General features: G+C 62.4%; 104 protein-coding genes and 1 pseudogene (2 of these 105 only partly in view). 63 read left to right on the top strand and 42 right to left on the bottom strand.

The window, feature by feature from the left end; genetic code table 11:
* From JNB71_RS06805 to JNB71_RS06755, 11 genes are all read right to left on the bottom strand, one after another.
* A protein-coding gene (locus JNB71_RS06805) for a putative PEP-binding protein (protein WP_220371021.1) crosses the window boundary here: on the bottom strand, positions 1-1411 show its 5' portion. 194 nt of this gene lie to the left of the window's left edge; 1411 of the gene's 1605 nt are visible here — the first part of the coding sequence; it begins with the start codon at positions 1409-1411; its stop codon lies beyond the left edge, outside the window.
* On the bottom strand, positions 1395-1739 hold the full coding sequence (locus tag JNB71_RS06800; RefSeq protein ID WP_220371020.1) for an HPr family phosphocarrier protein: 345 nt from the start codon (positions 1737-1739) through the stop codon (positions 1395-1397). Before JNB71_RS06800 ends, JNB71_RS06805 begins: the two co-directional genes overlap by 17 nt.
* Entirely contained in the window at positions 1739-2137 is a 399-nt protein-coding gene (gene dhaM / locus JNB71_RS06795; protein ID WP_220371019.1) for a dihydroxyacetone kinase phosphoryl donor subunit DhaM, read from the bottom strand. Before dhaM ends, JNB71_RS06800 begins: the two co-directional genes overlap by 1 nt.
* Positions 2134-2748: a dihydroxyacetone kinase subunit DhaL gene (gene dhaL / locus JNB71_RS06790; protein WP_220371018.1), complete on the bottom strand. Its 615-nt coding sequence runs from the start codon at positions 2746-2748 to the stop codon at positions 2134-2136. The genes dhaM and dhaL overlap by 4 nt, the downstream gene beginning before the upstream one ends.
* Before the next feature lie 27 nt (positions 2749-2775).
* Entirely contained in the window at positions 2776-4416 is a 1641-nt protein-coding gene (locus tag JNB71_RS06785) for a dihydroxyacetone kinase subunit DhaK (protein ID WP_220371017.1), read from the bottom strand.
* Between the two features lie 52 nt (positions 4417-4468).
* Positions 4469-5476, bottom strand: a complete 1008-nt coding sequence (locus tag JNB71_RS06780; RefSeq protein ID WP_220371016.1) for an ABC transporter ATP-binding protein — start codon at positions 5474-5476, stop codon at positions 4469-4471.
* Positions 5469-6566 (bottom strand): ABC transporter ATP-binding protein, encoded by a 1098-nt coding sequence (locus JNB71_RS06775; protein WP_220371015.1) that lies wholly within the window; start codon positions 6564-6566, stop codon positions 5469-5471. The genes JNB71_RS06780 and JNB71_RS06775 overlap by 8 nt, the downstream gene beginning before the upstream one ends.
* Positions 6567-6569: 3 nt before the next feature.
* Positions 6570-6782, bottom strand: a complete 213-nt coding sequence (locus tag JNB71_RS06770) for a hypothetical protein (RefSeq protein WP_220371014.1) — start codon at positions 6780-6782, stop codon at positions 6570-6572.
* Positions 6779-7732, bottom strand: a complete 954-nt coding sequence (locus JNB71_RS06765; RefSeq protein WP_220371013.1) for a carbohydrate ABC transporter permease — start codon at positions 7730-7732, stop codon at positions 6779-6781. The genes JNB71_RS06770 and JNB71_RS06765 overlap by 4 nt, the downstream gene beginning before the upstream one ends.
* Entirely contained in the window at positions 7729-8697 is a 969-nt protein-coding gene (locus tag JNB71_RS06760) for a carbohydrate ABC transporter permease (protein WP_220371012.1), read from the bottom strand. The genes JNB71_RS06765 and JNB71_RS06760 overlap by 4 nt, the downstream gene beginning before the upstream one ends.
* Before the next feature lie 101 nt (positions 8698-8798).
* Entirely contained in the window at positions 8799-10124 is a 1326-nt protein-coding gene (locus JNB71_RS06755) for an ABC transporter substrate-binding protein (RefSeq protein WP_220371011.1), read from the bottom strand.
* 350 nt (positions 10125-10474) lie between these two features.
* On the opposite strand from JNB71_RS06755, the gene JNB71_RS06750 reads away from it, so the two are divergent.
* The 14 genes from JNB71_RS06750 (at position 10475) to nuoG (ending at position 24873) form a co-directional block, all read left to right on the top strand.
* Positions 10475-10975 carry an NADH-quinone oxidoreductase subunit J gene (locus tag JNB71_RS06750; protein ID WP_220371010.1) on the top strand — a complete coding sequence of 167 codons (501 nt, stop codon included), beginning with the start codon at positions 10475-10477 and terminating at the stop codon, positions 10973-10975.
* The gene (nuoK, locus tag JNB71_RS06745; RefSeq protein WP_220371009.1) at positions 10975-11277 is read left to right on the top strand and encodes an NADH-quinone oxidoreductase subunit NuoK; all 303 of its coding nucleotides are present in this window, start codon (positions 10975-10977) and stop codon (positions 11275-11277) included. Before JNB71_RS06750 ends, nuoK begins: the two co-directional genes overlap by 1 nt.
* A 4-nt stretch (positions 11278-11281) precedes the next feature.
* On the top strand, positions 11282-12775 hold the full coding sequence (locus JNB71_RS06740) for a monovalent cation/H+ antiporter subunit D family protein (protein ID WP_220371008.1): 1494 nt from the start codon (positions 11282-11284) through the stop codon (positions 12773-12775).
* On the top strand, positions 12772-13026 hold the full coding sequence (locus tag JNB71_RS06735; protein WP_220371007.1) for a hypothetical protein: 255 nt from the start codon (positions 12772-12774) through the stop codon (positions 13024-13026). The genes JNB71_RS06740 and JNB71_RS06735 overlap by 4 nt, the downstream gene beginning before the upstream one ends.
* Positions 13019-14779 carry a Na(+)/H(+) antiporter subunit D gene (locus JNB71_RS06730; protein ID WP_220371006.1) on the top strand — a complete coding sequence of 587 codons (1761 nt, stop codon included), beginning with the start codon at positions 13019-13021 and terminating at the stop codon, positions 14777-14779. The genes JNB71_RS06735 and JNB71_RS06730 overlap by 8 nt, the downstream gene beginning before the upstream one ends.
* 8 nt (positions 14780-14787) lie before the next feature.
* Complete coding sequence (locus JNB71_RS06725) at positions 14788-16263, top strand: NADH-quinone oxidoreductase subunit M (protein ID WP_220371005.1); 1476 nt, start codon at positions 14788-14790, stop codon at positions 16261-16263.
* Positions 16260-17699 (top strand): NADH-quinone oxidoreductase subunit N, encoded by a 1440-nt coding sequence (locus tag JNB71_RS06720; protein ID WP_220371004.1) that lies wholly within the window; start codon positions 16260-16262, stop codon positions 17697-17699. The genes JNB71_RS06725 and JNB71_RS06720 overlap by 4 nt, the downstream gene beginning before the upstream one ends.
* Before the next feature lie 152 nt (positions 17700-17851).
* The gene (locus JNB71_RS06715) at positions 17852-18217 is read left to right on the top strand and encodes an NADH-quinone oxidoreductase subunit A (RefSeq protein ID WP_220371174.1); all 366 of its coding nucleotides are present in this window, start codon (positions 17852-17854) and stop codon (positions 18215-18217) included.
* Positions 18205-18708 (top strand): NuoB/complex I 20 kDa subunit family protein, encoded by a 504-nt coding sequence (locus tag JNB71_RS06710; RefSeq protein ID WP_220371003.1) that lies wholly within the window; start codon positions 18205-18207, stop codon positions 18706-18708. Before JNB71_RS06715 ends, JNB71_RS06710 begins: the two co-directional genes overlap by 13 nt.
* Entirely contained in the window at positions 18705-19268 is a 564-nt protein-coding gene (locus JNB71_RS06705) for an NADH-quinone oxidoreductase subunit C (RefSeq protein WP_220371002.1), read from the top strand. The genes JNB71_RS06710 and JNB71_RS06705 overlap by 4 nt, the downstream gene beginning before the upstream one ends.
* A 1-nt stretch (position 19269) precedes the next feature.
* A complete protein-coding gene (gene nuoD / locus JNB71_RS06700; protein WP_220371001.1) occupies positions 19270-20484 on the top strand; it encodes an NADH dehydrogenase (quinone) subunit D in 1215 nt (404 codons plus the stop codon).
* A 14-nt stretch (positions 20485-20498) separates the two neighbouring features.
* Entirely contained in the window at positions 20499-20999 is a 501-nt protein-coding gene (nuoE, locus tag JNB71_RS06695) for an NADH-quinone oxidoreductase subunit NuoE (protein WP_220371000.1), read from the top strand.
* A 4-nt stretch (positions 21000-21003) separates the two neighbouring features.
* A complete protein-coding gene (nuoF, locus tag JNB71_RS06690; protein ID WP_220370999.1) occupies positions 21004-22269 on the top strand; it encodes an NADH-quinone oxidoreductase subunit NuoF in 1266 nt (421 codons plus the stop codon).
* Between the two features lie 27 nt (positions 22270-22296).
* On the top strand, positions 22297-24873 hold the full coding sequence (gene nuoG / locus JNB71_RS06685) for an NADH-quinone oxidoreductase subunit NuoG (RefSeq protein ID WP_220370998.1): 2577 nt from the start codon (positions 22297-22299) through the stop codon (positions 24871-24873).
* Between the two features lie 65 nt (positions 24874-24938).
* Here nuoG and JNB71_RS06680 read toward each other — a convergent pair whose 3' ends face one another.
* The 9 genes from JNB71_RS06680 to JNB71_RS06640 all read right to left on the bottom strand — a co-directional run bounded on the left by JNB71_RS06680 (position 24939) and on the right by JNB71_RS06640 (position 32207).
* Positions 24939-25379: a CBS domain-containing protein gene (locus JNB71_RS06680; protein WP_220370997.1), complete on the bottom strand. Its 441-nt coding sequence runs from the start codon at positions 25377-25379 to the stop codon at positions 24939-24941.
* A gap of 44 nt (positions 25380-25423) precedes the next feature.
* On the bottom strand, positions 25424-25990 hold the full coding sequence (locus JNB71_RS06675) for an NADH-quinone oxidoreductase subunit I (protein ID WP_220370996.1): 567 nt from the start codon (positions 25988-25990) through the stop codon (positions 25424-25426).
* Positions 25991-26011: 21 nt separating this feature from the next.
* Positions 26012-27001 (bottom strand): NADH-quinone oxidoreductase subunit NuoH, encoded by a 990-nt coding sequence (gene nuoH, locus JNB71_RS06670; protein WP_220370995.1) that lies wholly within the window; start codon positions 26999-27001, stop codon positions 26012-26014.
* Positions 27002-27229: 228 nt separating this feature from the next.
* Positions 27230-27583 (bottom strand): cytochrome C oxidase subunit IV family protein, encoded by a 354-nt coding sequence (locus JNB71_RS06665; protein WP_220370994.1) that lies wholly within the window; start codon positions 27581-27583, stop codon positions 27230-27232.
* A gap of 9 nt (positions 27584-27592) precedes the next feature.
* Positions 27593-28315 carry a heme-copper oxidase subunit III family protein gene (locus JNB71_RS06660; RefSeq protein ID WP_220370993.1) on the bottom strand — a complete coding sequence of 241 codons (723 nt, stop codon included), beginning with the start codon at positions 28313-28315 and terminating at the stop codon, positions 27593-27595.
* 12 nt (positions 28316-28327) lie between these two features.
* Positions 28328-29032 (bottom strand): cytochrome c oxidase subunit 3, encoded by a 705-nt coding sequence (locus JNB71_RS06655; RefSeq protein WP_220370992.1) that lies wholly within the window; start codon positions 29030-29032, stop codon positions 28328-28330.
* The gene (gene ctaD / locus JNB71_RS06650) at positions 29029-30807 is read right to left on the bottom strand and encodes a cytochrome c oxidase subunit I (protein WP_220370991.1); all 1779 of its coding nucleotides are present in this window, start codon (positions 30805-30807) and stop codon (positions 29029-29031) included. Before ctaD ends, JNB71_RS06655 begins: the two co-directional genes overlap by 4 nt.
* Before the next feature lie 33 nt (positions 30808-30840).
* Entirely contained in the window at positions 30841-31680 is an 840-nt protein-coding gene (locus JNB71_RS06645; RefSeq protein ID WP_220370990.1) for a cytochrome c oxidase subunit II, read from the bottom strand.
* Between the two features lie 143 nt (positions 31681-31823).
* Positions 31824-32207, bottom strand: a complete 384-nt coding sequence (locus JNB71_RS06640; protein ID WP_220370989.1) for a c-type cytochrome — start codon at positions 32205-32207, stop codon at positions 31824-31826.
* Between the two features lie 452 nt (positions 32208-32659).
* Here JNB71_RS06640 and JNB71_RS24600 point away from each other — a divergent pair.
* Both JNB71_RS24600 and JNB71_RS06635 read left to right on the top strand, forming a co-directional pair.
* A pseudogene (locus JNB71_RS24600) lies at positions 32660-32813 on the top strand (GMC oxidoreductase); the annotation flags it as partial.
* On the top strand, positions 32813-33295 hold the full coding sequence (locus tag JNB71_RS06635; protein WP_220370988.1) for a DUF1772 domain-containing protein: 483 nt from the start codon (positions 32813-32815) through the stop codon (positions 33293-33295). The pseudogene JNB71_RS24600 and the gene JNB71_RS06635, both read left to right, overlap by 1 nt.
* Before the next feature lie 60 nt (positions 33296-33355).
* On the opposite strand, the gene JNB71_RS06630 is transcribed toward JNB71_RS06635, so the two are convergent.
* Positions 33356-34585, bottom strand: a complete 1230-nt coding sequence (locus JNB71_RS06630) for an ROK family transcriptional regulator (RefSeq protein WP_220370987.1) — start codon at positions 34583-34585, stop codon at positions 33356-33358.
* A gap of 236 nt (positions 34586-34821) precedes the next feature.
* On the opposite strand from JNB71_RS06630, the gene JNB71_RS06625 reads away from it, so the two are divergent.
* The 8 genes from JNB71_RS06625 to JNB71_RS06590 all read left to right on the top strand — a co-directional run bounded on the left by JNB71_RS06625 (position 34822) and on the right by JNB71_RS06590 (position 42874).
* A complete protein-coding gene (locus JNB71_RS06625) occupies positions 34822-36060 on the top strand; it encodes an extracellular solute-binding protein (RefSeq protein ID WP_220370986.1) in 1239 nt (412 codons plus the stop codon).
* Between the two features lie 103 nt (positions 36061-36163).
* Positions 36164-37048 carry a carbohydrate ABC transporter permease gene (locus JNB71_RS06620; RefSeq protein WP_220370985.1) on the top strand — a complete coding sequence of 295 codons (885 nt, stop codon included), beginning with the start codon at positions 36164-36166 and terminating at the stop codon, positions 37046-37048.
* The gene (locus JNB71_RS06615; protein WP_220370984.1) at positions 37048-37893 is read left to right on the top strand and encodes a carbohydrate ABC transporter permease; all 846 of its coding nucleotides are present in this window, start codon (positions 37048-37050) and stop codon (positions 37891-37893) included. Before JNB71_RS06620 ends, JNB71_RS06615 begins: the two co-directional genes overlap by 1 nt.
* A 2-nt stretch (positions 37894-37895) precedes the next feature.
* Positions 37896-38912, top strand: coding sequence for an SIS domain-containing protein (locus tag JNB71_RS06610; RefSeq protein WP_220370983.1), 1017 nt, complete (start codon positions 37896-37898; stop codon positions 38910-38912).
* A gap of 1 nt (position 38913) precedes the next feature.
* Complete coding sequence (locus JNB71_RS06605) at positions 38914-39849, top strand: PfkB family carbohydrate kinase (RefSeq protein ID WP_220370982.1); 936 nt, start codon at positions 38914-38916, stop codon at positions 39847-39849.
* Positions 39846-40928, top strand: coding sequence for an ABC transporter ATP-binding protein (locus tag JNB71_RS06600; RefSeq protein ID WP_220370981.1), 1083 nt, complete (start codon positions 39846-39848; stop codon positions 40926-40928). The genes JNB71_RS06605 and JNB71_RS06600 overlap by 4 nt, the downstream gene beginning before the upstream one ends.
* Before the next feature lie 106 nt (positions 40929-41034).
* Positions 41035-42129 carry a glycosyltransferase family 4 protein gene (locus JNB71_RS06595; protein WP_220371173.1) on the top strand — a complete coding sequence of 365 codons (1095 nt, stop codon included), beginning with the start codon at positions 41035-41037 and terminating at the stop codon, positions 42127-42129.
* 1 nt (position 42130) lies between these two features.
* Positions 42131-42874 (top strand): polysaccharide deacetylase family protein, encoded by a 744-nt coding sequence (locus JNB71_RS06590; protein ID WP_220370980.1) that lies wholly within the window; start codon positions 42131-42133, stop codon positions 42872-42874.
* 33 nt (positions 42875-42907) lie between these two features.
* Here JNB71_RS06590 and JNB71_RS06585 read toward each other — a convergent pair whose 3' ends face one another.
* Positions 42908-43738, bottom strand: a complete 831-nt coding sequence (locus JNB71_RS06585; protein ID WP_220370979.1) for an MBL fold metallo-hydrolase — start codon at positions 43736-43738, stop codon at positions 42908-42910.
* A gap of 228 nt (positions 43739-43966) precedes the next feature.
* Here JNB71_RS06585 and JNB71_RS06580 point away from each other — a divergent pair, with 228 nt between their 5' ends.
* Positions 43967-45772, top strand: coding sequence for a metallophosphoesterase family protein (locus JNB71_RS06580; protein ID WP_220370978.1), 1806 nt, complete (start codon positions 43967-43969; stop codon positions 45770-45772).
* Between the two features lie 30 nt (positions 45773-45802).
* On the opposite strand, the gene JNB71_RS06575 is transcribed toward JNB71_RS06580, so the two are convergent.
* The 3 genes from JNB71_RS06575 to JNB71_RS06565 form a co-directional block, all read right to left on the bottom strand.
* Positions 45803-46264: a cyclic nucleotide-binding domain-containing protein gene (locus JNB71_RS06575; RefSeq protein WP_026203499.1), complete on the bottom strand. Its 462-nt coding sequence runs from the start codon at positions 46262-46264 to the stop codon at positions 45803-45805.
* A 120-nt stretch (positions 46265-46384) separates the two neighbouring features.
* A complete protein-coding gene (locus JNB71_RS06570) occupies positions 46385-49102 on the bottom strand; it encodes an ABC transporter transmembrane domain-containing protein (RefSeq protein ID WP_220370977.1) in 2718 nt (905 codons plus the stop codon).
* 8 nt (positions 49103-49110) lie between these two features.
* Complete coding sequence (locus tag JNB71_RS06565) at positions 49111-49710, bottom strand: hypothetical protein (RefSeq protein ID WP_220370976.1); 600 nt, start codon at positions 49708-49710, stop codon at positions 49111-49113.
* Between the two features lie 38 nt (positions 49711-49748).
* Here JNB71_RS06565 and JNB71_RS06560 point away from each other — a divergent pair, with 38 nt between their 5' ends.
* Positions 49749-50426: a class I SAM-dependent methyltransferase gene (locus tag JNB71_RS06560; protein ID WP_220370975.1), complete on the top strand. Its 678-nt coding sequence runs from the start codon at positions 49749-49751 to the stop codon at positions 50424-50426.
* 7 nt (positions 50427-50433) lie between these two features.
* On the opposite strand, the gene JNB71_RS06555 is transcribed toward JNB71_RS06560, so the two are convergent.
* From JNB71_RS06555 to JNB71_RS06520, 8 genes are all read right to left on the bottom strand, one after another.
* Positions 50434-51579: a glycosyltransferase family protein gene (locus tag JNB71_RS06555; RefSeq protein ID WP_220371172.1), complete on the bottom strand. Its 1146-nt coding sequence runs from the start codon at positions 51577-51579 to the stop codon at positions 50434-50436.
* Positions 51576-52823, bottom strand: coding sequence for a glycosyltransferase (locus tag JNB71_RS06550; protein ID WP_220370974.1), 1248 nt, complete (start codon positions 52821-52823; stop codon positions 51576-51578). The genes JNB71_RS06555 and JNB71_RS06550 overlap by 4 nt, the downstream gene beginning before the upstream one ends.
* A 7-nt stretch (positions 52824-52830) precedes the next feature.
* Positions 52831-54039: a glycosyltransferase family protein gene (locus tag JNB71_RS06545; protein WP_220370973.1), complete on the bottom strand. Its 1209-nt coding sequence runs from the start codon at positions 54037-54039 to the stop codon at positions 52831-52833.
* Between the two features lie 60 nt (positions 54040-54099).
* Complete coding sequence (locus tag JNB71_RS06540) at positions 54100-55275, bottom strand: ABC transporter permease (protein ID WP_220370972.1); 1176 nt, start codon at positions 55273-55275, stop codon at positions 54100-54102.
* The gene (locus JNB71_RS06535) at positions 55272-56270 is read right to left on the bottom strand and encodes an ABC transporter permease (RefSeq protein ID WP_220370971.1); all 999 of its coding nucleotides are present in this window, start codon (positions 56268-56270) and stop codon (positions 55272-55274) included. Before JNB71_RS06535 ends, JNB71_RS06540 begins: the two co-directional genes overlap by 4 nt.
* 2 nt (positions 56271-56272) lie before the next feature.
* Positions 56273-58174, bottom strand: coding sequence for an ABC transporter substrate-binding protein (locus tag JNB71_RS06530; protein WP_220370970.1), 1902 nt, complete (start codon positions 58172-58174; stop codon positions 56273-56275).
* Positions 58171-60072 carry a dipeptide ABC transporter ATP-binding protein gene (locus JNB71_RS06525; protein WP_220370969.1) on the bottom strand — a complete coding sequence of 634 codons (1902 nt, stop codon included), beginning with the start codon at positions 60070-60072 and terminating at the stop codon, positions 58171-58173. The genes JNB71_RS06530 and JNB71_RS06525 overlap by 4 nt, the downstream gene beginning before the upstream one ends.
* 257 nt (positions 60073-60329) lie before the next feature.
* Positions 60330-61682 (bottom strand): adenylate/guanylate cyclase domain-containing protein, encoded by a 1353-nt coding sequence (locus JNB71_RS06520; RefSeq protein ID WP_220370968.1) that lies wholly within the window; start codon positions 61680-61682, stop codon positions 60330-60332.
* Between the two features lie 266 nt (positions 61683-61948).
* On the opposite strand from JNB71_RS06520, the gene JNB71_RS06515 reads away from it, so the two are divergent.
* A complete protein-coding gene (locus JNB71_RS06515; protein ID WP_223215755.1) occupies positions 61949-63292 on the top strand; it encodes a nucleotide sugar dehydrogenase in 1344 nt (447 codons plus the stop codon).
* Here the strand turns inward: JNB71_RS06515 and JNB71_RS06510 are convergent.
* Positions 63282-64460, bottom strand: a complete 1179-nt coding sequence (locus JNB71_RS06510; protein ID WP_220370967.1) for a DUF3095 domain-containing protein — start codon at positions 64458-64460, stop codon at positions 63282-63284. The two genes, JNB71_RS06515 and JNB71_RS06510, sit on opposite strands and share 11 nt — an antisense overlap.
* A 233-nt stretch (positions 64461-64693) precedes the next feature.
* Here JNB71_RS06510 and JNB71_RS06505 point away from each other — a divergent pair, with 233 nt between their 5' ends.
* Positions 64694-65176 (top strand): class I SAM-dependent methyltransferase, encoded by a 483-nt coding sequence (locus JNB71_RS06505; protein WP_220370966.1) that lies wholly within the window; start codon positions 64694-64696, stop codon positions 65174-65176.
* Between the two features lie 14 nt (positions 65177-65190).
* Here the strand turns inward: JNB71_RS06505 and JNB71_RS06500 are convergent, their stop codons facing one another.
* Positions 65191-66054 carry an FkbM family methyltransferase gene (locus tag JNB71_RS06500; protein ID WP_220371170.1) on the bottom strand — a complete coding sequence of 288 codons (864 nt, stop codon included), beginning with the start codon at positions 66052-66054 and terminating at the stop codon, positions 65191-65193.
* A 106-nt stretch (positions 66055-66160) separates the two neighbouring features.
* On the bottom strand, positions 66161-67324 hold the full coding sequence (locus tag JNB71_RS06495) for a dihydrodipicolinate synthase family protein (protein ID WP_220370965.1): 1164 nt from the start codon (positions 67322-67324) through the stop codon (positions 66161-66163).
* Between the two features lie 332 nt (positions 67325-67656).
* Here JNB71_RS06495 and JNB71_RS06490 point away from each other — a divergent pair, with 332 nt between their 5' ends.
* Genes JNB71_RS06490 through JNB71_RS06470 form a run of 5 tightly spaced genes read left to right on the top strand, consistent with a single transcriptional unit; the run spans position 67657 to position 73662 of the window.
* Positions 67657-68706: a LacI family DNA-binding transcriptional regulator gene (locus JNB71_RS06490; RefSeq protein ID WP_220370964.1), complete on the top strand. Its 1050-nt coding sequence runs from the start codon at positions 67657-67659 to the stop codon at positions 68704-68706.
* Positions 68703-69704: a Gfo/Idh/MocA family protein gene (locus JNB71_RS06485; protein ID WP_220370963.1), complete on the top strand. Its 1002-nt coding sequence runs from the start codon at positions 68703-68705 to the stop codon at positions 69702-69704. Before JNB71_RS06490 ends, JNB71_RS06485 begins: the two co-directional genes overlap by 4 nt.
* Positions 69705-69714: 10 nt before the next feature.
* Positions 69715-71328 carry an acyl CoA:acetate/3-ketoacid CoA transferase gene (locus JNB71_RS06480; RefSeq protein WP_220370962.1) on the top strand — a complete coding sequence of 538 codons (1614 nt, stop codon included), beginning with the start codon at positions 69715-69717 and terminating at the stop codon, positions 71326-71328.
* Complete coding sequence (locus JNB71_RS06475; RefSeq protein ID WP_220370961.1) at positions 71321-72100, top strand: enoyl-CoA hydratase/isomerase family protein; 780 nt, start codon at positions 71321-71323, stop codon at positions 72098-72100. The genes JNB71_RS06480 and JNB71_RS06475 overlap by 8 nt, the downstream gene beginning before the upstream one ends.
* Positions 72100-73662: an aldehyde dehydrogenase family protein gene (locus JNB71_RS06470; protein WP_220370960.1), complete on the top strand. Its 1563-nt coding sequence runs from the start codon at positions 72100-72102 to the stop codon at positions 73660-73662. The genes JNB71_RS06475 and JNB71_RS06470 overlap by 1 nt, the downstream gene beginning before the upstream one ends.
* A gap of 295 nt (positions 73663-73957) precedes the next feature.
* Here JNB71_RS06470 and JNB71_RS06465 read toward each other — a convergent pair whose 3' ends face one another.
* Positions 73958-75001, bottom strand: coding sequence for a LacI family transcriptional regulator (locus JNB71_RS06465; RefSeq protein ID WP_222857157.1), 1044 nt, complete (start codon positions 74999-75001; stop codon positions 73958-73960).
* Between the two features lie 375 nt (positions 75002-75376).
* Between JNB71_RS06465 and JNB71_RS06460 the strand changes: the two genes are divergently transcribed.
* The 14 genes from JNB71_RS06460 to JNB71_RS06395 all read left to right on the top strand — a co-directional run bounded on the left by JNB71_RS06460 (position 75377) and on the right by JNB71_RS06395 (position 90453).
* Positions 75377-76594 carry an ABC transporter substrate-binding protein gene (locus JNB71_RS06460; protein ID WP_223215796.1) on the top strand — a complete coding sequence of 406 codons (1218 nt, stop codon included), beginning with the start codon at positions 75377-75379 and terminating at the stop codon, positions 76592-76594.
* A 224-nt stretch (positions 76595-76818) separates the two neighbouring features.
* Positions 76819-77700: a carbohydrate ABC transporter permease gene (locus tag JNB71_RS06455; RefSeq protein ID WP_220370958.1), complete on the top strand. Its 882-nt coding sequence runs from the start codon at positions 76819-76821 to the stop codon at positions 77698-77700.
* Positions 77697-78578, top strand: coding sequence for a carbohydrate ABC transporter permease (locus JNB71_RS06450; protein WP_220370957.1), 882 nt, complete (start codon positions 77697-77699; stop codon positions 78576-78578). The genes JNB71_RS06455 and JNB71_RS06450 overlap by 4 nt, the downstream gene beginning before the upstream one ends.
* Positions 78579-78582: 4 nt before the next feature.
* Positions 78583-79695 (top strand): ABC transporter ATP-binding protein, encoded by a 1113-nt coding sequence (locus tag JNB71_RS06445; RefSeq protein WP_220370956.1) that lies wholly within the window; start codon positions 78583-78585, stop codon positions 79693-79695.
* An 8-nt stretch (positions 79696-79703) separates the two neighbouring features.
* On the top strand, positions 79704-81212 hold the full coding sequence (locus JNB71_RS06440) for a GMC oxidoreductase (RefSeq protein ID WP_220370955.1): 1509 nt from the start codon (positions 79704-79706) through the stop codon (positions 81210-81212).
* A complete protein-coding gene (locus tag JNB71_RS06435) occupies positions 81209-81976 on the top strand; it encodes a 3-ketoacyl-ACP reductase (protein WP_220370954.1) in 768 nt (255 codons plus the stop codon). The genes JNB71_RS06440 and JNB71_RS06435 overlap by 4 nt, the downstream gene beginning before the upstream one ends.
* Before the next feature lie 163 nt (positions 81977-82139).
* The gene (locus tag JNB71_RS06430; protein WP_220370953.1) at positions 82140-83795 is read left to right on the top strand and encodes a GMC family oxidoreductase; all 1656 of its coding nucleotides are present in this window, start codon (positions 82140-82142) and stop codon (positions 83793-83795) included.
* Between the two features lie 8 nt (positions 83796-83803).
* On the top strand, positions 83804-84118 hold the full coding sequence (locus tag JNB71_RS06425) for a Dabb family protein (protein WP_220370952.1): 315 nt from the start codon (positions 83804-83806) through the stop codon (positions 84116-84118).
* Between the two features lie 6 nt (positions 84119-84124).
* A complete protein-coding gene (locus JNB71_RS06420) occupies positions 84125-85393 on the top strand; it encodes a glycerate kinase type-2 family protein (RefSeq protein WP_220370951.1) in 1269 nt (422 codons plus the stop codon).
* Positions 85394-85759: 366 nt separating this feature from the next.
* Entirely contained in the window at positions 85760-86677 is a 918-nt protein-coding gene (locus JNB71_RS06415; RefSeq protein ID WP_220370950.1) for a transglutaminase-like domain-containing protein, read from the top strand.
* Positions 86678-86847: 170 nt separating this feature from the next.
* On the top strand, positions 86848-86994 hold the full coding sequence (locus JNB71_RS06410) for a hypothetical protein (protein WP_220370949.1): 147 nt from the start codon (positions 86848-86850) through the stop codon (positions 86992-86994).
* Positions 86995-87198: 204 nt separating this feature from the next.
* Entirely contained in the window at positions 87199-88011 is an 813-nt protein-coding gene (locus tag JNB71_RS06405) for an MBL fold metallo-hydrolase (protein WP_223215754.1), read from the top strand.
* On the top strand, positions 87950-89383 hold the full coding sequence (locus tag JNB71_RS06400) for an aldehyde dehydrogenase family protein (RefSeq protein ID WP_220370948.1): 1434 nt from the start codon (positions 87950-87952) through the stop codon (positions 89381-89383). Before JNB71_RS06405 ends, JNB71_RS06400 begins: the two co-directional genes overlap by 62 nt.
* Before the next feature lie 170 nt (positions 89384-89553).
* Positions 89554-90453, top strand: a complete 900-nt coding sequence (locus tag JNB71_RS06395; RefSeq protein ID WP_431028239.1) for a DMT family transporter — start codon at positions 89554-89556, stop codon at positions 90451-90453.
* On the opposite strand, the gene JNB71_RS06390 is transcribed toward JNB71_RS06395, so the two are convergent.
* Complete coding sequence (locus tag JNB71_RS06390) at positions 90454-91632, bottom strand: aminotransferase (RefSeq protein WP_220370947.1); 1179 nt, start codon at positions 91630-91632, stop codon at positions 90454-90456.
* A gap of 18 nt (positions 91633-91650) precedes the next feature.
* Positions 91651-92697 carry a LysR substrate-binding domain-containing protein gene (locus JNB71_RS06385; protein WP_220370946.1) on the bottom strand — a complete coding sequence of 349 codons (1047 nt, stop codon included), beginning with the start codon at positions 92695-92697 and terminating at the stop codon, positions 91651-91653.
* Positions 92698-92948: 251 nt separating this feature from the next.
* On the opposite strand from JNB71_RS06385, the gene speB reads away from it, so the two are divergent.
* The 11 genes from speB to JNB71_RS06330 all read left to right on the top strand — a co-directional run bounded on the left by speB (position 92949) and on the right by JNB71_RS06330 (position 102768).
* Complete coding sequence (speB, locus tag JNB71_RS06380) at positions 92949-94010, top strand: agmatinase (protein ID WP_220370945.1); 1062 nt, start codon at positions 92949-92951, stop codon at positions 94008-94010.
* Positions 94011-94085: 75 nt separating this feature from the next.
* A complete protein-coding gene (locus JNB71_RS06375; protein WP_220370944.1) occupies positions 94086-94874 on the top strand; it encodes a transporter substrate-binding domain-containing protein in 789 nt (262 codons plus the stop codon).
* 4 nt (positions 94875-94878) lie between these two features.
* Positions 94879-95547, top strand: coding sequence for an amino acid ABC transporter permease (locus JNB71_RS06370; protein WP_220370943.1), 669 nt, complete (start codon positions 94879-94881; stop codon positions 95545-95547).
* The gene (locus tag JNB71_RS06365; protein WP_220370942.1) at positions 95544-96191 is read left to right on the top strand and encodes an amino acid ABC transporter permease; all 648 of its coding nucleotides are present in this window, start codon (positions 95544-95546) and stop codon (positions 96189-96191) included. The genes JNB71_RS06370 and JNB71_RS06365 overlap by 4 nt, the downstream gene beginning before the upstream one ends.
* A gap of 94 nt (positions 96192-96285) precedes the next feature.
* Positions 96286-97374, top strand: coding sequence for an ABC transporter substrate-binding protein (locus tag JNB71_RS06360; RefSeq protein WP_220370941.1), 1089 nt, complete (start codon positions 96286-96288; stop codon positions 97372-97374).
* A 191-nt stretch (positions 97375-97565) separates the two neighbouring features.
* Positions 97566-98603 carry an ABC transporter ATP-binding protein gene (locus tag JNB71_RS06355; RefSeq protein ID WP_112858492.1) on the top strand — a complete coding sequence of 346 codons (1038 nt, stop codon included), beginning with the start codon at positions 97566-97568 and terminating at the stop codon, positions 98601-98603.
* Positions 98600-99454, top strand: coding sequence for an ABC transporter permease (locus tag JNB71_RS06350; protein ID WP_220370940.1), 855 nt, complete (start codon positions 98600-98602; stop codon positions 99452-99454). Before JNB71_RS06355 ends, JNB71_RS06350 begins: the two co-directional genes overlap by 4 nt.
* Positions 99451-100251, top strand: a complete 801-nt coding sequence (locus JNB71_RS06345) for an ABC transporter permease (protein WP_220370939.1) — start codon at positions 99451-99453, stop codon at positions 100249-100251. The genes JNB71_RS06350 and JNB71_RS06345 overlap by 4 nt, the downstream gene beginning before the upstream one ends.
* On the top strand, positions 100248-101030 hold the full coding sequence (locus JNB71_RS06340) for a carbon-nitrogen hydrolase family protein (protein WP_220370938.1): 783 nt from the start codon (positions 100248-100250) through the stop codon (positions 101028-101030). Before JNB71_RS06345 ends, JNB71_RS06340 begins: the two co-directional genes overlap by 4 nt.
* A gap of 134 nt (positions 101031-101164) precedes the next feature.
* Positions 101165-102118, top strand: a complete 954-nt coding sequence (locus tag JNB71_RS06335) for a ring-cleaving dioxygenase (RefSeq protein WP_220370937.1) — start codon at positions 101165-101167, stop codon at positions 102116-102118.
* 92 nt (positions 102119-102210) lie between these two features.
* Positions 102211-102768: an NADPH-dependent FMN reductase gene (locus tag JNB71_RS06330; RefSeq protein ID WP_220370936.1), complete on the top strand. Its 558-nt coding sequence runs from the start codon at positions 102211-102213 to the stop codon at positions 102766-102768.
* A gap of 203 nt (positions 102769-102971) precedes the next feature.
* Here the strand turns inward: JNB71_RS06330 and JNB71_RS06325 are convergent, their stop codons facing one another.
* Complete coding sequence (locus JNB71_RS06325; protein WP_220370935.1) at positions 102972-104528, bottom strand: VOC family protein; 1557 nt, start codon at positions 104526-104528, stop codon at positions 102972-102974.
* 117 nt (positions 104529-104645) lie between these two features.
* Positions 104646-105509 (bottom strand): SDR family NAD(P)-dependent oxidoreductase, encoded by an 864-nt coding sequence (locus JNB71_RS06320; RefSeq protein WP_220370934.1) that lies wholly within the window; start codon positions 105507-105509, stop codon positions 104646-104648.
* Between the two features lie 176 nt (positions 105510-105685).
* On the opposite strand from JNB71_RS06320, the gene JNB71_RS06315 reads away from it, so the two are divergent.
* The 5 genes from JNB71_RS06315 (at position 105686) to JNB71_RS06295 (ending at position 112515) form a co-directional block, all read left to right on the top strand.
* The gene (locus JNB71_RS06315; protein WP_220370933.1) at positions 105686-106441 is read left to right on the top strand and encodes a Crp/Fnr family transcriptional regulator; all 756 of its coding nucleotides are present in this window, start codon (positions 105686-105688) and stop codon (positions 106439-106441) included.
* Between the two features lie 180 nt (positions 106442-106621).
* Positions 106622-106981, top strand: a complete 360-nt coding sequence (locus JNB71_RS06310) for a response regulator (RefSeq protein ID WP_220370932.1) — start codon at positions 106622-106624, stop codon at positions 106979-106981.
* A gap of 310 nt (positions 106982-107291) precedes the next feature.
* The gene (locus JNB71_RS06305; protein WP_223215753.1) at positions 107292-108338 is read left to right on the top strand and encodes an efflux RND transporter periplasmic adaptor subunit; all 1047 of its coding nucleotides are present in this window, start codon (positions 107292-107294) and stop codon (positions 108336-108338) included.
* Positions 108335-109414, top strand: coding sequence for an efflux RND transporter periplasmic adaptor subunit (locus JNB71_RS06300; protein WP_220370930.1), 1080 nt, complete (start codon positions 108335-108337; stop codon positions 109412-109414). The genes JNB71_RS06305 and JNB71_RS06300 overlap by 4 nt, the downstream gene beginning before the upstream one ends.
* On the top strand, positions 109411-112515 hold the full coding sequence (locus tag JNB71_RS06295) for an efflux RND transporter permease subunit (RefSeq protein ID WP_220370929.1): 3105 nt from the start codon (positions 109411-109413) through the stop codon (positions 112513-112515). Before JNB71_RS06300 ends, JNB71_RS06295 begins: the two co-directional genes overlap by 4 nt.
* Positions 112516-112743: 228 nt before the next feature.
* Here JNB71_RS06295 and JNB71_RS06290 read toward each other — a convergent pair whose 3' ends face one another.
* Positions 112744-113351, bottom strand: partial view of a DUF2793 domain-containing protein gene (locus JNB71_RS06290; RefSeq protein WP_220370928.1) — the 3' portion only. It continues 424 nt past the right edge of the window; the window shows 608 of its 1032 coding nt (coding positions 425-1032); its start codon lies off the right edge, out of view; its stop codon occupies positions 112744-112746.

The following is a 113351-nucleotide window of genomic DNA, read 5'->3' as shown; positions in this document are numbered from 1 at the left end:
GCAGGCGCAGGAGCGCCGGTCTTGCCTTGTCGCCATAGGCCGCGAGGTCGGAACTGTCGCGGGCCGCCGCCGCAATATATTGCGCAAGGTCGTTGGTGCCGAAGGAAAAGAAGTCCGCCGTCGCAAATTCGTCGAGCATCAATGCTGCGGCCGGCACTTCGACCATCATGCCGATCGGCGGAATATGATGAGGGACGGACCGCCGCTGAAATTGCGCGGCTTCCTCCCGGAACATCTGCCGCATCGCGTCGACTTCCGAAGGGAAGGTCACCATCGGCAGCATGACGCGCAGGTCGCCGGAAGTGGCCGCGCGCAGCAACGCGCGCGCCTGCACCCGCGCGATTTCCGGTCGCGCGACCAGCAGCCGGATGCCTCGCATGCCCATCGCGGATTGGGAGTCCGGTTCTTCCAGCCCTGCGAGCATCTTGTCTCCACCGATGTCCAGCATGCGGATGGTGACCGGTTTGCCTGCTGCCCATTCCAAGACGTGACGGTAGATCGCCAATTGCATTTCTTCGTTGGCGGCATCGGTGATCGAGGTCACGGCGAATTCGGAGCGCATCAATCCAATGCCGGCGACCGTTGAAGGATCAATGAAATCGAGCTCCGCGGGCTCGTTGAGATTGATCGTCAGGCGGACGGGCACCCCGTCCGCGGTGCGAACCTCGCCGCTATCGGGCGTGCCCCCATTGCGCCACGAAGCCTCGGCGCGGCGGGGGACGGCGGACAGAGGCGGCTCCGGCACTCCCTCAAGGACGACGGCGCCCGCGTCGCCATCAACGACGACGCGGCATCCCTCTGCAATGTCAAAGTGTCCGCTGCCAACGACCATCGGTATCGACCTGGCGCGGGCGAGCAGGGCGACATGGCCAACGGCGCTGCCGTTGAAGAGGGCGACGCCGCCGCCCGCAGACCAGTCATGCGCGAGGAAGCGACTTGGCTCCATGTCCTTGCCGACGAAGATCGACCCGGCGGGAAAGTCCTCGTCCCTGGTGCCAGTCAATGCACGCAGGACGCGGTTCTTGACGTCCAGGATATCGATGGCGCGCGCGCGCAGATGCTCCTCCTCGGCGGCCTCCAGTTCGTGGATGTATCCGTCGAGGGCGCCGACCCATGCGAAGGCGGCGTTCATACCTGCCGCGATGCGCGCGCCGGCCGTTTCCATGATCGTCGGATCTCGAAGAACCTCGACCTGGAAATCAATGATATCCCTGCCTTCGGCGCTTTCGCTTCCAGCAAGGCGTTCAAGCTCGCCGATCGCCGTCTCGATGGCGGCCGCCAACGCTTCTTTTGCGGAAGCGGTCCCCTGGCGAGGCGCGAGTGGAGCGCGATGCTGCTGCGCCAGATAGGCCGGTCCGGATGCGGTGCCGGGAGATGCGCTCGTTGCCTTCAGTCTAAGCAGGTCGGCCATGCTTCTTGTCCTCATCGAAATTGCGTTCGATGAGGTCCTTCAACGCGCGGATCGCCTCCTTGGCAAGGATTCCATCGGCCCTTATTCTGAGGATCGATCCCTTGCGGATTCGGGCACCCATGATCTTGATGATGCTCTTGCCATTCAGCCAGACGTCGCCGCCGTTCACAGCGACCTCGATCGAACAGGGAAACGACTTGGCAAGCCGCGTAAATGCCACCGAGGGGCGGGCATGCAATCCCACGCCATGCTTTACTTCCACCTCCGTCTGGCAGCTGGCGTGCCTCGGTTCCGCCTCCGGTAGGTCTTTGCGCAATCCGCTGGTCATCAGGGCGAAAGCTCCTCGGCAGTGGCAACGACCTTCGCCAGTGAAGCGCCCCCGGAGGCTTCCGCAGCGGCGATGACCGCGCCTTCCACCAGCGGGGCGTTGCAGATGGAGACGAATTTCGAGCGCGGTGAGCCCAGCATCTCGATCGCCATTTCGCTGTTTGTTTCGGCGCCGCCGAGATCGACGAAGATGGCAACGCCGGCATCGGACCACGCCGCTTCGATCGCCCGCAGAATGCCGCCGGCATCGGTACCGAGCTCGCCGCGAACATTGCCTCCGGACCAGGCAAGCGGAACGCAGTCGCCGACCATCTGGCGCACCATGTCGGCGATGCCTTGCGCCACAAGCGGCGAGTGGGAGACGATGACGATCCCGACATTTGCGGTCTTTTCACTCATTCCGGATAGTTCTCCTGGAGATAGCGGCAAATGGCCGTGGTCAGCAACGCGCAGCTCGAAGCACCCGGATCCACGTGGCCGATCGAACGGTCGCCGAGATAGGACGCACGGCCGCGCATCGCCTTCATGGGCGCGGTGAGGTCCGCCGAAAGCTCGGCCCGCCGGGCGACATCGGTCAGTGGCGAGCGCTGCGCCAGCGCGTCATGGACGGGATAGAGCACGTCGAGCAGGGTCTTGTCTCCCGCATGCGCGCGTCCGCGCCTGGCAACGGCGTCGATCGCCTGCTTCAACACGACTGGAAACTCCTCTTCCCGATCGCGGTTGCGAAGCTTCCGGCCCATTTCCATCAGCAGTGTTCCGTAGAGAGGTCCGGCAGCGCCGCCGATGTTCATCACCAGTGTCAATCCGATCTTCTCCAGAGCGTCGGGGAGTGGCAGCCTCGCGAGATCCTTCTCTTCGGCGCTGACCGCCTCGCAGCCGCGCTGCATGTTGGTGCCGTGATCGCCGTCGCCGATTTCGCGGTCCAGTTCGCAGAGATGATCGCGATTTGCCGCGATGGTCACACGGCACGCTTCGATCAGTCCCGCAACCAGCACCGACTCCCCCTGCACCTCAATCCTCCCGCACGTGACGCGTGCTCAAGCCATAGCTGCCGCGATCTCGAATGCTCTCGCAACCGCGATTGCGCCAGGATCAGGCACTCCTTCCAGATCCCTTTCGCCGACGTAGGAGGCGCGTCCGGCCCTTGCCTTCCTCATCGCCTTCGTCGACTCCGCGCCCGCTGCCGCTCCCTTGGCCGCCGCCGCGACATTGCCGGAGGCCAGGGCCTCGAGTGCCGGCGCAAGCGCATCCACCATCGTCCGGTCGCCGACGCCGGCTCCACCATAGAACGTCATTCGCTCGAGCCCGGCAAGGAGCGCTGCAGCGATATCCCGCTTTTCGGCCATTGCCTTGGAAGCGGCGGTAAAGAAGATCGACAGCAGCACGCCGCTCGATCCGCCCATGCTGGTGCTCAGGATCTCACCCACCGATGCCAGGGTCGCGGCCGGATCCTTCAGCGGCAGCGTGTCGATGCGGGCAAGCACGCTGCGGGCGCCGGTTGCCACCGTCGATCCCGTATCCCCGTCCCCGACGCGGGCGTCGAGGCGGTTGAGCTCGCTCTCGAGCGAGACGAGGTGCTCGCAGAGCGCCGTGATCAGACCGCGGCTCCGACCGTCGTCGCTGGCTGCAATGGCTCCATTCGACCTGGCTGGCGTCGGCGGCGCGGCAACGACGGCAATCCGGTGGCGTTCGACCGCAGGCACCCAGGCGTTTGGCTCGACGGCCGCCACCAGCGCCGCCTCGCGGACCGGGTCCAACCGGATCATGGACAGCGAGAATCCATTCATGTTCAGGGCAGTCATCATCAGCGCCGGGCCAATGATCAGCTTGACGTTGCGGGCAAGGGACGAAGACAGGACCGCATTGGCGATGACGGCCATTTCGAGAGGCGGGACCGCTCCGAGGTTGTTTATCAGCAGGGCGTAGCTTTGCATGCCATCGACTTTTGCCTCCAGCCGCTCGACCATCGTGGCGACGATATTGACGACTGGCTGGAGGGCGATGCGCTCCGCGCCCGGTTCCCCGTGGATGCCAAGGCCAAGTTCGCCCTCGTTCGCGCCAAGGCGATCTTCGTGGCCCTGGCCGGGCACGCTGCAGGCGGAAAGCGACATGCCGAGCGAAACGATATCAGACGCCGCGGCGCGCGCGTGCGCGGCAACGGTTTTCAGATCGGCGCCGGCGTCGGCGTGGTATCCGGCGATCTTGTGGACGAAAAGGGTGCCCGCTACGCCGCGCGGCTGTGTGATATCGGGGATGGCGATGTCGTCGGCGACTATGACCATCTCGACGTCGAAGCCTTCGGCACGTGCCTTTTCCGCGGCGAGCCCGAAATTCAGCCGGTCGCCAGTATAGTTCTTGACGATCAGCAGGGCGCCGCTCGGTCCGGTAACCGCTCGGATCGCCGTCAGGACGGCGTCTACGCTTGGCGAGGCGAATATCTCGCCGGAAACCGCTGCCGTCAGCATGCCCTTGCCGACGAAGCCGGCGTGCGAAGGCTCATGGCCGGCGCCGCCGCCGGAAATGATCGCCACCTTCGATTTGTCCCAGCCCGCTCGCAGGATCACCTTGATCTCGGGAAACGTGTCCAGACGGGCAAGCCGGCCGGCGCGGCTCGTCGAAAGCAGGCCGTCCAGAGCTTCGGTGACGATGGTTTCCCGGCGATTGAAGAAATGTTTCATTGATTGCGACCCATGTGTTTTTGCATGCCTGGTTTGGTTCAGTTTCCCGTCGTCAGCCGAGCCGCTGTCCGCCCGCATCGAAATAGAGCGGATCGCGCAGCGTCAGCTTGATCCTGTCGCCCGGCCGGACAGCGAGGTATGGATCGGCCAGAGTAACGAGCTTGTGATCGCGAACGCGAATATGCAGATGGTTCTGGTCTCCCAGATGCTCGATCCAGTCGACCCGCGCATTTGCGTCCTCGCCGGCAACAATATCCAGATGCTCGGTTCGTGCGCCAACCGTCTTCGTCCCTGCCGGAGGATTGCCCCCCGGCAGCAGATCGGCTGGCAGGAGATTGATGTGCGGCTGGCCGAGGCGCGCGGCGACATGAAGGCTTGAGGGATTGCCGTAGATTTCCCGAGGCGTCCCGACCTGCATGAGCTTGCCTTCCGCCAAGATGCCGATGCGGTCGGCCATGGTCATTGCCTCCATCTGGTCATGGGTCACGTAGAGCAATGTCGAGCCCAATTCCTTCTGGATCCGTTTCAGTTCCAGCCGAAGCTCGCCGCGCAGCTTCGCATCGAGCGAGGAGAGCGGTTCATCCATCAGGTAGATCGCTGGCCGGCGTACCAGCGCCCGGCCGATCGCGACGCGCTGCATCTCGCCGCCGGACAGGCGGGTGGCACGGTTTTCCAGCTTGTGATCGATCCTGACCATGCGTGCGATCTCGCGCACACGCCGGTCGATTTCGTCGTTTGCCAACTGTCGCGCCGGCGCCTTGAGCGGGAAAGCAAGGTTCTCGTATACCGTCATGTGCGGATAGAGCGAGTACTGCTGGAAGACGAAAGCGACGTCGCGCTCTGCAGGGGCTTCGCCCGCGACGTTGCGGCCCGCGATCTCGATCCGCCCACTGTCGGGCCTCTCAAGGCCGGCGATGAGCCGGAGGGTCGTTGTCTTGCCGGCGCCGGTCGGCCCGAGCAGGACGATGAACTCGCCATCGCGGATCGCAAGGTTGAGACCGCTCACCGCCTGGGTGTCGCCGAAGCGCTTGTTGAGCCCCTTGAGAATGACGTCAGCCATGTCGGACCCCCGAATAGAGCGTTGAATCAACCGCGCGGCCGGAACTGCAGTCGAAAAGCGCGAGATTGGTGTGGTTGAATTCTATGCCGACCGTTTCGCCGATGCGGAAGTTGCGGTTCGCCGGAACACGGGCCTTGATCAAGCCGCTCCTGGTTTCGATCGCCACGATCTGGTTGGTGCCGAGATATTCGCTGCCGTAGACGGCGCCGCGCAGAAGCGCGGCGTCGCTGAAACGGATATGTTCGGGGCGCACGCCGAGCGCCAGCTCGCCTTCAGCCATATCCTGCCGGACCTCGGGAACGGCGACGTCGATGCCATCGAGGCAAACGGTGCGTGCACCTTTCTGCAGGCTGGCGGTGAAGCGCATGAAATTCATCGGCGGCGAGCCGATGAAATCAGCGACATACATGGTCGCCGGCTTGCTGTAGATCTCCTGTGGCGTGCCGAATTGCTCGATGACGCCATGGTTCATGACGGCGATTTTGTCGGCCATCGCCATCGCCTCGTGCTGATCGTGCGTGACATAGACAGTCGTCGCGTGGATGCGGTTGTGCAGCTCGCGCAGCTCGTGCACCATCACCTCCCGAAATTCGGCGTCGAGCGTGCCGAGGGGTTCGTCCATCAGGAAGCATTTCGGGCGCCGCACGATGGCGCGCCCGAGCGCCACGCGCTGGCGGTCGCCGCCGGCAAGGCCGGAAACCGACCTGTCGAGAATGTGGCTGATCTGCAGCAGACGCGCGGTCTCTTCCACGCGGCTACGAATTTCCGCCTTCGGCATGCCCTGCGACAGCAGCGGAAAGCCGATGTTCTTGCGCACGTTCATATGCGGATAGAGCGCGAAGAGCTGGAAGACGAAGGCGATGTCGCGGGCGCTGGCACGATTGAAGGTGACATCCTCGCCGTCGAGGTAGATCTTGCCGCTGCTTGGCAGTTCGAGCCCGGCGATCATCCGAAGCGTGGTTGTCTTGCCGCAGCCGGACGGACCGAGCAGCGCCAGGAACTCGCCGTCATGGACGACGAAGCTCGAATCCTGGACCGCGACGAAGCTGCCGAACTGCTTACGAAGATGTTCGATCCTGATTTCCGCCATGGCTCACTCCGGAAATTTCGAAACGATGATGAACATCGCCGTGCCCGCCAGCAGTACCACCAGCGAGTAGGTATAGAGCACCAGCAGGAAGGGCTGGAACAGCATCAGGAAGCCTGCCGCGATCAGCAGGGTCGCAATGTTTTCCATCGGGCCGCGACGCAGATAGACCGGTCGCTTCCGGCGGGCAGGACGGGGCGTTTCGATCGAATTCGTCATTTGCGGACCGCTCCAAAGGTGATGCCGCGAAGCAACTGTTTGCGCAGGAGGATGGTGAAGACGAGGATCGGCACGAGGAAGATGGTCGTTCCGGCCGCAACGGCCGGCCAGTCCTGTCCGCCTTCACCGATGATCGTCGGGATGAAGGGGGGCGCGGTTTGCGCCTCGCCAGAGGTTAGAAGTGCGGCGAAGGCATATTCGTTCCAGGCAAAGATCAGGCAGAAGATCGCAGTTGCCGCGATACCCGTTGTTGCCTGCGGCAGGACCACCTTGCGGAATGCCTGCAGTCGCGTGTAGCCGTCGATCATCGCGGCTTCCTCGTATTCGCGCGGGATTTCGTCGATGAACCCCTTGAGAAGCCAGACGGCGAGCGAAACGTTGACCGCGGTGTAGAGCAGGATCATGCCGATCGCCGTGTCCGACAGCCCAAGCTCCCGGTACATCAGGTAGATCGGGATCGCGACGGCGATCGGCGGCATCATTCGGGTCGACAGGATGAAGAACAAAAGATCATCGGCAAGCGGCACGCGGAATCGGGAAAAGCCGTAGGCAGCCAAGGTGCCGAGGAGGACCGCGAGGAAGGTCGAGCCGAAGGCAATGACCAGCGAATTGACGAAGCGCGGCAGGAAGTTCGATGGGCCGGCGATCACCATGTTGCGCTTGCGGGTGACCTCGTCGCAGGTGCCGGTCGGCGCCGGCAGCGAGGCAATATATTCCGGCGTCTGCCGCGTCCTCGTCGTGAGAAGGTTGCAATACCCTTCGAGCGTCGGCGTGAAGACGATCTTCGGCGGGTAGCTGATCGAGTCCGGCGGCGACTTGATGCTGGTCAGGAATATCCAGACGAGTGGGATCAGCGTGATCAGCGCATAGAGGATGACGATCGCGCCGGCGACCCGCTTGCTTGTGAGACTCGGCTCGACGACCGAATGGGCGGAGTTCGCAGAGCTCATCGTTGCTTCACCTTGTTGAGGGCCTTGACGTAGATGTTGGCGAGGCCGAACACCGCGACGAAGAGAATGATGGCGAAGGCGGAGGCGCGGCCGGTTGCCCAGCTTTCGAAGGCAGCGCGCTTCAGGGTGATCGAGGCGACCTCGGTGATCGAGCCGGGCCCTCCGCCAGTCAGCAAGGTCACCATGTCGAACATCTTGAAATTCTCAATGCCCCGGAAGAGGACGGCCAGCATGATGAAGGGAAGCGCCATCGGCACAGTGATCGACCAGAACTGGCGCCATGCCGAAGCACGGTCGACCTCCGCCGCCTCGTAGATATAGTCCGGGATCGAGCGCAGGCCGGCGAGGCAGATGAGCATCACGTAAGGCGTCCACATCCAGGTATCGACGATGATGATCGCCCAGGGCGCCAGCGAGACGTCTCCCAGCATTCGGATCTCGGAGGTCGGAATGCCGCTGACCAGCGACACCGCATAGGCGAAAAGGCCGATCTGGGGCTCGTAGAGAAAGCGCCAGAAGTTGCCGACCACGGCTGGGGAAAGCATCATCGGGATAAGGATGATTGTCGTCCAGAAGGCGTGACCGCGAAATTTGCGGTCGATCAGATAGGCCAGCATGAAACCGATCACCGTCTGCAGCAGGATCGTCCAGAAAACGAAGTGCGCCGTGGTCTGCATGGCCTGCCAGATGTCCGGATCCGTCAGGACGCGCGCGTAGTTCCTGATGCCGACAGTTTCCACCACCGCATTCGGCCGGTTGGCGCGGTAATTCGTGAAGGAGAGATAAATCGCCCAGACGAGCGGGAAGATGTTGATCGCGAGCAACAGGATGATGGCGGGCGCGATGAACACCCAGGCAATCGCCCTGTCCGAGAGGCCGCGGACGCGTCGGGCAAGCGCTGTCGGCGTTGCTCTTGCCGTGGCCGCCGCGGCACTGTCGACGATGGAGGTGGGGGAAATGGTCAAAGCGTCACCTGAACTCTGTGGATATGACACATCGGGCGACCCGGTTCTTTTGCCGATCCGGGCCGCGATCCAGAGAAGGAGCCTGCGTGTGCGGCCAGACACTAGATCTTGCCGTCGTCCTCGAAGACCTCGGTCCAGTCCTTCACCAATCCGTCAAGCGCCTCCTGAGCGGTGCCGTTGCCGGCCACGACGTAGTTGTGAACCCGCTTCTGCATGGCCTGGAGGAGGGACGCGTAGCTCGGTTCGGCCCAGAAGTCCTTGACCATCGCCATGGAGTCGAGGAACGCCTGCGCGTAGGGCTGGCTGGAGGCGAAGTCGGGCGCGTTGACGACGGACTTCAGGCAGGAATAGCCGCCGAGTTGCCACCACTTGGCCTGGACGTCAGGCTGGGCGAACCACTTGATGTATTGCAGCGCGGCGTCCTGCTTGTCGGAGTAGGAGACGACCGAGATACCCTGTCCGCCAAGCTGGGCGAAGTGTTCCTTTTCAGCGGGATTAGGGAAGAAGCCGATCTTGTCGCCGCCGACCTTCTCGTCCTTGTAGAGGCCTGGCCACGTAAAGGCGAAGTTCATCTGCATGGCCACCTGGCCGGATTTGAAGGCATCGGCGGCTTCGACCATGTAGATGTTGGAGCTGCCGGGCGGCGTGCAGCAATCATAGAGGGCTTTGTAGAATTCGAGGCCCTCGACCGCGTCGGCCGAGTTGACGAAGCCTTCCATCTCGTAAGGCTTCTTCGGGTTGTCGTACTGGAAGCCCCAATCATAGAGGACGTTGGTCACGCCCATGGTGATGCCTTCCGAGCCCCGCTCGGTGTAGATCGAGGCACCGTAGACGGTCTTGCCGTCGATCTCGCGCTTCTGAAAGAACTCGGCGATCTGCTTCAGCTGATCGTAGGTCTTCGGTGCGGCCAGATCCCAGCCGTATTTCTCTTTGAACTCCTTTTGCAGTTCGGGTCGCTCGAACCAGTCCTTGCGATAGGTCCAACCAACCACGTCGCCCATGGCGGGCAGCGCCCAATAGTTGGGGGAGTTCTTCGGCCACTCCGAATAGCCCACGACCGTCGCGGGCACGAAGTCATCCATTTTGATGCCTTCCTTGTCGAAGAAGTCGTTCAGCTTGACGTAGTGGCCATTCTCGGCCGCACCCCCGATCCATTGGCTGTCGCCGATGATGAGATCGCACAGCTTGCCATGGGAGTTCAGTTCGTTGAGAAAGCGGTCGGCGTAGCTCGTCCAGGGAACGAACTCGAACTTCATCTGGGTGCCGGTCTTGGCGGTGAAGTCCTTCGACAATTCCACGAGCGCGTTTGCCGGATCCCAGGCGGCCCAGCAGAGTGTCAATTCATCGGCTTTTGCAAGACCGGGCAATGCCGACGACAGCGCAAACGCCGACACCAACCCGAAAAAAGCATTTGATCTTTTCAGCATAGGTTCCTCCCAAAACCAAGGCCGGCCGCTGCCGGCGCCGCAAGTCCACCCACTTCAGGGAATGCTCACATGAACTCCTCAACCATCATGTTTAGCAATATGTTTAGTAATAGACAATTTTATAAACAATGCAAGCGAGTTTCGTTGCTGCAGCGCACAGGGCCAGCGCGGGCGCTGCCGTGAGCAGCGAAAATTATGGTAACCTGGTGCCGGCGTTTTGCTTGGGTGACAATAATCTTGTGAAAAATCCGATACTGGGGCACAATTTATAAACGCATCTGAAGTGCGGCGCACTTTCGATTTCGCCCGATCCGCGCCAAGTGACAGTTCGCGTTGGAGGGTCGGCGTCGATGGATCAGGGGTTCTTTCTTCTGTTCGCTACGGTGTCTGTGATCACGGCCCTGACCGTGGTTCTGGCTCGAAATCCGGTTCACAGCGCACTGGCGCTGATGGCCTGTTTCCTGCACATCTCCGCCATCTTCGTCCTGCTCGAGGCGCCGTTGCTCGCGGTCATCCAGATCTTCGTCTATGTCGGCGCGATCATGGTGCTGTTCCTGTTCGTGATCATGATGATCGATATGCGCGAAGCGGTGTTGCAGCGGTTCCTGCCGGGTGGCAACCTGCCGGCTCTGGCGCTCCTTTGCCTGCTCGGGATCGAGATGCTCGTGCTGGTGCTCTGGAGCGACCGCATTTCGGCTACGGCGCCCGTCGCGACGCGCGACGGCGACGACGTCAGGCAACTCGGCACCACGCTTTTCGCCGACTATCTGCTGCCGTTTGAAGTCGCCTCCGTCATCCTGCTGGCAGCCCTGGTCGGCGCCATCGTGCTAGCACGCAAGGAGTGGGAGTGATGATCCCGCTCTCATGGTCCATCCTGCTCGGCGTCGTGCTCTTCGTGATCGGAGCCGCCGGCGTGCTGCTCAGGCGCAATATTCTGGTCGTGTTGATGTCGCTGGAGCTGCTGCTCAACTCGGTAAACATCAATTTCATCGCTTTTGGGCGTTACTACGCCGATTTCCGCGGGCAGATCTTCGCCATCTTCGTCATCGCCATCACCGCGGCGGAGGTCGCCGTCGCCCTTGGCATCCTGGTCGCCCTTGTGAGGAACAAATCCACCCTCAAGGTCGACGACGTGACCATGATGAAAGGATAGTGGCTTGGACCCGGTCCTATCGATCCGGCCGCTTCTTGCCGTCGCCGTCGCAGGCCTGGCGGCCGTCGCAGTTCTTCTCCTGAACAACCGCGAGAAACTCCGCGATATCGTCTCGCCAGTGGCCGCGACCGCGATGTTCGCGATCGTCGCCTCCATGGCGCCCACCGTGCTGGCGGGCGGGACGGTCGATCTGCGCCTGTTTGCTATTCTGCCGGGGATCGACTTTGCATTCCGGGTCGATGCGCTCGGAATGGTGTTTGCCACCGTCTCGTCGCTGTTGTGGATCGTCGCGGCGATCTATTCCATCGGCTACATGCGCCACCTCAACGAACACGCGCAGACCCGGTTCTTCGCCTGTTTCGCCACCAGCCTTGCAGCCGCCGTCGGGGGCGCGTTCGCCGCCAATCTGTTCACGCTGGTGATCTTCTACGAGGTGCTGAGCCTCGTGACCTATCCGCTCGTCTACCACCACGAGGACGAAGAGGGATGGGCTGGCAGCCGCAAGTACCTCGTCTATCTGATGGGTGCCTCGAAAAGCGTGTTGCTCGCGGCGCTGGCGCTGACGTATCAGATTGCCGGATCGCTCGACTTCCTGGCCGGTGGCCTGCTGGCGGGGAGCAATGCATCGGCGCCGCTGCTGACGGTCGTCTATTTCTGCTATCTCTTCGGCTTTGCCAAGGCGGCGGTGATGCCGATGCACGCCTGGCTGCCCGCCGCGATGGTTGCTCCGACACCGGTCAGCGCGCTCCTGCATGCGGTGGCCGTGGTCAAGATGGGCGTGTTCTGTGTGCTGCGGCTGGTGTTCCATGTCTTCGGCACGGGGCTGGTGAGCGGGCTGGGGCTCGGCATCGCCACGGCCTATCTGGTCTCGTTCACGATCCTTATGGCGTCGGTCTACGCGCTGACGCGGGACGACCTGAAGGCACGGCTTGCCTATTCGACAGTCAGCCAGCTCTCCTACATCGTGCTGGGCGCGGTTCTCCTGTCTCCTGTCGCGATGGTCGGCGGCATCATCCACATCGCAGCGCACGCCTTCTCCAAGATCACGCTGTTTTTCTGCGCCGGTTCGATCTATTGCGCGTCCGGCAAAAGGAAGATCAGCGACATGGCCGGCATCGGCCGCAGGCTGCCCTGGACGATGGGGGCATTCTTCGTCGCTTCGCTCAGCATGATCGGCGTGCCGCCAACCGCGGGCTTCGTCAGCAAGTGGTATCTGGCGCTGGGATCGGTGGAGGCGGGAGAAATCGCGTTCCTGGTCGTCCTTTTGGCCAGCTCGATCCTCAATGCCGCCTATTTCCTGCCGGTGAGCTACGTCGCCTTTTTCGGGGCTGAGGTGCCGGAAAGCCCGGCATCCGACGCCCGGATGGCTGGAAGCGCAGCGACCATCCGCGAAATTCCGATGGTGACGATCCCGCTGGTCGCCACCGCTCTCCTGTCGGTGCTGATGGGCGTCTTCCCGGGTTATTTCCTCACTTTGGCGCAAGGAGTGGTCAGATGATCAGGAGCATCGTCGATTTCTTCGGCAACGAGGCCTATGCGACACCCCGCCGCCGGCTGTTCTATCTGGTGCTCGTCTCGGTCGTCGTCGCCGATTTCCTGGTCTTCCGCGAACACGCCGAATACCTGTGGGAGCGCGTGCCCGGCTGGTCGGCCGTCTACGGGTTTCTGTCCTGCGTGCTCTTGATTTTCGTTTCGAAGTTCCTCGGCCACCAGGGCGGGCTGATGCGGCGCGAGGACTATTATGACTGATTTTGTCCATCCCGCCCTTCTGTTCATTCTGGGCGCCGTGCCGATCGCCTTCCTGAACGGATCGATCCGCAAGGCCTATCTCGTGCTGGTCCCGACGCTGGCGATCCTCGCCGTGCTTACCTTGCAGCCGGGCAGCTACGGTGCGGCGCAGGTCATCGGCCAGGAAATCCTGGTCGCAAAGGTCGACAGGCTGAGCATCGTCTTCGCCACCGTTTTCACCATCATGGCGCTGATCGGCATGGTCTATGCACTGCATCTGACGCGACCCGGCCAACATGTGGCGGCGTTCGTCTATGTCGGCTCGGCGCTCGGCGTCGTGTTTGCCGGCGATTACCTGACGCTCTACCTGTTCTGGGAGGGCATGGCCTTTGCCTCTGCCTATCTGGTTTTCGCCCGGGGAGGCGGGCAGGCGATCCGCGCCGCGTTCCGCTACCTCATGGTCCATATTACCGGCGGCGTCGTCCTGCTCGGCGGCATCATTCTCCACGCGGTCGCCACCAATTCGCTGCTCTTCGGTCCGATCGAGGGGGGGATGGGCGCCGGCGCCTATCTGATCCTTGCGGGGTTCTTGCTCAACGCCGCCGTGCCGCCCCTCAACGCCTGGCTGACCGACGCCTATCCAGAGGCGACGGTCACCGGGGCGGTGTTCATGAGCGCCTTCACCACCAAGACCGCCGTCTACGTGCTGGCACGGGCTTTTCCGGGGGCCGAGCTTCTGGTCTGGCTCGGCACCGCGATGGCACTCTACGGCGTTATCTACGCGGTGCTGGAGAATGATTGCCGGCGGCTGCTCGCCTATCACATCGTCAGCCAGGTGGGGTACATGGTGGCGGGCATCGGCATCGGGACCGAGATGGCGGTGAACGGCGCCACCAGCCACGCCTTCGCGCACATCCTCTACAAGGCACTGCTGTTCATGGGTGCAGGGGCGGTAATCTACGTCACCGGGCGGCGCAAGCTCACCGAGCTTGGCGGGCTCTACAGGACCATGCCGCTGACCGTGACGCTCTATATGGTCGGCGCCCTGGCGATCTCGGCATTTCCGTTCTTTTCCGGTTTCGTCACCAAGTCGATGGTGGTGGCCGCCGCCGGACAGGATCACCGCGCGCTGGTCGTGCTGGCGCTGACGATGGCGTCGTCGGGGACGTTCCTGCACACCGGGCTCAAGCTGCCGTATTACATGTTCTTTGGTACCGACCGCGGGCTGGCGGCGCGGGAGCCGCCACGCAACATGCTGGTTGCGATGGGCATGGCGGCGGTGCTCTGCATTGCGATCGGGGTGTTCCCGCAGCAGCTTTATGCGCTTCTTCCCTATCCGGGAGCCTTCGAGCCCTATACGGGCGTCCACGTCACCGAGAGCCTCGGCTTGCTGATGTTCACCGCCCTGGGTTTCGTGCTGTTCCTCAGGGCGCTCGATCCCGAGAACACCATCAGCATCGATACCGACTGGTTCTATCGCAGGGGCGCGCGATACTTCATGTGGATCGCCGAAAAACCGCTGGCGCGCTATGAGAAGGCGGTGAGCGACGTGTCCGAGACCGCGGCGCTGCCCTTGCTGCATGGGGCGGCCCGGGCCGGACTGCGGGTCGATCTCAACGGCGTGGATGCGGTGGTGAACGGCGTTGCCCGTTCGATCCTGCGTGGCGGCGGGACGTTGCGACGGCTCCAGACCGGCGTCGTGACACACTATGCGTTGGCGATGATCGCCGGTGTGATCGCAGCCACCGCCGTGTTCGCCGTCGTGTGGCAATAGGGGGTGCGATGACGTTCCCGCTGCTCAGCCTCATTGTGTTCCTGCCCGTCGCCGGGGCAGCGGTCCTGGTATTTCTGCGCAATGACGATGCGGTGCGGTGGACGGCGCTCAGTGTCACCGTTCTTGACCTTGCTCTCTGCATCGCCATGCTGGCCGGCTTCGACACCACGACCCACGAAATGCAGTTTACCGAGCGGCGCCCGTGGGTGCCGGCGCTCGGCATCACCTATGCGCTTGGCATTGACGGGATAAGCGCGCTCTTCGTTTTCCTGACCGCGCTGCTGGGCTTGATCTGCGTGCTCGCCTCGTGGGTCGCGATCGACCGCAAGGTGAAGGCGTTCATGGTCAGTCTGCTGGTCATGCAGGCCCTGATGCTCGGGGTGTTCTGCGCGCTCGACCTGTTCCTGTTCTACGTCTTGTGGGAGGCGATGCTGATCCCGATGTACCTGATCATCGGGGTCTGGGGTGGCGACGGCCGGGTCTATGCGGCATTCAAGTTCTTCCTCTACACGCTGGCGGGCAGCCTCCTGTTCCTGATTGGTGTCATCGTGCTCTATTTCAACGGCGGTGAGACCTTCGATATCCTCGCGCTGACTGCGCAGGATCTGCCGTTCCGGGTACAGTCCTGGCTTTTCTTTGCCTTCCTGGTCGCGTTTGCCGTCAAGGTGCCGATGGTCCCAGTCCACACCTGGCTGCCGGATGCTCATGTGCAAGCGCCCACGGCAGGCAGCATCATCCTTGCCGGCGTGCTCCTGAAGATGGGCGCCTACGGATTCCTGCGGTTCTCACTGCCGATGCTGCCGGAGGCGTCGATGTATTATTCGACACTGATGCTTTCGCTTTCGGCGCTCGCCATCGTCTATGGCGGGTTGCTTGCGCTGGCGCAGGACGATCTGAAGAAGCTGGTAGCCTATTCCAGCATCAGCCACATGGGTTTCGTGACGCTGGGGATTTTTGCGCTCAATCTGCGCGGGCTCGAGGGCGCCATCCTGCAGATGTTCAATCATGGCGTGACGACGGGCGCCCTGTTCCTGTTCGTCGGTTTGATCTACGAACGGACACATACGCGCAGCATCGCCGACTATGGCGGGTTGATGAAGGCGGCGCCGGTCTACACTGCGTTTCTGGCACTGTTCACCCTCTCGTCGATGGCGCTGCCGGGGACGAATTCGTTCATCGGCGAATTGCTGGTCTTGTCGGGCGGGTTTGCGGCCAGCCTGGCCGCCGGTTCGGCCGCTGTTTTCGGCGCATTGCTGGGCGCCGCCTATCTGCTCGGCATGTATGGAAGGGTCGCGCTCGGTCCGGCCAGTGTCGGCGGCCGGTACAAGATGCGCGACGTGAACGCCCGCGAGATGGCGGCGATCCTGCCGCTGGCCGTCCTGGTAATCTGGGTCGGCCTCTATCCGAGACCCTTTCTCGACGTCATGGACGTCTCGGTGAAGCACTTGTTGACGCATGTGCAAAGCAAGGGGAGCGGTCAATGACGGCCGCTGCGCTCTTCCAGTCGGCTCTTGCAAGCCTTCCCGAGATCGTGGTGATCTCCGGCGCCTGCATCCTGCTGATCCTTGGACAGCTTTTGGGAAAGGGGCGGCAGCATTTCCTTGTCTGGGCTTCTGTCGCGATCGTGCTGATTGCCGCCGTCGCGACACTCATGCTGGCGGGCGAGGTGCGGCCGGCCTACACGGGCATGTTCGTCGCCGACCGCTTTGCGGTCTTCTTCAAGTTCGTGTTCTACCTTGCCACCATTCTGACGTTCCTGCTTTCGCGGAAATATGGCGAGATCGAGGGGATCGGCAGCAGCGAATACTATGTCCTGCTGCTCTTTACGCTGTCGGGAATGATGATCATGGCCTCGGCGACCGATCTCCTGTCGATCTATGTGGGGCTCGAGCTGATGGTGCTTTGCACATACGTCCTGACCGGCTTCCTGCGGCAGGAACGGCGGTCGAACGAAGCGGCGCTCAAATACGTGATCCTCGGCGCGGTATCGACGGGGATTTTCCTCTACGGCGTCTCGCTGGTCTACGGGCTCACCGGCACGACGCAACTGGATGCGATGGCCGCCGTCGTGACCGGCGATCCGCTCGATCCCGGATTGCTGCTGGCGGTGGTCTTCATCGTCGCGGGGCTGGTCTTCAAGGTCGGCGCGGTTCCGTTCCATATGTGGTTGCCGGACGTCTATGAAGGCGCGCCGACGACGATCACCGCGTTCATGTCGGTCGGCCCCAAGGCGGCGGGTTTCGCGGTCATCCTGCGCGTCTTCCTCAACCCGCTGGTCGCAGCCTCGGAGGTCTGGATCATCGTCGCGGTCATCGCGGTGGTGACGATGGCGCTCGGAAGCTTCGTGGCGCTGGTGCAGGATAATTTCAAGCGCCTGCTCGCCTATTCCAGCATCGCCCATGCCGGCTTTGCGATATTTGGCGTGGTGGCGGGTGGTGCAGACGGGATCGCCAGCGTCATGCTCTACCTGCTGATCTACTCTTTGATGACCCTCGGCATCTTCGGCATCGTCATCATGATGCGCAACGGCGATTTCTCGGGCGAGGTGATCGAAGACTACGCGGGCCTTTCCAAATCGCATCCCGGGCTCGCGCTTCTGATGCTGCTCTATCTGTTCTCGCTGGCCGGCATTCCTCCGACGGCCGGTTTCTTCGGCAAGTTCTACGTTCTCGTTGCGCTGGTGGAACGGGGTTTCGTCATGCTGGCGGTGATCGCCGTACTGCTGAGTGCCGTTGCCGCCTACTTTTACATCCGCATCGTCATGGTGATCTACATGCGCGAGCCGGAGAGGGTGTTCGACCCGGCGTTGACGCCGTCGGCCCGCGCCACGCTCGCCTTCACGGCGGTCGGGACCCTTGGCATCGGCCTGTTTCCGGCATGGTTTCTGAGGCTTGCCCAGGTCTCGGTGTTTGGCGGCTGACCGATTGAATTTGCATTGATCCGCCCGACGGAATAGACTGGCAGTCCAAGAAAGGATTGCCCACTTCGTTTCCTGGGGCGACCGCGTTCATGGTCCCGAAAGGTGTCGGTCGCAGCCTGAGGAGCCCTCGGTGGGTGGCCGGTGCGCGCGATATGGCTGCGATGGAATTCCTGCCGGTTCTTGTCATGGTTGCCGGAATTGCTCTGGTGACGGGGGCGACGCTTTTTGTCTCCTCGCTGCTGCGCCCGTCCAATCCCTATCCTGCAAAGAACATGCCTTATGAGTGCGGCATGGACCCGGCTGGCGAGGCCGCCGGCGGCCGCCTGAGGGTGCAGTTCTTTGTCCTTGCGATCCTGCTGGTCGTCTTCGATGTCGAGACGATGTTCCTCTTTCCCTGGGCCGTCGTGCTGAAGGAAATTGGGCTGGTCGGCTATATCGAGATGTTCGTCTTCATATTGCTGCTCCTCGTGGGGTTCGCCTATGCCTGGCTGAAGGGGGCGCTGGAATGGGAGGCGTAAACAGCACGATCCGGGACAGCGTGTTGTTCACGACGGCCGACAGCGTGATCAACTGGAGCCGAAGGTCGGCGTTGTGGCCCGAAACCTTCGGAATCGCCTGCTGCGCCATCGAGATGATTGCGGCGGGTTGTGCGCGATACGATCTCGACCGGTTCGGCGTGGTGTTCCGGCCATCACCCCGCCAGTCGGACGTGATGATCATCGCCGGCACCATCACGCGGAAGTTCGCGCCGGTGGTGCGCCGGCTCTATGACCAGATGCCGGAGCCCCGCTGGGTCATCGCCATGGGCACCTGCGCCATCTCGGGCGGGGTCTACAACACCTATGCCGTGGTGCAGGGCGCGGAAACCTTCGTGCCGGTAGACGTGCATGTGCCCGGCTGCCCGCCGCGGCCCGAGGCGCTGATGCACGGCTTCCTTCTGCTTCAGGAGAAGATAAAAAACTCCCGGGCGCTGGCCGGGACTCCCCTCGACCGGATCGCGTTGCCATGAGCGCTGAGACGCCCCTCAACCGTGCCCCGATCATGGAGCGTTTCGGCGAGGCAATCGAGGATATCGGCTTTACCCATGGTGTTCATGCCTTTGTCGCTCCGCCGGACATCATCGTCGAGCTTTGCCGGTTCCTGAAGGAGCACCCGGCGCTGCAATTCAATTTCCTCTCCGACATTTGCGGGGTCGATCATTACCCTGAGGCGCCACGCTACGAGGTCGTCTACCACCTCTATTCGCTGCCGAACAAATGGCGCGTCCGGATAAAGTGCCGCCTCGGCGATCCGCCGCGAGCGCCCTCGGTGACGGAGGTCTGGCGCACCGCCAACTGGCATGAGCGCGAGGCCTGGGACATGTACGGGATCAGGTTCGAGGGCCACCCGGACTTGCGCCGGATCTACATGTGGGAAGGGTTCGAGGGGTTCCCGCAGCGCAAGGATTTTCCGCTCCGGGGCTACCGGGACGAGTTGAACCCGTTTGGTGCGGAAGGCCCGCGGCCGACGCAGCCGGACCTTGCCACCAGGGACATTCCAACGGGAGGCCGTGTTACGCCGGAGACTTGAGATGACCGAAGTCACGGAACTGAGCAGGCCGGAAGGCGAAGCGCCCGGGACCAAGGAGGTGCTTCTCAACCTTGGTCCCCAGCATCCCAGTACACATGGGGTGTTGCGGCTCGTGCTCGAGCTGGACGGCGAATATGTCACGCGCGTCGACCCGCATATCGGTTACCTCCACCGCGGCACGGAGAAACTGGCCGAGAGCTTCACTTACACGCAGATCTTCCCGCTGACCGACCGGCTCGACTATGTCTGTCCGCCGTCGAACAACCTGGCTTTCGCGCTGGCGGTGGAGAAGCTTCTCGGCATCGAGGCGCCGATCCGCGCGCAATATATCCGCGTGATGATGGCCGAACTGGCGCGGATCTCCGGCCATCTCCTGATCACTGGCGCGCTGCCGATGGACCTCGGCGCCATGACCGCGCTGCTCTATGCCATGCGCGAGCGCGAAATGATCATGGACCTGTTGGAGATGGTCACCGGAGCGCGGATGCATACCTCGTTCTGCCGCGTCGGCGGGGTGCGCGAGGACCTGCCCGAGGGGTTCCTCCCCAAGATCCGGGAGTTCTGCGACATCTTCCCCAACCGCATCCGCGACTATGAGCGGCTGCTCGAGGACAACCGGGTATTCCTGAGGCGCACGCAGGGGATCGGCGTGATCGCCGAAAAGGACGCCATCGATCTGGGACTGAGCGGCCCGAACCTGCGTGCCTCGGGCGTCGACTGGGACATCCGCCGCGACGAGCCCTACGAGATCTACGATCGGCTCGACTTCAACGTCATCACCCGCGACGAGGGCGACTGCTACGCGCGCTGGCGGTGCCGCGTCGAGGAAATGCGCGAGAGCATCCGGATCATCGAGCAATGCCTGGAGCAGATGCCCGAGGGGCCGTTCCAGGTCGACATGCCGACGATCGCCTTCCCGGTGGACAAGGATCGGGTGCACTGTTCGATGGAGGCGCTGATCCAGCATTTCGATCTGTCGGCCTATGGCTTCAAGGTACCGAAGGGCGAGGTCTATTCGGCGATCGAAGCGCCAAAGGGAGAGCTCGGCTTCTACATCATCAGCGACGGGTCGCCAAAACCGTTCCGCATGAAGGTGCGGGCACCCTCGTTCGTCAACCTTCAGGCACTCTTCGGGGTCACCAATGCCCGCTATCTGGCGGACATGATCGCCGTGCTCGGCAGCCTCGATCCGGTGATGGCGGAGGTGGACAAATAGGAGATTTGGACGCGATGACCATGCGCGAAAAGATCGAAGAGGCAGCGGCGCGGTACCCAGACCAGCGCTCGGCGATCATGCCGGCGCTCTTGATCGCGCAGAGGCAACATGGCTATCTGCCGGGCCCCGTGCTGGAGGAGGTTGCCGACATCCTCGGCGTCGAGCGGATCTGGGTCTATGAACTGGCGACCTTCTATACCCTCTTCCATACCGAGCCGGTGGGGATGTTCCACCTGCAGCTTTGCGACAACGTGTCCTGCATGCTGCGTCGATCGGAAGACCTGCTAAGGCATCTGGAAGAGGTCCTCGGGATCAGGAAGGGCGAAACAACCCCGGACCGGCTGTTCACGCTTTCGACGGTCGAATGCCTCGGCGCCTGCGAGATGGCTCCTGTGATGCAGGTCGGCGATGCCTATCACGGCGATCTCGACATCGCGCGGATCGACGCGCTTCTGGACAGGTTGCGGGCGGAGGCGGGGCACCCGGCCGCTGCCGCCGCACCGCCGGGAGAATAGCGTCATGTTCGAACCGGTTCTCCTCAAAAACGTCGATGTCCAAGACGGCCATCTGCTCTCCGCCTACGAGGCCGGCGGAGGCTACCAGGCTCTGGCCAAAGTGCTGCGCCAGGACACACCTGATGAGGTCATTGACCTCGTCAAGCAATCGAACCTGCGCGGTCGCGGCGGTGCCGGATTTCCGACGGGGATGAAATGGAGTTTCGTGCCGAAGCGGGTCGACAGGCCGAAATACCTCTGCTGCAACGCTGACGAGGGGGAGCCTGGCACCTTCAAGGACCGGATCATCATGGAGCGCGACCCGCATCAGCTGATTGAGGGACTGGCGGTCAGCGCCTACGCGATCGGGGCCGAAACCGCCTATGTCTACATCCGCGGAGAATATGTGACGGCCATTCGCCGCCTGGAGCAGGCGATCGCCGAGGCCAGCGCCAAAGGCTATCTCGGAACGCGGATCCTGGGCTCGGATTTCAATTTCACCGTTCACATCCACCGCGGCGCCGGCGCTTATATCTGCGGCGAGGAAACCGCGATGCTCGAATCTCTAGAGGGCAAGCGGGCGCAGCCGCGATTGAAACCACCGTTTCCGGCGGTGGCCGGGCTCTATGCCAGCCCGACCGTGATCAACAACGTCGAGACGCTGGTCTGCGTGCCCCATATCGTGACGCGGGGGGCCGACTGGTTCCGCGGCATCGGCCCGGACAGGAGCCCCGGCCCGAAGCTCTACTGTCTGAGCGGGCAGGTGCGCAAACCCGGCCTCTACGAGCTGCCGATGGGCATACCGCTACGCGAACTGGTGGAGGAGCATGCCGGCGGGGCCCTGCCGGGGCGCAAGATCAAGGCGGTGATTCCCGGCGGTGTTTCGGCGCCTGTCATCCCGGAGCACGGACTGGAAGTGGGGATGGACTTCGATTCGCTGGCTGCCGCCGGCTCGATGCTCGGCTCGGCCGGGGTGATCGTGATCGACGATGCGACCTGCATGGTCAAGGTGGCCACCCGGATCATCGAGTTCTTCCACCATGAGTCCTGCGGCAAATGCACGCCGTGCCGGGAAGGATTGAACTGGGTGGTGAAGGTCCTTCGCCGGATCGAGGCCGGGGAGGGTGCGCCCGGCGACCTGGAGCAGCTGGACAGGCTCTGCAAGGGCATCTTCGGCAACACCTTTTGTGCCTTGGGCGACGGGGCGGCGATGGGGTTGCAGGCGGCACTGGCGCATTTCCGCGAGGAGTTCGCGGCCCATATCGAGGAGCGGAGGTGCCCGTTTCACTGAAGGCTGGATCGGGGCAGTGAGGAAACCATGCTTAAAGTCACGATCGATGATCAAATGCTGGAAGTCGAGCCAGGCTCGACAGTGCTGCAGGCTGCCCGGCATCTGGGCATCGAGATCCCGACCTTCTGCTATCTGAAGCGGCTGCCGCCGCTGGCTTCGTGCCGCATGTGCCTGGTGGAGATCGAGGGCCTGCGGCGGCTGCAGCCGTCCTGCGCGACCGCGGTCACCGATGGCATGGTCGTGCGGACGAACACGACCCTGATCGACGAAACGCGGTCTTCCATGCTCGACATGCTGCTTGCCAACCATCCCCTCGACTGTCCGATCTGTGACAAGGGCGGCGAGTGCGAACTGCAGGACATGGTCATGGCCTACGGACCCCGCCGAAGCGAGTTCCGAGATCCCAAACGCGTGTTCCACTCCCGCGACATCCGCCTCAGCCCGGTCATCATCATGAACGTCAACCGCTGCATCCAGTGCCAGCGCTGCGTGCGGATGTGCGAGGAGGTGGTTGGAGCAGTCGCCTTGGGCACCGTGGAAAAAGGCATGGATACGGCCGTCACCGGCTTCGAGGGCAGCCTCGCCAGTTGCGACCAGTGCGGCAACTGCGTCGAAGTCTGCCCGGTCGGGGCGCTGATGAGCTTTCCCTATCGCTACAAGGCGCGTCCCTGGGACCTGGCCGAGACGGATACGGTATGCCCGCATTGCGGCACCGGCTGCCAGCTCACGGCCGGGGCGCGCAAGGGCGAGTTCATGCGGGTCCGCTCCAAGCAGGAACACGGGGTCAACCGCGAAACGCTTTGCGTGCGCGGGCGCTTCGGCCTTGATTTTATCGAGAGCCGGGACCGGATCAAACGGCCGATGATCCGTCGCGACGGCGCCCTGGTTCCGGTGTCCTGGAATGAGGCGGGGGAGTACCTGCGCCGGCGCATGTCGGCCGTCGAGAACAAGGCAGCTGGCGGGCTTGCCTCCGCGCGGTTGCCGAACGAGGTGCTCTATCAGTTCCAGAAGCTGATGCGGACGGTATTCCGGACCAACAACATCGATTGCTCGTCACGATGGTCCGTGCCCTTCGATACGCTCGGCCCGCTCGCGGCAGCCTTCCACAGCCGCGCACCGCTGGACGACGTCATCGGCAACGACTGCGTGCTCGTCGTCGGCGGTAATGTGACCGAGGAGAACCCTGTCACCGAATATCTGCTGCGGGACGCAGCGCGGCGGCGGCAGACCGGACTGCTGATGCTTTCGCCGCGGCCATCCCGCCTGGACGCCGATGCCCGGGTGGTGGTTCGCGTGCCGCCGGGCGGAGAAGCGGCGAGTCTTGCTTCGATGGTGGCCGGCCTTGTTGCGGCCGCTGGCCCGGCCTTGCCTGGCGATGTCCTCGCGACCATCGAAGCGACCATCAGGCCGATGGCGCAAGCCGCCGATGAGGGGCCGGCTCGGGTGGCCGCAGCGCTCAGGGAGGGCCGAAGCGTCGCCGTACTTGTCAGCGTCGATCTCCTGAGATCGCCCGGATCGCGCGCGACGCTGCAGCAGCTCAACAACCTGCTGCAAGTTCTCCGTCTGCTCGGCAAGGGTCTGGCGATGCAGTTCCTCTTTGACCGCGCCAACCAGATGGGCGCCTGGGACATGGGGGTACTGCCGGGGGCTCTGCCGGGACTGCAGGCGGTTACCGATGAGGTGGCGCGCGCGACACTTGCAGCGGCCTGGGGCACCGAAATTCCGTCCGAGCCCGGCGTGGGTCTCGACGCAATGCTGGAACTCTGCGCCGAGGGGCGGATGGGCGCGCTCTACATCGCCGGAACCGATCCTCTGATCGCCTATCCCGACCGTGATTTCGTGACGCGGGCGCTTGGTGCGGCCGATCTGCTGATCGTACAGGACACATTCCTGACGGATACGGCGGGCATGGCCGACATCGTCCTGCCCGCGTCGGGTTATGGCGAAGAATCCGGCACGTTCACCAACAATGAGGGCCGCATCCAGAAGGTCCGCAAATTCCGCGAACCCGCCTTCGAGGCGCGCGGCAACCTTTCGATCTTCGATTTCGTTGCAGCGCTCCGCAGCCGGGCGCTGCAGCCATCGACGCAAAACGAAATTTTCGACGAGATTGCCCGGCTGGTGCCGGCCTATCGCGGGTTGAGGCAGGACGCGCTTGGTGCCGACGGCACATTCACAACGGCGGTGCCGACGTCACCGACCGGAGAGTTCGTCGCGCCGCCGCCTGCCCCGACAGCAACGGACGCGCTCATGCTGATCACCGGCAATGGCCTGTTCCACAACGGTTATCTGACCGAGCGCTCGGACATCCTGAATACGGTCGCCAACGACCCCTATGTCATGATGAGCGCGCCGGATGCCGCACGGCTCGGCCTTTCGGACGGCGATCAGGTGGTCGTGCGTTCGGCCGGGGGTGAACTGACGGCGCAGCTCAAGGTAGACAGGCAATTTCCCAATGGCCTGGTGTTCGTTCCCGAAAACTACAGAGCCTTGCGTCTCAACAGCCTGATGCGACGGGGCGAATACCCGTGCCCGGTGGAGGTCCAGGGGGTGCATCGCACTCTCGAGGTCGAGCGCACGAGCCGGGTCTGGCGTGGTGTCTGAAGGTTTTGGAGGGGCGAGGCACTGCTAGCCTCGCCTGAGCCAGTGTCTGCAGGCGTCTGCCGACATCAGTGATACCTGGTCCCGCAGATGTAATCCTGCAGCTCCTGCTCCGTGCGCTGCGCTTCGTCGAGCCTGTGTTTGACCACGTCGCCGATGCTGACCACGCCGACAATGTCGTCGCCGTCCCTTACCAGCACGTGACGCGTCCGCCGCTGGGTCATGATCGCCATCGCGACGGGCAGCACATCCCGTGTCGAACAGGTCGCCACGCTGCGGTTCATGATGTCCGCGACCCGCATCATCGCCGCCTCGGCCCCGTATTCTGCCACCGCATTGCAGCAATCACGCTCCGACAGCGTACCCAGATATTCGCTGTTCGACTGGCTGACGACGACGAAGCCGATGTTGTTGTCGCGAAACAGCCTGAGGACTTCCACCATCGTCTGATCGGGAGCGACCGCTATGACACCGACGCCCTTGTTCTTCATGATTTCGCCGACAAACATCTGAGCCTCCTTTCAAGCGCTTCGGCTTGACAGCTGGCGCGGGTTCACGTTCTGCGGATATTCCGCCACCAGTTGTAGCCTTGCGTCTCCTTCGTCTCGACGAGTACGTCCTTCTTCGTATTCAGGCGCGCGGCAACCACGCCGCCGCCGGTTGTCGCCTTGCCAGGCTTGGCGAGCAGATCGTCGCGCCCGATCACCAGGTCACGCGAGGAAAAACTCGAGAATTCATATTGTTGGCCAAGCGCGATCGCGTCTGCCGGGCAGGCGTCCTCGCACAGCCCGCAGAACAGGCAGCGGGCCGTGTCGATCTCGAATTTTGCCGGGTGACGTTTGCCTTTGTCATCCTCGTAAGGAATGACCTCGATGCAGTCGCAGGGACAGATCCGCGCGCAGAGTTCGCAGGCCACGCATTTGATCTCGCCCTCTTCGTCGCGTTTCAGGAAGTGATGCCCGCGGTAGCGCGGATAGGGCAGCCATTTTTCCTGGTCCGGATACTGCATGGTGACGGGCCTGGAGAACATGTAGCCGAAGGTCAAAGCCAAGCCGTTCGCCAGATCGGCGAAGAACCCCCAGCCGATCCATGTTCCAACTCTGTCCTTTGCGCGCGACATCGCCGCCTCGCTACGGAGCCACTACGCTCCTAAAAGTACACCCGTGATAATTATGTTCGCCATCGACAGAGGAAGCAAGACTTTCCATCCGATCGCCATCAGCTGGTCGTAACGGTAGCGCGGGAACGTGAAGCGGAACCAGATAAACAGATAGACGAAAAATGCGACCTTGAGCACAAACCAGAGGAGCGGTGGCAAGGGGACCAATACACCGTTCCAGCCGCCGAAGAACAGGATCACCACCAGGACCGACACCAGCAACACGATGGCATATTCGCTGACCATGAAGAACGCGAAGCGGATACCGCTATATTCGGTATGGAACCCGGCTCCCAGATCGCCTTCCGCCTCCGCCAGGTCGAAGGGAATGCGCTGCGCCTCGGCGAGCCCGGCAACGAAGAACACGAAGAAGCCGACCGGTTGGTAGACGACATTCCAGACATCGGCTTGCGCCCGTACGATGTCGAGCAGGCTCATCGACTGCGCCAGCATCACCACGCCGATGACCGCGAATCCCATCGGGATCTCGTAGCTGATCATCTGCGCACAGGTCCTGAGGCTGCCCAGCACGGCGTATTTGCTGTTGGCGGCCCAGCCGCCGAAAATCACGCCGTAGACTTCGATGCCGATCACCGCGAAAACGAAAAGGAGCGCCACATTCATGTTGGAGACGTAAAGCGTGATCTCGGTGCCGAGGACCGAGATGCTCTCGCCGAAGGGAATGGCGACGAACACCAGGAAAGGCGGGGCGAGTGCCAGGATCGGCGCCAGCTTGAACAGGAAGCGGTCGGCTTCGGCCGGGATGTGGTCTTCCTTGGTCAGGAGCTTGATCCCGTCCGCCACCGGCTGCAGCAGCCCGTGCCAGCCGACGCGCATCGGCCCCATCCGCTGCTGCATGTGCCCGGCGACCTTGCGCTCCAGCCAGGTCAGCGGCAAGGGCAGCAGCAGCAGGATCGCAATCAGAAACGCGACCTTGAAGACGATCAGGCCAAGGGCAACGGCAAGTTCCATGATCCGCGGCTACTTCTTCAACCGGTTGAAATGCGCGACGGGACGTTGGCTCCGGACCATACAGTACAGCACTTTGCGCGGCGCTCAAAGTGGCGGTAAAAACAGCCGGATCTGCAAGCAAAACTGGCCTTCGCGCCAATTCCCGGCGACGTGTCCGTCACATGCAGAAGGTCCTTGAGCCGTTCGGCTGAAATGGGCATCGGTTGCTCCCGGGTGGCCGGGGCCGCTTTATGGAGCGCCGCCCGTGACGGCCATGCGCGTGAAAATCGTGTAGTTGGATTCCGACACCATCATGGCGACGAAGACGAGGACCAGGAGCGGCGGCAGCAGGATGGCATAGACGAGTGCCAGCCGCTCCCAGGCCATATGCATGAACACGGCGACGATCAGCCCCGCCTTCAGGATCATGAAAAGCAGGATCAGGAACCATCTGAGGTATCCCTGCAGGCCGACATAGTCGACGAAATAGGAGCCGGCGCTGAGGACGAACAGAAATCCCCAGACGACGAGATAGAGCCGGATCGGATGCTGCTGATGCTGCTCCTTCACCTGCGCTTGGGCATGCGCTGCAACTTGTTCCATCAGACCACCTCACCACAGATAGAAGAAAGCGAAGATGAAGACCCAGACCAGATCGACGAAGTGCCAGTAGAGGCCCATGATCTCGACGATCTCGTAATTGCCCTTTCGGCTGGTGAAAAAGCCTCGCCTTTCCGTGTCGAAATCACCGCGCCAGACCTTGCGCGCGATTATCAGCAGAAACAGCACGCCAAACGAGACATGGGTGCCGTGAAACCCGGTGATCATGAAGAAGGACGAGCCAAATTGGGCAGCACCCCAGGGGTTTTCCCAGGGGCGAACGCCCTCTGCGATCAGCTTCGACCATTCGAAGGCCTGCATCCCGACGAAGGATGCCCCAAGTACGGCTGTGAGCAGCATCAGGGCAGCCGTCGTGCGCCGATCGCGGCGATAGCCGAAATTGACGGCCATCGCCATCGTGCCGCTGCTCGAGATCAGAATGAAGGTCATGATGGCAATCAGGATCAACGGAATTTCCTGGCCGCCGATCGTCAGCGCGAAGACTTCGCTGGGGTTCGGCCAGGGCACGGGTGTCGACATGCGGGCGGTCATGTAGGCGAGCAGGAAGCAGCCGAAGATGAAGGTGTCGCTGAGCAGGAAGATCCACATCATGGCCTTGCCCCAGGACACGTTCTTGAACGCACGCTGGTCGGAGGAAAAGTCTGCCACGACTCCCCGCAGGCCGTGCGGGCGCTCATCAGTTTCGCCGGTATGCGTCGGTACGGACTGCGCCATCGTCACCACTCCTTATGTGAGCAATTCCCGGCAAAGATCGGCGAAATCATTTGCCCAGCCAGCGAAGAGTGCAAACAGGATCAGCCAGACGGCGAGCATGAAGTGCCAGTAGACGGCACAGAGATCGACGCTCAGCCGCAGCCTCCGGGAAACGGGGGCGCTCCAGGCTTTCACCGTCGTCCGGCCAAGCGCCACGAGGCCGCCGAGAATGTGGAGACCGTGCATTCCCGTGATCACGTAGAAGAAGCTGTTGGCGGGATTGTCGGCGAGCACATAGCCTGCCTCAGTCAGTTCCCGCCAGGCGAAGACTTGCCCGGTCAGAAAGAGGATCGCGGTTGCCAGCGCGGCCAGCAAGGCGGTGCGCATGGGGTCGTCACGGCCGCGCTCTGCTTCCGTTTTCGCCCATTGCATCGCCGCACTGCTGACGATCAGGATCGCGGTGTTCAGCCAGAGCAGGCGGGGAATGGGCGTCGACCACCAGTCGGGCGTTCCGACCCGCATCAGATAGGCGCTGATGAAGAGGCTGAAGAGGGCGCCGACGACGGCGAGAAACACATAGAGGCCGACTTTTACCGCCGGGACCGGCGACCGTTCGCCGCCTCCCGGCTGTCCGAGGTGGCCCACTTCCAGCCATGGCCTGGAGGTCAGCCGCTGCTGGGCGATCCACCAGATGATGATGGCGGCGATGGCGGCGAGGAAGAGCAGCATGACGCTCATGATGCCGCCTCTCGCGTCGGGCGGCCAAGCCCCGGCTGGTTCTGCGGGATGAAGTCTTCGGCAGCACCCGGGACGCTGTAGTCATAGGCCCAGCGATAGACGACGGGCAGTTCCTTGCCCCAGTTGCCATGGGCGGGCGGGGTCTGCGGCGTCTGCCACTCGAGCGTTGTCGCCCGCCAGGGATTGCCGCCGGCTTCTCTGCCTTTCTTCAGGCTCCAGACGAGGTTGAACAGAAACAGGATCTGGGCGGCGCCGACGGTGAGCGCCATCACGGATATGAACGCGTTCAGCGTGTGGGCCGATTCCGGAATGAAGGCCGTTTCGCCCAGTTCATGATAGCGGCGCGGGATGCCCAGCAGGCCGAGATAGTGCATCGGGAAGAAGATCAGGTAGGCGCCGAGGAACGTGACCCAGAAATGGATCTGGCCCATCGCCTCGTTCAGCATCCGTCCGGTAACCTTCGGATACCAGTGATAGATCGCGCCGAAAATGACGAGGATCGGTGCGACGCCCATGACCATGTGGAAATGCGCAACGACGAACATCGTGTCGGACAGGGGCACGTCGACGACGACATTGCCGAGGAACAGACCGGTCAGCCCGCCATTGACGAAGGTGACGATGAAGGCAAGTGCAAACAGCATCGGCAGCGACAGGTGGATGTCGCCGCGCCAGAGGGTCAGCACCCAGTTATAGACCTTGATCGCGGTCGGAACCGCGATGATCAGCGTCGTGGTGGCGAAGAAGAAGCCGAATTTCGGGTTCATGCCGCTGACATACATGTGGTGCGCCCAGACGATGAAGGAGAGCGCGCCGATGATGACGATCGCCCAGACCATCATGCGGTAACCGAAGATGTTCTTTCTTGCATGGGTGCTGATCAGATCGGACACGATGCCGAAGGCGGGAAGGGCGACGATGTAGACTTCGGGATGGCCGAAGAACCAGAACAGGTGCTGGAAGAGGATCGGACTGCCGCCGCCCTGTTGCAGCTGCTCGCCCATCTCGACGATGGCCGGCATGAAGAAACTGGTGCCGAGAAGCCGGTCGAATAGCATCATGACCGCGGCGACGAACAGGGCGGGGAAGGCGAGCAGTGCCATGATCGTCGCCGTGAAGATGCCCCAGATGGTGAGCGGCATCCGCATCAGCGTCATGCCGCGGGCGCGGCCCTGCAGCACGGTGACGACATAGTTCAGACCCCCCATGGTGAAGCCGATGATGAACAGGATGAGGGAAAACAGCATCAGCAGGATGCCCCAATCCTTGCCACCCGGCGTGCCCGAAAGGATGGCCTGCGGCGGATAGAGCGTCCAGCCGGCGCCCGTCGGTCCGCCGGGGGCAAAGAAGCCGGCGGCAAGGACAAGGACGGCGAGCAGATAGAGCCAGTAGCTCAGCATGTTGGCGTAGGGAAACACCATATCGCGGGCGCCGACCATCAAGGGGATGAGATAATTGCCGAAACCGCCGAGAAACAGCGCGGTCAGGAGATAGATCACCATGATCATGCCGTGCATGGTGATGAACTGGTAATAGTGATCGGCGTCGATGAAATCGAACGTGCCGGGAAAGCCGAGTTGCAGGCGCATCAGCCAGGAGAGCACCAGCGCCACCATGCCTATGGCGGTCGCGGTCATCGAATACTGGATGGCGATGATCTTGGCGTCCTGGCTGAACACATATTTGGTCCACCAGCTCTTCGGATGATAAAGCTCGGCATCCTCCACTTCAGCCGGCGGGATGGCTTGGCTTGCGTCGGACCTGATATCGACCATCATTTCCCTCCCGGTTCGTCTTTGGCGCGCCTTCTACTTCGAGGAGGACGTGCTGGATGCAATCGTCGTCTGTTCCTGTCTTGCTGCGAGAAGCTCTGTGAACGTCTGCTGTTCCTGCAGCCACGTTTGATAGTCGGCCTCGTTGTCGACCACGACGGTGCCGCGCATCTGCGGGTGACCGGTGCCGCAGAGTTCGGCACACAGGACTTCGAACGTCCCGGTTCGGGTGGGCGTGAACCAGAAATAGGTCTCCATGCCCGGGATCATATCCATCTTCGCCCGGAATTCGGGGACGTAGAAATCATGCAGCACATCGACCGAGCGCAGCAGCATCTTGACGGGCTTGCCGACCGGCAGGTGCAATTCGCCGCCCTCGACGATGAGGTCGTCGCGGCCGTTTGCGTCATCGGGGTTTACCCCGAGCGCATTGCCGTCGCCGATGGCGCGGGTGTTGGAGGTGCCGAGCTTGCCGTCGGCGCCGGGCAGCCGGAAGCTCCAGAGCCACTGCTGGCCGACGACCTCGACCTCGGTGGTTCCAGCGGGCACGGTGACGAACTGGTGCCAGACGAAAAGCCCAGGCGCCAGCATGGCGGCGACGCCGATGCTTGTCACCGAGGCGAGCCATACTTCCAGCTTCTTGTTTTCCGGTTCGTAGGCGGCGCGGTTTCCCGGGCGGTGGCGGAAGCGAAAGACGCAATAGGCGACGAACAGCACCACCGCGACGAAGACGAAGCCGGTGATCCAGAACGTGATGATGATGGTATTGTCGATGTAGTTCCAGTTAGACGCAATCGGCGTCCACCACCAGGGGCTGAACAGATGGAACACCACGGATCCAACTGCCACGATAACGAGAATAAGCACTACAGCCATTTCCTGTCCCCTCCCTGCCTCGGACGGCTGCGGACATGAATGCGTAACCTGTAGAAATATTGCAAAATCAGTATCGCACGAACAACAATTTCAGGCAATTAGCAGTGTGCATACGCCTAAAGAGTGCGCGCGCATGTTTGTTGTCAGGGGAATTGCTTGAGATAGGCGATCAGGTTGGTGATTTCGTCGTCCTTCTTCACCCCGGCGAAAGCCATTTTCGTTCCTTTTACTTTCGCCTTTGGATTGTGCAGGTAGTCGCGCAGCGATGTTTCGTCCCAGACCAGTCCGCCTTCGCCGGCCGCCTTCATCCCCGACGAGTAGCTGAAATCCGGGTGTGTTCCGGCCTTCCTGCCGAACAGGCCCTTCAGCGAGGGGCCGACCTTGTTCTTGTCGCTATCGACGACGTGGCAGGTTGCGCATTTCTTGAAGACGGCGGCGCCCGCCTCGGCATCGCCTTCCTGGGCGAGGGCGCCGGGCGGACAGAGTACGGCCAGGGATAGCCCTATCATCAGAATTCGGTTTCGCATTGCAATCCTCCTCCAGGTTGCCCGAAACACCGACCCGCGGATCGTGACGTGCCGCCGTGGCCGGAGCGCACCACTCGTCACCGTTGCCGGCGAAAGCAGTTGCGCTCAGCAACAGTTATGCCTCAGTCCTGATAAGTCAATCGCTTAGATTGGCCGAAGTTGCTGTGTTCGAAATGATGAGCGAAGGTTGGCGCGGTCAAATCTTAGGCCGGTCGACCAGTCCACGAGGCTTTGCGCAATTCGGGCTGCTTCCTCGATATGCGCGGCAGGTGCGCCTGGCATTCGGATAAGAGGCAACCGCCGGCCTGGCCAGGGAGATAGAGCCTCGCTTGCGTTCGACCCGGCAAGCGCCCACGTCTTTTGCGCGTAAAAGGCGGCGGCGATTGAACTTGCGCTTGAGCGGCCTTCCGCGCCGCGATACGGTCTCTGTCAGAAAATCGCCGACGCGATGGGGGATTGTAAGGCTGCGGATGGTGGACGCATCGATCATGCCGGCGATCGTCTCGGGGCAACACCAACTCGCCCGTTGTCATGATTGCGGAAAAGGCGGCGGAAATGATTGCCGGGAAGCCGGCTGCAACCGATATCCGGGAGGACCTGACGTGATGGCCGGCGTTTTTTCTATTCTGATTTTCGCGGCGGCCATCGGCGCCGGCCTCAATGCAGGCCTGTTCTTCATCTTCTCCGTCTGCATCATGGGCGCGCTTGGCCGTCTGCCGGCCGAGCAGGGCGTCGCCGCCATGCAGTCGATCAATGTCGTCATCCTCAATCCGTTGTTCTTGCTGGCGTTCCTCGGAACGGCGGTGCTGGCGCTCGTCCTTGTCGCCGTCGCGGTCTTCACCGGCGGCCCGGCACGGCTTTATATGCTCGCTGGGGGGCTTCTTTTCCTGGTCGGCACGATTGTGGTGACTATGGTCTTCAATGTGCCGATGAACAATAAGCTGGAAGCGCTGCTGCCGCAAAGCGAGGAGGCGGCCCGGCTGTGGTCATCGACCTATCTCGTCGAGTGGGTGAGGTGGAACCATGTGCGGACGCTCTCCTCCATGGGTGCACTCGGCTGCTTCGTCATGGCTTTTCGGGCTGCCTGACCGGCCGTCCGGAAACCAGCTAAGGCACTGGTCGCCCGGTTGCCTTTCCAGCACCCGGAACTACCAGCCGCCGGCGCTCGCCCGCGTCTTCAGAATCGCCGAAAAGCGCGGGTCGAAGGCGCGGCTGATCGGTTCGGCGGCGGCGCCGAGCGCGACCGACCAGGGATCGGTCATGCCGAGTTGCAGGCGCGGCAGGGCGCGACCGCGGCGGTCCGCGATGGATGGCAGCAGTGGATGGATGGCGTCGAAAATCCGCCGTGTCAGTGCTTCCGGTGCGCTGGAGCACAGGATGACGGTCTGCGGATCGAAGATCGTCTCGATCAGTTGCACCCCCCAGCGTAATTCCTCGGCAGCGGCGTCGATCCACGAGGCGACCGCCGGATCGGCATTGCTGACCAATGTATTCAACCGGTCATGAAGTTTCGGATCGGCCGGATCGGCATTCAGATGCTGGTAGAGCGAGGCAAGCGATGCGCGATGTTCGAGCGGTGATCGTTCCGGGCGTCCGGCGCTGGGCGGCAGAAGCGCCATGCCGATTTCGCCGGCATTGCCGTTGCCGCCGGCATAGAGCTCGCCGTTGAGGATGAGGCCGGCGCCGATGCCGTAGCCGAGATAGAGGCAGATGGCGTGGTCGACGCCGTGAGCGGCGCCGACCATGCGCTCGGCGGTGGCGCAGGCGGCCGCGTCGTTCTGCAGGGCGACTTCCAGCCCAGTGCCGGCGGCGAGCGTTTCAAGCAGCGGAAAACTCTGCCATGCCGCCATCATCCATTGATCGTCATTGTCGGGGGCAAGGCCGAATGGTCCGGGCATGGCGACACAGAGGCCGACGAGGCGCTCCTCTGAATGTTCCGCGACACCGGCGAGTTCTATCCTCACCTGCCGGATGAGATCGAGGATTACTCTGACGCCTTTCGCAGGGCCCCCCGGTGGCAGGTTGGCCTCGGCGCGTACCAGCACGGTGCCGACGAGGTTGACCGCGATAACCCGGGTAACGTGGCGGTCAATCTGCAGGCCGATTGCGAAGGCACCTTCCGGAACCAGCCGGTAAGGCGTCGAGGGCTGGCCGCGGCCGTTGCGCACGGCCGCCAGCGACACGACCAGCCCGTCCTGCTCGAGATCGTCGATGATGTTGGAGACCGTCTGCTTGGTGAGGCCGGACGCGCGCGCGAGGTCGGCGCGGGATAGTTTGCCGTTCAGCCGCAGCGCGTCGATCATGACGCGGCGATTATGGGCGCTCGTTCCCTCCTGGTTGGTGCCGCTCTTGCCTCGTATCACCCGCATCTCATTCACTCGCAAATTCCTCTTGACACTACTAGAATATTGAACAAGAAATAAGTCAAATCAATTGACTTAATTAAGAGAGCCGCAGAGCTCTCATGGGAACCAAACGGCTTGCGGGAACACTCCCAGGGCCGTGCAACACTTCGACAAGACATGCCGGATGCCGCCCGAAAGGCAGCATTCCGGAGCGATGCGCGCAGTCGCGCGCCGGCGAAACGATGGTTGTCAATCACTGGAGGCAAGACATGTTGAAATCAAAGCGCAACGCGCTCATCGGCGCCACACTGATCGGCGCATTCCTCGTAACCGACGCCTATGCCGAAACCACGCTCAACGCGTTGTTCATGGCGCAGGCGGCCTATAGCGAGGCGGATGTCCGCGCCATGACGGAGGCCTTCACCAAGGCCAATCCCGACGTCAAGGTCAATCTCGAATTCGTGCCCTATGAGGGCCTGCACGACAAGACCGTGCTGGCGCAGGGCTCCGGCGGCGGCTACGACGTCGTCTTGTTCGACGTGATCTGGCCTGCCGAATACGCGACCAACAAGGTCCTGGTCGACGTCTCCTCGCGCATCACCGACGACATGAAGAAGGGCGTGCTGCCCGGCGCCTGGACGACCGTCCAGTATGACGGCGCCTATTACGGCATGCCGTGGATCCTCGATACGAAATACCTGTTCTACAACAAGGAAATCCTCGAGAAGGCCGGCATCAAGGCGCCCCCGAAGACCTGGGACGAGCTTGCCGAACAGGCGAAGATCATCAAGGACAAGGGCCTGCTTGCGACGCCGATCACCTGGAGCTGGTCGCAGGCGGAAGCGGCGATCTGCGACTACACGACGCTGGTCAGTGCTTATGGCGGCAAGTTCCTCGATGGCGGCAAGCCGGCATTCCACACGGGTGGCGGTCTCGATGCGCTGAAATACATGGTGTCCAGCTATACCTCCGGCATCTCCAATCCGAACTCGAAGGAGTTCCTCGAGGAAGACGTGCGCAAGGTCTTCGAAAACGGTGAAGCCGCTTTCGCGCTGAACTGGACCTACATGTACAACCTGGCCAATGCAGGCAAGGACAGCAAGGTTGCCGGCAAGGTCGGCGTCGTGCCGGCACCGGGCGTCGCCGGCAAGAGCGAGGTTTCGGCCGTGAACGGATCGATGGGGCTCGGCATCACCTCGACCAGCAAGCATCCGGACGAAGCGTGGAAGTACATCACCTTCATGACCTCGCAGGAGGTGCAGAACCAGTACGCCAAGCTCAGCCTGCCGATCTGGGCATCGTCATACGAGGATCCGGCGGTAACCAAGGGCCAGGAAGAACTGATCGCGGCTGCCAAGCTGGGGCTCGCGGCCATGTATCCGCGGCCGACGACACCGAAATATCAGGAGCTCTCGACAGCCCTGCAGCAGGCCATCCAGGAAGCGCTGCTCGGCCAGACCAGTCCGGAGGATGCGCTGAAGACCGCCGCCGAAAACAGCGGTCTCTAAAAGCGCAGGGGTCCGCCCCTTCGCTCGCATTCGCCATCTCCGGGCGGCGCCCTCCCTGCCGCCCGGCCCCTTGCGTCAGATGATTTCAGGAAAAGCCGCCCCAATGTCCGGGACCTCGATGACCACACGTGCATGGCTTCTGATGCTGCCGCTGCTCGCTGTCATGGTTGCCGTGATCGGCTGGCCGCTCGTCGACACCGTCGGGCTCTCCTTCACCGATGCCAGGCTCGTCGGCACCGCCGGTAATTTTGTCGGTATCGACAACTACGTGAAGACGATCTCGGGCTCCAATTTCCTGCGCAGCCTGAGCACCACGGCGCAATTCGCGATCATTTCCGTTTTTGCCGAGATGGTTCTCGGTGTGCTTGCCGCGCTTCTCCTCAATCAGCAATTCTATGGCCGCACCGTGCTGCGCGGGCTGATGATCCTGCCATGGGCCTTGCCAACGGTCGTCAATGCGACGCTGTGGCGGCTGATCTACAATCCGGAATATGGCGCGCTTAACGCGGCGCTGACGCAGATCGGTCTGCTCGATGCCTACCGCTCCTGGCTCGGCGAACCCGCAACGGCGCTCGCCTCGCTGATCGTCGCCGACTGCTGGAAGAATTTTCCGCTGGTGGCATTGATCGCGCTTGCCGCGCTGCAGGCCGTGCCGCGCGACATCACCGCCGCTTCGCTGGTCGACGGCGCGGGTCCCTTTGCCCGCTTCCGCTTTGTCATCCTGCCTTACCTGGCTGGACCGCTGATGGTGGCGCTGGTGCTTCGCACCATCGAGGCGTTCAAGGTGTTCGACATCATCTGGGTGATGACCCGCGGCGGGCCTGCCAACAGCACGCGCACCCTGTCGATCCTCGTCTATCAGGAGGCGTTCTCCTTCCAGCGCGCCGGGTCCGGGGCGTCGCTGGCCCTGATCGTCACCTTGCTGGTGGCGGTGCTGGCTGCAGCCTATGCCGCGCTTGTGCGCAAGACCGCCGGGAGCAACGCCTGATGGAGCGCAAGAGTGTGCCGTTTTCCCTGTTCATCCATGCCTGCGCGCTGCTGCTTGCCGCCGTCATCCTCGCGCCGCTCGTCTGGCTGTTTGTCATGAGCATATCGCCGGCCGCCGATCTCACAGCAAAACCATTGCGCTGGTGGCCGCAGGCTGTCGATTTTTCGCGGTACGGCGTATTGCTCTCCAGCATCGAAAACAGCGCCGGTGCCGCCTTCGTCGCCTCTCTCATCAACAGCATCGTCGTCGCCGGCATGGCGACGATCGCCGCGCTGGCGCTTGCCGTTCCGGCCGCCTGGGCGGTGTCACGCACGCCTGCCGTCGGCTGGTCGCTCTATATGGTGATCGCCACCTACATGCTGCCGCCCGTGGCGCTGGCGGTGCCGCTCTATTTCGGGCTGTCGCATCTTGGCCTGCTCAACAACGTGTTCGGGCTGGCGCTGGTCTATCTCACCATCCTCGCGCCCTTCACCACCTGGCTGTTGAAGTCCGGTTTCGATGCGATCCCGAGAGAGATCGAGGCGGCGGCGATGATGGATGGCGCCGGGCTGTTTGCCACGTTGCGTATCATCACCCTGCCGCTTGCCGCGCCGGTGATGGCCACTTCGGCGCTGTTTGCCTTCCTGCTCGCCTGGGACGAATTCTTCTACGCGTTGCTGTTCACCTCCGACCTGCGGGCCAAGACGCTCACTGTCGCCATCGCCGATCTCGCCGGTGGCCGTGTTTCCGATTATGGACTGATCGCAACTGCGGGCGTGCTTGCCGCCCTGCCGCCCGTGGCGATCGGCCTTGTGATGCAACGAGCCCTGATCTCCGGGCTCACCAGCGGTGGCGTCAAGGGGTAGCGATGACTTCTATCGGCAATCGCCCGGCAGGGCTACAGGCTATCGATCGCGAAATGGCGCGGCAAAGTGCCGATGCCATCGCCTCCTACGAGGACAATGCCGAACAGGCGAAAACCGTCGCTGCCTCGATCAGGAGGACAGGCCGTTTGCTGCTGCTCGGCATGGGCGGCTCGCACGCCGTCAACCGCGCCGTCGAGCCGCTGTATCGCGGCTTGGGCATCGAGGCGATCGCGGTCACCCTTTCCGAACAGCTCGGCATGCCGCTGCCGATCGAGGAACGAACGGTGCTCATCACCTCGCAATCCGGAGAAAGTGCTGAGGTGCTGCGCTGGTTTGCGGAGACCGGCGGCACCCGGGATACGTTCGGACTGACCCTGGAGGGCACATCCTTTCTTGCGCGGTCGGCTCCGTCTTTGGTCGGCGCCGGCGGCACCGAGCTGGCCTTTGCCGCGACGCGAAGCCTGACGGTGAGTTTTGCCTTGCATCTTGCTGTCCTTGCGGCTCTCGGCACTGATCCCGGGCCTGCACTGGCCGCGCTCAAGGCACCGGCCGAGGTCGATATCGAGCCGGCACTTTCTGCTTTCGGCGAGGTCTCGGTCGTCGTGACATCGGGCCGGCGGCTGCAGGGGCTGGCGGAGGCACTGGCGCTAGGGTTGACCGAGCTCTCCCGCCGCCCGTGTTTCTCGCTAGAGGGAGGACAGCTTCGGCATGGGCCGATGGAGATGCTTGGCGCCGAGGTCGGCGTTGTCCTGTTTCGAGGCCAGGATGCCACCCTCGATCTCGTCACTGCCATGGCGGTTTCCGCGGTTGAAACCGGTGCGCCGGTCGTGGTCTTCGATTGCTCCGGCATGCCGCCGGTCAAGGGCGCGACGACACTGAGCTTTGCGCCGGCGGACGGTCTTGCCGCTATCCTCGCGATGCTGCCGGTCGCCCAGCGCTTCATGATCGCCTTTGCCGCCGCACGCGTCGAAAATGCCGGGACGCCGGTGCGCTCGACCAAGATCACCCGGAGTGAATGACATGCGTCCGCTCGCCGTCATCGGAAATGTCAATGTCGATCTTATCCTGGGCCCCGCCGAGCCTTGGCCAAAGGCCGGGACAGAGATCATCGTCGAGCACGACGAACTGCGGGTCGGCGGTGCGGCCGGCAACTCGGCGCTTGCCTGGGAGGCGCTCGGGGTGGATTTCGACATCGCCGCCAATACCGGCACCGACGAGTTCGGCCGCTGGCTGCGCGAATCCTTTGGCCGCCGGGCCGAAAGATGGCCGATCCGGCCGGAGGGCACGACGCTTTCCGTCGGCATCACCCACCCCGACGGCGAGCGGACCTTCTTCACCACGCGCGGCCACCTGCCGCGCCTTTCGCTCGCGGACGTGCTGGCCGCTCTCGATGGCTCGCGGCTTTCGGGCGGCTATGCGCTGCTCTGCGGTTCCTTCCTCACCGACGATCTGACCGGCGATTATCCTGCCCTGTTCGACTGGGCCGACAGCCATGGCATTACGCTCGCTCTTGATACAGGCTGGCCGCTCGACGGCTGGACCGAGGCAAACAGGCAGGCTACGCGCGACTGGCTTTCCCGCTGCGGCTGCGCGCTCCTGAACGAGGTGGAAGCGACCACGCTTTCCACCCTCTCCGAGGCGGTCGAGGCTTCGCGAGAGATCAAGCGCCATATGCCGGAGGGGGCGATCGTCGTTGTCAAGCGCGGTGCCGAAGGCGCGATCGCCATCGATGCCGACGGCACGTTCGCTTCCGTCGCGGCCCCCAGTGTCCAGGTCGTCGACACGATCGGCGCCGGCGATGTCTTCAATGCGGCATTCCTCGCCGCGCTGGCGGATGGCCTGCCGCTCTCCGATTGCCTGGCGGCCGGCACCCGCGTCGCCTCGCGCGCCATTTCCACGCTTCCCCGCAGCTATGGCGGCCCGCTCTCTGCCGCGTCCGCGGGGGCCGCGTCATGAGCGCGCTCGAGATCGACAACATCCGCAAGACCTACGGCGCGATCGAAACGCTCAAGGGCATCGACATCTCGCTCGAGAGCGGCGAGTTCCTGGTGCTTCTCGGGTCATCCGGCTGCGGCAAGTCGACCCTTCTCAACATCATTGCCGGGCTTGCCGAGGCATCCGGCGGCGATGTCAGGATCGGCGGGCGGTCCGTTCTGGGCGTGCATCCCAAGGATCGCGACATCGCGATGGTCTTCCAGTCCTATGCGCTCTATCCGAACCTGTCCGTTCGCCGCAACATCGGTTTTGGCCTGGAAATGCGCGGCGTTCCAACTGCCGAGCGGGAAAAGGCCGTTCTGGATACGGCAAGGCTGCTGCAGATCGAGAACCTGCTGGATCGCAAGCCCGGCCAGCTTTCCGGCGGTCAGCGCCAGCGCGTCGCGATCGGCCGGGCGCTGGTCCGCAAGCCGCAGGTCTTTCTCTTCGACGAACCGCTGTCCAATCTCGACGCCAAGCTGCGCATGGAGATGCGCACGGAGCTGAAGCGATTGCACCAGATGCTGGGCACGACGATCGTCTATGTCACCCATGACCAGATCGAGGCGATGACGCTGGCAACCCGGATTGCGGTGATGCGCAATGGCCGGATCGAGCAGTTGGGAACGCCGGAGGAAGTGTACGACCATCCCGCCACGCTCTACGTGGCCGGTTTCGTCGGCTCACCGCCGATGAACGTCCTGGATGGCGTGGTGACGGGCGAGGGCCTCCGGCTTGACGGGTCGGACCGCCACATGGCGCTGCCTGTCCGTTTCAAAGATGCCGTCGCTCCCGGCAGGCGCGTCAAGATCGGCATTCGCCCGGAAGCGCTGCGGCTGATCAGGGAAGGCGACGGGCAGTCTGTGCTGAAGGTCGCGGTCGAGGTTGTCGAACTGACAGGGCCGGAACTGGTGGTCACCGGCCGCGTCAGCGGGCAGCGGATCACCGCCTGCCTGCCGCCGCGCACAAAGCTGGCAGTCGGTACCACGCAGGCTTTCGCCTTGGACGACGATGCGCTGCATCTCTTCGATGCCGAAACCGAACTGGCGTTCGGGAGGTAGAGCTGCGGCGAATTCCCCGCGTCGGCCGTTCTGGTGCATGCACAGGAGCGCGATGATGCCGAAAACCGCTTACACTTTTCGGCATCATGCTCTAAACCGCCTTCTGATGAAGATCGCCTTCTATTGCCCGCTGAAATCGCCCAACCATCCGGTTCCCTCCGGCGACCGGCTGATGGCGCGTCTTCTGATGGCGGCGCTGGAGCGCGCGGGGCATCAGGTGGAGATCGTTTCGGAACTGCGCGCCTTCATGCCCGAGGCATCGAGCGCGGCGGTCGGGGCTTTGGCAGCTGCGGCGGAAGCGGAGAGGGGGCGACTTTCGGCGCGCTGGCGAGAAGGCGGCCCGCCGGACGCCTGGTTCTGTTACCACCCCTACTACAAGGCGCCCGATCTGATCGGTCCGGCGCTCGCCCGCGATTTCGGCCTGGATTATGTCACGGCGGAAGCGTCCTATTCCGCGCGACGCAACACCGGCCTGTGGGCGAAAATGCAGGAGAATGTGCTGGAGGCGGTGAAGCTCGCTTCGGTAAACATTTGCCTGACGGGACGCGACCGCGATGGGCTTGCGGCAGTCGCTCCGGATGTGCGGCTCGCCCTGTTGCCGCCCTTCATCGATTCGGGCCTGCTGCGCGACAGGCAACCTGCGCCTCAGCCCGGACAGATGATCTGCGTGGCGATGATGCGCTCCGGCGACAAGATGCAGAGCTATGTCATGCTCGCGGATGCCCTTGCGCGACTGGCTCATCTGCCCTGGCAACTGTCCATCGTTGGTGATGGGCCGCGTGCGGACGAGGTGAGGGCGCTTTTTGCCGGCTTCGACGAAGGACGCGTTGTCTGGCACGGACAGAAGACGGCTGGCGAGATCGCCGATCTCCTGTCGAAGAGCGCGCTCTATGTCTGGCCCGGCTGCGGGGAGGCCTATGGTCTCGCCTATCTCGAAGCGCAGGCGGCGGGCCTGCCGGTGGTGGCACAGGAGACCGCCGGGGTGCCGGAAGTCGTGGCGCACGGACATACCGGCCTGCTGACGCGGCCGGGCGATATCGGCGCCTATGCGAAAGCGATCGAACGGCTGCTGATGCGGGATGGAGAGCGCAGCGCGCTTGCCGCAGCGGCACGGATTTTTGCCGGCGAGGAGCGCTCGCTCGATCGGGCCGCCGTGCGGTTGGGCGCTATCCTTGATCAGCATCGCAAGCGGGCGGAATGAAATGGACGATTTTGCCAGGATCATCACCGAGGAACTGGACCGGTGGCAGCAGGCCGGCAAGGTCGCGCGCTTCTGGCTGCGGGACGATGATGCGGTCGAGCCGAGCGAGCCGCTCGAGCGGCTGCTCGAGATCGCCGGGGCATTTTCCGTACCGCTGACCCTCGCCGTCATCCCGGCCCATACCGGTGATGGGCTCGCGCGCCGACTGGAACGTGAGCCGTTGTGCGCTGTTGCCGTGCACGGCTGGTCGCATGTGAACCATGCGGGCGCCGACGAAAAGAAGCAGGAGCTCGGCCGCCATCGCCCGGCTTCGGACGTGCTCGGCGAGTTGCAACGGGGGTTTAATCATCTAGCCGACCTGCACCCGAACCGTTTCGTCGCGATCCTTGTGCCGCCGTGGAACCGGATCGATGCCGCGCTCGTGCCGCAGCTTGCCGGCCTCGGCTTTGAGGGGCTGTCGGTCTACGGTCCGGAAAAGCCGTCCGCCCTGCCGGTGGTGAATACGCATGTCGATGTCATGGACTGGCACGGCACGCGCGGCGGACGCGATCGGATGACGCTTGCTGCGGAGATCGTCGCGCGTCTCGGGCATATGTTCGACCACGCTGGGTCGCTCGGGCTTTTGACCCATCATCTCGTTCATGACGAGGCCGTCTGGGATTTCCTGAAGGCTCTTTTCGAGAGCACCGCGCGCCACCCTGGCTGCCGCTGGTGCCGGGTCACGCATATTCTGCGAGATCAATAGGACCGGCCTGTCAGGCCCTGACGCCCGACTTGTTCACAGATCGATCGTCTGGCCGTCACGTGCCATGAAGGCACCCTTGAATTCCTGCACGGCGAGCCGCTGGATGGCGTCGAGCTCGCGGTCGGTGCGCAGCGGTGAGTGGTGGATGAAGGCAACCCTTTTGGCGCGGGCGGCCTTGGCGAGGCGGATGGCCTGCTGCCATGAGGAATGGCCGTAGCCGACATGGCGCGGCATCTCCTCGTCGGTATACATGCAGTCGTAAAGGAAGAGATCGGCGCCGTCGATGAGATCGAGCACGGCCGGATCGAGCGTTCCTGGCCGATGCTCCGTATCCGTGACGAGCGCCACCGCGCGGCCTCCCCATTCCACCCGGTAGCCGATTGCACCACCGGGGTGGTTGAGACTGCCGGTCTTGATCGCCACGTCCTCATAGGGAGCCAGCACGTCGCCGGAGCGGAAATCGCGGCAATTGATGGCGGCGCGGCAGATGTCAGGTTCAACCGGAAACCAGGGCGGCCGCATGAATTCACCGATCATCTGGCGGGTCGACATGCGCCCGGCCAGATGTCCCGACCACAGCGTCACCGACGCATGCGGATCGAACAGTGCGGGCAGATAAGGCAGGCCGATGATATGGTCGTAGTGACAGTGGGTGAAGAACAGATTGAAATCGGCAACGCCGGCGGCCGTGAGCGCCTGGCCGGCCGGCATCAGCCCGGAGCCGGCATCGAACAGCAATCTATGTGGTCCGCATTGCATTTCGATGCAGATGGTGTTGCCCCCATAGTGTTGAAATTCGGCTCCCGAGACCGGGAGACTGCCGCGCACTCCCCATAACCTCACCCGAAACACGTTTTCGTTCACTCTCTCGCCTCAGTCACGGCTGCCCGTAGCGGCTGTCCGTCTGCACCTGTCCCACTTGGTTCTTAACGTCGTCTTTTTATGGCAGGCTTGATTAAATAAGCCTAATTTCAATCATGTTAGCCAAACTGCCCGGGTTAAGCGAGACACCAATTCGCTTTTTCTTTCCACATGTGGCAGATACGAAAGCAAACGAATCCCGTTTGAACGCGCTGACGGAACCCTGACAGTATGCCGCCCTCAAAGCATCCGCGCATCGCCGTCATCGCCGATGCGCATTTTCATGATCCTTATGCCGATTTTGGTTTTCCCGGAATAATGCAGGGCGGCCGCCGGCTGACATTCAGGCTGCTCGCCGATACCGCCCGGTCGACGCGCGTCTTCAACGAGAGCTACTTTGCGCTTCACCACGCGCTTGATCGGATCGCAGCAAGCGGTATTCACCACGTGGTGTTGCTCGGTGACTATTCCGACGACGGGCAGGTGGAAACCGTCCGGGGCGTCAAAAAGGTGCTTGATAGCTACGCAGCCCGTTACGGCATGCGCTTCTATGCCACCGCCGGCAATCACGACATCTTCGGCGCGTCCGGCCGGCACCGCGCCAAGCGGTTCATGAACGAGGATGGCAGCTACAGCGTTGTCAGCAGCGATCCGCACGTGCGCGATCGGGGCGCCCGGTCGATCGTCACGAGCCAAGCCATGTATTGCCAGGGCTATCCGGAGGGTCTCGACGCCGTGGCGGATTTTGGCTTTTTTCCGCGAGCCGGCGACTTCCATTGGGAAACGCCGTTCGGCAGCGATGGTGACCCTGCGGCCCGGCTTTACGAGGTGCATTCGCCGGACGGGAAAACGACGCGATCGCTGATGGATGCCTCCTATCTCGTCGAGCCCTTTCCCGGCGTCTGGCTGTTGATGATCGATGCCAATGTCTTCGTCCCGGTCGATGGCGCCGTGCCGGGTGAGGCGGGCGATCTGGCCGACAGCACCAGCGCCGGCTGGAACGCCATGCTGACGCATAAGCGGTTCGTCCTTGACTGGATGAAAGACGTCTCGGCGCGCGCGCGCCGGTTGGGCAAAAGTCTTCTGGCTTTCTCCCACTACCCCGTGCTCGACCCTCTTGACGGGACAGCGGACGAAGAAGTTTCCCTGCTTGGCCGGACGGGCATGTCGGCGCGCATTCCGGTTGCGGCTGTAGCCGAAGCCCTGATCGCGGCCGGCATCGACGTGCATTTCAGCGGGCATCTGCATGTCAACGACACGGCGCGGTATCGCGTTGGCGATCGCTTTCTGGTCAATGTCGCGGTGCCGGCGCTCGTTGCCTTTCCAGGTGCATATAAGGTGATCACCATCGGCGAGCGCCAGCTCGACATCGAGACCGTCGGGATCGATGACATGCCATTGAACCCGCAGTTGCGGCAGACCTACGACCGGGAGATTGCGCCCTCCGGACTGGATGCGGGCGGCATGCTGGATGTGGGCAACTATGGCGGCTTCCTGTTCGAGCATCTCGGCCATCTCGTCGGACGGCGTTTTCTCAAGCGGGAATGGCCGCAGGATTTGGCAGCGCTGATCCGCATCCTCGATCTTGCCGACCTGGCGGCGCTGGCGCTGATGGATCCGGTAGCGGCGGATGACGCGGTGGGCGCGAGTGCGGCTGCCCGCGCCGACCGGGTGCTGCAAGGTCGCCTTGCGGCGCGGTTGAAAGCCGCCGGCGCAAGAGCCGAACTGCTGCGCGAGATTTCCGCAATAAGTTTCCTCGCCGACTGGTATCGGCTGCGGATGGGCAGCGATCTGGCTCTCGAATGGATCGCCGAGGGGCGGATGGCACTTTACCAGGCGGTTGGCCGACTTTATGCCGAGGGTGGTTGGGACGATGCGAATACGGCGCAGGCGCGCTTCGCCCTCGTCTTCAGGATGTTCGAGAAATCCATCTCCGGTCTGCCGTCGGGCAATTTCCGTGTCGACCGGACGACCGGAGCCATCGCCTCGAGAGCTTCGCAGGCGAATGCGCCACTGGAGAGGCTCGGGACCAGCTGAGGCCGCCCGGGAGCGATAGCCGGGGCTTACTCACTCGGCCTTGCGCGCGCGGCTTCTCGCCTCGGACAATTCGCTGGTCGTGTGGCTCAAACGGTCGGCCAGCACGCGCATGATCTCGATGGTGATTTCGGGGAAATCGGTCAGGAGCTTGAGGAAGTGTTCCTTGCGAATACGCAGGGCTTCCACCGCTGTTGTCGTCTGCACCGTTGCGGTGCGCGAGACATCACAGAGGATGGCAATCTCGCCGACGATGGAATTGGTTTCGACCTCGGCGATCTTGATCGGCCCCGTCGAGGAGTCGACCAGGATGTCGGCCTTGCCGGCGAGCACGACATAGGCCGCATCGCCGGTGTCTCCCTGGTGGAAGATGGCCTCGCCGGCATCGTAGCTGACACGGTCCGATGTGAAGGCGAGAAGCTTCAGCTTTCCCGGCTCGACATTCGAAAAGAGCGGCACGCGCCGCAGCATTTGAACTTCATCCTTTAGAAGCATTTCCGTGCCCATTCCCCATTTTCCTCCCCCCGGATTTGCCGATCATACGCACCGGCGCCGCGATCTGGAAGAATGCCCCTGCCTGCGCCCCTGCCGCACGCATGAACTTTGCCCTTGCTATTATGATGACACAAGTTCCTTAAAGATACCGTTATTCTCAACAAGTGCCGCATGTGTCCCGTCCTCCACCAGCATGCCTCGGTCGAAGACCAGGACACGGTCGAAAAGGCTCGACAGAGCGGTATTCGAAAGCACCCAGACCACCGCAGGATCGCGTCCGTCGCGGCGCACCAGCTTCAGCACGTCGCGCACAATTTCATCCTGAAGGCGATGGTCGAGGCCGGGTAGCGGACGGTTAAAGATATAATAATCCGAACGGCGCACCAGTGCACGCGCCAGATTGAGCTTCTGCCGCTGCACGGCGGTCAAGCGCTTGCCGCCGGCACCCACATTGAAGTCCAGGCCGATATCGATCACGTTTTCCAAGAGGCCGAGCGAGTTCAACAGCGAGCTGACGATGGAGCGAATGCGCTTCGAACCGTCGGAATGCTTGTGACTGATGCGGCCGAACAGAATGTTGTCCATCAGGCTTGCGGAGGCCAGGTAGTGGTCCGGGTCGTAGCGTTCAATGTCGCCGCGCATGCTCTCAGGCAGGCCGTCATGGAACTGGCGGCGGACATCGACGATCTTCGCCATCAGTTCGGGGGTCAGCAGACCGAAACGATGCCGCGGCTCGATATAGCGGAAGCTCAGGCGAATGATGGCGCCTTTTTCATCCTCGGAGGCCGCATCGAAGCCCTTGCCCTGGAGTTTCTGCAGCAGCAGCTGATACTCCGGAATGTCGTCCGCCGTCATGAAGGTAAGCTGCTGGAAGAACGGGTGATCCGGCGGCAGGTCGGCAAACAGTTCCACCGCGTTTTCAGCGATGCTGTAACCCATATCGAACATGGCGCGGTCAAGGCCGGTGCGGCCGATCACGGAGCGGAAATAGGCGTTCTTGGCAATCGCCTTGCCGATGAACGCCGGACCGGTTGCCGTGCCGAACAGAAGGTTTTCGCCGACGGTCGCCTCGGTGTTGTAGGCTCCCGGCTCGAAGGACACGATGAGGCTGCTGAGGCCCGCTTCCTCAAGCTCCTCGCGAAGGGCATGGCGCATCTCGACGATGCCTTCGGCAAGGCCCGGATGGTCGTTGGGAGACACGGTGCTGCGCAAGGCCAGGTCGAGAATGTCCTTGGATAGCTGCACCGTATCCAGCACCGACAGGACCGGCGTAAACAGGTCTTCCCGATCCGTCGCATCGGCAGCCTGGTAGTCGATCCAGTCGCCATTGACGTCGTAGTCCGGGTTTCCGGCCATTCGCGCTTCGTTGATCTCCCACTTGCGATGGGCGGCACCGCTACCTTCATAGGCGGCATCTTTCAACGGCGCGTGTTTCAGCCCATAGAGCAGGTTGTCGCGCAGGGTGCCGTAAAAGAAGTAGGTGTCGGCCGAGACATAGGAAATGCAGCGTCCGGTGATGGATTCCGGCAGTTCCAGCAGATCGTCGCCGCCGGCAGTGATCTTGCCGCTCTCGGGCCAGGTAAGGCGGGCAAAGGCTTCGGCCAGCATGTCGCCGCCACCGGCCGCACCGCCGACGATCGCCACCGTTTCGCCGGGGTGGATCTGCACGGAAACGCGCTCCAGGAGCTTGGCGCCGCTATCATCGGCGAGCGACAGGTTGACCGCGGCCAGCGGGTGTTTCATCGGGCCGGGGTCCTCAATGGCGACGGCCTGAATGGACGGATCGATCGTCCGCTCGACGCTGAACTGCTCGACGACCTGAAGGTATTTCACCTGCACGTCCTGGCGGGTCTGATCCCAGTCGATCAGGTCCTTCAGCGGACCGGGCAGGTCCTTGTAGGCGCTGATCACCGCGATCAGCTGGCCGATGTCGAGGCGGCCTTGCAGCGCCAGGTAGCCGCCGATGCAGTAGAACAGGAAGGGTGTCAGCTGAGCGAGGAAATTGTTGATGAACTTCACCAGGAATTTCCACTGGTAGAGGTCATAGCGGATCTTGAAGATGCGGCCGAGGCGAGAGGCAATGTCGGCGCGCTCGTAGTTTGAGGTATCATAGGCGTGGATCGTGCCGATACCGTCGACGATTTCGCTGACGCGGCCGGCAAGCTCGCGCGCAGTGATCTGGCGTTCGCGACCGAGCACCAGCAAGCGCCGTCGCATGCGCGGAATGATCACCGCCTGGACGCCGACCATGACGGCGGCAATCAGCCCGAGCCAGGCATTCTGCATGAAGATGAAGAACAATGCCGTCAGCGCCTGTCCACCGAGCAGCGCCGGCTGCACGAAGGCGTCGCCGGTGAAGCCACCGAGCGGCTCGACCTCGTCCTTCACCATGCTGGCGACTTCCGCACCCTTCATGCGTTTGAACTGGTTGGGCGGGAAACGCAGGATGCGGTCGATGAGCTCGAAGCGAATTCGGCGCAGCAGCCGCTCGCCGAGACGCCCCTTGTAGGTGTTGATGTAGAATTTGAAGAGGCCGTTGACGATCACGAGAGCGAGGAACACGAGGCTAAGCGCAAACAGCATCTGCATGCGCGTGAGGTCGATGCCGTCAAACAGCGTGACCGGCCCGAGCCAGGGCAGATCGAAGCTGATGTTCATGAAAGTCTGGGTGGCGCCCGGCTGATCGAAGCCCTGGCCCTGGATGGGTCCGTTGACGATCTGCTTGGGCAGGTCGAATGAAAGGAAATAGGGAACCATCGAGATCGCGACGACCAGCAGAATCCAGAGCTGCTGAGCGCGCGTATGGGTCCAGATATATCGGGCGAGACGTTTTTCCATGGGCAGGTTCAACTAACTGAATAGCGGGTGTCGAGCACGTAGAAACGCCGGGCGGCATAGGGCGTGTCGGCGATTTCCGGGTCGTGGAGACGAAGGTCGAACTGTCCCCTGATCGAGACGGTCGGGCGGCTGACGATGTGCGGCACCTGCGATGCGGCGCGTTCGAGTTCGGGCGCGTATTCGATGACGACAGTCCTGGCATTGTCGATCAGCGAAAACAGCAGAGCACCGAGCGGGTCCTTGAGACCAAACGGCTTCAGCGAGTAACCGAGAAGGACCAGGCCATAACTACCAGGTTGGTAGTGGTAGTCGATTTGTTGGAACTTGGCTTGAATGTGCCGCACGTGGCACTGTTTGCCGTTCAGTTCATGCGCCTCATAGGCTTCGGTCTTCGGGTCGAGCGACGTCACGGACAGCGGGTGATGGGTAAGGTAAGGCGTTATGGGCCGTATGTGGCCACCGATTTCCAGGACGTGCGGGCAATCGCGCATGAAATGGGCGGCAAAGACTTGCCGCATGGTTGCGCCAATTCCTGCCAGATGCGGTATGTCCTTTCCCGCTCCGGGAGCTTCGGAAGCGGCAGCGGCATCCTTCAGGTTGACTTGCATTCCTTGCACTCCAGAAAAGCACAGACTACAACACGCGCATGATGAAAACCACTGGAACAAACGAAGCAAACACAACAGATTGGCACGAAAGTGCCTTCGATATTATCCGTGGTCTGGCCGCCTATACGGGAAGCTCTCTGGTCGAAGGTCTTGCGGAAGTCGTGGCCAGATATCCGGACGCGGACCTGGGTACGGCCTTCAACCACAAGCAGGTTGGATGCAAGATATGGGCGCGCGACAGCCTGTTTGAAAGTCTCGGCGGAAATTTTAATCACATCGTCGTTCTCGGCGGCTGGTACGGCGTGCTGCCGGCGATGTTTTTCGACGACAGCCGCTTCAATATCGGGATGATCGAGAGCGTCGATCTCGATCCGGAGGTTGCCAAAGTGGCCGAGACGCTGAATGCCGGGGCGGGCGAGCGTTTTCGTGCAGTCAGCCAGGATATGTACGGGCTCGATTACGAGGCCTCCCGGCCCGATCTGGTGATCAACACCAGTTGCGAGCACATTGCCGATCTTCCGGCATGGCTGTCGTTGCTGCCGCGGGGTATGCAGGTCCTGTTGCAGTCCAACGATTATTTCAGCGAGCCGACGCACATCAATTGCGTGCCGACGCTTGAGGCCTTCAAGGAGCAGACGGCACTGCGCCACGTTGCCTTTGCCGGCGCGCTGGCGATGAAGAAATACACCCGCTTCATGGTGATTGGCACCGTCTGATCGCCGGTCAGAGGAGGCCGCGCAGAATTTCTGCCGTGCGCTGCGCGCCATCGAGATCGAGGCTGTGCGGCGGACGGCCGGAGACTGCGAGCGCCGCGCTGATCCCTTGCGTCATGGTCTTTGGCGACAGCGTTTCCTCGGGCAGGACATGGGCGAGGCCCAGCCTTTCGAGGCGCTCGGCTCTGACCGTCTGCTCGGTTTCGCCGCCGGCGGTAAACGGGATGAGCAAGGGATGGCATCCGGCCCGCAGAATGTCGCAAACCGTGTTGTAGCCCGCTTGTGACACAGACAGTCTGGCGCCCTTGAGAAGGCTCGCAAAATCCGGACGGAAGCGATAGACGCTGACATGCGCCGGCGCAGCCGAAGAAATCGCCTCAAAATCGGACTGCGGCAGGTTGGGACCGGTGATCAGGGCCCAGGACAGGCCCCTGTCGATCGATTTTGCCGCTTCAAGCGCTGCACGGATCAACGTGTTGCCGACGGCGCCGCCACCGGCCGATACGATGATGTCGAAACGCTCTGCCGGTTCTGCGGGAGGCGGCGCTGCAACGAGGCCGGTATAGATGACCTTGTCGGCGATCTCGGCGGCGGGAGGAAAAGTATCTTCCAGCCGGGCGAAGGCCGGGTCCCCATGAACCAGAACCCGGTCGAAATACTGTTTCAGGACCGCGACCGTTTCCTCGTCGCGCCCGGGTTTGGAGCGCTCCTGCAGGATATCGCGCAGCGACGTCATCACCATGGGCCGGTTGTCCGTGGCGGCGATCTCGTCGAGCAGCGGCAGAAGTTCGAAGCGGACCTGGCGACGGCCGAAGGGAAAGGCTTCAATGATGACGACGTCAGGCCGGTTTTCGCGGAACGCCGCCAGCAACAGGTCGCGGCGACTGTCCTTGAAGGTTTCGTCGACCGGCTTGCCGTTAATGTCGGCAAGCCCGGAAAAGCCGGCGTCGCCGGCCGTGATCGTCGGCAAGGCGATGTGGCGCACATGCGGCCCGGGAAAGCCGGGCACCGGCGTGCCGCCGGTCACCATAGTCACGTCGAAACCGTCCTCGGCAAGCGCCCGGGCAATACGGCTGGCGCGTGCCAGATGACCAATGCCGAGCAGGTGCTGGACATAGAAGAAGACGCGCGCCGGCGCTGCCTGGGCATTGGTCATTGCGCTGCCTGCCATTCCGTCTCGAAGAGCGTCTTCAGTTGGTGGATGCTGGTCTGGTGGTCGAACTCGCGCCGCACGGTCCTTTCCGCGGCTTCGCCCAGCCGCTGGCGCAGGGACGGATCGCGGATGGCCCTTTCCAGGGCATTGGCAAGGGCCTGGGGATCCTCGGGCGGGACAACAAGCCCGTTTTCGCCGTCGACGAGCAATTCCGGTACGCCCGAAATGTTCGTTGAGACGCAGAACAGCGCCTGGCTCGATGCTTCGACCAAAACGTTCGGCAGCCCGTCACGATCCCCGTCGGCGGTGATGCGGCAGGCGAGGGCGAAGATATCGGCACTGCGATAGTGATGCAAAACCTCCGTCTGCGACAGCGGTCCGTGCCAGGACACCTTTTTCGCGATGCCGAGTTCGGCGGCCATCGCCTGAAGTTTCTTCAAGTGTTCGCCGCCGCCGATGTGCTCGAATCGCCAGTGGAGATCGTTCGGGAGCAGGCTGAGCGCCCTGAGCAGAATGTCGAAGCCCTTTTTCTCGACGGCACGGCCGACGCTGATGATCGTCACGGGCGTTTCCGGCTGCGATCCGTCGAACGACGACCGCACCCCGTCAAAGACGCCGAAGCGGCTGAGATCAAGCCCGTGATAGCTCAGATGCACGTGCGGCCTGCCGCCGGCAAGATGGCGCAGATGCTCAAATCCGGTCTGGGTGCAGGTTACGGTCCAGCGCGTGCTGGCGAGCTTGCCGGCAAGTTCCCATGCCGGCGACGTCCAGATGTCCTTGGCGTGAGCCGAGCAGCTCCAGGCGATGCCGGTGATGGTACTGGTGTAGCGGGTAACGGAAGCCGGCGTGTGGATGAAGTGGGCGTGCAGCCAGTCGCCGCCCTTCGGCCATTCGGCGGAGAGAACCATCGCCTGGCCGAAACGGCGAATCCGGTTGCGTGTCCGGTCGCGCCAGAGATCGGCCGTGAATGCCGGAAGACTGCGCCAGAAGCCGGGTTTCGCAAGGCAGTGTACGAAGGCGCGAGCAACCCGCAAAGGCTCCTCGTGCAGATATTCCGGCAGGTAGTGAACCGGTGCGCGGATTTCGTCATGCACCGGGTGGCGCTTCTTGTCCGTCGGGCGGCGCAGCGCCACCAGCGCCAGTTCGAAGCCGGCCCGTTCCAATCCAAGCAGTTCCTGGGCGATGAAGGTTTCCGAAAGGCGCGGATATCCCTTCAGCACCACGACGATCTTGCGGCGTTGTGTCAAAGTGAAATCACCCCTTAACGACGATCAGGTGCTCATGTTCGCGGCGGCCAAGCCATTCGCCAACGGTCCGCGATATGTTTACCAGTCCTTCAAGCGTCATGCCGGCCGCGCTTTTCGATGGCGGAGCGCGGTCGGGCAGGGCCTTGAGGGCGGCGGCAAAGCGCATCGGGTCGCGTGCTTCCTCGGGCCGGAGCATGTCGATCAATCCAAGCTCGGCGGCGCGGCTTGCGCGGATCAGTTGCTCCTCGCGCGGCGTCACGCGCGGCACGATCAGCGCCGGCTTGTCGAAAGACAGAATTTCGCAATAGGTGTTGTAGCCGCCCATGGCCACCACGGCCTTGGCGCCGGCGATCAGCTCTTCCATGCGATTGTCGAATTCGATCACCTCGAGGGAGGGGATCTTCGCGCATTTCGTCAAAAGCTTGTGGCGCTGCTTGGCCGGCATATAGGGACCAAGAACGATCAATGACTTGTGCGTCAGGGTCGGATCTTCCTGATAGGCGTCGACCACGTCGTGGATCAGATCGGAACCGTCGCCGCCGCCGCCGGTGGTCACGAGGATGTACTCGCCTTTCGGCTTGTGCTCGGACTCGACGTCCTGCGAGACGCTTCGCTGCAGGAAACCGACGAAATCCATCTTCGCCCGGACATGCGGCGGGACATCGAGACCGACGAGCGGATCGTAGAAATCCGGCGGGCCATAGACCCAGATGTTGTCGTAGAACTGGCCGATCTTGCGCATCACGTCGTTGGCCTTCCACTCCGCATCGAGCAGATGCGGGGCGTCCATGACTTCACGAAGGCCAAGGACCAGCGTCGTTCCCTGCTTCTTCAGATAGGCGAGCGTCTCCTCGACTTCGCCCTGCAGGCCCAAAGGCTCCTTGTCGACGATGAAGATGTCCGGCTGGAAGGTCTCCGCCGTATGACGGATGATCGACTTGCGCATCTTCAGCGTCTCGTGCAGGTCGATATGCCGGTCCATTGAGGTATATTCGCCGTTGCGCAGCTTGATGACGCTCGGAATCTTCACGAAATCGACGCGCGCCCGGTAGTCGAAGGCACCGGCAATCGTGGCGCCCGAGATGATCAGGATGTTGAGACCGCGATAGTCTTCGACCAGCGAATGCGCGATCGTGCGACAGCGCCGCAGATGACCGAGGCCGAACGTGTCGTGGCTGTACATCAGGATCCGGGCGTCCTCAATCCGACGGGTCATGAGCGGAGCCCCTTGTCTCCTCTCGCGCTGCCCTTCTTCCTAAGCATATCAGGTTCCACTTCACTTATAGGGGTCGGCAGCATCACGAAGACCGTCGCCCAGGAAATTGAACGCCAGAATCACGAGAATGACCGGAATGGTTGGAAACAACAGCCAGGGATAAAATGCAATGACGCTGACGCTGCGGGCTTCCGTCAAAAGAATACCCCAGCTGGTAATCGGCGGGCGCAGACCCAGGCCCAGGAAGCTGAGCGCGGTTTCGCCGAGGATCATCCCGGGGATAGACATCGTTGCCGTGGCGATCAGGTGCGACATGAAGCCGGGGACGAGATGGCGGCCGATGATGCGGCTCGAGCCGGCCCCCATCAGCTGGGCTGCCAGAACGTAGTCTTCCTCGCGCAATGCCAAAAGCTTCGAGCGCACGGCGCGCGCCAGTCCCGTCCAGTCGAGCAGGCCGAGAATGGCCGTGATGCCCAGATAGATGAGGATCGGGCTCCAGGTCACCGGCATGATCGCCGCCAGCGCCATCCACAGCGGAATGCTCGGGATGGATTGCAGCACCTCGATGACACGCTGGACGATCAGGTCGAAGACGCCACCGTGATAGCCGGCGAGACCGCCGATGACGATGCCGAGCACGAAGCTCATGGTGATGCCGAGCAGGCCGATGGTCAGAGATATGCGGGCGCCGTAGAGGATGCGCGAGAGGACATCACGACCGAGACGGTCGCTGCCGAGCAGGAACAGTTCGCCGTCCTTGGCCGGGCAGACCAGGTGTTTGTTGGCTTCGAACAGGCCCCAGAACCGGTAGCTGTCGCCGCTGCAGAAGAAGCGGATCGGTTCGACCTTGTTCACATCGTCGGTGTAGATCCGGCGCAGCGTGTCCATGTCGAGCGTCATGGTGCGTCCATAGACGAACGGACCGACGAAATTGCCCTGATGGAAGAAGTGAACCCGCTGCGGCGGCGAATGGATGAAGTCGACGTTGCGCGTGTGCAGGTTATAGGGCGCCAAGAGCTCGACAATGGCGATGATCGCGTAGAGAAAACCGAGAAAATAGAGCGAGTACAGCGCCAGGCGATGCTTCTTGAACTTCCACCACATCAGCCGCATCTGCGACGCCTGATAGACGCGCGTTTGTTCCTCGGTCATCACGTCGACGGAATGCGGGTCGAACGGTGCGGTCGATACGTAGTGCGCCAGCGGCGCGCCGGGTTCGGGAAGGGATATCGTCACTTGGTGCTACCGCCTTGTAGTCTGATGCGCGGATCGAGCAGGGCAAGCGCAATGTCGGAGATGAGGACGCCGATCACCGTGAGGAATGCCAGGAACATCAGGAACGAGCCGGCAAGATACATATCCTGGCTTTGCAACGCTTTTATCAGCATCGGACCCGTTGTTTCGAGAGACAGAACGATGGCGGTGATTTCGGCACCGGAAATGATCGCCGGCAGGATCGAGCCGATATCCGAGATGAAGAAGTTGAGTGCCATGCGCAGCGGATATTTGACCAGTGCGCGGAACGGATGCAAGCCCTTGGCACGGGCAGTCACGACATACTGTTTTTGCAGCTCGTCGAGCAGGTTGGCGCGCAGCCTTCGGATCATGCCGGCGGTGCCCGCGGTGCCGACGATCAGCACCGGGATCCACAGATGCTCCAGGATCGACTTCATCTTCTCCCAGCTCATCGGCTCAGCCAGGTATTTCTGGTCCATCAAGTGGCCGATGGAGGTCCCGAACCAGATATTGGCGAAATACATCAGGATCAATGCGAACATGAAGTTCGGAATGGCGATGCCGACCAGGCCGAGGAAGGTGAGGCCATAATCGCCCCAGCTATATTGATGGGTGGCGGAATAGATGCCGATCGGGAAGGCGACCAGCCAGGTGAACAGGATGGTGACGAAGGAGACGAGCACGGTCAGCCAGAGACGATCGCCGACGACCTCGTTGACGGGAAGCTGGTACTCGAAGGAATAGCCGTAGTCGCCCTGCAGCATGCCGGCAACCCAATGGAAATAGCGCAGTACCGGCGGACGGTCGAAGCCGTATTGGGCGCGCAGTTCCTCGATCTCCGCCATGTCCACGGCTTCGCCCTGGGCGCGCAGTTCGGAGATGTAGCTTTCGAAATAGTCGCCCGGCGGCAGTTCGATGATGGTGAAGACCAGCGCGGAGATGATCAGCAGCGTCGGGATCATCGCCAGGATGCGCCAGAATATGTAACGCAACATGATCAGCTAACCTCGCTGCTGTACCAGAAGGTATCCGGCATATAGACGCCGAGATAACAGGTCGGATCGAAGCCGTAGAGACCCGTTTCGGGAACGTTGTGCAGATGGGAAGAGTGGAGCACCGGCTGAAGCGTGGCGTTGACGATACCGATCGAAAAGACGTTCTGAGTGTAAATTTCGAGCATTTCGTGCCAGATGCGCGCTCTTTGGGCGCTATCGACCGTTCGTTTCCATTCCTTCAGGAGCTCGACGAGCTTGATCGCTTCCGGCAGTTCCGGAGCATGGCCGTTTTGTCCGAGGGACAGGTAGTGCATACCCCAGACCGGCCACTGCAACTGGTCGTCGGCGCTCGGCGCAAGGCGCGAAGGGTTCATGTCCGCCGTCGGCACGCCGTTTTCGAGGCCGTTCCACATCGACATAATGATGTCGCCGCCCATCGCACGACTGCGGAAGACGTCGCGCTGCGATGTCTTGATGAAAAGCGAGAAACCGATTTTCATCCAGTGATCCTTGATCAGTTCCAGAACATCGGTTTCGAGCGTGCTTTCACCGGCGGTCTCGATGACGATCTGGGCCTCGCGCCCATCGGGCAGGAGGCGAATGCCCGCGCTGTTTTTCTGTGTAAGACCGACCTCGTCGAGCAGCGCATTGGCCTGGTCCGGATCGTGGCTGGCCCAGGCCGAGGCATATTCCGGCTTGAACAGCGGGCTGTCCGGAAGGATCGTGTCGGCGCTTTCCTTGCCAAGGCCATAGAAGCTGACCATGTTGATCTCGTGCCGATCGATCGCGAGCGAAAGCGCCCGGCGCACCCGTACGTCCCAGAACAGATTGCGCCAAACCTTGTCGCTGCAGTTGAGGTTGGGCAAAAGGGCGATGCGGGAGCCTTCGGTTCTCTTGAAGAGCTTGACCTTCACCGGGTAGCGTTTTTCCGAGTCCTTGAAAAACGCATAGTCTGAGAAATCGACGCCTGTCGATTGAAGGTCGCTCTCACCCGCCCCGGTTTTGGCCGGAATGATTTCGGACGAACTGATATTGAGCAGGAAACGATCGATATAAGGCAGTTGCAGCCCGTTTTCGTCGACCCGGTGGAAGAAGGGATTGCGCTCGAAGACGAATTGTTCGGCCGGCGGCGCCGTTCTGTTCATCCACGGATCAAGCGTCGGCAGATCGGGGTTTTCCGGGCGGTACTGCCGCGACATCTTGATATGCAGGTCGGCCCATTTCTTGGCGCGGTACTGTTTCATCAGAGCCGAGAGACGAAATTCGTCCTGATACTTCTTGTGGAAATGCCGCATATAGGCAGAGGGCAGGAGCAGGATGATCGGGGACGCGGCTGCAAGACCCGGGAGGAAGTCCGGGTTCGGTGCGCTCCACGTGTAGCGGACGGTCAATTCGTCCAGAACCTCGAAGACGGGCGGTTTGCCATCGGCCAGAAGTTCGCGCTGGACGCCACCCTTGCGCAGGTCCTTGTTGAGGATCACATCTTCCCAGGTGTAGCGGAAATCCTCGGCTGTCAGGTAGCTGCCGTTAGACCAGCGATGACCATCGCGGATCCTGAACGTGAAGATGCGGCCTTCCTGTACGTCGAAGCTTTCGAGGATATCCGGCTGGAACTGCAGGTTTTCGTCATAGCCGACCAGACGGGCATAGCCGTTGATCGTCATATAGCGGATATCCTTCTGGCTGCCGATCAGCATGCGGGCAGTGCCGCCATATTTCCCGGGCTCGCGACCCATGGCCGCAAGATTGACGCGGCGGGGATTTTTCGGAATCCGCTCGCTGAGCACAGGCAGCGTTTGCGCACGCAGGTAAGGTCGCAGAAATGCAGGCTCCGGCGCGGCGCGGCTGGTGCCGGGAACCAGCATGGAGGCAAGCATGCCAAGTGTCGTTCTGCGGGTAATCACGGTCGTAACTCCCTCACGTCGGCGTTTCGCCGCGCAAGGACCAGATGGCCGCCGCCAAGATCCGTCGTCGATAGAACGCCGTCATCTCCCTCATCGGAGAACTGTTTGCCCCAGCTGCGCTTGTCGGAGGCGCCGCCCGGATCGAGAATGGAAAAATCGAGCGGCCGGTCGAGATCGGGGAAAGGCACGGCGGCGAGGAGCGACTTCGTATAGGGATGGACGGGCGCACCCATCAGCGTCTCGCGCGGGGCGACCTCGACGATCCGCCCGCCACACATCACGGCGATCCGGTCGGCCATGTAATCGACGACCGCGAGATTGTGCGAGATGAACAGATAGGTTAGCCCCAGTTCCTTCTGCAGGTCCTTCAACAGGTTGAGGATCTGCGCCTGGACGGAAACGTCGAGCGCCGAGACGGGTTCGTCGCAGATCAGGAGATCCGGGCCGAGCGCAAGCGCCCTGGCGATACCGATGCGCTGGCGCTGGCCGCCGGAAAAGCTGTGTGGATAGCGGTTGAGATGACGCTCGTTGAGGCCGATCGCCTTGAGTAAGGCCTTGACCGTCTCGACGCGCGACTTGCCACTGCCGCGATCATGAATTTCGAGTGGTTCGCTGAGGATGTTCTGGACCGTCATTCGCGGCGAGAGCGACGAGACCGGATCCTGGAAGACCATCTGCACCTTGGTGCGCAGCGTTTGCAGTCCGTCACCTTCCGCGTTCAGCACATCGATGGGGCCGTCGCTGCTGTTGAGCAAGACCGCGCCCGCGTCGGGGGTCACGGCCCGCATCAGGATCTTGCTGACCGTCGTCTTGCCGCAGCCGCTTTCGCCGACAAGCCCCAGGCATTCGCCGCGCATTATGTCGAAGCTGACGCCATCCACCGCCTTGGTCCCGGCTGCCGTATCCTTCGTCAGCCAGCTCGACTTGCGCGTATTGAATGTCTTGCTGATATCGCGCACGGAAAGGAGCACATCCGGCTTGGCAGGTTCCGCCTGGGCAACAAGCTTCTGCTTGCCGAGCAGGCTGCTGGTGTTGACCGGCACCTCGCGCAACGCTTTCAGGCGTTCTCCCGGCTTCATGTCGAAATGCGGCACGGCGGCCATCAGGCCCTTGAGATAGGGATGCGCGGGCTTGCGGAAGATGGTCTCGACCGGTCCTGCTTCCATGATCTCGCCGTGATAGATCACCACGACTTCGTCGGCGACATTGGCGACGACGCCGAGATCGTGGGTGATCAGCAGCATTGCCATGTTGAGTTTCGTCTGCAAGCCGCGCAGCAATTGCAGGATCTGCGCCTGGATGGTCACGTCGAGCGCCGTCGTCGGCTCGTCGGCGATAAGAAGCGAGGGATTGCAGATCAGCGCCATGGCGATCATCGCACGCTGGCGCATGCCGCCGGACAGTTCGAACGGATACATGTCGAAGGCGCGCGACGGTTTGGCAAAGCCGACCAGTGCGAGCATTTCCTCGGTGCGCTCACGCCGCTCCCTGGAAGATTTGTCCGTGTGGATTTTGAGCGCTTCGCTGATCTGGTTGCCGATCGTATGGAGGGGCGACAGCGAGGTCATCGGCTCCTGGAAGATCTTGCCCATGCGGTTGCCGCGCAGATGGCGAATTTCTTGCCCGTCGCGCGGCATCTGCAGAAGATCGGCCGGACTTCCGCCAAGCGCCGGATCACAAAAGAGGATGCGGCCGCTGCACGATGCCGTCTTCGGCAGGATACCCATCACGGCTTGGCTGATGACGGATTTCCCCGAGCCGGACTCGCCGACCAGAGCCGTTACCTTGCCCGGCAGGACGCGCAGGCTCGCCTTGCGAACGGCATCGAGCTGCCCGCCGAGCATCGCGAACGAGACACTCAAATCCTCGATCCGCAGCAGGTCCGCGCCTGAATTCATGCCAGCAGGTGTCCTTGTATCATGGCTGCTCGCGGTCACGCAGAGCTCGCCTCCGAGTGGAGACCCGGCTTCATCTTAACCCAGACTATCGCACGGAAATTGGCCTGTCCATGACCTACGGCTGGTAAAGTTCGCACCGATATAATGCCTCGGCGGCGAAGCGCCGCGAATGGAGAAAAACCAATCATTCGAGCAGGATCGCGCAATCCTGCGTCCCGCGCGGACAACGGCTGCCGCAGGGGCACCGCCACCGGTCCTTACTGCAACAGCTTGTTCCAGAGAAGCTCGCGAGGCTCCGCTTTCTTCTTGCTGTTGCGATAGAGCAGCATGACCTGTTCCGCTTCCGAGCGGGTCTCCGGCGACCGGCCCTGCGTGGCCTCGCCATTGTCCAGCTTCATGTTGGCTTCGCCAGGCAGAAGCACCGTGACCTTCTGGCCCACGCCGCGCAACTTCTCCTGGCCAAGCGTCACCCAGTCGCCGCCGCAATAGGTGGCGAAGGACTGGCTGGCTATGATCGGTTTTGAATATTTCTTCGTCAGTCCCTGCAACCGCTCGACCTCGTTGACCGCGGCCCCGAAGGCGGAAAAGGTCAGGCGGTCGTTGAGGCCGACATTGCCGAACATGACGTTGCCGACATGCAGTCCGATCCCGTATTTGACATCGGCCAGCCCGTGCTTGCGGCGGCCATCATTGAGTTCCGCCATGCGCGCCGTCGCCTGGCGAACCGCCGCCATCGCTGCCAAAGCGGCGACCTGTGACGGGTCGCGGTGACGGCCACAGGGGTAGACGGCGAGAAAGCCGTCGCCGAGAAAACTGAGGATTTCGCCGCCGTTGCGGCTGAATGGCGTCGCGATCGCATCGAAGAACTGGTTGAGCGTATCGATGTAGACCTGCCGGCCTTCCTTCTCGGCAAGCATGGTCGACTGGCGCATGTCCGCCATGACAAGCGCCGCGCGGATGGTCTCGCCGTCACCGCGGCGGGTCTGCCCCGACAGGACGCGCTTGCCGGCATTTTCTCCGAGATAGGTGGTGAGCATATTGTCGGCGAGCTTGCCGAGAACCGCCATCTTTGCGGCCACCGCGAGGCTGTTCTGGATGCGCAGCAGCGCGTCGATGACGTTGTCGTTAAAGCCGCCATGGGCATCGGTGGACCACGAGCCGATCATGCCCTGGCCGGAGGTTTCGCCGAAGGATTGCACGAAGGCGATGTAGTCGGTCACTCCCATTTCCTTCAAGTCGTCGAAGATGGGGAATTCGGACGGGGTCGTCGGATCGAGCTGCCGGCGCAGGTGGTCGAGATTGTTGCTGAGCAGGTAATAATAGGGGCTGAGCAGAAAGCGATCGGGTTTGTCGTCGTTGGGGTCGGCGCGGTAGCCCTCGACGGTGACACCCTGGCCACGCAGCCAGGTGAACCCCAATGCATCGTAGAGGGGGTGCAGCATTGAGAAGCTCAGGTGGACGCGATTGAGCGGCAAGCCGGCCGCTGCCAGTCTTTCGCAGAAGCCCGTCACCACGGTTTCGAGATTTTCACCGTTGAGGGCAGCCTGCTGCAGCCAATTCGACACGCGGTCCAGCAGGTGAACGGAAACATTCGTCTCGTTGATGTTCATAGCGTTTCTGCCGCTTTCTACAGGAAAATCCGACGGTTCGCCGATCCGGCACATGCAAGCCGCTTTGAGGTGGCCCGGTATTTGCCCTCGCTCAATATAGGTGGCGATATCGGCGAAACCAGATTGCGCGCCAACAATTTGGTCGACCGCTGCGTGTCGGCTACAGCACGATAAAGCCCCGTGCTTGACACCCGGTGAATTTATCCTCAACTGACCGGCATCAGCAAAGCCGCTTTCGCGTGCCACGATCAGCCGGGAATATGCATTTGACCGTCCTTTCCTCTCCAAGCGAAACCCTTCTTTCGAAGATCACAGACCGCAACGCCCATGCCGGCGTAATCGGTCTTGGCTATGTCGGCCTGCCGCTCGCAATCACCCTCGCACGCAGCGGATTTGCCGTAACGGGCTTCGATATCGACCCGGAGAAGATCGTCGCCATCGATGCCGGGCGTTCCTATATCGAGGCGGTGCCGGATGCGGTCCTGACAGGGGAAACGGCGAAGGGTCGCTTTCGCGCAACGACGGATTTCGGGCGGCTTGCCGATTGCGACATCGTCGTCATCTGCGTGCCGACGCCACTGACGAAATACCGGGACCCCGATCTTTCCTTCATCACGAAGACCTGCGACCGGATCGCCGAAACATTGAAGCCGGGGCAGCTGATCGTGCTGGAATCGACCACTTATCCCGGCACGACGGACGAGGTCGTGCGGCCGATCCTGGAGAAGACCGGGCTGAAATCGGCGAAGGATTTCTTTCTCGGCTTTTCGCCGGAGCGCGAAGACCCGGGCAATCGCGATTTCCATACGTCCAGCATCCCCAAGGTGGTCGCCGGCGACGGCGCCGAAGCGGCGAAACTGATGGAGGCCTTCTACGGGGCTGCGGTGCAAACCGTCGTGCCCGTATCGTCCACGGCGACGGCCGAGGCCGTGAAGCTGACCGAGAACGTTTTTCGCGCCGTCAACATCGCGCTCGTCAATGAGTTGAAGGTCGTCTACGAGGCGATGGGCATCGACATCTGGGAGGTGGTCGACGCGGCCAAGACCAAGCCGTTCGGTTACATGCCATTCTATCCGGGCCCGGGACTTGGCGGCCACTGCATCCCGATCGATCCCTTCTACCTGACCTGGAAGTCGCGCGAATACGAACTGCCGACCCGTTTCATCGAGCTCGCCGGCGAGATCAACTCGGCGATGCCACGTCATGTCGTGGGACGGCTTGCCGAGGCGCTGGATATCCATCTCGGCAAGGCGCTTAGCCGTTCGCGCGTTCTTGTGATCGGCCTTGCCTACAAGAAGAATGTGCCGGACATCCGAGAGAGCCCCTCGCTGAAGCTGATCGAACTGATCGAGGAGCGGGGCGGCAGTTCGGCCTATCACGACCCGCACGTCGCCGAGATTCCCCGGACGCGCGAATATATGGCTCTGAAGGGACGGCAATCGGTGCCGCTCACCGAGCAATTGGTGAAGGCCTTCGATGCGGTGTTGATCGCCACCGATCACGATGCGGTGGACTATGCCGCGCTTGCCCGTTGGGCGCCGCTGATTGTCGATACCCGCAATGCTTTTGCAAGACGAGGTATCGCGGGCCAGACGATCCTCAAGGCGTAGCGGAGGCGGCCGGCCGGGCGAGCGCCTGCTTCTTCAGGCGGCTGGCCGCCACCGCATAACCACCCGCAGCACCGTCGATGAAGTGCATGTGGTCGTGGCTGAGCGGCGTCGGCACGATGCAGGTCATCAGCGCCGAATCCTGCCGGTGCAGGCCGTAGCGGCAAACACCGGCTCTGGCCGCTTCCTCCAGCCGCGCCTCGATCAGGCGCAGCCGTTCCGGAGCGACGTCGATCGTCATTTTCAGGCCATCGTCGAACTTGCGAAAATCCGAGTTGCGGGAGACTTCCCGCCGATAGCTGCGCGGATCGAAATTGCCGAGCGTCAGGCCGAGACGGTAGAGCCCAACGAGAAGCAGATATTGTGCAAGAATGAAAAGCCGGTGCTGGAGGCGTTTGCCCTTCGGCGCGATTTTCGTCTCCGCCGACAAACCCGCCGCCGACAATCCCAGCTGCGGTCCCTCGGATGCGACCGGATGGCCATCTCGTTCTTCGCCGGCGGCGAGCGCCACGACATCGGAAATCAGAGCTTGAAACGCTTCATTGTTGCCGGAATCGGCTGGCACCGCGATGATCGAGACGATGTCGCCATGGCGGGACTGGATCGGGTTCCAGCGGCAGGAGAGGCCCGTCAGGTCGGGCCGTGCGCCTTCCGGCGCCGGCGGGACGGCATACAGGCCTTCCTTCATGCGGGTTTCCGCCCAGCTCGAGCCACCGCCGGCGAACATTGCATAAGAGATGTTCGGGTTGACCTGAAAGCGCGCGACGCGGACCTCGAGGCCGGCGGCGATGACATCTGCGACGGGGACGAGGGCGGCGCGGAGCGTCAGCTGCAGTTCTTCCCTGACCCATTTCTGCACCGCCGAGAGGGCGCTGCGGGCTTTCTCAATTCCCGACGGCGGTACGGCGACCAGCGCGCCGTCGCCGCCGAACACGAAGGGAAGGTCATGCTTGCCAAGCGCGTTCAGGATCGCCGAGATGACGCTGGCGCCTGCCATGTTGACGGCCTTGTAGCTGCCGGCCTCGATCGCGCCGGTCGAATCGACGATGTCGGCGGTGGCGAGCGCCCAGTCGGCGGGCAGCGCCCGATAATTGCTGGCATCGGCAACGCCTTGAAAATCGACGAAGACCGGAATCGCATTGAAGAATGTTTCGCTGGAAAGCTGGTTCATGCCGTCAGGCTAGCACATTCGTGCAGGGCAGGCGACGGCGGTTTGACAAGCGCAGATGTCAAAAGTGTGGGATGCGACCGCACTTTGCGGCATCCTTCTCACCGCTGAAATAGCTGCTTATTTCATGCCGCTGCGGTCGACCTGTCGCGCAACCTCGTGTTAAGCGGGACAACGCGCATGATCTTGGCCGCATGATTTGGCCCGCATGATCTGGAATGGATGGATAGAATGAGATGAGCCGCCTCGATAGTTTTATTTCACGCATGCAGTCGCAGCGCGCCGTTCTCAACCATATCAAGGACACGTCGATGGTTGCGGCCGATGGCGTGATTCTGGAAATCGGGCTCGGAAACGGCAGGACCTATGACCACATCCGCGAGCTGTTTCCGACCAACCGCATCATCGCTTTCGACCGGGCCGTGGGCTCTCATCCGGACTCGACGCCGCCGGAGGCCGATCTCGTGCTTGGCGACATCCGGGAGACGATCAGGCAGTTTGCCGGAAAGGACGTTGCCTTTGCGCATGCGGATATCGGCACGGCCTATCCGGAAAAGGACGCCCAGACGCTGACATGGCTGCCGCAATCGGTCGCCGCTGCGCTTGCTTCCGGCGGCATCGCCGCAAGCGGCCTGCCGCTTGACCATTCCGCGCTTGAGCCGCTGCCGCTTCCCGCCGGGGGCGTGCCGGGGCGGACATATTTCTACCGGAAGCGTTGAGCGGGTCGACGCTGTCAGGGCAGGAGCAGGACGTCGAACTGCTCGATGTCGACCGGCATTGCCGTGACCTTCATCTCCACCTGCCGCTCTTCGAAGAAGACGATGCAGTTCTCGTAGAATTGTGCGAGGTGATCGATGAAGGCCTTTGATCCGTCAGGTCCATAGAAGAGCGGCGAAAACTCCATATAGAACGGCACGCGGCGCTCAAGCAGCGGTTGCATCGAGCGGGCCGCGACCGGCTCGTATCCTTCGATATCCATCCAGATCAGCCCGATCTCCTCCGGCGCGATGGACGCTTGCCCCAGGATGGCGGTGACGGGCTTCACCGGCACGGTGATCGCGATGTCCCGGTCGCTCTGGCGCAGGGCGCTGCTCTTGCCGTGGTTGTCGCGATGCAGGAAGAAATCGAGCGCGCCTTCGCTTTCGCCGGCGGCGCTGTTGATCGCGGTGATGCGGTCGCCCATCGCATTCTGGTCGATGTTGGTCTTCAGGAGCCTGAAATTGCGCGGGTCGGGCTCGACGGTCACGATGTGGCGGAACGCCTTGCTCAGGGCAAAATAGAGGGTTTGCGTGCCGATATTGCCGCCGAGTTCGAGAAGAACCGCGTCCTGCTTCAGCAGATTGCGCTGGCGCAGGATCGCCAGCAGGCGATCGACGTTCTCGCGCTCGAAATGGCCCTTGCGATAGATTTTCCGGCCAATGTAGTCATGTGGCGAGAAGGTCATCAGGTGGTCGCCGCAATCGGCCGTCATCGTCAGGATCCGGGGGCTTATGGCGTTGACGAGCATCTCGCGGCCTGTGCGGGTGCTCAGGATGCGTCTCGCAATGCGGTTGCGCCATTTGCGCAAGCGGCGCTTCCAGGATTTCATCGCAGCCATGCCTTCGCCTTCTCCCGCATTTTCCAGGCCCTTCTTCAACACGAGATCGGACAAGAAATGAAGGCGTTTCTGCGAAGAGCGGGAAGCAATCGTGAAGTCCAGGATATCAGAACCCTTGAGTGACGAGAAACGCCTTCATCCTTTCGACGGCCAGTTCCGGCTTGTCGAGCACGTTGGCCCTGTCGGCAAGGCGGAAGATGTCGGCATAGTGCAGCACGCCGCGGGCCGATTGCATGCCGGCCGGCATGGTGAAGTGCTTCTGGTGGCCGTTCAGCCAGGCGAGGAAGACGACGCCGGCCTTGTAGTATTGCGTCGGCGCCTCGAAGATCTTGCGCGACAGTGGCACGGTCGGCTCGATGACGTTGCGGAATGTTGCGACGTCGCCGGCCGCCAGTGACGCCAACGCCTTCGATGCCGAGGGCGCGACGGCATCGAAAATGCCAAGCAGGGCGTGACTGTATTTCCGGCCGTCGCCTTCGATCAGTTCGGCATAGTTGAAATCATCGCCGGTGAAGCAGAGTACGCCGTCCGGCAGCCGGTTGCGCAACGCGACTTCGCAGGCATTGTCGAGCAGCGAAATCTTGATGCCTTCGACCTTGGCTCTGTTGTCCTCGATGATCGACAGGACCGTCGCCAGCGCGTCATTAAATTTTTCAGATCCCCAATAGCCTTTCAGCTTTGGATCGAACATGTCGCCGAGCCAGTGGAGTACGACCTTGTCCTTCGTCTGGCGGAGAATGTGGCTGTAGACCTTGCGATAGTCATCCGGCGATCTGGCAATATGTGCGAGCGCCCGGCTTGCCATCATGATCGACCGGCCGCCTTCCTGCTCGACGAAACCGATCTGCGTTTCATAGGCGTGGATGACGTCGTCGAGGGAGCGTGCATCGGCGGGGGCGAGGTGATCGGTACCGGCGCCGCAGGCGAGATCGGCGCCCGGCACGGTACGGGCTTCGGCCAGCGAGCGGCGGATCAGTTCCTGAGCGCCGGGCCAATCGAGACCCATGCCGCGCTGTGAGGTGTCCATCGCCTCGGCAATCTTGAAGCCCAGCGCCCAGAGATGATGCCGGAACGCCATGGTCGCTTCCCAGTCGATGGCAGGGCGGCCCCACGGCTGCAGATCGGCCAGCGGATCGGACACGACGTGGGCGGCGGCATAGGCGATGCGATTGAAGGCGGGGACTGCTGCGGGGCGCACGATCGGTGTTCCTGACAGGCGGTAAGGCTCGAGCGTGCCATCGGCGCGCGGCAGCGACAGGGTAAGGGACATGCGGGTTCCTCCTCGGAAATTATCGGCTGAATAATTTAGATCGTTCCAAATTTCAAGAGGAATTTAACGTGGCTGCCGGGGCTTTGGTGCACTCGAGCAATGGTCGTAGTTGCTTCACTTTGACGTTGCGTACGATGGAACGCCTTCCTGGTTTTCAGCATTTTTCTAGTAAAATCAACAAGATGCACGATCTCCATGTCGTCGCGGCGTTTCACCGAAGGCCTTCCGTTGGCGCCCCGCACATTTTTCAAGAAATCCGCTTGACAACTTTGGAACGTTCCAATTATCTAGTGGCAGATGTTGAGGCAAAAAGACCTCGTCGGGAGGAAAATGTGGGCAAGGAACGGGTCACGGTCATCGATATTGCGCGCGCCGCCGGCGTGTCGAAGTCGACCGTGTCGCTCGTCCTGCAGGCAAGTCCGCTCGTCAACGAGGCGACCCGCGCCAAGGTCAATGCGGCCATCCGCGAGCTTGGCTATGTCTATAATCGCGGCGCCGCCAATCTGCGCCAGTCCAATGCCAAGTCGAAAATCATCGGCATCGTCGTCAACGATCTGACCAACAGCTTCTTTGCCGAGCTGGCCGTCGGGGTCGACATGGTCGTGCAATCGGCCGGCTATGTGCAGTTCCTTGCCAATACCGGCGAGAGCGTCGACCGGCAGCGCGAGGTCATCGCGTCGATGCGCGAGCATGGCATTTCAGGGCTGATCCTGTCGCCGGCGCGCGGCACGGAGGCGGCCGATCTGAAGCCGCTGGTGGCGAGCGGCATTCCGGTGGTCAATGTCGTGCGCCAGGTCGCCGGCGCCAAGGTCTCGTCGCTGGTTTCGGACAATCATGCCGGCACGCACCAAGCGGTGCGGCATCTTGCCGGGCTCGGCCATCACCGCATCGCCTTCCTCGGCGGTTTTCCCGATACGGCGGTCTTCCATGAGCGGCTGCAAGGCTATCGCGATGCGCTCTCGGACATGGATCTCGCTGTTCATGGCGAACTGGTCATCAGTTCCGCGCCGTCGCGGGCAGGCGGCGTGGCTGCTATCGAGCGGGCGCTCTTGCTGCGCGAGCGGCCGACAGCGGCGGTCTGCTTCAACGATGCGGTCGCCTTCGGGGTTTGCGACGGGTTGCGCGCGCACCGGCTCGACCCGGGCGAGGATTTTGCCGTAATCGGTTTCGACGACGTGATCGAGGCGCAGACGGCGGTGCCGGCGCTGACCACGATTTCCGTCGATCCGCAAGGCATGGGCCGGCGCGCCGCGCAACTGCTCCTCAAACAGATCAATGCCGGACGGGCAGACGCCGAAGCGATCGTCAGTTCCGTGCGGCTTGTCGTGCGCCAGAGTTGTGGGGCCGCGACCGACAAACGAGAAAGGCTGTCCTTGCTATGACACATTGGGGTTTGATCGGGGCAAGCACGATTGCGCATGAATGGGTCATCGATGCGATCCGCACCGTCGGTGGCGAGATCGTGTCGGTGATGAGCACGAGCGCCGAGCGCGGTGCTGCCTATGCGCGCGATCACAGCATCGCCAAGTCGGTGACCGGTGTTGACGAGCTCGTCAATGATCCCGATGTGCACGCCGTCTATATTTCCACCACCAACGAACTGCATCGCGATCAGGTGCTGGCAGCCGCGCGGGCGGGAAAGCATATTCTCTGCGAGAAGCCGCTGGCGCTCTCGCTCGACGATGCCCATGCGATGGTGAAGGCGGCAAGCGACGCCGGTGTGGTGATGGCGACCAATCATCACCTGCGGGGAGCCGCCACCCATCGCGCCATGCGTGACGCGATCGCGGCGGGGACGATCGGCAAGCCCCTGGCGGCGCGTGTCTTCCACGCGGTCTTTCTCCCGCCGCATCTGCAGGGATGGCGTCTCGACAGGCCGGACGCCGGCGGCGGCGTCATTCTCGACATCACCGTGCACGACACCGATACGCTGCGCTTCGTGCTCGGCGACGATCCGGTCGAGGCCGTCGCCTTCGGGCAATATGGCGGCATGGCGAAGGCCGGGCTGGAGGACGCGGCAATGGGCGTGCTGCGGTTCAAATCCGGGCTCATCGCGCAATTCCACGATGGTTTCACCACGCAATACGCGACGACCGGCTTTGAGGTACATGGATCGGAAGGCTCGCTGATCGGCCGCAACTGCATGACCCAGCAGCCGGTCGGCACGGTCACGCTGCGCAACGTCGATGGCGAGACCGAACTGTCGATCAACCACCGCAATCTCTACCAGAACACGCTCGCCGCCTTCGAGGACGCCATCGCCGGCAGGGGCAAGCCCCTTTGCAGTGGCGAGGATGGCATCTGGTCGCTGGCGACCGGCCTTGCCGTCATGCAGGCGGCGGCAAGCGGCAGCGCCGTTCGCATCGAACCTGGACTTTGAGACGAGACTGATGAGCAAGCATATCACTCCTGCGCAAGCCGCGTCCCTGATCCCCGACGGCGCGATCGTGTCGGTGTCGTCGTCGAGCGGGCTCGGTTGCCCCGACCTGATGCTGAAGGCGATCGGCGAACGCTTCGATGAAACCGGCCATCCGCGCGATCTGACGACGCTGCACCCGATCGCCGCCGGCGACATGAGCGGCATCAAGGGTGTCGACCACATCGCCAAAAAGGGCCTGTTGAAGAAGATCATCGGCGGCTCCTATCCCTCCGGACCTTCAACGGCCGAGCCGCCGCTGATCTGGCAGATGATCGGCAATGACGAGGTTGCGGCCTACAATATCCCATCCGGCGTGCTCTTCGACATGCATCGCGAGGCGGCGGCCAAGCGCCCGGGGGTCCTGACCAGAATCGGCCTCGACACTTTCGTCGATCCGTCGCGCCAGGGCTGCGCGATGAACGCCTCGGCCGCGGCCGAGCCGGTGGTGAAAAAGATCGAATTCGAAGGCGAGGACTGGCTCTATTTCAAGGCGATCGTGCCGCAGGTGGCGATCATCCGCGCGACGACGGCCGACGAGCGCGGCAATCTGACCTACGAGCACGAGGGTGCATATCTCGGCGGCCTCGACCAGGCGCTGGCCGCCCGCAACAATGGCGGCATCGTCATTGCGCAGGTCAAGCGCATCACCAAGTCCGGCTCGCTCAAACCCCATGACGTGCGCGTGCCCGGCATGCTGGTCGATTACATCGTCGTCGATCCGGACCAGAAGCAGACGACGCTGACGGATTACGACCCCGCCATTTCCGGCGAAATCTTCCGGCCGCTCGAAACGTTCCGCGTGCCGGAATTCAACATCCAGAAGGTCATCGCCCGCCGCGTGGCGCAGGAATTGCAGGGCGGAAGCTGCGTCAATCTCGGCTTCGGCATTTCAGCCAACGTGCCGCGTATCCTGCTCGAAGAAGGCCTGCATGGGTCGGTCACCTGGGTGATCGAGCAGGGCGCTGTCGGCGGCGTGCCGCTGCTCGATTTCGCCTTCGGCTGCGCCTCGAACGCGGACGCCTTCATGCCGTCGCCCTACCAGTTCACGTATTTTCAAGGGGCAGGCTTCGATGCCTCGCTGCTATCCTTCCTCGAAATCGGCAGGGACGGCTCGGTGAATGTTTCGAAACTCTCCTTCCGGCCTCACGTGACGGCGGGGGCGGGCGGTTTCGTCGATATCACGGCGCGGGCAAGGAAGATCGTCTTCTCGGGCATGTTCAATGCCGGCGCGAAGCTCTCGATGGCCGACAGCAAGCTGGTGATCGAGAAGGAAGGCAAGTTGAAGAAACTCGTCAATGAGGTCGAGCACGTCACTTTCTCCGGCCGCCGGGCCGTCAGCCAAGGTCAGGACATCACCTATGTCACCGAGCGCTGTGTGATGAAGCTGACGCCGGAAGGCATCATGCTTACCGAGATTGCACCCGGCGTCGACCTGCAGATGCATATCCTCGATCAGGCGGAGTTTCCGCTGATCGTATCCGACCGGCTCAAAGTGATGGACGAGGCCCTGTTCCACGAGGCGCCGATCGGCCTGACGCTGCCGCAAAAGCCGGTGCGGAAACTGGAAGGAGCGTCGGATGCCTGATGCCCGGATCAAAATCGCCGTCGACGATGCGGTCGCCGTCCTCACGGTGGCGCGGCCGGAAAAGCTGAATGCCTTCGACATCGACATGCTGAAGGCGCTCTCTGCCGCCTGCGATACGGTCGAGGCTGACGGCAGCGTGCGTGTCGTGATCCTGACCGGCGAGGGCAAGGCCTTTTCCGCCGGTGGCGACATCAAGGCCTGGGGGGCGATGAGCCCCAATGAATTCGGCCATCAATGGGTACGCTTCGGCCACCGGGTGTTCGAGCGGCTGGCGACGTTGCGCATGCCGGTGATCGCCGCGATGAACGGTCACGCGCTCGGCGGCGGGCTGGAACTGGCGGCGGCGGCCGACATCCGCATTGCGGAAGCGCAGATCAAGATCGGGCTACCGGAAACGGGGCTCGGCATGGTGCCGGGCTGGTCGGGCACGCAGCGTCTGGTCAAACGGTTTGGCGCGCAGGTGGTGCGCCGGATGGTGCTCGGCGGCGAGATGTTCACGGCAGAAGAGGCCGGCGCGCTCGGATTGGTCGATGCGGTGGCGGAGAGCGGCACGGTGCTGGCGGTCGCGAGGGACTACGCCGGCCGCATCGCCAAGCGCGGCCCGGCGGCACTGGAAATCTGCAAGCTGATGATTGCTTCGGCCAATAGCGAGGACAACGGCGCGGCCGTCGAGGCGCTGGGGTCGATGCTGGCCGCCAAGACCGGCGACATGAAGGAAGGCGTTGCGGCTTTTGCCGGCAAGCGCGCCGCGGAATTCAAGGGAGAATGGTAATGACGGTTGTGGTGAAGCCCAAGGCACTGGTCGACGCAAAGGTGCGCGACTTCCAGATGCTGATCGACGGCAAGTGGGGGGCTGCTGCCGAAGGCAGGACGCTGGAGCGCGTGGCGCCTGGTCACGGTGTCACCATCAGCCGTTATCCGGCCGCCACCAAGGCGGACGCCGAGCGGGCGATTGCCGCCGCGCGAAAGGCGTTCGACGATGGCCCATGGCCGCGCATGACCGCGTCGGAGCGCTCGCTGATCCTGCTCAGGGCCGCCGACATGATCGCGGCCCGTGCCGATGAACTCGCCTATCTCGACTGTATCGAATCCGGCAAGCCGATCAGCCAGGCCAAGGGCGAACTCGGCGGAGCCGCCGATATCTGGCGCTATGCGGCCGCCCTTGCCCGCGACCTGCATGGCGAGAGCTACAATACCCTGGGTGACGGCACGCTCGGCGTCGTGTTGCGCGAGGCGATCGGCGTCGTCTCGATCATCACGCCGTGGAATTTTCCGTTCCTGATCGTCAGCCAAAAACTGCCTTTTGCGCTTGCCGCCGGTTGCACCACCGTCGTAAAGCCATCCGAGCTCACATCGGGTTCCACTCTGGTCCTCGGTGAAATCCTCGAGGCCGCCGGCGTTCCGGCCGGTGTCGTCAATATCATCACCGGCACCGGTCCGGATGTCGGCGCGGTGATGACCAGCCACCCGGATGTCGACATGGTCTCCTTCACGGGCTCGACCGGCGTCGGCAAGCTGACGATGAGCAATGCGGCGCAGACCCTGAAGAAGGTCTCGCTGGAACTCGGCGGCAAGAACCCGCAGATCGTCTTTCCGGACGCCAATCTCGACGATTTCATCGATGCGGCGGTGTTCGGCGCCTATTTCAATGCCGGCGAATGCTGCAATGCAGGCTCGCGGCTGATCGTCCACCGCGATATCGCCGATGAGGTCGTTCGCCGCGTTGCGGAACTCTCGGCAAAGGTCAAGGTCGGCGATCCGCTCGATCCGTCGACGCAGGTCGGCGCCATCATCACGCCGCAGCATCTGGAAAAGATCGTCGGTTACGTTTCGGCAGCCGCCGGCAATGGGGCAACCGTGTCGCATGGAGGTGCTGCGCTCGATCTCGGCTCCGGCCAGTTCATGTCGCCAACCATTCTGTCAGCCGTGACGCCCGACATGGCGGTGGCGCGCGAGGAAGTGTTTGGGCCGGTTCTCTCCGTCCTTACCTTCGAGACGACCGACGAGGCGATCCGGATAGCCAACTCGATCGACTACGGCCTGTCGGCCGGCGTCTGGAGCCGCGATTTCGATACTTGCCTGACCATCGGTCGCAAGGTGAGGGCGGGAACGGTCTGGATGAACACCTTCATGGACGGCGCCAGCGAACTGCCATTCGGCGGCTATCGCCAGTCCGGCCTCGGGCGCGAACTCGGCCGCCATGCGGTGGAAGACTATACCGAAACCAAGACGCTCAACATGCACATCGGCGGCCGCACGGCCATGTGGATGCCGCGTCGTAATGGGCTTTTGAGCACTGCGAAACGAGAGGAGAAAGGAGGACGTGATGCATGATTTGAATTTTGGAGAGCGGAGCGTGGCTTCTTACTCCGCTGCAGATTTGATGGAGACCGGGGACGCTTACCCCCCTCTGTCACTTCGTGACATCTCCCCCTCAAGGGGGGAGATCAGTTCTTTTCCTTGCCTCGACAAAGGTTATGGTCAGGCTGGCGAGGACATCAGCGGCCAATCTCCCCCCTTGAGGGGGAGATGTCGGCCCCCGGGTCTTGCCTCCGGCAAGCCCGAGGACAGGCTCAGCCGACAGAGGGGGGTAAACTCCGGCAAGCGAAGGGCTGCGACATTTGACGCCTCAAACCGCCGGAAAGTTGATCTGCGGCTTGAGCAGCACCTGCATATCGGTCGTTTCGCCGCCGGCGATCCGCGCGAGAAGAATGCGCCCCATCTGCTCCCCGGTGTCCGTCAGGTCCTCATAGATGGTCTCGACCCTGGGCTGGATATTGACCAGCAGTTTCGACGTCTGCTTGGCGACGATGTCGTATTCGACGCCGAGCGTCAGGCCATGGTCGCTCATGCCGGTGATGGTCGCGAGCGCGGAGACCTCGCCGCCGCAGGCAAATCCGTCGGGGGCATCGGGCTGGCCTGCCCGGCGGCTGATGTAGTCGCGGATCTGGTCGACGGGACAGTCGAGGTCGATTTCCGTGGGGATCTCGTAGGTGACGCCCGCCTCTCGAACGGCGGTCATGAAGCCGTGCAGCAGGTGCTGCGAAAAGGTCATGCGCTTCGGCGGCAGGATGATCATCGGCTTGCGGCGGCCCCGGGCGATCAGCCGTCTGGTGGCCTCGTAGGCGAACGAGAAATTGTCGTAATCGACGTAAGGATGAGGCGTGGTGAACTCGGTTCGCCCATGCGTGACGAAGGGAAAGCCGTTTTCGAGAAGAAGGCGCACGCGCGGGTCGAAGGGCTCGGTGCGGGAGAAGATCAGCCCGTCTGCCATGCCGTTGCGGACGATGTGCCTGATCGCGTCGACATTGCTGTCATTGATGAAATTCGGCGTCACGATCAGGTGGTAGGGCGTGTTCTTGAGCGCTTTGGCAAGGCCGAGCATCAGCGACGTGCCGTAGCCGAGGATTTCCTCGTGCGGATCGAGAAGCACGCTGATGACGTTGGTTCGGCCGGTTTTCAGTCGCTGGGCGGCACGATCCGGCAGGTAGCCGATTTCGGCCGCAACCTGGTGAACACGCTTGCGGGTATCGAGCGAAATCTGCGGCGCATTGCTCAGCGCACGCGAAACCGTGGTCACGGCAAAGCCGGTGATGTCGGCAATCGTGCGCAGGGTCGGCTTGCCGCCTTTCAGCACGCTTTCCGAGCGGGCGGATTTTGGAGTGTCGGGCAATGAAATACTCACGCGAGGCGAACACACAAGACCGCCTTTGTAACGCTGCGCGAACGGATGCGCAATGTGTTTTATGCAAACGTTTTAAACCGCATTTTTCGGAGGCATTTGCTGCGGTGCGGAATCGGTAAAAGGGACTATAATCATCCAAATTCAGTATGTTAAAGCTATTGATATGGAGATTGTGAGCAACCCTTGACTTGAGGTAACTTATAACGTTTTAAATGTGCCGGCGGCGGAGGCCGCGACCAATTGCTTCCCGTTTCGAGACGGGACGGCATTCAACGGCGGGGGAGGAGTTTTCCCGCTCTACGACTTGCAAACGGGAGGAATACGATGCGCAAGTTTTTGACGACGACGGCAGTGGCAGCGATCATGATGGGCAGCATGGCGGGCATCAGCGCCGTTCATGCGGCCGACAGCGTCGAGGTTCTGCATTGGTGGACATCGGGCGGCGAAGCGGCAGCGCTCGACGTCCTGAAGAAGGATCTGGAAAGCAAGGGCATCTCATGGACCGACATGCCGGTTGCCGGCGGCGGCGGCACGGAAGCCATGACGGTGCTGCGCGCCCGCGTCACCTCGGGCAATGCCCCGACGGCGGTTCAGATGCTCGGTTTCGACATTCTCGACTGGGCCAAGGAAGGCGCACTCGGCAATCTCGACGAGATCGCCGCCAAGGAAGGCTGGGACAAGGTTATCCCCACCGCGCTGCAGCAGTTCTCCAAATATGACGGACACTGGATCGCCGCTCCGGTCAATGTCCACTCCACCAACTGGGTGTGGATCAACAAGGCAGCGCTGGACAAGGCAGGCGGCAAGGAGCCCCAGAACTGGGACGAGCTGATCGCTCTGCTTGACAACTTCAAGGCTCAGGGCATCACCCCGGTGGCGCATGGCGGTCAGCCGTGGCAGGACGCTACGATCTTCGACGCCGTCGTGCTCTCGCTCGGTACCGATTTCTACAAGCAGGCCTTCATCGATCTCGATCCGGCAGCCCTCGGCGGCGACAAGATGAAGGAAGCCTTCGACCGCATGACCAAGCTTCGTTCCTATGTGGACGACAACTTCTCCGGCCGTGACTGGAATCTTGCTTCCGCCATGGTCATCGAAGGCAAGGCCGGTCTGCAGTTCATGGGCGACTGGGCAAAGGGTGAATTCGTCAAGGCCAAGAAGGTGCCAGGCACCGACTTCATCTGCATGCGCTTCCCGGGCACTCAAGGGGCCGTGACCTTCAACTCCGACCAGTTCGCGATGTTCAAGGTTTCCGAAGACAAGGTGCCGGCCCAGTTGCAGATGGCCTCGGCGATCGAAAGCCCGACTTTCCAGTCGGCCTTCAACGTGGTCAAGGGCTCCGTTCCCGCGCGCACCGATGTTCCGGACACGGATTTCGACGCCTGCGGCAAGAAGGGGATCAAGGACCTGGCCGAAGCCAATGCAAGCGGTAAGCTGTTCGGTTCCATGGCCCATGGCCATGCCAATCCGGCCTCGGTGAAGAACGCGATCTATGACGTCGTCACGCGCCAGTTCAACGGTGAACTGTCGTCGGAAGATGCCGTCAAGGAACTGGCCTCCGCCGTCGAAGCCGCCAAGTAAGGCCTGAGGGGTTGCCCCTCATCCCGCTGCCGCGACCTTCTCCCCGCATGCGGGGAGAAGGGACAAGCAGAGAGCTCGGCGTGCCTCTGACCTCGAGCCTGTCTCCTCGCCCTCATGTGGAGAGGGAGGAAGGCGCTTCGGCTTCTCCCCGCGTGCGGGGAGAAGGTGCCGGCAGGCGGACGAGGGGCAGGCTCGCCCAAACAAACGATACGGTGGTAACAAACATGGATAGCCGCAGCCGGTTGCAGGATATTGTGCCAAAGTTGGTACTTGCTCCAAGCTTCCTCATCGTCCTGATTTTTGTCTATGGCTTCATCGCCTATACCGGCTTCCTGTCGATGACGGACAGCAAGATGCTGCCGTCCTACAACTTCGTGGGTCTCAGCAACTATTCCAAGCTCTGGGCCCTGCCGCACTGGTGGCGGGCGATCTCCAATCTGGCGATCTTCGCGACGCTCTATATCGGCATCTGCTCGGTGCTCGGGCTTGGTCTTGCGATCCTGCTCGACCAGAAGATCCGCGCCGAGGGTCTGCTGCGGCCAATCTATCTCTATCCGATGGCACTGTCCTTCATCGTCACCGGCACCGCCTGGAAATGGTTCCTCGACCCCGGCATCGGGCTGGAAAACACCATGCATCTCTGGGGCTGGGAGAGCTTCACCTTCAACTGGATCAAGGACCGCAACTACGCGATCTATTGCGTGGTGATCGCTGCCGTCTGGCAATCCTCGGGCTTCATCATGGCGATGTTCCTTGCCGGGCTGCGCGGCGTCGACAACGAGATCATCAAGGCGGCGCAGATCGATGGCGCCTCGACGACGACCATCTACCGGCGGATCATCATCCCGCTGATGCGCCCGGTCTTCCTGTCGGCCTTCGTCGTGCTCGCCCATCTTGCCATCAAGGCCTATGACCTGATCATCGCCTTGACCGGTGGCGGCCCTGGGCAGGCAACCGAACTGCCGGCAACCTTCATGTATTCCTACACCTTCACCCGAAACCAGATGGGCATCGGCGCTTCCTCGGCGATCATCATGCTGGTGATGATCTTCTCGATCATCATTCCCTACCTCTATTCCGAAATCAAAGGGGAGAAGCGCCGATGAGCGTCCAGAGCCCTGACAACGCCATTTCCAGCGGCCGCCTGACGCGCGCGATCATCTATTCGGTGCTGATCCTGTTTGCGCTCTATTCGCTGCTGCCGCTCTACGTGATGGTCGTCAATTCCTTCAAGCCCCTCGACGAAATCCGTCAGGGCGGCATGCTTGGCCTGCCGCAGACCTGGACGATCGAGCCCTGGCTTTCCGCCTGGTCGACCGCGCAGATCGGCGTGCAGCCGACGGGACTTCGCCCGTTTTTCATCAATTCCATCCTGATGGTCATTCCGGCCGTGGCGATCTCGACCATCGTCGGCGCGCTGAACGGCTACGTGCTGACCAAGTGGCGCTTTCCCGGTTCCGGCATCTTCTTCGGCATGCTGCTTCTGTCCTGCTTCATCCCGTTCCAGATCGTGCTTATCCCGATGGCGCGCATCCTCGGCATCTTCGGACTGGCGGGGTCGGTGCCGGGCCTGATTTTCGTGCATGTCATCTACGGCCTCGGCTTCACGACGCTCTATTTCCGCAACTACTACGAGGCTTTCCCGACCGAACTGGTTCGGGCGGCGCAGATCGACGGTGCGAGCTTCTTCCAGATTTTCCGACGCATCCTTCTGCCATCGTCAGGTCCGATCATCGTCGTCTCGGTCATCTGGCAGTTCACCAACATCTGGAACGACTTCCTGTTCGGCGCGTCCTTCTCCGGCGCCAATTCGACGCCGATGACGGTCGCGCTCAACAACCTGGTTTCCTCCTCCACGGGGGTCAAGGAATACAACGTCCACTTCGCAGGCGCGATCCTCGCCGCCCTGCCAACGCTTGTCGTCTACATCGTCTCCGGCCGCTACTTCGTCCGCGGCCTGATGTCTGGCGCCGTGAAGGGTTAAGACCATGTCGTTTCTGAAAATCACCGATCTGCGCAAGTCCTACGGCTCGCTGGAAATCCTCAAGAACATCAATCTCGAGATCGAGGAGGGCGGCTTCCTGGTGCTGGTCGGCCCCTCCGGCTGCGGAAAATCGACGCTGCTCAATACCATCGCGGGCCTGGAGCCGATTACGTCCGGCGACATTGCCATCAACGGCCGCTCGGTGGCGGGGCTGCATCCCTCCAAGCGTGATATTGCCATGGTGTTCCAGTCCTACGCGCTTTATCCGAACATGACGGTGGCCGGAAATATCGCCTTCGGCATGGAAATCCGCGGGGTGCCGAAGGAGGAGCGCGAGAAGGCGATCAAGCAGGTCGCCGATATGCTGCAGATCGGCCACCTGCTCGAGCGCAAGCCGAGCCAGCTCTCCGGCGGCCAGCGCCAGCGCGTCGCTATGGGCCGGGCGCTAGTGCGCAATCCGCAGGTCTTCCTGTTCGACGAGCCGCTGTCCAACCTCGATGCCAAGCTGCGCGTCGACATGCGCACCGAGATCAAGCGCCTGCACCAGCGCATGAAGACGACGATCGTCTACGTGACGCACGACCAGATCGAGGCGATGACGCTGGCGACCAAGATCGCCGTCCTGAAGGATGGCGTGCTGCAGCAGTTCGGAACCCCGGCCGAGATCTACAACAATCCGGCCAACCTGTTCGTCGCGGATTTCATGGGCTCGCCGGCGATGAACCTCCTGAGCGCGACCGTCGAAGGGGGCGGCAACGATCTTCGGGTCTCGCTGGCACGCCCGGATGCGGAGCCAATGCATCTGCCGGTGGCGCAGGTGAATGGCCTGTCCGCCTATGCCGGCAAGCAGATCGTCTTCGGCATCCGCCCAGAAGCCTTGACCGATCCGGACGGCGCCGATCGCAATGCCCGCTCGCTGGTCGAAGGGGAGTGCCTGATCGAAGTGGTCGAACCGGCCGGCTCCGATACGTTCGCCGTGACCAAGCTCGGTGGCAAGGAAGTGGTCGCACGCCTGCGCGCCGACGCGCGTATCGCGCCCGGACAACACACAAGGCTTGCCTTCAACCTGGACAAGGCGGTGTACTTCGATCCGCAAAGCCAGCAGCGCATCGGCTGAGTCTCGCCATGGTGAAGCAGCCCGATATCGTCATCATCGGCTCCGGCATCGGCGGGGCGACGATCGCCTCTGCCCTTGCGGGTTCCGGCGCCGACATCCTGATCGTGGAGGCCGGCAGTCATATAGAGGACCGGCCGGAAAACCGCGACCCGCGAGCGATCTTCCAGCGCGGCCATTTTCGGCCAAAGGAGCTCTGGTACGAAACCGACGGGACGAGCTTCAATCCGGGCAACTATTACAACGTCGGTGGCAATTCCAAATTCTTCGGTGCCGTGCTGGTGCGCTATCGCCGCGAGGATTTTGCCGAGATGCAGCATCTGGAGGGCGTCTCGCCCGCCTGGCCGTTCCCATATGAAGAGTTGGAGCCCTGGTACAGCCGGGCCGAAAAGCTCTATCAGGTGCGCGGCACGCTCGGCGAGGACCCGACGGAGCCGCCGCATTCGCAAGGCTACGCCTTTGCGCCGGTGCCGGACGAACCCCCGATTGCCGCAGTGCGCGAAAAGCTCAAGCGCAACGGCCTGCATCCCTATTCGCTGCCGCTTGGTGTCGATATCGACAAGTGGCTCGCCAAGGCGAAGACACCCTGGGACGCGCACCCCAACAGCTTCGACGGCAAGATGGATGCGGAGACCGCGGCGCTGGCGGTCGCGTTGCAGCATCGGAATGTCCGGTTGCAGACCGGGTCGCGGGTGACGCGGCTGGAAACGGCGCCGGATGGCAAGCGGATCGAGACCGTTCGCTATATCAAGGACGGCGTCGAACATACCGTCTCGCCGAAGCTGGTCATCCTGTCGGCAGGTGCGGTGCAGTCGGCGGCGCTGTTGCTGCGCTCGGCCAATGCCGCTCATCCGAAGGGGCTTGCCAACAGTTCGGACCAGGTCGGCCGCAACTTCATGAACCACAATTCGAGCGCAGTGATAGCGGTTTCGCCGTTCTTTCGGAACAGGTCGATCTACCAGAAGACCTTCGGCTTCAATGATTTCTACCTTTCGGATGGTGAGGGCGGCCCGCCGCTCGGCAATGTGCAGCTTCTCGGTCGCATCTCCGGTCCCATCCTGAAGGCGAACATGCCCTCCGTGCCGGAATGGCTGCTCGGTCAGATATCGGCGCACGCTATCGACTTCTACGCCATGAGCGAGGATATCCCGCATTCGGAAAGCCGGATCATGGTGGATGGCGAGCGTATCGTGCTGCAATGGGTGCGCACCAACTGGCCGGCGCATCTGATGCTGGTGAAGAAGCTGAAGCAGGCGCTGAAGGCGGCGGGATTCCCGATCGTCCTATCGCGCCCCTTCGACAAGCGCACGCCGTCGCATCAATGCGGTACGGTGCGGATCGGCAACGATCCGGCGTCTGCGCCGCTCGATGTCTATTGCCGCGCCTTCGACCACCGCAACCTGTTCGTCGTCGACGCGTCGTTCCTGCCGACATCGGCAGCGGTCAATCCGGCCCTGACGGTCGCGGCGCAAGCCCTGCGCGTCGCTGACCACATTGTTGCAAAGGATCTGGCGGCATGACGAAGCGTCCCGTTGCCATCGTCACCGGCGGACGCCGCGGCATCGGCCTCGGTATCGCCAAAGCGCTAGCCAAAGGCGGTTTCGACATCGCCATCACGGGCATCGGTGACGCCGATCAGATCGGCACCGTGCTCGACGACCTTCTGGCGCTCGGCGCCAAGGCAATTTTCCTGCAGGCCGACCTTTCCGATCTCCTGAGCCATCAGGCGACGGTCGATGCCGTTCAGGCGCAACTGGGACCTATCGCCTGCCTCGTCAACAATGCCGGCATGGCATCGGTGGTGCGCGGCGATTTTCTTAATCTGGCGCCGGAGAATTTCGACGCGATCGTCGCCACCAATCTGCGCGGCACGGTGTTCTTCACCCAGGCCGTGGTGAAGGCGATGCTGGCCGCCGGTTCCGAGGCGAGACGCTCGGTGATCAACATTACCTCCGTTTCGGCGACGATGAGTTCGCCCGAGCGGCTGGACTACTGCGTGACGAAGGCCGGGCTCGCCGCCTTTTCGCAAGGGTTGGCGCTGCGTCTTGCAGAAACCGGCATCGCCGTTTTCGAGGTGCGGCCGGGTATCATCCGCTCTGCCATGACCGCCGGCGTTTCCGCGAAATATGACGCCCTGATCAATGACGGTCTGGTGCCGATGAAGCGCTGGGGCGAGCCGGAGGATATCGGCACGATCGTTGCGGCATTGGCGAGCGGCGGTTTCGGCTTTGCGACGGGATCGGTGATCAATGCCGATGGCGGGCTGTCGATCGGAAGGTTGTGAGGGTGCGGCGGCGATTGCCCCTCACCCTAGCCCTCTCCCCGAAAACGGGGAGAGGGAACGACTGAGTTTGCCGCACTCTCCTTCGCCCCGCTTGCGGGGAGAAGGTGCCCGAAGGGCGGATGAGGGGTTTTGGCTCGGCATGACGTGAATTTGAGGAAGACACATGACTTACGATTACATCATCACCGGCGGCGGTCCGGCCGGTTGCGTCCTTGCCAACCGGCTGACGGAGGACGCCGACGTCACGGTGCTCCTGCTCGAAGCGGGCGGTAGCGACTGGAACCCGCTATTTCATATGCCGGCCGGTTTCGCCAAGATGACCAAGGGCGTGGCAAGCTGGGGCTGGCAAACCGTGCCGCAGAAGCACATGAAGGGCCGCGTGCTGCGCTATACGCAGGCCAGGGTCATCGGCGGCGGCTCCTCGATCAATGCGCAGCTTTATACGCGCGGCAATGCGCTCGACTATGATCTTTGGGCGAGCGAGGACGGCTGCACCGGCTGGGACTACCGTAGCGTTCTGCCCTACTACAAACGCGCCGAAGACAACCAGCGTTTCGCCGACGACTACCACTCCTATGGCGGGCCGCTCGGGGTTTCCATGCCCGTCTCCGGCCTGCCGATCTGCGATGCCTATATCCGTGCCGGCCAGGAGCTCGGCATTCCCTACAATCATGATTTCAATGGCAGGCAACAGGCCGGCGTCGGTTTCTACCAGCTCACCCAGCGCAATCGCCGCCGCTCCTCCGCCTCGCTCGCCTATCTCTCGCCGATCAGGAACCGCAAGAACCTGACGGTCAGGCTCGGCGCGCGGGTGAGCCGGATCGTGCTCGAAGGCAGACGCGCCGTCGGCGTCGAGATCGCCACGTCGCGCGGCGCCGAGATTGTCCGGGCCGAGCGCGAGGTGCTGGTTTCCTCCGGCGCCATCGGCTCGCCGAAGCTCCTGCAACAGTCCGGCATCGGGCCTGCCGATCATCTGCGCTCGGTCGGTATCGAGGTGAAACACGATCTGCCGGGGGTCGGCTCCAACCTGCAGGATCATCTGGATCTCTTCGTCATTTCCGAATGCACCGGCGACCACACCTATGACGGCGTCGCCAAATTGCACCGCACGCTCTGGGCGGGCCTGCAATATGTGCTGTTCCGCACCGGCCCGGTCGCCTCCTCGCTCTTCGAGACCGGCGGCTTCTGGTATGCCGATCCGAATGCCCGCTCGCCCGATATCCAATTCCACCTCGGTCTCGGCTCCGGCATCGAGGCGGGCGTCGAGAAGCTGAAGAATGCCGGCGTCACGCTGAACTCCGCCTATCTCCATCCGCGCTCGCGCGGCACCGTGCGGCTATCCTCTTCCGACCCGGCGGCGGCTCCGTTGATCGATCCGAACTATTGGGAAGATCCGCATGACCGGAAGATGTCGATCGAGGGATTGAAGATCGCACGCGAAATCCTCCAGCAGGCGGCGCTGAAGCCGTTTGTCATGGCCGAGCGTTTGCCGGGACCCAAGGTGATGACGGACGAGGAATTGTTCGACTATGGCTGCGCCAACGCCAAGACCGACCATCATCCGGTCGGCACCTGCAAGATGGGCACCGGTGCGGACGCCGTCGTCGACCTGGAGCTGAAAGTCCATGGCCTTGAAGGCTTGCGTGTCTGCGACAGTTCCGTCATGCCGCGCGTGCCCTCTTGCAATACCAACGGCCCGACGATCATGATGGGCGAAAAGGGATCCGACATCATCCGCAACCGCCAGCCGCTGCCGGCGGCGATTTTCAGCTACGAACGCAACGACCTCAGACCGCGGGCACGCGCCGAGATCCGATAGGAGCTACCATGATCCGCCATTGTGTCTTCATCCGCTTCAAGACGAGCGTACCGGATGCCGAGAGGGTATCGATTCTCGCCGACATAGCGGCGTTGAAGCCGCTTGTTCCTGGATATCTCGCCATCGACATCGGTCCCAATGTCAGCCCGGAGGGTCTCGGAAAAGGCTACAATAGCGGCTTCATCATCGATTTCGCCGATGCGACTGCGCGCGACACCTATCTTTCCCATCCCGAGCATGAGAAGGCGGGAGCCCGCATCGTTGCTGCGACGGAAGGCGGCGTTGATGGCGTTTTCGTCTACGACTTCGAAATCGCGAGATAATCCTGAATGATGCTAGAACCACGTCCCTTGCTGGCGAGCCTGTTCGAGGCTGCCGTCGAAGCGGCCGATCCGCTTGCGGCCATCCGCGCCCATTTGCCTGCGCGGCCCAAAGGTCGGACCATCGTCGTTGGCGCTGGCAAGGCGGCAAGCCAGATGGCGGCGGCATTCGAAAGCCTGTGGGACGGCCCGCTCGAGGGTGCTGTTGTGGCCCGGCACGGGCCGATCGCTGCCTGCGAGCGTATCCGCATCCTGCAATCGGCGCATCCGGTACCGGACGAGGCCGGGCTTGCCGGCTCGGCCGAATTGCTGCGGCTGGTTGAGGGGCTGACGCCGGATGACCTCGTCGTGGCGCTGATTTCCGGTGGCGGCTCGTCGTTGCTGCCGGCGCCGCCCGCCGGCTTGTCGCTTCAGGACGAAATTGCCGTCAATCGCGCTCTCCTCGCTTCCGGCGCGCCGATTTCGGCGATGAACGTCGTGCGCAAGCATGTCTCGCGCATCAAGGGCGGTCGTCTGGCCGTTGCTGCGGCACCCGCCAAGGTCGTCAGCCTGATCGTCTCCGACGTGCCCGGCGACAATCCGGCCTTTGTCGCATCCGGCCCGACGATCCCGGATCTGTCGACACCGGCGGATGCTCTTGCGATCGTCGGGCGCTACCGCATGGAATTGCCCGAGGCTGTGATGCAGCACCTGAATTCATCAAAAGCCGCAGCGCCTCGGCCGGACGACGCGGCCTTTGCCGGTCACCAGCGTCATATCATCGCTTCGGCCAGTGTTTCGCTGGAAGCGGCTGCTGCCAAGGCCCGGCAGCAGGGCATCGAGGCGGTGATCCTTTCAGACGCCATCGAAGGAGAGGCCGCCGATATCGGCCGCATGCATGCCGCGATCGCGCGCGAAACGGTTTTGCGCAACCGGCCGTTCCAGAAACCTGTCGCCATCCTGTCCGGCGGCGAAACGACGGTGACCATTTCCGGCAACACCTATGGCAAGGGCGGACGCAACAGCGAGTTTCTGTTGTCCTTCGCGCTCGACATCGAGGATGTTGACGGCATCCATGCCCTGGCGGCCGATACCGACGGCATCGATGGCTCGGAGGACAATGCAGGGGCTTTCGCCGATGCGGGGACGGTGACGCGGGTGCGTGCGGCCGGTGGCGATCCGCGCGACTGTCTTGCCCGGCACGATGCGTGGAGCGCCTTTCATGCTAGCGGCGACCTGTTCGTTCCCGGTCCGACAGGAACGAACGTCAACGACTTCAGGGCGATGCTGGTCATTTAAATCTGCTTATAAATCAAAAATTTAAGGTCGGATGTCGCGATTTAGCCGCGCACACCTTCGGGCATCCCTTGCGAACCTTTTCGCTTGCACATCGGCGCCGGCATCCCTCGGTAGGTTGTCAGCGTTTGGCGATCGGCTTAGTATTTGCGGTAATTGTCTGCCTCGCGGCGACGCCCGCACGGCGCCCGGTTGGCGGTAAAGGCACCTCATCCTCAAGGCTCGATCCTCAAGACGCCGGGATGGGTGATGAAGACATGCGTGCGAGTTGCGTTCTGTAGCGGAAGCTCTCTTGGGTTCTCATTTTCCAAGCCTGAAACCGGAACAATGATGCGGGAATCCGTTCCCGCCGATGGTGGGAGGTAGCCTATGTTCATACGGTTCGGATACGAGATCGGCATCAGCTGCGAGCAGCCGACGCCGATGATGACCTATCTTTCCGTCGATCGTGCCAGGCGGTCCGACATCATCAGCGAGCGGGGACCGGTTGCCGAGCCGCCCGTGAAAATCGGCGAGGTCGTCGATCCGCACGGCAATGTCTGCATGCGCATGGTCGTGCCCGCCGGCGGGTTGAAGTTGAGCTACGATGCCGTTGTCAGCGACAGCGGCCGCCACGATCGCGTCAATCTCGAGGCGAAGGCCGTACCGGTCGAAAGGCTGCCTTCCGCCTGCCTGCCCTATCTCTCTGCCAGCCGTTATTGCGAAACCGACCGTTTTGGCGCGCTGGCCTGGCGGTTGTTCGGGGATATCGAACCGGGTTGGCAACGTGTGAAGGCGATCTGCGACTATGTGCATGACCGACTGATCTTCAGCTACGGCTATGCACCACACTTGCGCACGGCGATGGAAGCGCATGAGGAGCGGGCAGGAGTCTGTCGGGACTACGCCCATCTCGCCGTCACCCTTTGCCGCTGCATGAACATGCCGGCCCGCTACGTCAACGGCTATATGGGTGATATCGGTGTTGCCGGTGATCCCGCGCCGATGGATTTCAATGCCTGGTTCGAAGTCTATCTTCAGGACCGATGGTACACGTTCGATGCCCGCCACAATATTCCGCGCATGGGCCGTATTCCGGTCGCACGCGGCCGTGACGCCGCCGACATTCCGCTGATCCAGACCTTCGGCAAGCATGAGCTGACGACCTTCAAGGTATGGACCTACATGGAAGAGACCGGTGCGATGACGAAGCCGCACAGCCAGCCCGATGTTTCGTTGCTCAGTCCCTGGTTCAGCGAGCAATGGTCCAGGCACGTGAGAGAAAGAGAACAAGGCCGGGAACATTAAGACGCCTGCGGCGTTTCTTCCTCTGGCCGATCGCGCCCGAGAACGGTTTTTCCCCCTCCGGCGACAAATAAAGAAAATAATATCTATAAAGTCGGTGGAAAATATCGGAGAAAGCCGGTGTGACGGCATGGTCGGCAGAATATCTGCAACGGCTCGAAGTGGAGGACAGGATGCAAGGTTCGAAACCGGTGATGCAGAATCGCCCAACCGCCTTCGGCAACCCGGGAACACAGTTTTCCTGGAACATGGCCGCCCAGGCGGCAGCATTCGCTGCGGCTTTCCTTTTTGTCTCCGCGCTCGTTCTTGGGGCGATCTGATCTTTTTTGCGGCGGAATTCGCCGCCCTCGATCGAAGCCCCTGAATCGACGCCGGTTCAGGGGCTTTCGTTTTTCAGGGCGTCTGCGCATCACAAGCAGGTTGCGAGCTGTTTCCTGAAGCGGTGGCCGAAGGCAAGATCGTGCCACTTGCGGTCAATCGCGCCAATGTCGTAGCCTTGCTCGGGGAGGCGGCTGGACGTGAGCATGGAACGCATCGATCCCGACAGATGGTATGCCGTCAAGCGTCTCGATGACGGAGTAACCGCCATCTGCGAGCCGTTCATCCGCGAGTTCTACCGGTGCAATATCTGGCATGTGCGCGGCCGTGATTGCGACATGCTGGTCGATAGCGGCATGGGCGTGGTTTCCCTGCGTCAGTGGGTGCCGCTCGTGAGCGAACGTGATCTCGTTGCCGTCGCCAGCCACACGCATTTCGACCATATCGGCTGCCATCACGAATTCGCATGCCGCGCGGTGCATTCCGCCGAGGCCGATCTGCTCGCCAACCCGACCCGCGCAAACACGCTCGCCGATCCCTACGTCACCGACGAGATTTTCGATGCATTGCCGCCGGAACCCTATTGTTCGACCTGCTACGCCGTAAAAAAGGCGCCTGCGACGCGCATTCTCGATGACGGCGACATCATCGATCTGGGAGACCGGGTCTTCGAGGTCATTCATACGCCCGGCCATTCGCCGGGTGGCATTGCGCTCTATGAGAAGGCTACCGAAATCCTGTTCTCCGGCGACATCCTCTACGATGGCCCGCTGGTCGAGGACATCTATCACTCAAATGCCGCTGACTATCTCACATCCATGGAGCGGCTGTTGAAGATCCCCGTGCGCATCGTGCACGGCGGTCATTTTCCAAGCTTTTGCGGCGCACGTTACCGCCAATTGATCACCGATTGGCTGCATGAAAAACAGAACACGATCGGACGGGAGGGAGCGACACATGCTCGACAAACGCAAGTTCTACATCAACGGCGAATGGGTAGACCCGATCACGCCGAATGATCTCAAGGTGCTCAATCCGGCAACGGAAAAGCCGGTCGCCGTGATCTCTATGGGCGCGGCGGCCGATATCGACCGCGCCGTTGCGGCTGCCAGGAAGGCCTTCGTCAGCTATAGCCGCACCAGCGTCCAACAACGACTGGCGCTTCTGGAAAAGCTGCTTTCTATCTACAAGCGCCGCTACGACGAAATGGCGCAGACCATCACCATGGAACTGGGTGCTCCGGCGACGATGAGCCGCGAGCAGCAGGCCGATGTGGGCGTCGGTCATCTTCAGGGCTTCATCGATGCCCTGAAGCGCCTGCATATGCGCAAGGTGCTGGCGAATGGCGATGTGTTGTTGCGCGAGCCGATCGGTGTCTGCGGCCTGATCACGCCGTGGAACTGGCCGATCAACCAGATCGCGCTGAAGGTCGTCCCGGCGCTCGCCACGGGCTCGACCTGCGTCCTGAAACCGAGTGAATTCACGCCGCTGAATGCGCTCCTTTACGCTGAAATGGTGCACGAGGCCGGCTTCCCGGCCGGTGTATTCAACCTCGTCAACGGCGATGGGCCGAATGTGGGTGCGGCCCTTTCCCGGCACAAGGACGTTGACATGATGTCGTTCACCGGCTCGACCCGCGCGGGCATCGCCGTCAGCAAGGATGCGGCCGATACCGTCAAGCGCGTCACGCTGGAGCTCGGCGGCAAGTCGCCGAACATCGTCTTCGAAGATGCCGACCTGGAAGAACGCGTTACTGCCAGCGTCCTGGAATGCTTCAACAATTCCGGCCAGTCCTGCGACGCGCCGACGCGGCTTCTGGCGCAGAAATCCGTCTACGACAAGGTCGTCGAGATCGCCACTCGGGTCGGCAAACAGGTCAAGGTCGGCAATCCGACGGAAGAGGGCAGCCATATCGGCCCATTGGTCAGCGATATCCAGTTCAGCCGGGTACAGGCGTTGATCGAGGCGGGCATTTCCGAAGGCGCCCGGCTTCTGGTAGGCGGCGCCGGCAAGCCGCAGGGGTTCAAGCAAGGCTATTTCGTCAAGCCGACGATCTTTGCCGACGTCAACAACAGGATGCGGATCGCCCGCGAAGAGGTGTTCGGCCCGGTGCTTGCCATCATGCCGTTCGAAACGGAAGAAGAGGCGATCGAAATCGCCAACGACACGAGCTATGGTCTTGCCGCCTATGTCCAGACCGGCGATGCCAAACGTGCCGAGCGCGTTGCCGCGCGGCTTCGCGCCGGCATGGTCCACATCAATGGCGGCCCGCATCGCTACGGCAGTCCCTTCGGCGGCTACAAGCAGTCGGGCAACGGCCGCGAAGGCGGCGTGTTCGGCCTTGAGGATTTCCTCGAGGTGAAGACGGTGCACTGGCCCGATGCGGGGTGAGGCCCGTGTGTGGAAACATATGCCTCGCGGCCTTGCGGCTGCGGGGCTCGCTTCACCAATTCTCATGCATCCATAAGGAGAAGTCGTTGTTTCCGGCGGCGAGTTTCTGCTAGCTCCGATGCGTTATCGCGTGGCGGCGCCGTGCCGCGCAGATTCTGTGGACAACTCTCGTGTCAGACACTGCCGTTGGTTCTTCCGCGTCTGCGTCCGCAAGCCGCCTTGCTCTGATTGCACTGCTGGTTGGTGGTGTGGCGATCAGCGGGTCGCCGATCTTCGTGCGGCTGTCGGAGGTCGGCCCCATGGCGACGGCGTTCTGGCGGGTGGCGCTGGCGCTGTTGCCGCTTCTGATCTGGGCCAAGGCAAGGGAAAAGACGGTTTCGGATTCCCGGCCGGCCGGGTTGGCCGACTACGGCCTGCTCGTCCTGCCGGGCGTCTTCCTTGCGGCCGATCTCGCCGCCTGGCACCTGTCCCTGCATATGACATCGGTCGCCAATGCGACGCTGCTTGCCAATATGGCGCCGATCTTCGTGACGCTCGGCTCGTGGGCGCTGTTTCGCGCCCGTGTCAGCGGCGTGTTCCTCGCCGGCCTGACGACGACGCTGGCCGGCGTCGTGGTGCTCAAGGGCGGGCCTGCGGCACTCGGCGACGGGCATCTGGCCGGCGACGCGATGGCAGTCGTAGCTGCCGTCTTCTATGCAGGCTATATGCTTTCGATCGGCCGCCTGCGCAGCCGCTTTTCCACCAGCCGGATCATGATCTGGAGCACCGCTTCGGCAGCGGTGTGCCTGTTGCCATTGGCACTCCTCCTCGAAGACAGCTTCATCCCAATGGCGCCGTTCGGCTGGGCCATTCTGATCGGCCTTGCGCTTGTCAGCCACGCCGGCGGGCAGGCGCTGATCATCTATGCGCTCGCCTTCCTGGCACCGGCCTTTTCGTCTCTGACGCTATTGCTGCAGCCCGTCGTGGCGGCAGTCCTCGCGTGGGTTCTGCTCAGCGAGCCCCTTGGCCTGATGCAGGCGGTCGGCGGCGCCGTCGTGCTTGCCGGCATCATGGTTGCCCGCCGGGGCTGATCAGATTCCAGGCAGATGGAAGGTCGACAGCCGTTCTTCCAGTTTAAGGATCGTCGGCACGTCGGCATTGGCGAAGGCAAAGCGCAGGTAGCCTTCCTGGCCCTCCCCGAAATAGTCGCCCGGCAGGCAGACGACGCCGGCAATCTTTGCCAGCTTCTCCGCCACGAATTCGGAGTTGATATCTGGATAGGGGTGGCGGATATAGGCAAAGTAGGCGCCGATCGCCTGGAGTTTCCAGCCTGTCAGCTTGCCCATCACCTGTTTCAGCGCTTCGGCCCGCCTGCCAATTTCCGCGCGATTGCTCGCGCGCCAGTCGTCCAGCGCCGGAAGCGCCCTGGCGACGGCCGCTTGCGCCGACCGTGGCGCGCAAATTTGCAGGTTGTCCATGACCTTCGCGACCTGCCGTACGACGGCAAGGCCTGCGGTGATCGCGCCGAGGCGGTGACCGGGAATGCAGAAGGATTTGGAGAAACTGTAGAGGCAGATCAGGCCGTCCTGCCACCCCTCGAGCGTCAGAAGATCGTGCGGCGGCCCGCTGCCTTCGCCCAGAAAGTCGCGATAGGTTTCGTCGAGGATCAGCCAGGTCTTGTTGGCGCGGCAAAGATCATAGATCCGCCGCAGCAGGGCCGGCGGATAGACCGATCCGGTCGGGTTGTTCGGGGTGACGAGCGCCAGCGCCCGCACGCCTGGTTTCAGCGATGAGGCGATGGCGTCGATATCCGGCAGGAAGCCATCGCTTGCGTCGCAGGGTACCAGTTCGACACCGATGCCGAGCATGGCAAGCGTGGTTTCCTGGTTGAAGTAGAACGGGTTGGTCATCAGGACCGTATCGCCCGCCCCGGCGATCGCAATCACGGTCGAGATGAAAGCCTGGTTGCAGCCGGAGGTGATGTGGATGTTCCGCGCATTGATCGAGGCGTTGTAGAGGCTTGAGACATGCGTGGCATAGGCGGCCCGCAGAACCCGCTCGCCTTCGATCGCGCCGTAGCCTGTGTATGCGCGAGAGGCGGCGGCCTCGCCGAGCCATTTCAGCATTTCGGGATGCGGCGGATAGCCGGGAACAGCCTGGCTAAGGTCGATAAGCGGTCCACGCGCGCCGTCATAGGCCTTTGCCCAGGCGAGGACGGAAGGCACCGGCGGCGGCGAAAGTCTGGCGATCAGCGGGTTGAAGCGCGGCATTCTGATTATCCTGTGTTTTCAAGGCTTGACCCGGCGCTTTGGGGTCGGTTCGGGCCGACGGGCGCGGGCAGGAGAGGAGACGGGCTTGAAGCCATCCTTGGATGGCAGGCGCTCGGGGGCGCTGACCTTGGCGGCGCGGGCGCGGATGATGGTGCGCGCCGAAGTCTGCAACTCCGGCATGGGGTCGCTTTCCAGCGCCGAGAACAGCCAGTCGATGAAGACCTTGACGATGGGCGCGGCGCGGACCTCGTTGCGGCAGGCGACATAGAAGGCATCATTGGCGGGCACAGTGAGATCGAAAGGCGCGATCAGTTCGCCCTTGGCGATCAGGCTGCCGGCGGTGATCGTATCGCCGAGCGCCACGCCCTGATTGTGCAGCGCCGCTTCCGTCGAAAGGCGTGCGTCGCTCATGAAATGCTGGCGGCCGCGCTGGATATCGATGCCATCGGCGGCGGCAAGCCAGGTGTTCCATTCGCGGCCGTCGTCGCCATGCAGGATGACGTGGTCGCGCAGGTCGCGCACCGAGCGCAGCGGCCGCATGTTGAGCAGGGTCGGGCTGACGACGGGAAACAGTTCCAGCCGGCTCCACAGACGCGCCCAGCAATCCGGCCAATTGCCGTCGCCGTAGAGGAGGCAGATATCGACATCGCCGGAAAACAGGTTGGCTGCGTCGTTCGAGGCAATCAGGGTCAGTTGCACATCGGGAAACTGTTCGGTGAACAGGTGCAGGCGCGGGATCATCCAGAAGGACAGAAGCGCCGGCACGCAGGCGATGCGCAACTGACCGCTGGTCGTCGGTCGGGTCATGGCCGCGGTGGCCGCGGCGATCCCCTGGAATGCCTCGGTAACGGCCGGCAGCAGCAGTGCCCCTTGAGGAGTAAGCTTCAGCCGCTTGCCGCCGCGTTCGAAAAGCGCCGCATTGAAGGAGAGTTCCAGCGCTCTTATCTGGTGGCTGATCGCACCATGCGTGACGTTGAGCTCGCGCGCCGCAGCCGAAACGGAGCCACGCCGGGCCGTCGCCTCGAAGGCGCGCAACGGGTTTAGCGGGGGCAGGCGGCTGGACACGGAAACGGCTCCGAACGGCGGAAAATGATGTGAGTTTTTCTCACACCAAACGCTATAACAATGTCAATTGATTTTCCAATAAAATTGTTTCCTAATGTCGGCAACAAGGGCAAAAGCCTGGGGAACATGCAGGCAAGCGCTTTGACGCAATGTCGATGCGCGAACCGTTTTCGGCGAACATTCGAGCCATGTGAAGGCTTTCGATTGCCGATCCCGCACGTCTCCTCCGGCCCGATACGAGGTGACTGATAATGACGTGGGACGAGAAAAAGCTGAGCGCGCTGAAGGCGAAATATGGCGAAAGCCACGGCGGCGAGTTGTTCGATCCGGCATTCCGCAAGGTAGCGGACAAGATTTTCTCCAAGACCGGCACGCGCCTTGCGCCCTATGCCGGCGTTCCGACCTTCCTGACCGCCCCCTACATGCCGGTCGATGCCAGCGCGCCCGATTTCGGCAATCTCCAGGTTGCCATCGTCGGCGTGCCGATGGATCTCGGCGTCACCAACCGTACGGGCTCCCGTTTCGGGCCGCGCGCCCTGCGCACCATCGAGCGCATCGGCCCCTACAACCACGTGCTCGATTGCGCACCGGTGTTCGACCTGCGCGTCGCCGATATCGGCGACGTCCCGTTCCAAAGCCGCTACCGGTTGGAACTCAGCCATGATGATATCGAGAAGCGGACCAACCAGATCGTCGACGCCGGCGTCGTGCCGCTGTCGGTCGGCGGCGACCACTCGATCACCCATCCGATCCTGAAAGCCGTCGGCAAGAAGCGCCCGGTCGGCATGATCCACATTGATGCCCACTGCGATACCGGCGGCGCCTTCGACCACACGAAATTCCACCATGGCGGACCGTTCCGCAACGCGGTGCTCGATGGCGTGCTCGACCCGACGCGCACCGTCCAGATCGGCATTCGCGGTTCGGCGGAATATCTGTGGGAGTTTTCCTACGAGTCCGGCATGACCGTGATCCATGCGGAGGAGGTCACCGGCATGGGCATGCCGGCGATTATCGAGAAGGCGAAGCAGATCGTCGGGGACGGCCCGACCTATCTCTCCTTCGACATCGACAGTGTCGATCCGAGCTTTGCGCCGGGCACCGGCACGCCGGAAGTGGGCGGCCTCACCACTCGCGAGGTGCTGGAACTGATCCGCGGCCTGAAAGGCATCAACCTCGTCGGCGGCGATGTCGTGGAAGTGGCGCCGCAATACGACGCGACGACCAATACGGCGCATGTCGGCGCGCAAGTGCTGTTTGAAATTCTCAGCCTCATGGTGTTCAGCCCCTTCGTCAACGGCAAGCGGGGCTGATCCCACATCTGCGGCCGGATTGCCCGCACCACCCGAAGCAATGTCCGTATAAAGGGGAAGACAATGAAAAATGTAATGAAATCATCCTTGGCCGGCGTCCTGATGCTCAGCGCCGCCGTTCTCGGCTTCGCTGGCAACGCCCAGGCTGACGCCATCGACGATATCACCAAGGCGGGCGTCCTGAATGTCGGTGTCTTCGCCGATTTCCCGCCCTTCTCCTCGGCCAGCGCCGATATGAGCCTCAAGGGTTATGACATCGACGTTGCGCAATATATTGCCGACAGCCTGAAGGTGAAGCTCGTTCCGGTGCCGGTGACCGGTCAGAACCGCATCCCTTACCTGACCGAGAAGCGCGTCGACGTGCTCGTCAGCGTCGGCTACAGCAAGGAGCGCGCCGAGGTCATCGATTTCGCTGCGGCCTACGCGCCTTACTACATCGCCGTCATCGGTCCGGCTGCCCTGGAAGTGAAGGGCAAGGAAGACCTCGCCGGCAAGAGCATCGCCGTCAATCGCGGCACGCTCGAAGACACGTCGCTGACGGAAGCGGCACCGAAGGATGCCGACATCAAGCGCTTCGACAACTACAACTCGGTGATCCAGGCCTTCATCTCCGGCCAGACCGACCTGATGGTTGTCGGCAACGATGTCGGCGCACAGGTTCTGGCCCGCCAGGAAGCCTTGAAGCCGGAGCAGAAGTTCCAGCTCCTGACCTCGCCGTCGCATCTGGCGCTCAACAAGGGTGAGGATCGCCTGAAGGCTGCCATCAACGATGCCGTTGCCAAGATGCTGGCCGATGGCAAGTTGAACGAAAGCTCGGAAGCGTGGCTGAAGACACCGCTCAACCCTGAAAACCTGAAGGATTGATCCTTTGGGCTACGCGCTCGATTTCGGCTGGCTGAACGATGCGGTCTCGCTGATCGCGAGCGGCGCTGCCATGACGATCTTCCTGATCGCGGTGTCGGCAATCGCCGGCATCGTGCTCAGCATTTTGGCCGCGGCAGCCCGGCGCAGTCGCCATGCCGTTCTGCGCCAGGGGATTGCCGGTTATGTCGAGCTCGTTCGCAATACACCGTTTCTGGTGCAGCTTTTCTTCATCTTCTTCGGGCTGCCCAGCCTTGGCATCCGCCTTGATCCCGTCGTCGCCGCCATTCTGGCGATGACGCTGAACATGACGGCCTATACGACGGAAATCGTCGGCGCCGGGCTCGATGCCGTGCCGAAGGGGCAGAGGGAAGCAGCGCTTGCACTGGGCTTGCGGCCACGCGTGGTCTTCATGAAGATCGTGCTGCCGCAGGCGCTGAAGGTGATCTATCCGGCGCTGACGAGCCAGATCGTCATCATGATGCTGGAATCCGCCGTCGTTTCGCAGATTGCCGTGCGCGAACTGACCTATGAGGCCGACATGCTGCAGGCCCGCACCTTCCGCGCGTTCGAGACCTATTTGATCGTCACGCTCGTCTACCTCGCGATGAGCATCGGCTTGCGCCGCTTGCTGATCGCCGGAGGCAACCGCATGTTGGCTGGAGGCGTGTCGTGATCGAGTTCACACTCTGGGACATCATCCGCAACCTCTTGCTGGCAGCCCGGTGGACGGTGCTTCTGTCGGCGGTCGCCTTTGCGGGCGGCACGATTGTCGGCCTGCTCATCCTGTTCCTGAGGATATCCAAGCGGCGCTGGATGCGGCAGTTCGCCGAATACTACATCGGCCTGTTCCAGGGCACGCCGCTTTTGATGCAGCTTTTCCTGTTGTTCTTCGGTCTGCCGCTGCTCGGGTTTCGCATCGAACCATGGACCGCTGCCGTGCTCGGGCTTACCCTGTGCGCCAGCGCGTTCCTTGCGGAAATCTGGCGCGGCGGCGTACAGGCGGTGCCGCTTGGGCAGTGGGATGCCGGCAGCAGTCTCGGGCTGCATTATCTCAAGCAATTGCGGCTGATCATCCTGCCGCAAGCTTTTGCAATCACCCGGGCTCCCACCGTCGGTTTTCTCGTGCAGTTGATCAAGAGCACGGCGCTCACGTCGATTATCGGCTTTGAGGAACTGGTCAGAACCTCAAATGCGATCAACAATGCAACCTTCGAGCCGTTCACGGTCTATGGGTTTGTTGCCTTGATCTATTTCGCCTTGTGTTTTCCGTTGACGCGATACGCAAAGGTGCTGGAACTTAGGACCTTGAAACATTGACCGGCATGCAATCCGCACTTGCATACCAGGTCAAAAATTGGGAACAGACCGGAAGCTGAAAAAGAGCGGCACCGGCAAAAACAGGAGAGTGACGATGACTGATTTTCTGAAACACAATATCGGCCGCCGGGCCGTGCTCGGCGCCGGCCTTGCCGGCGTGTCGATGCTGGCCATGCCATCGATCCTGCGGGCGCAGGACAAGTCGCTGAAAGTCGGCGTCTATGGCGGTTATTTCAAGGATTCGTTCGACAAGAACATCTTCCCGGAATTCACCAAGGCGACGGGCATCGCGATCGAAGCCGTTGCCGAGCCGACCGGCGAAGCCTGGCTTGTCCAGCTCGAACAGGCGGCCAAGGCCGGCCAGGCTCCTGCTGACGTCTCGATGATGTCGCAGGTTTCGATGCTGAAGGGCCAGGCGACCGACCTCTGGGCGCCGCTCGATGTTTCCAAGATCAAGAATGCCTCCAATCTGATCGATCGCTTCGTCAACAAGTACCCGGATGGCCGTATCGCCGGCATCGGCGCCGTCTCCTGGTACATCACGCTGGTCACCAACACTGACGTCTACAAGGAGGCGCCGACCTCCTGGGGCGCATTCTGGGATCCGGCGAATGTCGACAAGCTCGGTCTGCTGGCGCTCGTCTCCAACTCCTTCCTGCTCGAAGTGACGGCCAAGACCTTCTTTGGTGGCACCAATGCACTCGACACCGAAGAGGGGATTGAAAAGGCCTTTACCAAGCTCGCCGAAGTCAAGCCGAACGTTCGGCTCTGGTATCGCGACGAGGCACAGTTCGAGCAGGCGCTGAAGTCGGGCGAAATCCCGATGGGGCAGTACTATCACGACGTCACCGGCCTTGCCGCTGCCGACGGCAATCCGGTCCGCTCGACCTTCCCGAAGGAAGGCGGCATTCAGGACTCCGGTTGCTGGGCGCTGTCGCGCGCCTCCCAGAAGGTCGAGGAGGCCCACATCTTCATCGACTATATGAGCCAGCCGTCGATCCAGGCCGTTCTGTCGCGCAAGGTCGGGACCTCGCCGACCGTCAAGCGCGAATTGACCGACCTCACGGACGCGGAATTTGCGGCGGTTTCCTCGGACATCGAGCCGATCATTCCGCGCTACGACCTCTACCAGACGAAATCGGATTGGCTGAACCAGAAGTGGACCGAACTGATCGTCGGTTGAGCTAAGCCCCTCATCCGGCCTTCGGCCACCTTCTCCCCGCGAACGGGGAGAAGGGACAAGCGGCAAACTCCGTCATCCCCTCTCCCCGCAAGCGGGGAGAGGGCTAGGGTGAGGGGCATTGCTCCGGACGCAGTGCGTTAATGTACAGCAAGAGCAGATGCCGCGATCAGCGCGGTCTTAAAGGGAAAACAATGTCAGGCCTCGCCCTCAACAACGTCACCAAGGAATTCGGGACCTTCACTGCGGTCAACAATGTCGATCTGACGGTGCCGCACGGCACGTTCGTCTGCATGCTCGGACCGTCCGGCTGCGGCAAGACCACGCTGCTGAGGATGATCGCCGGTCTCGACCTGCCGACCGGCGGCGCAATCCGGCTCGACGGCGACGACATTACCCGCGTCCCGACGCACAAGCGCAATCTCGGCATGGTGTTCCAGTCGCTGGCGCTGTTTCCGCATCTGACGGTCGGCGAGAATATCGCCTATCCCTTGCGCATCCGCAGCGCGCCGAAGGAAGACCAGAAAAAGCGCGTTGATGAACTGCTCTCGATGATCCATCTCGCCGGCTATGCGGACCGGCCGGTATCGAAACTCTCCGGCGGCCAGCGCCAACGCGTGGCGATCGCGCGCGCTCTTTCGATCTCGCCGAAACTCTTCCTGCTTGACGAACCGCTCTCGGCGCTCGATGCCAAGCTGCGCGAGGCAATGCAGGTCGAACTGCGCCAGCTCCAGCAGAAACTCGGCATCACCACCATCGTCGTGACGCACGACCAGCGCGAGGCGATGACAATGGCCGATACAGTCGTGGTGATGAACCGTGGAGAGATCCGTCAGGCGGCATCTCCGATCGAAATCTACCGTCGCCCCGCCGACACCTTCGTCGCCGACTTCATCGGCTCCACCAACCTGCTCGAGGCGGAAACCGACAGCGCCGGCCGGGTCACCGTGCTCGGTCAGCCGGTTGCCGGCATTTCCCTTGGCCCGAATATCAGCAAGGCGACGCTGTCTGTCCGGCCCGAAGACGTGCATCTGACGGCGCCGGGCGACGGCGCGCTGTCCGGCACGGTGACCTTCGTGCGCGATCTCGGCGGCACGATCGAAACTTTCGTCGATGTTGCCGGCCGGCAGATCATCGCGGTCTCGACGCCGCGGGCGCGGCCCGATGTTTCCGTCGGCCAGCCGGTTGGCGTGGTGCTGTTGCCCGACGTTTGCGTGGTGCTTGCCAAATGAGACGCGAAACGCCGCAACGCCTGGCCGACTACGGGCCGCTGTTCTTCCCGGCGATGATGCTCGTCGTCTTCTTCGTCGTGCCCTTTGCGACGATGATCGCCGTCTCGTTTTTCCAGCGCCAGCAGGGCGGCTTCTATGTGCCGGCCTTCGAACTTTCGAACTACCAGCGATTCATCAGCCTGTTCTTCGCCAACGTGCTCGGCTTCTCGCTGATGCTGGCGATCGCGGTGGCGATCTGCTGCGTCGTGCTCGCCATCCCCTTTACCTACCTTCTGACCCGCATGGCGAGAAAAGTGCAGATCATCTGGCTGGTGGCGCTGCTGTCTGTGCTGTCGCTGTCGGAAGTCATCATCGGCTTTGCCTGGTCGACACTGTTTTCACGCACCGCCGGGATCACTAATCTGCTGGTCATGGCGGGGCTCATGAGCGAGGCGAAGGCGCTTTTGCCGAGCTTCGGCGCAGTCCTGACCGGCATGGTCTATCAGGCCTTCCCCTATACGGTGCTGGTGCTTTATCCGGCACTGGTGCGGCTCGATCCGACGCTGACGGAAGCGGCTCGCACGCTTGGCGCTTCGCCCATCAAGGCCTTCTTCACCGTCGTCGTGCCGGCGTTGCGCAACACTATCACCGCGACGCTGATCATGGTCTTCATCTTCGCGCTCGGTTCCTATCTCCTGCCGCAACTTCTCGGCCGTCCGCAGCACTGGACACTGTCGGTGCTGATCACCGATCAGGCGATCTACCAGTCCAACATGCCGTTTGCGGCCGCGATGGCGGTGTTCCTGGTGCTGGTGACGCTCGGACTGGTGGCGCTGACGGTGATGGCCGGACGCAAGGGAGAAGCAGCATGACCAGTGCGCTCAGCAAAGTCTATTTCTTCCTGATCGGCCTGTTCATGGCGCTGCCGATGATCGTCGTGGCCGGCGTGTCGGTAAACGCGAAGCAGACGCTGGCCTTTCCACCCAAGGGCTTTTCGCCCTCCTGGTACGGGGAAATCTTCCTCAATCCCGAATGGCGCAACGCATTGCTTGCTTCGCTGACGCTCGCCATCCTGTCGGCGGCTCTGGCGGTGGCGATCGCCCTGCCGCTTGCCTGGTTCCTGTGGCGACGGATCGCTCCCTGGGCGAACATCTTCCAGTTGCTCGGCGTGGCGCCCTTCACGCTGCCACCGGTCATCACGGCACTCGGGCTGCTCACCTTCTGGGCGACCACCGGCTTTTACGGCCAGCCATGGACCGCCGTCGTCAGCCATGCGATCTTCTTCGTCACTTTGCCGCTGGTGACCCTGTCGCTTGGCTTCACGGCGATTGACCGGTCGTTGGTCGAGGCGGCCGCCACAATGGGGGCCGATGACAAGACGATCTTTCGAACGGTGGTCCTGCCGCTGATCCTGCCCTATATCGTCTCTGGTTATGCCTTCGCCTTTGTGCTGTCGCTCAACGAGTATATCGTCGCCTATATGACCGTGGGTTTCATCATGGAAACACTGCCGATCAAGATCTTCAACGCGCTCCGCTACGGTTACACGCCGACCATGGCTTCGGTGACGATCCTGTTCGTGGCAACGGCGGCCGTCATCTTCTCCCTCGTCGCGCGGTTCGGCGATTTGCCGAAGCTGCTCGGCGCCATGTCATCGGACGACACATGATTACGCTCGCCGCCCTGCAGATGAGATCGGAAAGCGGCGATGTCGCCGCCAATCTGGCACGCATCGGCGAGGCGGCGAGGGATGCTGCCGGCAAGGGCGCAAGCCTGCTGGTCACGCCGGAGCTCGGGCTGACGGGCTATGGCGCCGGTCACATCATCCGCGATCTGGCAGAGCCTGCGAATGGACCTTTGGTGCAGAGGCTACAGGCGATTTCAGTGGAGACCGGGGTGGCGGTGATCGCCGGTTTTGCCGAGAGGGCGGGTCCTGAAGTCTTCAACAGCGCCGTTTATGTCGACGGCGCGGCAGAACCCGTCGTCTACCGCAAATCCCATCTCTACGGCGACTACGAGCGGGCGCTGTTTGCCGCCGCCGCGCCGAGCGCGGTGTTGTTCACCCATCGTGGCGTCAAGTGTGGCATGCTGATCTGTTATGACGTGGAGTTTCCGGAAAACGTCCGGCGGCTCGCTCTGGCGGGCGCGGACGCGGTGCTGGTGCCGACGGCGCTGCCGGCCGGTTACTCGGGCACCTTCATTGCCGATCACATGATCCAGACCCGTGCTTTCGAGAACCAGGTTTTCGTCGCCTATGTCAATCATTGCGGCGCTGACGAGCGCTTCACCTTCGCAGGTTCCTCGCGCATCGCCGCGCCCGATGGCAGCCTGCTTGCAGGCGCCGCATCCCATGGGGAGACGCTGATGATCGTGACCGTCGATCCAGTCTCTTTCGATGTTTCGAGAAGCGAAAATACCTATCTGAGCGATTTGCAGCGCCAGGCGTGATCGTCCCCACGCAACGGGGATGCTGCAGGGCCGCCGCGCCTGGTCATTGAACGTTGTGTTCGGGCTGTGCCCCTTTATTAAACAGGTGAAGCGACCGATATTCGCTCAAGACCTTTCCGATGGAGGAGGCAGCCATGAGCTTGCAACTGACGGGAATTCATCATCTGACGGCGATTACCGCGAACGCGCCTGAAAACTTGCGTTTCTATACGCAGACGCTCGGCATGCGCCTGGTCAAGAAGACGGTCAATCAGGACGACACCAGTGCCTACCATCTCTTCTACGCCGACGGACAGGCGACGCCGGGGACGGACCTGACCTTCTTCGACTGGCCGGTCCAGCCGGAAGGCCGTGGCACCCACAGCATCTCGCGCACCGGCCTGCGTGTTGGCAGCCGCGACTCGCTCGCCTGGTGGAAGAGCCGCTTCGACCAGCTCAAGGTCAAATCCGAGGCGGTGACCGAAATCGACGGCCGCGCGTCGCTCGACTTCGAGGACGGCGAGGGGCAGCGGTTGCGGTTGATAGACGACGGCGGGCTGGCGCCCTCTCACCCATGGGACAGGAGCCCGGTTCCGGCCGAGCATCAGATCAGAGGCCTAGGTCCCATCACCATGAGCGTGCCGGATCTCGCCACTACGGCGGCGGTGCTGGAAGAGGTGATGAACATGACCAGAGCCCGTCAGTATCCGTCACCGGACGGCATCGGCGACGTGCACGTGTTCTCGATGGGCAAGGGCGGTCCGGCGGCAGAACTGCATGTCGCGGTCCAGCCGGGGTTGCCGGCTGCCCGGCAGGGCGCCGGCGCCGTCCACCACGTCGCCTTCCGCGCTCCGGACGTGGCGACGCTGCATGAATGGACCGAACGGCTGCAGACCTTCCGCCTGCCGTCGAGCGGCGAGGTCGAACGCTATTATTTTCGCTCGCTCTATTTCCGCGAGCCGAACGGCATCCTGTTTGAGATCGCAACCGATGGCCCCGGCTTTGCGGTGGACGAACCGATGGAGACGCTGGGTGAAGGGCTGTCGCTACCACCATTCCTGGAACACAAACGCAGCCAGATCGAAGCGAGGCTGAAGCCGCTGGTCTAGCAGAATAGGCCGGGAGCGTCGTTTTAACGGCAATTCGGTCTGTACTTTTTCGCTTTTCTGGCCATCTTTTGCGAAAACCATGGATGGAATCGATGATAAAACTGATCGGCATTTCCGGGAGCCTGAGAAAGGCATCGTTCAACAAATCCCTCTTGAACGCGGCGATCCCGCTGGCGCCTGAGGGCGTGACGTTCACGACGGGAACCATCGAGGGCATCCCGCTCTACAATGCCGATGTCGAAAAGGAAGGGGTGCCGGCGCCGGTGCAGCTTCTCAAAGACCAGATCGCGGCGGCCGACGGCGTCATTCTCTTCACGCCGGAATACAACAACTCCATACCCGGCGTTTTCAAGAACGCCATCGACTGGGTGAGTTCCTCGATGACCGGCGCGCCGAACGTCTTTGCCGGCCGCGCCTTCGCGCTTGCCGGCACGTCGCCCAACATATTCGGCACCGTGCTCAGCCAGAACGCCTGGCTGCCTGTCCTGCGCACGCTGGGCGCCGACCTCTGGTCCGGCAAGCGGCTGATGCTGCCGAAAGCGGGCTCGCTGTTCGACAAGGACGGCAGCCTTGTCGACGAAGACGCCAAGGCAAGGCTGAAGGCCTTTGTCGAGGCCTTCGCCGCCTATGTCGCCCGCAAGACGGCCTGAGATGTAGCTGCGGATTCGACAAGGCTTTTCCGTGCGGGACGGCGCCGGAAATACCCCCCTCTGCCCTGCCGGGCATCTCCCCCTCAAGGGGGGAGATTGGCGTGGCGCCGGGCTCTTGCTCCCGATCTCCCCCCCTTGAGGGGGAGATGTCACGAAGTGACAGAGGGAGGTATTTCCGGCGCTGCGTCGTGCTGTGGTTGCCGTCAAACGAGGATTTTGCCCAGCCATTGGCGAACGGCCTTTGCGTCCATGTCGCCGATCTCGTGTCCGGCCTTCAGCGTGACGGTCTCAAGCGTCGCGCCGGCCTTGCGCAATATCGCCTGAAGCGGCGGGGCATAGCGGGAATAGGCGTCTGTTGCCCCTGTCACCGTCAGGATATTGGTGCCGGAAAGATCGGCGTCCGGCACCGTTTCCAGCGGGTTCATCATGCGCAGCAGCGCGGCATTCCCGATCAGGCCCGGATGAAGCAGCATGGTCGCGATCAGCATGTTTGCACCGTTCGAATAGCCGATGAAAACCATCCTTTCGCGGTCGATGCCGTAGGCCGCAACGGCCCCATCGATCATCGCGGCAAACGCTTCGACTTCGGAGACGATATCCTTCTGGTCGAAACTGAAGGGCGTGATCCGCCGAAAAAACCGTGGGAAACCCTCTTCGGTGCTACGGCCCCTCAGACTGAGGAGCAGGGAATTCGGGGCGATCTGCCGGCCGAGTGGCAAGAGGCTCGTCTCGTTGGCGCCACTGCCATGCAAGAGCACGAGGGTGCGCCCGTCCGGATGTTCCGGCTGGTGCAGGCGGTGGATGAAAGGCAGGTCTCGCTGGGCGAAACGCTCCTCGCCGGGTAGCGCGAATTGAGGCAGGACGACGAGGTTGGACTCCAGATTTCCGCCGAAATGTTGCGGAACGAACAGGCGTGTTCCGAGCGAGGCCACATCCTCGTCGACCGTCATGCCGGGCGCGTCGGTTGCGAATTCGAACAGCGTGCCGGCCGGTTCGCGCACATAGAGCGAAAAGAAATATTTGCGGTCGTGGGCCGAGATCGTCCCGGCGTCCTCGGCCGCCAGCCGTTTACGCAGATCGTCGACGGCTGGCTTGTCGGCAGCCCGGAAGGCGATGTGGTCGATCGTGCCCGTCCCGGGGGCGGCGGTCCAGAATCCGCTGGCATCGCGCACGTCGATGATATCCCCGGTGGCCGAGCCGAGGCGGCGGATGGTCTCGGTCCTTGCCGTTTCGGCATAGCCGAAATGCCGGCCGATAAAGGCCGCCGTCCCCTCCGGTTTGTCGGTCAGGATCGTTGCGCCGCGCAGCCGCCGGATTGCGTCCTGCGGCGGAATCTCCGGCGTGGCGCAGGGTGTGCCGGTGGCAAGGGCCGCAGTGCCGACGAGCTTGACGATGACGCCGTCGGGATCCTTCAGCCGGATGACGGGCTCATCGAACTCCTGGGTCGGACCGGTTGTGGAGATATTGTATCGCAGCGCCCGGGTTAGCCAGAAGCCGATGCTTTCCGGCGCAATGGCAAAGGCGATCTCGCTCGGCTGGCCATGACCGACGCGGCCCGGCGCCCCGTCTTCCCAGACGAGGAACGTCACCAGCGATCCCGGCGATCCGATGGCATCGCCATAGAACAGGTGAAGCTGCATCGCGTCTTCAAAACCCGCTGTCCGTTTGACCAGACGCAGGCCGAGAAAACCGGCATAGAAATCAACATTCGCTTGTACCTTGCGGGTGATCAGCGTGATGTGGTGGATACCGCTCGTCATGTCATGAAACCTGTTGATGTGACCGCAGGAAAGCAGCAAAAGCCGGACGGCGCCAGCCCGGCCCGCATGAACACAGCGTCTACCGGGCGAAGGCGGAAAGGCCCGCGACCGCTGCCCTTAGCAGATTTTCGGACGATCTTTCGTCAGAAACGCCTTGAAGGCGTCGGCATAGTCGGGATGCCAGCGCGACAGGGGCGGGCGGTTCTCGATGATATCGCCGGCGGCCCAGAGGATGCGTTTCTCGTCGGTGGCGCGCTCGACGTCATTGTCCGGGCAAAGAATGTAGAAGTCATCGTTTTCAAGGCTTTGCATCATGAAATCGACCGTTTCCTGCGGCGTCCAGGCGCCCTCGGGCTTTTCCGTCCGGCCCTGGGCGGTAAGCGCCGTGTAGACGAACCCTGGAATCAGCAGGTGTGCCGTGATCCTGCAGCCGGGCGTGTTGCGCAATTCGTGCTGCAGTGCTTCGGTGAAGGCTTTGACGCCGGCCTTCGTCACATTGTAGGCGGGGTCTCCGGGTGGGGTGGTGATGCCCTGCTTGGAACCGGTATTGATGATAAGGCCGGTCTGGCCGTGGGCGATCATGCCGGGCGCAAAGATGCGTGAACCGTTGACGACGCCCCACAGATTGACGGCCAAGACCTTTTCCCACGCCTCCTGCGCGCCGAACATCGCGCTACCCGGAATGCCGGCATTGTTCATCAACACGTGAACGCGGCCGAACCGGGCAACGACGTCGCGCTCCAGCGCCTGCAGCGATTCGATCGACGCCACATCCGTGGGAATGGCTGCCACGCTGTCCGGGCCATGCGGGGAGAGCGCCGCCGTCTCGCGCGCCGCCATGTCCAGCCGTTCGCCCGGTAGATCGGCGAGCACGACGTTCATTCCCAGGCCAGCGAAGCGCCTGGCGGCGGCAAGGCCGATGCCTGACGCGGCTCCGGTCACAACGGCGACATGGTTGCTGGCAAAGGCTGGATGGTTCATTGCGGTTCCGTCCCATTCTGAAGGGTATGATCTCGAAGCGAAAACTAGGCTTGCCGGGGGCAGAAGTCCACCGGCGCCTTGCAAACAGCCCTTGCCGGGAAAACGTTAGCCTCTAATCTTCATTGTAAATCAAAGCCCTGTTTCCAGGAGCGATTTCACTTCGCCGAGGACACCCGATGGCCCGTTTCAAAGCCCGCAACAGCAAACAGACGCCCTGCGAGCAGTGTCCTTTGCGGGCCCTCGAACATTTCCGCGAATTCGCGCCAGACGAACTCGCGTTCGTTTCCAATTTCAAGACGGGTGAACTGGCGGTCGATGCGGGAACGACGATCCTGGCGGAGGGCTCGCACAGTGCCCATCTCTTTACGGTGCTTTCCGGATGGGGCTTTCGTTACAAGATGCTGGACGATGGTCGACGGCAGATATTGAATTACATGATGCCGGGCGACCTGATCGGCCTTCAAGGCAGCCTGATAGGCGAGATGCAACATTCGATCGAAGCGCTTTCGCCCGTGATCCTGTGTGTCTTCGAGCGTGACAAGCTCGGCACGCTGTTTCGCAACTACCCCGATCTCGCCTATGACTTGACCTGGATTGCGGCACAGGAAGAGCGCATCCTCGATGAAAACCTGCTCAGCATCGGTCGCCGTTCAGCACTGGAAAGGGCGGCCTATCTGCTTGCCTTCCTCTATCAGCGCGCCAGGGCGGTTCATCTTTTCAAAGGCGCGCGCGTGTCAATTCCAATCACCCAGCAGCATGTCGCCGATACGCTCGGGCTTTCGATCGTGCACACCAACAAGACGCTGAAAAAATTGGGGGAACGGAAGCTGATCCGCTGGGCTGATCGCGGCTGCGATATTCTCGACGACAAAGGCCTGATGAAGATTTCGGGCTGGGAAGGGCATCCGGAAAGGAAGCGCCCCTTTATCTGACTGCAAAAGAGCGCCCGTCCACCGTAATCGCCGAGATGGACCGGCCGTTCGATCGTCAACATGTCTTATTTAAATGCCGCCGCCCCGTTCTTGTTCTAACTGGAAAGGTTGCGGCCGCGTTTACAGGTGAGCGGCCGGAGGCAGGGACCGATATCGGTGGCATTTACGGAAGTCCAAGTTTTGACGAAGCGTGTGTTGGTGCTGGAAGACAATTTGCTCATCGCCATGGAGGCGGAGGAAATTTTGAAATCGCTGGGCGTCGAGCACGTCGAGATTGCCACCGACCTCACGCAGGCCGCGGCACTCATCGAACAGCAGACCTTCGATTTCGTCTTTCTCGACGTCAAGCTTGGTTCCCAGACGAGCTTCGATTTCGCCGGCGTGCTGATCGCGCGCGGCGTTGCCTTCGGCTTCGTCAGTGGCTATGGCGAGGACGCAAGTTTTCCTGCGGCTTTGCGTGACATTCCCCGCATCGGCAAGCCGTTCAGTGACCGGTCGCTCGGCAGCCTTCTCGGCCTTGGGGTGAACAGTCGATCATGAGTTTCCTGCCGTCGGAACGGGTCAGGGACGTCCTGTTCTTTGGTCCCGGCCAAGAGGGCAATCCGGTCTTTCCCGCCCTTTATAAGAAATTCTCATAAATTCGCAGACCAAGTCTGCTTGGTGACCACGAGGGGCGATTCTTCTCGCGTGAAAATTGCGTCCTGTCCGTGCGGGTGGCTTGTCATGTTCTCTGACCTTCTATATTGAGGGGCCACAATAAATGGTTCAGCGCGATTTTCGGAGCGAGCAGCCGCAGATGAACGGAAAACAACATTACGGCCCGGTCAGGTGGTTGGGGGCGACTGCCGTTATGCTGATTCTCACCTCCTGCCAGGGCGAGACGCAGCAACCGGAGAAGGAAAAGGCGGCGGTGCGGGTGCAAAGCGCCGACGTTGTAGACTATCAGCATAGGGTGATGCTCACTGGCGAGGTCGTCGCCCATGTCCAGACCAATCTTTCGTTCCGCGTCAGCGGTCAGGTAACGGAGTGGTATGCGGATGTGGGATCGCACGTGACGGTCGGAGACGTTCTGGCGCGCATCGACCCGAGGGTGCAGCAGGCGGATGTCAGATCGTCGGAGGCCGCAGTCCGTTCGGCGGAAGCGCAGGTGAGGCAGGCAACGTCCGCCTTCGAACGTCAAAAATCCCTGCTTGCGAAAAATTCCACGACACAGGAAGCCTTCGATCAGGCGCAAACGGCCTTGCGGACTGCCGAGGCATCGCTCGATTCCGCGAAGGCGCAACTCGGCACGTCGCAGGATGCCCTGTCCTATACCGAGCTTCGGGCCGACGCCGACGGCATCGTCACCGTGCGCAACGCCGAAGCGGGCCAGGTGGTTCAGGCCGCACAAACCATGTTCAGCGTTGCGAGGGACGGCCCGCGCGATGCGATCTTCAACGTCTACGAATCGCTGCTCTTCGAAAGGCCCGCGGAGCCGCCCAAGATCGGCCTGGCGTTGGTCAGCGACCCCTTGGTCAAGGCCGAAGGCGTGGTCAGTGAGATCTCGCCGACGATCGATGCGGCGATGGGCACGGTGCGCGTTAAGGTATCGATGGACCGCACGCCCGACCGCATGACGCTGGGCGCGCCGGTCACCGGTTTTGCCAGTTCCCGGCCAATGAAACTGGTTATCCTGCCCTGGACCAGCCTTTCCGAACTGGATGGCAGGCCTGCCGTCTGGGTGGTGGATGAAAAGAACAGCACCGTCGATCTGAAGCCGGTGACGGTGGCGACGTACGAGAAGGGCCGCGTGCTCATTTCCGATGGCATCGCCAAGGGCGAAACCGTGGTGGTCGATGGTGCAAAGATGTTGCGTCCCGGCGAGGCTGTCGACGTCATCAAGGAGCAGGCGGAATGAACCGGATATCGCTGGCGCTGGTTTTCGCGCCTATGACGCTACTGATGCTCACGGGTTGCCAGAAGGGCGAGGAGCAGGCATCTCCGGCGATACGTCCGGTGCTTTCGCAAATCGTCACCCCCACGCGGCTGCCCGGTTCCACTTTCGCAGGCACCGTGCAGCCGAAGGTTCAGACTGCTTTCGGTCCCCGCACGACCGGTCTTCTTGTGGCCCGCGACGTCGATACCGGCGATGTGGTCCGCCGCGGTCAATTGTTGGCGACGCTCGATCCTACCGCGCTCCAGCTTGCGGTCGGGTCGGCCCGCGCAGATCTCGCCAATGCCCAAGCCACGCTCGCCAATGCCGTTTCCGTCGAGCGCCGCGCCAAGGCACTCTTCAAGGTTGGTACGGAAACGCAGGCGGCAGTGGAAAACACCGAGCAGGCGAGGACGGCCGCTGAAGCTTCGGTCGTGCAGGCCCAGGCCGCCTTGGCGAAAGCCAAAGAGCAGCTTTCCTATACGCAAGTCACGGCTGCATTCGACGGCGTCGTGACGCAGACCGGGGCAGAGGTCGGGCAGGTCGTCGCCGCCGGCGCCGCCGTTGTGACGGTGGCCCGGCCAGATGAGCGCGACGCCGTGGTGGATGTCCCGGATGGGAATGCGCTGTTGCCGGTGGGCACACCGTTTTCGGTGACCCTGCAGATCAATCCTGCCATGGCGGTGAGCGGCAAGGTGCGCGAGATCGCGCCGGCCGCAGATGCCGCCACGCGAACGCGCCGCATCAAGATAGCTCTTGAAAACCCGCCGGAGAGTTTCCGGCTCGGAACGACGATCACCGCTTCCCTGAAGGAAGCCGCCGTCGAGCAGATGGTTCTGCCGGCGACCGCTATCCTTCTGCGCGACGGCAAATCCTTTGTCTGGGTGGTCGACGAGGGTGACGGAACCGTCAAGAGCCGCGAAGTGATCACCGGGCCTGCGCTCGGAAGCGGGATCGTCGTTACCGCCGGCATCGACGCCGGGATGCGTGTCGTGACAGCCGGAGTGCACAGTCTTGGGGAAGGGCAGAAAGTGAAATTCGAAAACAAGGCGCGGTCATGAAGAAGTTCAACCTTTCCGACTGGGCACTCGATCATGCATCGATGGTCTGGTATTTCATGATCGTCTTCGGCCTGCTCGGCTTTTTTTCCTATCTGAGCCTCGGCCGCGAGGAAGACCCGTCCTTCACCATCAAGACCATGACGATTTCGGCCCAATGGCCGGGCGCTTCGGTCGAGGAGACCACGCGGCAGGTCACCGAGCGCATCGAGCGCAAGCTCGAAGAGCTGGAATCCCTCGATTACACCCGCAGCATCACCACTTCGGGCCAGACGCTCGTCTTCGTCAACCTGAAGCAGTCGACGAAGGCCCGCGATGTCGCCTCGATCTGGGTGACCGTGCGCAACATGATCCGCGATATCAGCGGCCAGTTTCCCTCCGGCGTCGTGGGGCCATCGTTCAATGACCGGTTCGGCGATGTGTTCGGCAATATCTATGCCTTCACCGCCGATGGCCTGTCGCAGAGGCAATTGCGCGACTATGTCGAGGACGCCCGCCGGCAGATCCTGACCGTTCCGAACATCGGCAAGGTCGATATCATTGGCGCGCAGGACGAGGTGATCTATCTTGAGTTCTCGGCGCGCCAGCTCGCCGCGCTCGGCATCGACCAGAACGCGGTCGTCGCCACGCTGCAGGCGCAGAACGCCATCGCGCCCTCGGGCGTCGTGCAGGCCGAGGGAGAGCGCATCAGCCTGCGCGTCAGCGGCCAGTTTACCTCGGAAGAAAGCCTGCGCGCGGTCAACCTGCAGGTGAACGAGCGCTTCTTCCGGCTGAGCGACATAGCCACGATCACCCGCGGATATACCGATCCGCCCTCGGCACTGTTTCGTTTCAACGGACAGCCCGCGATCGGTCTTGCCATCGGCATGAAGCAGGGCGCCAACCTCCTGGACTTCGGTGCCCATGTCGAGGAGCAGATCAAGGCGGTGGAAGCCGAGTTGCCGGTCGGTGTCGGCGTGCATCTCGTCTCCGACCAGCCGCTGATCGTCGAAGAGGCCGTTTCGGGGTTCACCCGCGGATTGGCGGAAGCGGTGATCATCGTGCTTGCCGTCAGCTTTGTCAGCCTCGGCATGCGCGCCGGCTTCGTCGTCGCCCTGTCTATCCCGCTGACGCTTGCCATCACCTTCGTCGTCATGTCCTATTTCGGTATTTCGCTGCAGCGCATTTCGCTCGGCGCGCTGATCATCGCGCTCGGCCTTCTCGTCGACGACGCGATGATCGCGGTGGAAATGATGGTGGCACGGCTGGAGGCGGGCGATACGCTGCGCAAGGCAGCGACGTTTGTCTATACCTCGACCGCCTTTCCGATGCTGACGGGCACGCTCGTCACCGTCGCGAGCTTCATTCCGGTCGGCCTCAACGACAGCGCCGCCGGCGAATTCACCTTCACGCTGTTCGTCGTCATCGCCGTTTCGCTGCTGGTCTCGTGGATCGTTGCCGTGGTGTTTGCGCCGTTGCTCGGCGTCACCATCCTGCCGAAGACCATGAAGCTGCATCACGGCAAGAAAGGTCGCCTGGGGCGGATGTTCGCCGCCGTTCTCCTCCTGTGCATGCGCTGGCGCTGGACCACCATCGTCGCCACCGTGATCGTTTTTGCGGCGTCCGTCTTCGGCATGGGCCACGTTCAGCAACAGTTCTTCCCGTCGTCCGACCGGCTTGAGCTGATCGTCGACTGGTCGCTGCCGCAAAACGCATCGATCACCGAGACCGACGCGCAGATGGCGAAGTTCGAAAAGGACAAGCTCGTCGGCAATCCCGATATCGAACGCTGGTCCACCTATGTTGGCCAGGGCGCGGTACGCTTCGTCTTGTCCTTCGACGTCCAGCCGCCGGATACGTCCTTCGGCCAGACGATCATCGTGACCAAGAGCCTGGAAGTGCGCGACAAGGTCCGCGCCGACCTGCAGAAATACCTGAAGCAAACCTTTATCGGTACGGATGCCTACGTGAAGCTGCTCGACATCGGCCCGCCCGTCGGCCGTCCGGTGCAATACCGCGTCAGCGGACCGGACATCGGCGAAGTGCGCAAGCATGCGCTCGAACTCGGCAGCGTTCTCGGGCGCCATCCGCTGCTCGGCGACATCGTCTATGACTGGAACGAGCCAGGCCGCGTAATCAAGGTCGATGTTCTGCAGGACAAGGCCCGCCAGCTCGGCGTCACGTCGCAGGATATCTCCTCGGCGCTGAACGGCATCGTCGGCGGTACGACCGTCACGCAGGTTCGTGACGATATCTATCTGATCAACGTCGTTGCCCGTGCCAAGGCGTCGGAGCGGCAATCGATCGAGACCTTGCGTGATCTTCAGCTGCCGGGCGCAAGCGGCACCTCCGTACCGCTCGCCGCGGTCGCGAACTTCCGATACGAAATGGAGCAGCCGGTGGTCTGGCGGCGTTCGCGCATGCCGACGCTGACCGTCAAGGCGGGCATCAACGGCCCGACGCAGCCGGCGACGATCGTCGCGCAGCTGCAAAAGGACGTCGCCGCCTACGCCGAAAAGCTGCCGCCTGGATACAAGGTGACACTCGGCGGCAGCGTCGAGGAAAGCGCCAAGAGCCAGGCGCCGATTGCGGCGGTCGTGCCATTAATGCTGTTCGTCATGGCGACGATCCTGATGATCCAGCTTCAGAGCTTCTCGCGATTGTTCCTTGTCTTTGCGGTGGCGCCGCTGGCGCTGATCGGGGTGGTCGCGGCGCTTTTGTCGAGCAATTCGCCGATGGGCTTCGTCGCCATTCTCGGCATCCTGGCGCTGATCGGCATCCTGATACGCAACTCCGTCATCCTGGTCGTGCAGATCGAGGATCTGCGCAAGGAGGGGATGGCGCCCTGGCAGGCCGTGCGGGAGGCGACCGAACACCGCATGCGGCCGATCATGCTCACCGCCGCGGCAGCCAGCCTGGCGCTGATCCCGATCGCGCGCGAAATCTTCTGGGGTCCGATGGCCTACGCCATGATGGGCGGCATCATCGTCGGCACGGTGCTCACGCTGCTCTTCCTGCCGGCGCTCTATCTCGCCTGGTTCCGTATCAAGCCGCCGAAAGAAGTGGGCGAGGAGACGGAGGCGACGGCCGACGCGCCGGTTTCCGGGGAGGCGGTGCCGGTCTAGGAGGTATCGTCCCTCTTTCGGGATGCCTGTTGAGACTGATCCATAACTCTCCTCACCCCCCTCTGCCCTGCCGGGCATCTCCCCTTCAAGGGGGAGATTGGCGAGGAACTGGCCTCTGCTTCGATCTCCCCCCTTGAGGGGGAGATGTCACGAAGTGACAGAGGGGGTGTTGCCGATGCTGTCGTCTACTGTGACTCGGAGAAAAACAACCCTGCCTGTGGCCCGCTTTCACAGCATGACCACCGTCAGCTCCGTTTTGTCAAAGCCGAAATCGAGCGGCGTGGTTCCCGTGTGTTCGAGTACCAGCCAGTCCCCGGCATTCAGATGCGCCATTCCGATCGCGCAATTGCCGTAGGACGCGGAGGCCGCGTCGTTGTCGTTGATGCTGGCGATCGTCGTCGTCCCATTGACCTTTACGGCAACCGAAAACGCTCCGGCGGGATTGGCTTCGACGCCGAGGGCGACGAGGTAAGGGGCGTTCAAGGGAACGATCAGCCGGTTGCCGCCGCCGGCGACCGTGGCGCCAAGGGTGAAGCCGCCCTGGTTGACGATCAGGGTAGAGAACCCGGTCTGCGAGCCGGATGCGGGCGTCAGCACGCCGCCGCCGCGGGTGGCGCGTACCAACGGCCGCTGCGGCATGCGCACCTGGCCCTGTCCGGTAATATCGAGTGCAGGCGTCCAGCTGGTGCCGTCGGGGCTGACCTTGATGGCGAATTCATCCGTGCCGGCAAGGCCCATTTCCGCCCGGCCCGACCAGCCGCTCTGGAACAACAGGCTTGCGGTGTCGCCGGCTACCGCCTTGTTCACCTTCACCTGGTGACCATTGCCGTCATGGG

This window comes from Rhizobium herbae (genome assembly GCF_019511375.1).
GTDB lineage: Bacteria > Pseudomonadota > Alphaproteobacteria > Rhizobiales > Rhizobiaceae > Pararhizobium > Pararhizobium herbae_A.
Note: the sequence above shows the minus strand (reverse complement) of the source record. Positions and strands in the feature narration are given on the sequence as shown.

Excerpts from the sequence above, each read along its gene's own strand:
- JNB71_RS06480 (WP_220370962.1), top strand. The coding sequence starts at position 69,715 with ATGAGCAAGCATATCACTCCTGCGCAAGCCGCGTCCCTGATCCCCGAC.
- JNB71_RS06770 (WP_220371014.1), bottom strand. The coding sequence starts at position 6,782 with ATGACGAATTCGATCGAAACGCCCCGTCCTGCCCGCCGGAAGCGACCG.
- JNB71_RS06455 (WP_220370958.1), top strand. The coding sequence starts at position 76,819 with ATGGATAGCCGCAGCCGGTTGCAGGATATTGTGCCAAAGTTGGTACTT.
- JNB71_RS06330 (WP_220370936.1), top strand. The coding sequence starts at position 102,211 with ATGATAAAACTGATCGGCATTTCCGGGAGCCTGAGAAAGGCATCGTTC.
- JNB71_RS06750 (WP_220371010.1), top strand. The coding sequence starts at position 10,475 with ATGGATCAGGGGTTCTTTCTTCTGTTCGCTACGGTGTCTGTGATCACG.
- JNB71_RS06295 (WP_220370929.1), top strand. The coding sequence starts at position 109,411 with ATGAAGAAGTTCAACCTTTCCGACTGGGCACTCGATCATGCATCGATG.
- JNB71_RS06775 (WP_220371015.1), bottom strand. The coding sequence starts at position 6,566 with ATGGCGGAAATCAGGATCGAACATCTTCGTAAGCAGTTCGGCAGCTTC.
- JNB71_RS06555 (WP_220371172.1), bottom strand. The coding sequence starts at position 51,579 with ATGACCAATGCCCAGGCAGCGCCGGCGCGCGTCTTCTTCTATGTCCAG.
- JNB71_RS06640 (WP_220370989.1), bottom strand. The coding sequence starts at position 32,207 with ATGCGAAACCGAATTCTGATGATAGGGCTATCCCTGGCCGTACTCTGT.
- JNB71_RS06475 (WP_220370961.1), top strand. The coding sequence starts at position 71,321 with ATGCCTGATGCCCGGATCAAAATCGCCGTCGACGATGCGGTCGCCGTC.
- JNB71_RS06440 (WP_220370955.1), top strand. The coding sequence starts at position 79,704 with ATGGTGAAGCAGCCCGATATCGTCATCATCGGCTCCGGCATCGGCGGG.
- JNB71_RS06360 (WP_220370941.1), top strand. The coding sequence starts at position 96,286 with ATGACTGATTTTCTGAAACACAATATCGGCCGCCGGGCCGTGCTCGGC.
- nuoH (WP_220370995.1), bottom strand. The coding sequence starts at position 27,001 with ATGGAACTTGCCGTTGCCCTTGGCCTGATCGTCTTCAAGGTCGCGTTT.
- JNB71_RS06605 (WP_220370982.1), top strand. The coding sequence starts at position 38,914 with ATGCGTCCGCTCGCCGTCATCGGAAATGTCAATGTCGATCTTATCCTG.
- JNB71_RS06780 (WP_220371016.1), bottom strand. The coding sequence starts at position 5,476 with ATGGCTGACGTCATTCTCAAGGGGCTCAACAAGCGCTTCGGCGACACC.
- JNB71_RS06800 (WP_220371020.1), bottom strand. The coding sequence starts at position 1,739 with ATGACCAGCGGATTGCGCAAAGACCTACCGGAGGCGGAACCGAGGCAC.
- JNB71_RS06560 (WP_220370975.1), top strand. The coding sequence starts at position 49,749 with ATGATGAAAACCACTGGAACAAACGAAGCAAACACAACAGATTGGCAC.
- JNB71_RS06580 (WP_220370978.1), top strand. The coding sequence starts at position 43,967 with ATGCCGCCCTCAAAGCATCCGCGCATCGCCGTCATCGCCGATGCGCAT.
- JNB71_RS06435 (WP_220370954.1), top strand. The coding sequence starts at position 81,209 with ATGACGAAGCGTCCCGTTGCCATCGTCACCGGCGGACGCCGCGGCATC.
- JNB71_RS06500 (WP_220371170.1), bottom strand. The coding sequence starts at position 66,054 with ATGGCTGCGATGAAATCCTGGAAGCGCCGCTTGCGCAAATGGCGCAAC.
- JNB71_RS06325 (WP_220370935.1), bottom strand. The coding sequence starts at position 104,528 with ATGACGAGCGGTATCCACCACATCACGCTGATCACCCGCAAGGTACAA.
- JNB71_RS06575 (WP_026203499.1), bottom strand. The coding sequence starts at position 46,264 with ATGCTTCTAAAGGATGAAGTTCAAATGCTGCGGCGCGTGCCGCTCTTT.
- JNB71_RS06510 (WP_220370967.1), bottom strand. The coding sequence starts at position 64,460 with ATGAACCAGCTTTCCAGCGAAACATTCTTCAATGCGATTCCGGTCTTC.
- JNB71_RS06430 (WP_220370953.1), top strand. The coding sequence starts at position 82,140 with ATGACTTACGATTACATCATCACCGGCGGCGGTCCGGCCGGTTGCGTC.
- JNB71_RS06675 (WP_220370996.1), bottom strand. The coding sequence starts at position 25,990 with ATGTCGCGCGCAAAGGACAGAGTTGGAACATGGATCGGCTGGGGGTTC.
- JNB71_RS06595 (WP_220371173.1), top strand. The coding sequence starts at position 41,035 with ATGAAGATCGCCTTCTATTGCCCGCTGAAATCGCCCAACCATCCGGTT.
- JNB71_RS06755 (WP_220371011.1), bottom strand. The coding sequence starts at position 10,124 with ATGCTGAAAAGATCAAATGCTTTTTTCGGGTTGGTGTCGGCGTTTGCG.
- JNB71_RS06720 (WP_220371004.1), top strand. The coding sequence starts at position 16,260 with ATGACGGCCGCTGCGCTCTTCCAGTCGGCTCTTGCAAGCCTTCCCGAG.
- JNB71_RS06485 (WP_220370963.1), top strand. The coding sequence starts at position 68,703 with ATGACACATTGGGGTTTGATCGGGGCAAGCACGATTGCGCATGAATGG.
- JNB71_RS06315 (WP_220370933.1), top strand. The coding sequence starts at position 105,686 with ATGGCCCGTTTCAAAGCCCGCAACAGCAAACAGACGCCCTGCGAGCAG.
- JNB71_RS06425 (WP_220370952.1), top strand. The coding sequence starts at position 83,804 with ATGATCCGCCATTGTGTCTTCATCCGCTTCAAGACGAGCGTACCGGAT.
- JNB71_RS06460 (WP_223215796.1), top strand. The coding sequence starts at position 75,377 with ATGATGGGCAGCATGGCGGGCATCAGCGCCGTTCATGCGGCCGACAGC.
- JNB71_RS06620 (WP_220370985.1), top strand. The coding sequence starts at position 36,164 with ATGTCCGGGACCTCGATGACCACACGTGCATGGCTTCTGATGCTGCCG.
- JNB71_RS06410 (WP_220370949.1), top strand. The coding sequence starts at position 86,848 with ATGCAAGGTTCGAAACCGGTGATGCAGAATCGCCCAACCGCCTTCGGC.
- JNB71_RS06390 (WP_220370947.1), bottom strand. The coding sequence starts at position 91,632 with ATGCCGCGCTTCAACCCGCTGATCGCCAGACTTTCGCCGCCGCCGGTG.
- JNB71_RS06335 (WP_220370937.1), top strand. The coding sequence starts at position 101,165 with ATGAGCTTGCAACTGACGGGAATTCATCATCTGACGGCGATTACCGCG.
- JNB71_RS06525 (WP_220370969.1), bottom strand. The coding sequence starts at position 60,072 with ATGAATTCAGGCGCGGACCTGCTGCGGATCGAGGATTTGAGTGTCTCG.
- nuoF (WP_220370999.1), top strand. The coding sequence starts at position 21,004 with ATGTTCGAACCGGTTCTCCTCAAAAACGTCGATGTCCAAGACGGCCAT.
- JNB71_RS06625 (WP_220370986.1), top strand. The coding sequence starts at position 34,822 with ATGTTGAAATCAAAGCGCAACGCGCTCATCGGCGCCACACTGATCGGC.
- JNB71_RS06505 (WP_220370966.1), top strand. The coding sequence starts at position 64,694 with ATGAGCCGCCTCGATAGTTTTATTTCACGCATGCAGTCGCAGCGCGCC.
- JNB71_RS06305 (WP_223215753.1), top strand. The coding sequence starts at position 107,292 with ATGCTGATTCTCACCTCCTGCCAGGGCGAGACGCAGCAACCGGAGAAG.
- JNB71_RS06355 (WP_112858492.1), top strand. The coding sequence starts at position 97,566 with ATGTCAGGCCTCGCCCTCAACAACGTCACCAAGGAATTCGGGACCTTC.
- JNB71_RS06645 (WP_220370990.1), bottom strand. The coding sequence starts at position 31,680 with ATGGCTGTAGTGCTTATTCTCGTTATCGTGGCAGTTGGATCCGTGGTG.
- nuoG (WP_220370998.1), top strand. The coding sequence starts at position 22,297 with ATGCTTAAAGTCACGATCGATGATCAAATGCTGGAAGTCGAGCCAGGC.
- JNB71_RS06570 (WP_220370977.1), bottom strand. The coding sequence starts at position 49,102 with ATGGAAAAACGTCTCGCCCGATATATCTGGACCCATACGCGCGCTCAG.
- JNB71_RS06725 (WP_220371005.1), top strand. The coding sequence starts at position 14,788 with ATGACGTTCCCGCTGCTCAGCCTCATTGTGTTCCTGCCCGTCGCCGGG.
- JNB71_RS06600 (WP_220370981.1), top strand. The coding sequence starts at position 39,846 with ATGAGCGCGCTCGAGATCGACAACATCCGCAAGACCTACGGCGCGATC.
- JNB71_RS06655 (WP_220370992.1), bottom strand. The coding sequence starts at position 29,032 with ATGAGCGTCATGCTGCTCTTCCTCGCCGCCATCGCCGCCATCATCATC.
- JNB71_RS06565 (WP_220370976.1), bottom strand. The coding sequence starts at position 49,710 with ATGCAAGTCAACCTGAAGGATGCCGCTGCCGCTTCCGAAGCTCCCGGA.
- JNB71_RS06590 (WP_220370980.1), top strand. The coding sequence starts at position 42,131 with ATGGACGATTTTGCCAGGATCATCACCGAGGAACTGGACCGGTGGCAG.
- JNB71_RS06470 (WP_220370960.1), top strand. The coding sequence starts at position 72,100 with ATGACGGTTGTGGTGAAGCCCAAGGCACTGGTCGACGCAAAGGTGCGC.
- JNB71_RS06635 (WP_220370988.1), top strand. The coding sequence starts at position 32,813 with ATGGCCGGCGTTTTTTCTATTCTGATTTTCGCGGCGGCCATCGGCGCC.
- JNB71_RS06735 (WP_220371007.1), top strand. The coding sequence starts at position 12,772 with ATGATCAGGAGCATCGTCGATTTCTTCGGCAACGAGGCCTATGCGACA.
- nuoD (WP_220371001.1), top strand. The coding sequence starts at position 19,270 with ATGACCGAAGTCACGGAACTGAGCAGGCCGGAAGGCGAAGCGCCCGGG.
- JNB71_RS06705 (WP_220371002.1), top strand. The coding sequence starts at position 18,705 with ATGAGCGCTGAGACGCCCCTCAACCGTGCCCCGATCATGGAGCGTTTC.
- JNB71_RS06405 (WP_223215754.1), top strand. The coding sequence starts at position 87,199 with ATGGAACGCATCGATCCCGACAGATGGTATGCCGTCAAGCGTCTCGAT.
- JNB71_RS06680 (WP_220370997.1), bottom strand. The coding sequence starts at position 25,379 with ATGTTTGTCGGCGAAATCATGAAGAACAAGGGCGTCGGTGTCATAGCG.
- JNB71_RS06765 (WP_220371013.1), bottom strand. The coding sequence starts at position 7,732 with ATGAGCTCTGCGAACTCCGCCCATTCGGTCGTCGAGCCGAGTCTCACA.
- JNB71_RS06420 (WP_220370951.1), top strand. The coding sequence starts at position 84,125 with ATGATGCTAGAACCACGTCCCTTGCTGGCGAGCCTGTTCGAGGCTGCC.
- JNB71_RS06615 (WP_220370984.1), top strand. The coding sequence starts at position 37,048 with ATGGAGCGCAAGAGTGTGCCGTTTTCCCTGTTCATCCATGCCTGCGCG.
- JNB71_RS06785 (WP_220371017.1), bottom strand. The coding sequence starts at position 4,416 with ATGAAACATTTCTTCAATCGCCGGGAAACCATCGTCACCGAAGCTCTG.
- JNB71_RS06710 (WP_220371003.1), top strand. The coding sequence starts at position 18,205 with ATGGGAGGCGTAAACAGCACGATCCGGGACAGCGTGTTGTTCACGACG.
- JNB71_RS06415 (WP_220370950.1), top strand. The coding sequence starts at position 85,760 with ATGTTCATACGGTTCGGATACGAGATCGGCATCAGCTGCGAGCAGCCG.
- JNB71_RS06535 (WP_220370971.1), bottom strand. The coding sequence starts at position 56,270 with ATGTTGCGTTACATATTCTGGCGCATCCTGGCGATGATCCCGACGCTG.
- JNB71_RS06400 (WP_220370948.1), top strand. The coding sequence starts at position 87,950 with ATGCTCGACAAACGCAAGTTCTACATCAACGGCGAATGGGTAGACCCG.
- JNB71_RS06350 (WP_220370940.1), top strand. The coding sequence starts at position 98,600 with ATGAGACGCGAAACGCCGCAACGCCTGGCCGACTACGGGCCGCTGTTC.
- JNB71_RS06445 (WP_220370956.1), top strand. The coding sequence starts at position 78,583 with ATGTCGTTTCTGAAAATCACCGATCTGCGCAAGTCCTACGGCTCGCTG.
- JNB71_RS06660 (WP_220370993.1), bottom strand. The coding sequence starts at position 28,315 with ATGGCGCAGTCCGTACCGACGCATACCGGCGAAACTGATGAGCGCCCG.
- nuoK (WP_220371009.1), top strand. The coding sequence starts at position 10,975 with ATGATCCCGCTCTCATGGTCCATCCTGCTCGGCGTCGTGCTCTTCGTG.
- JNB71_RS06495 (WP_220370965.1), bottom strand. The coding sequence starts at position 67,324 with ATGTCCCTTACCCTGTCGCTGCCGCGCGCCGATGGCACGCTCGAGCCT.
- JNB71_RS06665 (WP_220370994.1), bottom strand. The coding sequence starts at position 27,583 with ATGGAACAAGTTGCAGCGCATGCCCAAGCGCAGGTGAAGGAGCAGCAT.
- JNB71_RS06450 (WP_220370957.1), top strand. The coding sequence starts at position 77,697 with ATGAGCGTCCAGAGCCCTGACAACGCCATTTCCAGCGGCCGCCTGACG.
- JNB71_RS06320 (WP_220370934.1), bottom strand. The coding sequence starts at position 105,509 with ATGAACCATCCAGCCTTTGCCAGCAACCATGTCGCCGTTGTGACCGGA.
- JNB71_RS06610 (WP_220370983.1), top strand. The coding sequence starts at position 37,896 with ATGACTTCTATCGGCAATCGCCCGGCAGGGCTACAGGCTATCGATCGC.
- JNB71_RS06345 (WP_220370939.1), top strand. The coding sequence starts at position 99,451 with ATGACCAGTGCGCTCAGCAAAGTCTATTTCTTCCTGATCGGCCTGTTC.
- dhaM (WP_220371019.1), bottom strand. The coding sequence starts at position 2,137 with ATGAGTGAAAAGACCGCAAATGTCGGGATCGTCATCGTCTCCCACTCG.
- nuoE (WP_220371000.1), top strand. The coding sequence starts at position 20,499 with ATGACCATGCGCGAAAAGATCGAAGAGGCAGCGGCGCGGTACCCAGAC.
- speB (WP_220370945.1), top strand. The coding sequence starts at position 92,949 with ATGACGTGGGACGAGAAAAAGCTGAGCGCGCTGAAGGCGAAATATGGC.
- JNB71_RS06520 (WP_220370968.1), bottom strand. The coding sequence starts at position 61,682 with ATGAACATCAACGAGACGAATGTTTCCGTTCACCTGCTGGACCGCGTG.
- JNB71_RS06375 (WP_220370944.1), top strand. The coding sequence starts at position 94,086 with ATGAAATCATCCTTGGCCGGCGTCCTGATGCTCAGCGCCGCCGTTCTC.
- ctaD (WP_220370991.1), bottom strand. The coding sequence starts at position 30,807 with ATGGTCGATATCAGGTCCGACGCAAGCCAAGCCATCCCGCCGGCTGAA.
- JNB71_RS06715 (WP_220371174.1), top strand. The coding sequence starts at position 17,852 with ATGGCTGCGATGGAATTCCTGCCGGTTCTTGTCATGGTTGCCGGAATT.
- JNB71_RS06730 (WP_220371006.1), top strand. The coding sequence starts at position 13,019 with ATGACTGATTTTGTCCATCCCGCCCTTCTGTTCATTCTGGGCGCCGTG.
- JNB71_RS06545 (WP_220370973.1), bottom strand. The coding sequence starts at position 54,039 with ATGACCCGTCGGATTGAGGACGCCCGGATCCTGATGTACAGCCACGAC.
- JNB71_RS06340 (WP_220370938.1), top strand. The coding sequence starts at position 100,248 with ATGATTACGCTCGCCGCCCTGCAGATGAGATCGGAAAGCGGCGATGTC.
- JNB71_RS06300 (WP_220370930.1), top strand. The coding sequence starts at position 108,335 with ATGAACCGGATATCGCTGGCGCTGGTTTTCGCGCCTATGACGCTACTG.